116 protein-coding genes, 1 tRNA gene and 3 pseudogenes (2 of these 120 running past the window's edge) are annotated in these 110822 nt (G+C 68.9%); 66 read left to right on the top strand and 54 right to left on the bottom strand.

What is annotated here, in order from left to right; genetic code table 11:
• The 4 genes from G4H71_RS05640 to G4H71_RS05625 all read left to right on the top strand — a co-directional run.
• Positions 1-819 carry the 3' portion of an ABC transporter permease gene (locus tag G4H71_RS05640; protein ID WP_083342796.1) on the top strand. It extends 366 nt beyond the left edge of the window, so 819 of the gene's 1185 nt are visible here — the last part of the coding sequence; its start codon lies beyond the left edge, outside the window; its stop codon occupies positions 817-819.
• A 161-nt stretch (positions 820-980) separates the two neighbouring features.
• Positions 981-1544 carry an FAS1-like dehydratase domain-containing protein gene (locus G4H71_RS05635; RefSeq protein ID WP_246442552.1) on the top strand — a complete coding sequence of 188 codons (564 nt, stop codon included), beginning with the start codon at positions 981-983 and terminating at the stop codon, positions 1542-1544.
• Positions 1545-1691: 147 nt separating this feature from the next.
• Positions 1692-3158, top strand: coding sequence for a D-serine/D-alanine/glycine transporter (cycA, locus tag G4H71_RS05630; protein WP_072736011.1), 1467 nt, complete (start codon positions 1692-1694; stop codon positions 3156-3158).
• A gap of 114 nt (positions 3159-3272) precedes the next feature.
• Positions 3273-4079 carry a M23 family metallopeptidase gene (locus G4H71_RS05625; RefSeq protein ID WP_072736010.1) on the top strand — a complete coding sequence of 269 codons (807 nt, stop codon included), beginning with the start codon at positions 3273-3275 and terminating at the stop codon, positions 4077-4079.
• A gap of 18 nt (positions 4080-4097) precedes the next feature.
• On the opposite strand, the gene G4H71_RS05620 is transcribed toward G4H71_RS05625, so the two are convergent.
• Positions 4098-4370 (bottom strand): hypothetical protein, encoded by a 273-nt coding sequence (locus tag G4H71_RS05620; protein ID WP_072736009.1) that lies wholly within the window; start codon positions 4368-4370, stop codon positions 4098-4100.
• 147 nt (positions 4371-4517) lie between these two features.
• Here G4H71_RS05620 and G4H71_RS05615 point away from each other — a divergent pair, with 147 nt between their 5' ends.
• The 7 genes from G4H71_RS05615 (at position 4518) to G4H71_RS05585 (ending at position 11837) form a co-directional block, all read left to right on the top strand.
• A complete protein-coding gene (locus G4H71_RS05615) occupies positions 4518-6023 on the top strand; it encodes a glutamate-cysteine ligase family protein (protein WP_072736008.1) in 1506 nt (501 codons plus the stop codon).
• Between the two features lie 136 nt (positions 6024-6159).
• A complete protein-coding gene (locus G4H71_RS05610) occupies positions 6160-7047 on the top strand; it encodes a universal stress protein (protein WP_072736007.1) in 888 nt (295 codons plus the stop codon).
• A gap of 86 nt (positions 7048-7133) precedes the next feature.
• Entirely contained in the window at positions 7134-8174 is a 1041-nt protein-coding gene (locus G4H71_RS05605; RefSeq protein ID WP_072736006.1) for an LLM class F420-dependent oxidoreductase, read from the top strand.
• Between the two features lie 67 nt (positions 8175-8241).
• Complete coding sequence (locus G4H71_RS05600) at positions 8242-9129, top strand: universal stress protein (RefSeq protein WP_072736005.1); 888 nt, start codon at positions 8242-8244, stop codon at positions 9127-9129.
• Positions 9130-10419: a glutaminase gene (locus tag G4H71_RS05595; RefSeq protein WP_072736004.1), complete on the top strand. Its 1290-nt coding sequence runs from the start codon at positions 9130-9132 to the stop codon at positions 10417-10419.
• A 44-nt stretch (positions 10420-10463) separates the two neighbouring features.
• Positions 10464-11141, top strand: coding sequence for a flavodoxin family protein (locus tag G4H71_RS05590; RefSeq protein ID WP_072736305.1), 678 nt, complete (start codon positions 10464-10466; stop codon positions 11139-11141).
• A 138-nt stretch (positions 11142-11279) separates the two neighbouring features.
• The gene (locus tag G4H71_RS05585; RefSeq protein WP_074700591.1) at positions 11280-11837 is read left to right on the top strand and encodes a hypothetical protein; all 558 of its coding nucleotides are present in this window, start codon (positions 11280-11282) and stop codon (positions 11835-11837) included.
• Between the two features lie 115 nt (positions 11838-11952).
• Here G4H71_RS05585 and G4H71_RS05580 read toward each other — a convergent pair whose 3' ends face one another.
• The 3 genes from G4H71_RS05580 to G4H71_RS05570 are packed head-to-tail and all read right to left on the bottom strand — an operon-like array spanning position 11953 to position 14098.
• Positions 11953-12240, bottom strand: a complete 288-nt coding sequence (locus G4H71_RS05580) for a hypothetical protein (protein ID WP_246442554.1) — start codon at positions 12238-12240, stop codon at positions 11953-11955.
• Complete coding sequence (locus G4H71_RS05575; RefSeq protein WP_072736002.1) at positions 12237-13184, bottom strand: acyl-ACP desaturase; 948 nt, start codon at positions 13182-13184, stop codon at positions 12237-12239. The genes G4H71_RS05580 and G4H71_RS05575 overlap by 4 nt, the downstream gene beginning before the upstream one ends.
• On the bottom strand, positions 13181-14098 hold the full coding sequence (locus G4H71_RS05570) for a nitroreductase family protein (protein WP_072736001.1): 918 nt from the start codon (positions 14096-14098) through the stop codon (positions 13181-13183). Before G4H71_RS05570 ends, G4H71_RS05575 begins: the two co-directional genes overlap by 4 nt.
• A 195-nt stretch (positions 14099-14293) precedes the next feature.
• Here G4H71_RS05570 and G4H71_RS05565 point away from each other — a divergent pair, with 195 nt between their 5' ends.
• Complete coding sequence (locus G4H71_RS05565; RefSeq protein ID WP_072736000.1) at positions 14294-14932, top strand: response regulator transcription factor; 639 nt, start codon at positions 14294-14296, stop codon at positions 14930-14932.
• 19 nt (positions 14933-14951) lie between these two features.
• Here G4H71_RS05565 and G4H71_RS05560 read toward each other — a convergent pair whose 3' ends face one another.
• Positions 14952-16610 (bottom strand): sensor histidine kinase, encoded by a 1659-nt coding sequence (locus G4H71_RS05560; RefSeq protein WP_072735999.1) that lies wholly within the window; start codon positions 16608-16610, stop codon positions 14952-14954.
• A 127-nt stretch (positions 16611-16737) separates the two neighbouring features.
• Between G4H71_RS05560 and G4H71_RS05555 the strand changes: the two genes are divergently transcribed.
• Positions 16738-17358 carry a Tat pathway signal protein gene (locus tag G4H71_RS05555; protein ID WP_072735998.1) on the top strand — a complete coding sequence of 207 codons (621 nt, stop codon included), beginning with the start codon at positions 16738-16740 and terminating at the stop codon, positions 17356-17358.
• A 66-nt stretch (positions 17359-17424) separates the two neighbouring features.
• Here G4H71_RS05555 and G4H71_RS05550 read toward each other — a convergent pair whose 3' ends face one another.
• The 5 genes from G4H71_RS05550 to G4H71_RS05530 all read right to left on the bottom strand — a co-directional run bounded on the left by G4H71_RS05550 (position 17425) and on the right by G4H71_RS05530 (position 21127).
• On the bottom strand, positions 17425-17751 hold the full coding sequence (locus tag G4H71_RS05550) for a cupin domain-containing protein (protein ID WP_072735997.1): 327 nt from the start codon (positions 17749-17751) through the stop codon (positions 17425-17427).
• A gap of 49 nt (positions 17752-17800) precedes the next feature.
• The gene (locus G4H71_RS05545) at positions 17801-18295 is read right to left on the bottom strand and encodes a dihydrofolate reductase (protein WP_072735996.1); all 495 of its coding nucleotides are present in this window, start codon (positions 18293-18295) and stop codon (positions 17801-17803) included.
• Complete coding sequence (locus G4H71_RS05540; RefSeq protein WP_072735995.1) at positions 18292-19095, bottom strand: thymidylate synthase; 804 nt, start codon at positions 19093-19095, stop codon at positions 18292-18294. Before G4H71_RS05540 ends, G4H71_RS05545 begins: the two co-directional genes overlap by 4 nt.
• A gap of 23 nt (positions 19096-19118) precedes the next feature.
• Positions 19119-20195, bottom strand: a complete 1077-nt coding sequence (locus G4H71_RS05535) for an alpha/beta fold hydrolase (protein WP_083342794.1) — start codon at positions 20193-20195, stop codon at positions 19119-19121.
• Positions 20196-20269: 74 nt separating this feature from the next.
• A complete protein-coding gene (locus tag G4H71_RS05530) occupies positions 20270-21127 on the bottom strand; it encodes an SDR family NAD(P)-dependent oxidoreductase (protein WP_072736303.1) in 858 nt (285 codons plus the stop codon).
• A 171-nt stretch (positions 21128-21298) separates the two neighbouring features.
• On the opposite strand from G4H71_RS05530, the gene cobF reads away from it, so the two are divergent.
• On the top strand, positions 21299-22042 hold the full coding sequence (gene cobF, locus G4H71_RS05525) for a precorrin-6A synthase (deacetylating) (RefSeq protein WP_072735994.1): 744 nt from the start codon (positions 21299-21301) through the stop codon (positions 22040-22042).
• Positions 22043-22065: 23 nt separating this feature from the next.
• Here the strand turns inward: cobF and G4H71_RS22535 are convergent.
• Positions 22066-22871: pseudogene (locus G4H71_RS22535) on the bottom strand (aminoglycoside phosphotransferase family protein).
• Positions 22872-23342: 471 nt separating this feature from the next.
• Between G4H71_RS22535 and G4H71_RS05510 the strand changes: the two are divergent.
• From G4H71_RS05510 to G4H71_RS22530, 6 genes are read left to right on the top strand one after another with little or no spacing between them, the layout of a single operon-like run.
• On the top strand, positions 23343-23657 hold the full coding sequence (locus G4H71_RS05510) for a WXG100 family type VII secretion target (protein ID WP_072735993.1): 315 nt from the start codon (positions 23343-23345) through the stop codon (positions 23655-23657).
• The gene (locus G4H71_RS05505; RefSeq protein ID WP_072735992.1) at positions 23657-23947 is read left to right on the top strand and encodes a WXG100 family type VII secretion target; all 291 of its coding nucleotides are present in this window, start codon (positions 23657-23659) and stop codon (positions 23945-23947) included. Before G4H71_RS05510 ends, G4H71_RS05505 begins: the two co-directional genes overlap by 1 nt.
• Positions 23935-25269 (top strand): HNH/ENDO VII family nuclease, encoded by a 1335-nt coding sequence (locus tag G4H71_RS05500; protein WP_139183117.1) that lies wholly within the window; start codon positions 23935-23937, stop codon positions 25267-25269. Before G4H71_RS05505 ends, G4H71_RS05500 begins: the two co-directional genes overlap by 13 nt.
• Positions 25266-25685 (top strand): ankyrin repeat domain-containing protein, encoded by a 420-nt coding sequence (locus G4H71_RS05495; RefSeq protein ID WP_072735990.1) that lies wholly within the window; start codon positions 25266-25268, stop codon positions 25683-25685. Before G4H71_RS05500 ends, G4H71_RS05495 begins: the two co-directional genes overlap by 4 nt.
• Positions 25682-26113: a hypothetical protein gene (locus G4H71_RS05490; protein ID WP_072735989.1), complete on the top strand. Its 432-nt coding sequence runs from the start codon at positions 25682-25684 to the stop codon at positions 26111-26113. Before G4H71_RS05495 ends, G4H71_RS05490 begins: the two co-directional genes overlap by 4 nt.
• 38 nt (positions 26114-26151) lie before the next feature.
• The gene (locus tag G4H71_RS22530; RefSeq protein WP_246442556.1) at positions 26152-26661 is read left to right on the top strand and encodes a hypothetical protein; all 510 of its coding nucleotides are present in this window, start codon (positions 26152-26154) and stop codon (positions 26659-26661) included.
• Positions 26662-26708: 47 nt separating this feature from the next.
• Here the strand turns inward: G4H71_RS22530 and G4H71_RS05480 are convergent, their stop codons facing one another.
• Entirely contained in the window at positions 26709-27995 is a 1287-nt protein-coding gene (locus tag G4H71_RS05480; RefSeq protein WP_083342792.1) for an amidase, read from the bottom strand.
• A 124-nt stretch (positions 27996-28119) separates the two neighbouring features.
• Between G4H71_RS05480 and G4H71_RS05475 the strand changes: the two genes are divergently transcribed.
• On the top strand, positions 28120-28986 hold the full coding sequence (locus G4H71_RS05475) for an Fpg/Nei family DNA glycosylase (protein ID WP_072735988.1): 867 nt from the start codon (positions 28120-28122) through the stop codon (positions 28984-28986).
• 9 nt (positions 28987-28995) lie between these two features.
• Here the strand turns inward: G4H71_RS05475 and G4H71_RS05470 are convergent, their stop codons facing one another.
• From G4H71_RS05470 to G4H71_RS05455, 4 genes and pseudogenes are all read right to left on the bottom strand, one after another.
• Positions 28996-29778 carry a crotonase/enoyl-CoA hydratase family protein gene (locus tag G4H71_RS05470; RefSeq protein WP_072735987.1) on the bottom strand — a complete coding sequence of 261 codons (783 nt, stop codon included), beginning with the start codon at positions 29776-29778 and terminating at the stop codon, positions 28996-28998.
• A gap of 81 nt (positions 29779-29859) precedes the next feature.
• Positions 29860-31330, bottom strand: a pseudogene (locus G4H71_RS05465) (carboxylesterase/lipase family protein).
• 31 nt (positions 31331-31361) lie between these two features.
• Positions 31362-32912 (bottom strand): carboxylesterase/lipase family protein, encoded by a 1551-nt coding sequence (locus G4H71_RS05460; protein WP_072735986.1) that lies wholly within the window; start codon positions 32910-32912, stop codon positions 31362-31364.
• A gap of 7 nt (positions 32913-32919) precedes the next feature.
• Complete coding sequence (locus G4H71_RS05455) at positions 32920-34377, bottom strand: dihydrolipoyl dehydrogenase family protein (RefSeq protein WP_072735985.1); 1458 nt, start codon at positions 34375-34377, stop codon at positions 32920-32922.
• A 79-nt stretch (positions 34378-34456) separates the two neighbouring features.
• Here G4H71_RS05455 and G4H71_RS05450 point away from each other — a divergent pair, with 79 nt between their 5' ends.
• From G4H71_RS05450 to G4H71_RS05440, 3 genes are all read left to right on the top strand, one after another.
• A complete protein-coding gene (locus G4H71_RS05450; RefSeq protein WP_072735984.1) occupies positions 34457-35209 on the top strand; it encodes an SDR family oxidoreductase in 753 nt (250 codons plus the stop codon).
• A gap of 2 nt (positions 35210-35211) precedes the next feature.
• Entirely contained in the window at positions 35212-36510 is a 1299-nt protein-coding gene (locus G4H71_RS05445) for an NAD(P)/FAD-dependent oxidoreductase (RefSeq protein ID WP_072735983.1), read from the top strand.
• A gap of 123 nt (positions 36511-36633) precedes the next feature.
• Positions 36634-37458 carry an FAD:protein FMN transferase gene (locus tag G4H71_RS05440; RefSeq protein WP_072735982.1) on the top strand — a complete coding sequence of 275 codons (825 nt, stop codon included), beginning with the start codon at positions 36634-36636 and terminating at the stop codon, positions 37456-37458.
• 3 nt (positions 37459-37461) lie between these two features.
• Here the strand turns inward: G4H71_RS05440 and pgi are convergent, their stop codons facing one another.
• Positions 37462-39114 carry a glucose-6-phosphate isomerase gene (pgi, locus tag G4H71_RS05435; RefSeq protein WP_072735981.1) on the bottom strand — a complete coding sequence of 551 codons (1653 nt, stop codon included), beginning with the start codon at positions 39112-39114 and terminating at the stop codon, positions 37462-37464.
• Between the two features lie 127 nt (positions 39115-39241).
• Here pgi and G4H71_RS05430 point away from each other — a divergent pair, with 127 nt between their 5' ends.
• Complete coding sequence (locus G4H71_RS05430) at positions 39242-40696, top strand: NAD-dependent succinate-semialdehyde dehydrogenase (RefSeq protein WP_174561814.1); 1455 nt, start codon at positions 39242-39244, stop codon at positions 40694-40696.
• A 120-nt stretch (positions 40697-40816) separates the two neighbouring features.
• Here G4H71_RS05430 and G4H71_RS05425 read toward each other — a convergent pair whose 3' ends face one another.
• Entirely contained in the window at positions 40817-41119 is a 303-nt protein-coding gene (locus tag G4H71_RS05425) for a chorismate mutase (RefSeq protein ID WP_072735979.1), read from the bottom strand.
• 291 nt (positions 41120-41410) lie between these two features.
• On the opposite strand from G4H71_RS05425, the gene pcrA reads away from it, so the two are divergent.
• The gene (gene pcrA, locus G4H71_RS05420; protein ID WP_072735978.1) at positions 41411-43792 is read left to right on the top strand and encodes a DNA helicase PcrA; all 2382 of its coding nucleotides are present in this window, start codon (positions 41411-41413) and stop codon (positions 43790-43792) included.
• 110 nt (positions 43793-43902) lie between these two features.
• Here pcrA and G4H71_RS05415 read toward each other — a convergent pair whose 3' ends face one another.
• Positions 43903-45063, bottom strand: a complete 1161-nt coding sequence (locus tag G4H71_RS05415) for a M23 family metallopeptidase (protein ID WP_139183116.1) — start codon at positions 45061-45063, stop codon at positions 43903-43905.
• A 251-nt stretch (positions 45064-45314) separates the two neighbouring features.
• Between G4H71_RS05415 and G4H71_RS05410 the strand changes: the two genes are divergently transcribed.
• The 3 genes from G4H71_RS05410 (at position 45315) to sucD (ending at position 49522) form a co-directional block, all read left to right on the top strand.
• A complete protein-coding gene (locus tag G4H71_RS05410; protein ID WP_072735977.1) occupies positions 45315-47267 on the top strand; it encodes a hypothetical protein in 1953 nt (650 codons plus the stop codon).
• 174 nt (positions 47268-47441) lie between these two features.
• The gene (sucC, locus tag G4H71_RS05405; protein WP_072735976.1) at positions 47442-48605 is read left to right on the top strand and encodes an ADP-forming succinate--CoA ligase subunit beta; all 1164 of its coding nucleotides are present in this window, start codon (positions 47442-47444) and stop codon (positions 48603-48605) included.
• Positions 48606-48619: 14 nt separating this feature from the next.
• On the top strand, positions 48620-49522 hold the full coding sequence (gene sucD / locus G4H71_RS05400) for a succinate--CoA ligase subunit alpha (protein WP_072735975.1): 903 nt from the start codon (positions 48620-48622) through the stop codon (positions 49520-49522).
• 155 nt (positions 49523-49677) lie between these two features.
• On the opposite strand, the gene G4H71_RS05395 is transcribed toward sucD, so the two are convergent.
• The gene (locus G4H71_RS05395) at positions 49678-50301 is read right to left on the bottom strand and encodes an IMPACT family protein (RefSeq protein WP_072735974.1); all 624 of its coding nucleotides are present in this window, start codon (positions 50299-50301) and stop codon (positions 49678-49680) included.
• Between the two features lie 143 nt (positions 50302-50444).
• Here G4H71_RS05395 and G4H71_RS05390 point away from each other — a divergent pair, with 143 nt between their 5' ends.
• The 5 genes from G4H71_RS05390 (at position 50445) to G4H71_RS05370 (ending at position 56408) form a co-directional block, all read left to right on the top strand.
• On the top strand, positions 50445-51578 hold the full coding sequence (locus tag G4H71_RS05390) for a DUF5336 domain-containing protein (protein ID WP_072735973.1): 1134 nt from the start codon (positions 50445-50447) through the stop codon (positions 51576-51578).
• A gap of 49 nt (positions 51579-51627) precedes the next feature.
• Positions 51628-53217 carry a cell division protein PerM gene (locus G4H71_RS05385; protein ID WP_072735972.1) on the top strand — a complete coding sequence of 530 codons (1590 nt, stop codon included), beginning with the start codon at positions 51628-51630 and terminating at the stop codon, positions 53215-53217.
• A gap of 121 nt (positions 53218-53338) precedes the next feature.
• Complete coding sequence (gene purN / locus G4H71_RS05380; protein ID WP_072736298.1) at positions 53339-53980, top strand: phosphoribosylglycinamide formyltransferase; 642 nt, start codon at positions 53339-53341, stop codon at positions 53978-53980.
• The gene (gene purH, locus G4H71_RS05375; RefSeq protein ID WP_072735971.1) at positions 53973-55526 is read left to right on the top strand and encodes a bifunctional phosphoribosylaminoimidazolecarboxamide formyltransferase/IMP cyclohydrolase; all 1554 of its coding nucleotides are present in this window, start codon (positions 53973-53975) and stop codon (positions 55524-55526) included. Before purN ends, purH begins: the two co-directional genes overlap by 8 nt.
• 117 nt (positions 55527-55643) lie before the next feature.
• Positions 55644-56408 (top strand): ESX secretion-associated protein EspG, encoded by a 765-nt coding sequence (locus G4H71_RS05370; protein ID WP_139183115.1) that lies wholly within the window; start codon positions 55644-55646, stop codon positions 56406-56408.
• Positions 56409-56430: 22 nt separating this feature from the next.
• Here G4H71_RS05370 and G4H71_RS05365 read toward each other — a convergent pair whose 3' ends face one another.
• Positions 56431-56667, bottom strand: a complete 237-nt coding sequence (locus G4H71_RS05365) for a hypothetical protein (RefSeq protein ID WP_072735969.1) — start codon at positions 56665-56667, stop codon at positions 56431-56433.
• Positions 56668-57100: 433 nt separating this feature from the next.
• On the opposite strand from G4H71_RS05365, the gene G4H71_RS05360 reads away from it, so the two are divergent.
• Positions 57101-58153, top strand: a complete 1053-nt coding sequence (locus G4H71_RS05360; RefSeq protein WP_072735968.1) for an N-acetylmuramoyl-L-alanine amidase — start codon at positions 57101-57103, stop codon at positions 58151-58153.
• Positions 58154-58177: 24 nt separating this feature from the next.
• On the opposite strand, the gene G4H71_RS05355 is transcribed toward G4H71_RS05360, so the two are convergent.
• A complete protein-coding gene (locus G4H71_RS05355) occupies positions 58178-59149 on the bottom strand; it encodes an alpha/beta hydrolase (protein WP_072735967.1) in 972 nt (323 codons plus the stop codon).
• 122 nt (positions 59150-59271) lie between these two features.
• Here G4H71_RS05355 and G4H71_RS05350 point away from each other — a divergent pair, with 122 nt between their 5' ends.
• A complete protein-coding gene (locus G4H71_RS05350; protein WP_072735966.1) occupies positions 59272-60654 on the top strand; it encodes an ATP-binding protein in 1383 nt (460 codons plus the stop codon).
• A pseudogene (locus G4H71_RS05345) lies at positions 60654-62589 on the top strand (VWA domain-containing protein). The gene G4H71_RS05350 and the pseudogene G4H71_RS05345 overlap by 1 nt, the downstream one beginning before the upstream one ends.
• 25 nt (positions 62590-62614) lie before the next feature.
• Here G4H71_RS05345 and G4H71_RS05340 read toward each other — a convergent pair.
• The 15 genes from G4H71_RS05340 to rpmB all read right to left on the bottom strand — a co-directional run bounded on the left by G4H71_RS05340 (position 62615) and on the right by rpmB (position 73188).
• A complete protein-coding gene (locus G4H71_RS05340; protein WP_072735964.1) occupies positions 62615-63073 on the bottom strand; it encodes a hypothetical protein in 459 nt (152 codons plus the stop codon).
• Between the two features lie 39 nt (positions 63074-63112).
• Entirely contained in the window at positions 63113-64039 is a 927-nt protein-coding gene (locus G4H71_RS05335) for an AEC family transporter (protein ID WP_072735963.1), read from the bottom strand.
• Between the two features lie 246 nt (positions 64040-64285).
• Positions 64286-64747 (bottom strand): hypothetical protein, encoded by a 462-nt coding sequence (locus G4H71_RS05330; protein ID WP_072735962.1) that lies wholly within the window; start codon positions 64745-64747, stop codon positions 64286-64288.
• Positions 64748-64876: 129 nt separating this feature from the next.
• Entirely contained in the window at positions 64877-65377 is a 501-nt protein-coding gene (locus tag G4H71_RS05325) for a Na+/H+ antiporter subunit E (protein ID WP_072735961.1), read from the bottom strand.
• A complete protein-coding gene (locus G4H71_RS05320; RefSeq protein ID WP_083342789.1) occupies positions 65374-67167 on the bottom strand; it encodes a complex I subunit 5 family protein in 1794 nt (597 codons plus the stop codon). The genes G4H71_RS05325 and G4H71_RS05320 overlap by 4 nt, the downstream gene beginning before the upstream one ends.
• Positions 67164-68699, bottom strand: coding sequence for a proton-conducting transporter transmembrane domain-containing protein (locus G4H71_RS05315; RefSeq protein WP_083342847.1), 1536 nt, complete (start codon positions 68697-68699; stop codon positions 67164-67166). Before G4H71_RS05315 ends, G4H71_RS05320 begins: the two co-directional genes overlap by 4 nt.
• A complete protein-coding gene (locus G4H71_RS05310) occupies positions 68696-70192 on the bottom strand; it encodes a complex I subunit 5 family protein (RefSeq protein WP_072735960.1) in 1497 nt (498 codons plus the stop codon). Before G4H71_RS05310 ends, G4H71_RS05315 begins: the two co-directional genes overlap by 4 nt.
• Positions 70189-70554 (bottom strand): NADH-quinone oxidoreductase subunit K, encoded by a 366-nt coding sequence (locus tag G4H71_RS05305; RefSeq protein WP_083342788.1) that lies wholly within the window; start codon positions 70552-70554, stop codon positions 70189-70191. The genes G4H71_RS05310 and G4H71_RS05305 overlap by 4 nt, the downstream gene beginning before the upstream one ends.
• Positions 70551-71486 carry a hydrogenase subunit MbhD domain-containing protein gene (locus G4H71_RS05300; RefSeq protein WP_072735958.1) on the bottom strand — a complete coding sequence of 312 codons (936 nt, stop codon included), beginning with the start codon at positions 71484-71486 and terminating at the stop codon, positions 70551-70553. The genes G4H71_RS05305 and G4H71_RS05300 overlap by 4 nt, the downstream gene beginning before the upstream one ends.
• Positions 71483-71770 carry a cation:proton antiporter gene (locus G4H71_RS05295; RefSeq protein WP_072735957.1) on the bottom strand — a complete coding sequence of 96 codons (288 nt, stop codon included), beginning with the start codon at positions 71768-71770 and terminating at the stop codon, positions 71483-71485. The genes G4H71_RS05300 and G4H71_RS05295 overlap by 4 nt, the downstream gene beginning before the upstream one ends.
• A 19-nt stretch (positions 71771-71789) precedes the next feature.
• Positions 71790-72020, bottom strand: coding sequence for a hypothetical protein (locus G4H71_RS05290; RefSeq protein ID WP_246442558.1), 231 nt, complete (start codon positions 72018-72020; stop codon positions 71790-71792).
• Positions 72021-72208: 188 nt separating this feature from the next.
• Positions 72209-72463 (bottom strand): 30S ribosomal protein S18, encoded by a 255-nt coding sequence (rpsR, locus tag G4H71_RS05285; protein ID WP_072735955.1) that lies wholly within the window; start codon positions 72461-72463, stop codon positions 72209-72211.
• Between the two features lie 10 nt (positions 72464-72473).
• Positions 72474-72779: a 30S ribosomal protein S14 gene (gene rpsN / locus G4H71_RS05280; protein WP_072735954.1), complete on the bottom strand. Its 306-nt coding sequence runs from the start codon at positions 72777-72779 to the stop codon at positions 72474-72476.
• A 4-nt stretch (positions 72780-72783) separates the two neighbouring features.
• Positions 72784-72948, bottom strand: coding sequence for a 50S ribosomal protein L33 (gene rpmG / locus G4H71_RS05275; protein WP_072735953.1), 165 nt, complete (start codon positions 72946-72948; stop codon positions 72784-72786).
• A 3-nt stretch (positions 72949-72951) separates the two neighbouring features.
• On the bottom strand, positions 72952-73188 hold the full coding sequence (rpmB, locus tag G4H71_RS05270; RefSeq protein ID WP_072735952.1) for a 50S ribosomal protein L28: 237 nt from the start codon (positions 73186-73188) through the stop codon (positions 72952-72954).
• A 104-nt stretch (positions 73189-73292) separates the two neighbouring features.
• On the opposite strand from rpmB, the gene mrf reads away from it, so the two are divergent.
• The 15 genes from mrf to G4H71_RS05195 all read left to right on the top strand — a co-directional run bounded on the left by mrf (position 73293) and on the right by G4H71_RS05195 (position 86594).
• On the top strand, positions 73293-74573 hold the full coding sequence (mrf, locus tag G4H71_RS05265; protein ID WP_072735951.1) for a ribosome hibernation factor-recruiting GTPase MRF: 1281 nt from the start codon (positions 73293-73295) through the stop codon (positions 74571-74573).
• 13 nt (positions 74574-74586) lie between these two features.
• Positions 74587-74871 (top strand): type B 50S ribosomal protein L31, encoded by a 285-nt coding sequence (locus G4H71_RS05260; protein WP_072735950.1) that lies wholly within the window; start codon positions 74587-74589, stop codon positions 74869-74871.
• 1 nt (position 74872) lies between these two features.
• Positions 74873-75046: a 50S ribosomal protein L32 gene (rpmF, locus tag G4H71_RS05255; protein WP_072735949.1), complete on the top strand. Its 174-nt coding sequence runs from the start codon at positions 74873-74875 to the stop codon at positions 75044-75046.
• Between the two features lie 92 nt (positions 75047-75138).
• Positions 75139-75747, top strand: a complete 609-nt coding sequence (locus G4H71_RS05250) for a trimeric intracellular cation channel family protein (RefSeq protein ID WP_072735948.1) — start codon at positions 75139-75141, stop codon at positions 75745-75747.
• Positions 75748-75815: 68 nt separating this feature from the next.
• A complete protein-coding gene (locus G4H71_RS05245) occupies positions 75816-76502 on the top strand; it encodes a response regulator transcription factor (protein ID WP_072735947.1) in 687 nt (228 codons plus the stop codon).
• Positions 76502-78013, top strand: a complete 1512-nt coding sequence (locus G4H71_RS05240) for a HAMP domain-containing sensor histidine kinase (protein WP_072735946.1) — start codon at positions 76502-76504, stop codon at positions 78011-78013. The genes G4H71_RS05245 and G4H71_RS05240 overlap by 1 nt, the downstream gene beginning before the upstream one ends.
• Positions 78014-78163: 150 nt before the next feature.
• Entirely contained in the window at positions 78164-79582 is a 1419-nt protein-coding gene (locus G4H71_RS05235) for a S1C family serine protease (protein ID WP_072735945.1), read from the top strand.
• Positions 79583-79656: 74 nt separating this feature from the next.
• The gene (locus tag G4H71_RS05230; RefSeq protein ID WP_174561813.1) at positions 79657-80142 is read left to right on the top strand and encodes a MogA/MoaB family molybdenum cofactor biosynthesis protein; all 486 of its coding nucleotides are present in this window, start codon (positions 79657-79659) and stop codon (positions 80140-80142) included.
• A gap of 637 nt (positions 80143-80779) precedes the next feature.
• Positions 80780-81394, top strand: a complete 615-nt coding sequence (locus tag G4H71_RS05225) for an MspA family porin (RefSeq protein ID WP_072740410.1) — start codon at positions 80780-80782, stop codon at positions 81392-81394.
• An 89-nt stretch (positions 81395-81483) separates the two neighbouring features.
• Positions 81484-82152, top strand: a complete 669-nt coding sequence (locus G4H71_RS05220) for an MspA family porin (protein WP_072740406.1) — start codon at positions 81484-81486, stop codon at positions 82150-82152.
• A gap of 272 nt (positions 82153-82424) precedes the next feature.
• The gene (locus G4H71_RS05215) at positions 82425-83039 is read left to right on the top strand and encodes an MspA family porin (RefSeq protein ID WP_072740410.1); all 615 of its coding nucleotides are present in this window, start codon (positions 82425-82427) and stop codon (positions 83037-83039) included.
• Positions 83040-83132: 93 nt separating this feature from the next.
• The gene (locus G4H71_RS05210) at positions 83133-83819 is read left to right on the top strand and encodes an MspA family porin (protein ID WP_072738044.1); all 687 of its coding nucleotides are present in this window, start codon (positions 83133-83135) and stop codon (positions 83817-83819) included.
• 244 nt (positions 83820-84063) lie between these two features.
• Positions 84064-84675 (top strand): MspA family porin, encoded by a 612-nt coding sequence (locus G4H71_RS05205; RefSeq protein ID WP_072738043.1) that lies wholly within the window; start codon positions 84064-84066, stop codon positions 84673-84675.
• Positions 84676-84753: 78 nt separating this feature from the next.
• A complete protein-coding gene (locus G4H71_RS05200) occupies positions 84754-85422 on the top strand; it encodes an MspA family porin (RefSeq protein ID WP_072738042.1) in 669 nt (222 codons plus the stop codon).
• Between the two features lie 242 nt (positions 85423-85664).
• Positions 85665-86594: a DUF368 domain-containing protein gene (locus G4H71_RS05195; RefSeq protein WP_072738099.1), complete on the top strand. Its 930-nt coding sequence runs from the start codon at positions 85665-85667 to the stop codon at positions 86592-86594.
• Between the two features lie 21 nt (positions 86595-86615).
• Here the strand turns inward: G4H71_RS05195 and mscL are convergent, their stop codons facing one another.
• The 4 genes from mscL to G4H71_RS05175 form a co-directional block, all read right to left on the bottom strand.
• On the bottom strand, positions 86616-87059 hold the full coding sequence (mscL, locus tag G4H71_RS05190; RefSeq protein WP_072738041.1) for a large conductance mechanosensitive channel protein MscL: 444 nt from the start codon (positions 87057-87059) through the stop codon (positions 86616-86618).
• Positions 87060-87188: 129 nt separating this feature from the next.
• Positions 87189-87893, bottom strand: a complete 705-nt coding sequence (locus G4H71_RS05185) for an SAF domain-containing protein (RefSeq protein ID WP_072738040.1) — start codon at positions 87891-87893, stop codon at positions 87189-87191.
• Between the two features lie 93 nt (positions 87894-87986).
• Positions 87987-88292: an FmdB family zinc ribbon protein gene (locus G4H71_RS05180; protein WP_072738039.1), complete on the bottom strand. Its 306-nt coding sequence runs from the start codon at positions 88290-88292 to the stop codon at positions 87987-87989.
• Between the two features lie 83 nt (positions 88293-88375).
• The gene (locus G4H71_RS05175) at positions 88376-89059 is read right to left on the bottom strand and encodes a 5-formyltetrahydrofolate cyclo-ligase (RefSeq protein ID WP_083342787.1); all 684 of its coding nucleotides are present in this window, start codon (positions 89057-89059) and stop codon (positions 88376-88378) included.
• 59 nt (positions 89060-89118) lie between these two features.
• Here G4H71_RS05175 and G4H71_RS05170 point away from each other — a divergent pair, with 59 nt between their 5' ends.
• The 5 genes from G4H71_RS05170 to G4H71_RS05150 all read left to right on the top strand — a co-directional run bounded on the left by G4H71_RS05170 (position 89119) and on the right by G4H71_RS05150 (position 93189).
• A complete protein-coding gene (locus tag G4H71_RS05170) occupies positions 89119-90039 on the top strand; it encodes a UTP--glucose-1-phosphate uridylyltransferase (protein WP_072738037.1) in 921 nt (306 codons plus the stop codon).
• Positions 90040-90111: 72 nt separating this feature from the next.
• A complete protein-coding gene (glp, locus tag G4H71_RS05165; RefSeq protein WP_072738036.1) occupies positions 90112-91371 on the top strand; it encodes a molybdotransferase-like divisome protein Glp in 1260 nt (419 codons plus the stop codon).
• A gap of 21 nt (positions 91372-91392) precedes the next feature.
• The gene (locus G4H71_RS05160; RefSeq protein WP_072738098.1) at positions 91393-92028 is read left to right on the top strand and encodes a GNAT family N-acetyltransferase; all 636 of its coding nucleotides are present in this window, start codon (positions 91393-91395) and stop codon (positions 92026-92028) included.
• Positions 92029-92283: 255 nt separating this feature from the next.
• The gene (gene sepX / locus G4H71_RS05155; protein WP_072738035.1) at positions 92284-93033 is read left to right on the top strand and encodes a divisome protein SepX/GlpR; all 750 of its coding nucleotides are present in this window, start codon (positions 92284-92286) and stop codon (positions 93031-93033) included.
• Positions 93034-93116: 83 nt separating this feature from the next.
• A tRNA-Ala gene (locus tag G4H71_RS05150) sits at positions 93117-93189 on the top strand.
• Positions 93190-93369: 180 nt separating this feature from the next.
• Here G4H71_RS05150 and G4H71_RS05145 read toward each other — a convergent pair.
• The 3 genes from G4H71_RS05145 to G4H71_RS05135 all read right to left on the bottom strand — a co-directional run bounded on the left by G4H71_RS05145 (position 93370) and on the right by G4H71_RS05135 (position 95055).
• Complete coding sequence (locus G4H71_RS05145) at positions 93370-93942, bottom strand: TetR/AcrR family transcriptional regulator (protein ID WP_072738034.1); 573 nt, start codon at positions 93940-93942, stop codon at positions 93370-93372.
• Positions 93939-94577, bottom strand: coding sequence for a hypothetical protein (locus G4H71_RS05140; RefSeq protein ID WP_072738033.1), 639 nt, complete (start codon positions 94575-94577; stop codon positions 93939-93941). Before G4H71_RS05140 ends, G4H71_RS05145 begins: the two co-directional genes overlap by 4 nt.
• A 109-nt stretch (positions 94578-94686) precedes the next feature.
• Positions 94687-95055, bottom strand: coding sequence for a DUF4267 domain-containing protein (locus tag G4H71_RS05135; RefSeq protein WP_072738032.1), 369 nt, complete (start codon positions 95053-95055; stop codon positions 94687-94689).
• Between the two features lie 87 nt (positions 95056-95142).
• Between G4H71_RS05135 and G4H71_RS05130 the strand changes: the two genes are divergently transcribed.
• Positions 95143-95691: a TetR/AcrR family transcriptional regulator gene (locus G4H71_RS05130; protein WP_174561848.1), complete on the top strand. Its 549-nt coding sequence runs from the start codon at positions 95143-95145 to the stop codon at positions 95689-95691.
• A gap of 35 nt (positions 95692-95726) precedes the next feature.
• On the opposite strand, the gene G4H71_RS05125 is transcribed toward G4H71_RS05130, so the two are convergent.
• The 6 genes from G4H71_RS05125 to G4H71_RS05100 all read right to left on the bottom strand — a co-directional run bounded on the left by G4H71_RS05125 (position 95727) and on the right by G4H71_RS05100 (position 99516).
• Complete coding sequence (locus G4H71_RS05125; RefSeq protein WP_072738031.1) at positions 95727-96077, bottom strand: histone-like nucleoid-structuring protein Lsr2; 351 nt, start codon at positions 96075-96077, stop codon at positions 95727-95729.
• Positions 96078-96325: 248 nt separating this feature from the next.
• Positions 96326-96655: a TfoX/Sxy family protein gene (locus G4H71_RS05120; RefSeq protein WP_072738030.1), complete on the bottom strand. Its 330-nt coding sequence runs from the start codon at positions 96653-96655 to the stop codon at positions 96326-96328.
• The gene (locus G4H71_RS05115) at positions 96652-97020 is read right to left on the bottom strand and encodes a nuclear transport factor 2 family protein (protein ID WP_072738096.1); all 369 of its coding nucleotides are present in this window, start codon (positions 97018-97020) and stop codon (positions 96652-96654) included. Before G4H71_RS05115 ends, G4H71_RS05120 begins: the two co-directional genes overlap by 4 nt.
• An 11-nt stretch (positions 97021-97031) precedes the next feature.
• Positions 97032-97490, bottom strand: coding sequence for an SRPBCC family protein (locus G4H71_RS05110; protein ID WP_072738029.1), 459 nt, complete (start codon positions 97488-97490; stop codon positions 97032-97034).
• Complete coding sequence (locus tag G4H71_RS05105; RefSeq protein WP_072738028.1) at positions 97483-97827, bottom strand: ArsR/SmtB family transcription factor; 345 nt, start codon at positions 97825-97827, stop codon at positions 97483-97485. Before G4H71_RS05105 ends, G4H71_RS05110 begins: the two co-directional genes overlap by 8 nt.
• Before the next feature lie 117 nt (positions 97828-97944).
• Positions 97945-99516: an MFS transporter gene (locus tag G4H71_RS05100; RefSeq protein ID WP_072738027.1), complete on the bottom strand. Its 1572-nt coding sequence runs from the start codon at positions 99514-99516 to the stop codon at positions 97945-97947.
• Positions 99517-100007: 491 nt separating this feature from the next.
• On the opposite strand from G4H71_RS05100, the gene G4H71_RS05095 reads away from it, so the two are divergent.
• Genes G4H71_RS05095 through G4H71_RS05085 form a run of 3 tightly spaced genes read left to right on the top strand, consistent with a single transcriptional unit; the run spans position 100008 to position 102533 of the window.
• Positions 100008-100982 carry a hypothetical protein gene (locus G4H71_RS05095; protein WP_072738026.1) on the top strand — a complete coding sequence of 325 codons (975 nt, stop codon included), beginning with the start codon at positions 100008-100010 and terminating at the stop codon, positions 100980-100982.
• 22 nt (positions 100983-101004) lie between these two features.
• A complete protein-coding gene (locus G4H71_RS05090; RefSeq protein ID WP_072738025.1) occupies positions 101005-101493 on the top strand; it encodes an ImmA/IrrE family metallo-endopeptidase in 489 nt (162 codons plus the stop codon).
• Entirely contained in the window at positions 101493-102533 is a 1041-nt protein-coding gene (locus G4H71_RS05085; protein ID WP_072738024.1) for a hypothetical protein, read from the top strand. Before G4H71_RS05090 ends, G4H71_RS05085 begins: the two co-directional genes overlap by 1 nt.
• Here the strand turns inward: G4H71_RS05085 and G4H71_RS05080 are convergent.
• Positions 102490-102906, bottom strand: a complete 417-nt coding sequence (locus tag G4H71_RS05080) for a helix-turn-helix domain-containing protein (protein ID WP_072738023.1) — start codon at positions 102904-102906, stop codon at positions 102490-102492. The genes G4H71_RS05085 and G4H71_RS05080 overlap by 44 nt on opposite strands.
• A 531-nt stretch (positions 102907-103437) precedes the next feature.
• Here G4H71_RS05080 and G4H71_RS05075 point away from each other — a divergent pair.
• Both G4H71_RS05075 and G4H71_RS05070 read left to right on the top strand, forming a co-directional pair.
• Entirely contained in the window at positions 103438-103581 is a 144-nt protein-coding gene (locus G4H71_RS05075) for a hypothetical protein (RefSeq protein WP_169847147.1), read from the top strand.
• A 110-nt stretch (positions 103582-103691) separates the two neighbouring features.
• On the top strand, positions 103692-104543 hold the full coding sequence (locus tag G4H71_RS05070; RefSeq protein ID WP_072738094.1) for an SDR family oxidoreductase: 852 nt from the start codon (positions 103692-103694) through the stop codon (positions 104541-104543).
• A 12-nt stretch (positions 104544-104555) separates the two neighbouring features.
• On the opposite strand, the gene G4H71_RS05065 is transcribed toward G4H71_RS05070, so the two are convergent.
• The 3 genes from G4H71_RS05065 to G4H71_RS05055 all read right to left on the bottom strand — a co-directional run bounded on the left by G4H71_RS05065 (position 104556) and on the right by G4H71_RS05055 (position 109031).
• Positions 104556-106661, bottom strand: coding sequence for an ABC transporter ATP-binding protein (locus tag G4H71_RS05065; RefSeq protein WP_072738095.1), 2106 nt, complete (start codon positions 106659-106661; stop codon positions 104556-104558).
• Between the two features lie 49 nt (positions 106662-106710).
• Positions 106711-107409 (bottom strand): IclR family transcriptional regulator, encoded by a 699-nt coding sequence (locus G4H71_RS05060; RefSeq protein ID WP_246442784.1) that lies wholly within the window; start codon positions 107407-107409, stop codon positions 106711-106713.
• An 89-nt stretch (positions 107410-107498) separates the two neighbouring features.
• Complete coding sequence (locus G4H71_RS05055; protein WP_072738021.1) at positions 107499-109031, bottom strand: APC family permease; 1533 nt, start codon at positions 109029-109031, stop codon at positions 107499-107501.
• A gap of 243 nt (positions 109032-109274) precedes the next feature.
• On the opposite strand from G4H71_RS05055, the gene G4H71_RS05050 reads away from it, so the two are divergent.
• The 3 genes in view from G4H71_RS05050 to G4H71_RS05040 are tightly spaced (at most 47 nt apart) and all read left to right on the top strand, a layout consistent with a single transcriptional unit that may run on beyond the window.
• A complete protein-coding gene (locus G4H71_RS05050) occupies positions 109275-109853 on the top strand; it encodes a MauE/DoxX family redox-associated membrane protein (RefSeq protein ID WP_139183113.1) in 579 nt (192 codons plus the stop codon).
• A 32-nt stretch (positions 109854-109885) separates the two neighbouring features.
• Entirely contained in the window at positions 109886-110494 is a 609-nt protein-coding gene (locus G4H71_RS05045; protein WP_072738019.1) for a thioredoxin domain-containing protein, read from the top strand.
• A gap of 47 nt (positions 110495-110541) precedes the next feature.
• Positions 110542-110822, top strand: the 5' end (the start) of a protein-coding gene (locus tag G4H71_RS05040; protein WP_072738093.1) for a methylamine dehydrogenase light chain. 385 nt of this gene lie beyond the right edge of the window; 281 of the gene's 666 nt are visible here — the first part of the coding sequence; it begins with the start codon at positions 110542-110544; the stop codon falls past the right edge of the window.

Below are 110822 nucleotides of genomic sequence, written 5' to 3'. Positions count from 1 at the left end.
AGCAACTGGCAGTTGGCGATCGGGAAGCTGGTCGGCAACTGGGTCTGCTGCCTCGCGCTGATCGTCGTCGCGTCGCCGTACCTCGTCTGGGGGATCGTCGCCGCGCCCTACGGAATCGGCTCCGGCGTACTCGGCGTGGTGGTCCTCTGCCTGCTGTTCGCGTGCTACTGCGGCATCGGACTGGGCTTCTCGTCCCTCACCGCCCGGCCGGCCGGGTCCGCGGTTCTCACCCAGGCGACCGTGTTCTTCCTGATCCTCGGGCTGCCGGCCCTGTTCGGGATGCTGTACTCGACCACCGCACAGGATCATCGGGTGGTCGGAGCGCAGTACACCTCGCGTGCCGTCACCTCCGAGACATGGCCCGAGGGTGTGCCCGAATGCCGGGATGTCGAGAGGACCGTGACCTTCCACCACACCGAGCGGATCTGGTGGCTGCTCGCGCCCAACCCGTTCCTCATCCTTCCCGACGTGGTCGCGGGGCAGGACAATCCCGACCGCTACGGCTGGTACATCGGGCAGCGGCCGCCGTCCCCGACGGTGGCGTCGTCGGTCGCCAGGGTGCTGTCCGACGCGCGAACGGGGCCGTACGTCGCCGTCCCGAGCTGTGACGAATCGACCGGCTACTACGGCACGGGCGACACCACCCGGCGCCAGACGTTCTACTCGGCGAAGGAGGCCCACGGGGCCGCGCGGATCGGCGACAGCTGGTATCTCGGCCTGCTGGCCAACGTCGTCTTCGGCGCCGTCGGCGTGACCGTTGCCGCCCGGCGGCTGCGAGTGCCTGCCGGCAAGCTGCCGAAGGGCGTGCGGATCGCCTGACCGGTTGCCGGTGCGGCCGCGCCGCCGGGTCGAGCACGCCCGGGTAGGCCCCTGTGCTGCGGGACAGCGCGGAAGCGATTGCGGTGATGAACGACACAGAATGTGGCACCGGGGCGACCACACCGATGACGGCGATCGTCGCGTCCTGCACAATGGCGCGAGTGACTGCCACCGACCTGGACGCCCCTCGTATCGACGCCGCGTGCACCGACGCCACGGCCGGCGACGCGACGGAATCCGAGATCATCGGCCGTATCCATCGCCTGCCGCTGCGGTACGAGGTGTCCCGCGAGAAGATCCGTGAGTTCGCGACTGCGGTGCTCGACGCCCATCCGGCGCACCGGGACGAGGCCGCCGCGGCCGGTCTCGGCCACGCCGCGCTGGTCGCGTCGCCGACGTTCCTTGCGGTGCTCGCCGGCCACACTCAGCAGTACCTGTTCGACAACGTGCTGGTCGGTTTCGACCTGAGCCAGGTGATGCAGGCGGACCAGCGGTTCAGCTTCGCCCGGCCGGTCGTTGCCGGCGACGTGCTGAGCACCGACGTCGCCGTCGAATCGGTGCGGCGCATGGCGGGAAGTTCCATGTTCACCATCCGCAACGACTTTCGTGACGAGGCCGAGAGGCTCGTCGCGCGGTCCTGGACGACACTCGTCGGCCGGGACGGCGTGGAGGTGGATCCGGCGATCGCCGAATTCGTCCGCGGAGTGATGCGGGTCGAGGTCTGACCGACTCGGGCGATTCCTCCGAATCGATAACTCGGTCATAACGGGCAGCCGTCCGGGACGCTGCCCGGCTGATCGTTCCTGCGGCGTAACGTGTCCGGGGCTCCCGCCCGGCGGGGGCTCTGACCAGCCGCTCGGAGAAGGACCACGATGACCGACGCCCGCTCGGCCGCACAGGCCGGCACCTCCGGATCGGGCGAGGGCCACGACTCCCCGCACCTGTCCCGCAAACTCTCGAATCGGCACATCCAGCTGATCGCCATCGGCGGCGCCATCGGTACCGGGCTGTTCATGGGATCGGGAAAGACGATCTCGCTCGCCGGGCCGTCGGTGATCTTCGTCTACATGACCATCGGTTTCATGCTCTTCTTCGTCATGCGAGCGATGGGGGAGTTGCTGCTGTCGAACCTGCACTACAAGTCGTTCTCCGACTTCGCGGCCGACCTGCTCGGCCCGTGGGCGGGATTCTTCACCGGCTGGACGTACTGGTTCTGCTGGATCGTCACCGGCATCGCCGACGTGATCGCGATCTCCGGATACGTCCGGTACTGGTGGCCGGACCTGCAACTGTGGATCCCCGCGATCGCGGCGATCCTCACGCTGCTGGTGCTCAACCTGCCCACCGTGAAGGCGTTCGGCGAGACCGAGTTCTGGTTCGCGCTCATCAAGATCATCGCGATCGCCAGCCTCATCGTCGTCGGGCTGGTCATGGTGTTCTCGTCGTTCGAGGCGCCGGGCGGCGCGCAGGCAGGGTTCGACAACCTGTGGAACGACGGCGGGATGTTCCCCACCGGCGTGATGGGATTCGTCGCCGGTTTCCAGATCGCGATCTTCGCGTTCGTCGGAATCGAACTGGTGGGGACCACCGCAGCGGAGGCGAAGGACCCGGAGAAGAACCTGCCGCACGCGATCAACGCCATCCCGGTCCGCATCCTCCTCTTCTACGTCGTCGCGTTGACCGTGATCATGGCGGTGACACCGTGGCGGGAGATCAGCCCGGACCGCAGCCCGTTCGTGGCGATGTTCGCGCTCGCCGGGCTCGGGATCGCCGCATCGGTGATCAACTTCGTCGTACTCACCTCGGCGGCATCCTCCGCGAACTCGGGGATCTACTCGACGTCCCGGATGATCTACGGCCTCGCCCAAGAGGGGGATGCGCCCGCACGTCTGGGTCGGTTGAGTTCCCGCCGTGTCCCGGTCAACGCCCTGCTGTTCTCCTGTGCGTTCCTGCTCCCGTCGCTGATCCTGCTGTTCTCCGGGGAGTCGGTGATCGAGGCGTTCACCCTCGTGACCACCATCTCGTCGCTGCTGTTCATGTTCGTGTGGACGATGATCCTCGCCAGCTACCTGGTCTACCGCCGGCGTCGTCCGCACCTGCACGAGACATCGAGGTTCCCGATGCCCGGCGGCGTGGTGATGTGCTGGGTGGTGCTCACGTTCTTCGGGTTCGTGATCTGGGCGCTGACGCAGCAGGAGGACACCCTCCGTGCCCTGATCGTTACCCCTGTCTGGTTTGTCGGACTCGCCGTCGCGTGGGCGCTGATTCGCAACCGACCAGCGCACAAGGCTCGCTACCAGGCGTTTCGACAGGCACTCGAGGACGCCGAAAAGTCATAGATCGGTAACGGTGGCGCGGACCTATATCGTTTTGTTACATTCGTCCGCGGACAGAGGAGCTCGCCCGACATCGGGAGTGCACCACACGCCCGACGACTGACGAGGTAACTGACTGTGGGTTCGCATCACCGGAACACCGATTCGCAGGTTCTTTTCGAGATCGATCCGGCCGCTCCCCGCGGCCGCCACCGCTGCGAGCCGTCGGGTCCCGGTGCCGGAGTCAAGGCCGCGACGGTCGCCGCCGCCACCGGAGCCCTCGTCGTCGGTGCCGCTCAGCTCGGTGCCGGCACCGCCGCGGCGCACCCGGGTCACAGCCACGAGGCGGAGATCGCTCCCGAGGCCGCTCCGGCGCCCGCGCTGCCCTTCGAGCTCCCCACCGACCTCATCCCCGCCGACCTGATTCCCGAGGGGCTGATCCCCGCCGGCTTCCAGGTTCCCGATCTCGGCCCCGCACAGCAGTTCGGTGGGCAGGTCCAGCAGTGGGTCGACTCGGTCAACCCGATCAAGCCCACCACCGTCCAGCCCGTCTCCGGGACGCTGACCTCCAACTTCGGCTCTCGCTGGGGCGCTCACCACGGCGGCATCGACATCGCGGCCCCGATCGGCACCCCGGTGTTCGCCGCGGCCGACGGCCAGGTCGTCGACGCCGGTCCGGCCTCCGGCTTCGGGCAGTGGGTCCGGGTCCTGCACGACGACGGCACGGTCACCGTCTACGGACACATCGACACCTACCAGGTGAACGTCGGTCAGCGCGTGAGCGCGGGCGAGCAGATCGCCACCGTCGGCAATCGTGGCCAGTCCACCGGTCCGCACCTGCACTTCGAGGTGCACGACACGGCCGGCAACAAGGTCGACCCGAACCGCTGGCTGCGCGACAACGGCGCAACCGTCACCTGGTCCGACTCCGCGGTTCAGGCCTGATCCCGCCCGAGCCGGGCGCTACTCGGGCTCGAGATCCTCGTCGTTGCGAAACACGAGGGTGCCGGTGTCGAGGGCGACACCCCATCGGCGCATGACGGCCCAGTCACGCCCGTATTCGGAATCGTCGACGTCGTCGCCGACGACGAACTCCTCCACGATCTGGCCGGCTTCGAGCGGCCACTTCTTCGGATCGAGCTCGGGATCGACCGAGTAGGGCGTCTTCACTCGGCTCCCCAGCGTGAATGTCGGCGCCGCGGCCTTCTCCTTCGCGGCCTTCTCTTTCGCGGACATCGCGGGTCCTTCCACTCGGGGCGGCCTCCGACTCCGAGATTAATCGGGTGACCGGGTTCGTGCCCGGGATACCGATATGCTCGCGACAGGCCCGACCGAGTCCGCTTCGGGCGCGGCACGGGACAACCACGGCGGTGGGAGTGTGGTGTGGGCGACAAGGTGACCGCGCGGGAGTTCACCAGGGCCGATCGACGCGAGTTCCGCCGCAAGGTCCAGCGGTGTTCCGACGCGCTCGAGCGGATGCTGAGCGAGGGCCGGTTCGTCGACGACGTCGAACCGTTCGAGCCGCTCCTGGGCATGGAGATCGAGCTGAATCTGGTGCGCGCCGACATGAGCCCGGCGATGGTCAACGTCTCCGCGCTCGCGGCGATCGACGACGATTCGGTCTTCCAGCCCGAACTCGGCCAGTTCAACGTCGAGATGAACGTGCGGCCGGGACCGCTGGCCGGGGAGGCGACCTTCGAACTCGAACGTGGCCTGCGCGCGTCGCTACACCTCGCCGACGCCCGGATCAGGGAGCAGGACGCGGCACTGGTGATGATCGGGATGCTCCCGACTCTCGAACTCGAGCATCTCGACTACGGCCGGATCACGGCGAACCCCCGCTACGAGCTGCTCAACCAGCAGATTTTCGCCGCCCGCGGTGAGGACATCGAACTGGACGTGGAAGGGGTCGCACTGCCCGGCCGGGACGCCGACGTGCTCCGCGCCGACACCGATTCGGTGGCCCCGGAAGCGGCGTGCACTTCCTTGCAGCTGCATCTGCGCGTGGCACCGGACGAGTTTGCCGCGCATTGGAATACGGCCCAGTGTCTCGCCGGCGTGCAGGTGGCGACGGCGGCGAACTCGCCGTTCCTCGCCGGACGGGCGCTCTGGCACGAATCGCGGGTGCCGATCTTCGAGCAGGCGACCGACACCCGCCCGCCCGAGCTGCGCAATCAGGGTGTTCGACCCCGGGTCTGGTTCGGCGAACGCTGGATCGACTCCGCCCTCGACCTGTTCGAGGAGAACGCCCGGTACTTCCCGGCACTGCTGCCCGAACTGGACGAGGAGGATCCGCTGGAGCGGCTCGAGTCGGGGGAGACCCCGGCCCTGTCCGAGCTGCAGATGCACAACGGCACCATCTACCGATGGAACCGCCCGGTGTACGACCACGTGGACGGGGACCCGCACCTGCGAATCGAGAACCGGGTACTGCCTGCCGGGCCGACGGTGCTCGACATGATGGCGAACGCGGCCCTCTACTACGGGGTGATCCGGTCGCTCGTCGACTCGGGGGCCGCGCTGTGGGAACGGATGCCGTTCGAGGACGCCCGGCACAATCTGGCGGCCGGGGCGCGATACGGAATGGAGGCGCAGGTTCGCTGGCCGGGCCTGGGGCTCGTTCCCGTCGACGAACTCGTCCTCCGGCATCTGCTCCCGCTCGCCGACGCGGGCCTCGCCGACTTCGGGCTGTCCGCCAAGGCCCGGGACCGCTATCTCGACGTGATCGAGGGCCGGTGCCGCACCCGGCAGACGGGCGCAGCCTGGCAACGCGACCAGGTGGTCCGCCGAGAGGCCGCCGGAGAGAACCGACGTTCCGCGCTGGTCGGCATGCTCGGCGACTACGTCGGTCACATGCGCGAGGGGGACCCGGTCCACACCTGGGTGTGACCGACCGGGTGGTGGCCCGCCGCGGGTGGCACGGGGAGATAGAGGCGAAAGTCCCGGTGCGGCAGGGACGCCGACCAGGGCGGTGATGTCCACGGACTCCCGACACCGCGCCCGACGCGGCGCTAGGGTGAGGAGCATGAGCACACCCGAACGCAATGCAGTGGTCGTCGGTGCCGACGGGTCCGAGACCGCCAAGTCCGCCGTGACCTTCGCGGCCGAGATGGCCTCGCGTCGCGGGGCGACCCTCGAGATCGTCCATGCGCTCGACTTCGCACCGTACGGATTCGGCGGTCCCTACATGGACGCCGGCGGAGTCTACGAATGGGTGGAGGAGGGCGGCAGAGCGATCCTCGCCGACGTCGAGAAGCTCGCGAAACAGGTCGCGCCGGATCTCGAGATCCGTACCGAACTGGCCATCGGAAGCAGCTCGCAGTGGCTCGTCGACCTCTCCGAGAAGGTGCGCTACGTCGTCGTCGGCGCGTCCGGTGCCGGGGCCGCCGCCACCGCACTGCTGCTGGGCAACACCGCCGTCAGCGTCACCACGCATGCCAAGTGCCCGGTGGTGGTCGTGCGTGGCGAGACCCGTGACTCCGGACCCGTGGTCGTCGGCGTGGACGGCAGCGCCACCAGCAAGGCCGCCATCAGGACCGCCTTCGAGGAAGCCTCGTTCCGCGGTGCGCCACTGGTCGCCGTGCACGTGTGGAGTGATCTGGGGCCCGGCATCCTCGAGGACCCGCGCGCCGCCGCGTTGTTGCCGAAGAGCATCGAGGAAGAGGAGCACGCCGTGCTCGCGGAATCGCTCGCCGGCTGGCAGGAGGAGTTCCCGGACGTCACCGTGGAGCGCAAGGTGTACGTGGACAACCCGCGGGCCCGGCTCGTCGAATGGTCCAAGCAGGCCCAGCTCCTGGTCGTCGGGAGCCGGGGCCGGGGCGGTTTCCGCGGCATGCTGCTCGGCTCCACGAGCAACAACCTCATCGGTAAGTCCGAGTGCCCCGTGATGGTCGTCCGCCCGACCGACGACTGACCGGCCGCGACGGGTGGGCCTACTCGAGGTGAAGGCGATTACGTAGTGTTCGTGCGTACAGGAGAACGCCAGGATTGGGGTACAACGTGCGCATAGGCATGGGCTTGAACTACAGCGGTGGATTCGCGGAGACGGTCGAGGAGGTGGCGGACCTCGAACGTGCTGGCCTGGACATCGCCTTCGTCCCCGAGGCCTACTCGTTCGATGCAGTCAGCCAGCTCGGCTACCTCGCCGCCAAGACGTCGACGATCCAGTTGGCGTCGGGGATCTTCCAGATCTACACGCGCACGCCCAGCCTCACCGCGATGACCGCGGCGGGTCTGGACTTCGTCTCCGACGGCCGGTTCGTGATGGGTATCGGCGCGTCCGGCCCGCAGGTCATCGAGGGCTTCCACGGCGTCAAGTACGACGCCCCGTTGGGACGTACCCGCGAGGTCGTGGAGATCTGCCGGCAGGTGTGGCGCCGGGAGAAGGTCGTCCACGACGGCAAGTACTACCAGATCCCGCTGCCGGCCGAGAAGGGTACCGGGCTGGGCAAGCCGCTCAAGCTCATCAACCATCCTGTGCGCGAACGTATCCCGATCATCATCGCCTCGCTGGGTCCCAAGAACGTGGCTCTGACGGCGGAGATCGCCGAGGGCTGGGAGCCGATCTTCTACTACCCCGAGAAGGCCGCCGACGTGTGGGGCGAGCCCCTCGCGGCGGGCAAGGCCAAGCGCGACCCCGAGCTGGGTGAACTGGACGTCTACGCCTCGCCCGTGCTCGCGATCGGCGACGACGTCGACCACATGCTGGACTGGGTCCGGCCCAACATCGCGCTCTACGTCGGTGGGATGGGTGCCAAGGGCAAGAACTTCTACAACGACCTCGCCGTGCGCTACGGGTACGCGAAGGAGGCCGAGACCATCCAGGACCTGTACCTCGCGGGCAAGAAGGAGGAGGCCGCGGCCGCCGTGCCCGACGAGTTGGTGCGCGCCGTGTCGCTCATCGGCCCGGAGAGTTACGTCGCCGAACGCGTCGCCGCGTTCGCCGAATCCGGCGTCACCGCACTGAATGTCACACCGCTGGCCGCGGATCGTGCCGGCCGGGTGGCCCTCATCGAGAAGCTCCGCACGATCTGCGGCTGACCGCCGCAGGCTGCGCGGCACACACCGCTCGGCACGAGAAGACCGACAGCAGGAGGAAGGGACGAGCATGACCGCATCGAAACCGATCGTCGTCGCCGTCGACGGATCGGAGTCCTCGTCGACCGCCGTCGTGTGGGCCGCCCACGCCGCGGCCGCATGGGGGTTGCCGCTGAAGATCGTGACGGTCGTGCACGTCCCCGCCTTCTACTACTCCGAGCCGTACCTGGCCGACAGCTTCCGACAGGAACTCGAGGCCACCGCGAAGGCTCGTCTGGCCAGCGCCGCGGTGCTGGCACAGCAGTCGGTGGACCGTCCGATCGAGGTCGTCACCGAGCGTCACGAGGGCAAGGTGTCGCGGGCCCTGATCGAACTCTCCGAGCAGTCGCACTTCGTCGCGGTCGGGCCCCGCGGACACGGCGAGTTCACCGGCCTGCTGGTCGGTTCGGTGACGTCCTCGCTCGCATCGCACTCCGCATGCCCGGTCGCGGTCGTCCGGGGCCGCACCCTCGACGGGGCACCGCCCACGGAGGGGCCGATCGTCGTCGGCGTGGACGGGTCCGAGCACAGCACGGCCGCGGTGGAGGTGGCGTTCGCGCAGGCCGCCGCCGTCGGTGCCCCGCTCGTCGCCGTGAACGTGTGGAGCGACGTCAGCGTCCAACCCTCGCTGGGTGCGACACCGGAGGACCCGCTGTGGAGCAGCATCCAGAGCGGGGAGGAGGCCGTGCTGGCCGAGTCGCTCGCCGGTTTCCAGGACAGGTACCCCGACGTCGTGGTGGAGAAGGTGGTGGCGAGGGATCGTCCGGTGCGCGTGCTCAGCGACTACGCCGAACGTGCCCAGCTGATCGTCGTCGGTAGTCGCGGCCGGGGCGGATTCAAGGGAATGCTGCTCGGCTCGACCAGCAATGCCCTGTTGCACACCGCCGACTGCCCCGTTCTCATCGTGCGGGGAGCCTGAGTGGCATTCCGCTCTCCCGTCCCGGACTACCTGGACGAGATCGTCGAATCGCTCGCCGACGACACGAACGGCGCGGTCGCGGACTACATACCCGAGCTGGCGCAGGCCGATCCGGATCGCTTTGCGGTGGCGCTCACCACCGTCGACGGCCGGACGTATTCGGCGGGTGACGACGACGTCGAATTCTCCATCCAGTCCATCTCGAAGCCGTTCGCCTACGCGGCGGCACTGACCGATCTCGGCCTCGACCGCGTCCTCGACAAGGTCGGAGTGGAGCCCTCCGGGGAGGCGTTCAACGAGCTGTCCCTCGAAGGTGAGTCGCATCGTCCGATGAACCCGATGATCAATGCCGGGGCGATCACCACGCATCATCTGGTCGGTGGCCCCGACTGCGATCCGGACGAGCGGGTGCAGCGCGTCGTGCGCGTGTTCTCGGCGCTGGCCGGGCGGGAACTGCGGATCGACGACGCGGTGTGCCGGTCCGAACTCGAGACGGCCGACCGAAATCTGGCCCTCGCCCACATGCTGAGGAGCCACGGCATCCTCGCGGGCGACGCGGCGCAGGTCGTCCGCGGCTACACCGAGCAGTGCTCGATCCTGGTCACGGTGCGTGATCTGGCGGTCATGGGTGCCACGCTCGCGAAAGGGGGAGTGCAGCCGGTGACCGGCGACGCCGTCGTCGAGCCGTGGGTGGCCCGGCAGGTACTCGGCGTGATGACGGCCTGCGGTATGTACAACGGCGCGGGTGAGTGGCTCACCGCGGTGGGCATTCCGGCCAAGAGCGGTGTGGCAGGTGGGATCCTCGGTGCACTTCCGGCTCAGGTCGGAATCGGCGTCTTCTCGCCCCGGCTGGACCGCAACGGAAACAGTGTGCGAGGACTGCGCACGTGCCGGCGACTGTCCGCCGACATGGGCCTGCACCTGATGGAAGCCGAGGCACTCGGAGCGGGTGCCCTGCGCTCGGTGCATCCCGGTACCCTCCCGGATGTCGGCGAGGTACTCGTCTACGAGTTGCAGGGAATCATCCAGTTCCGCGGTGCCGAAACCGTTCTGCGCGAGCTCGAGGGCGCGTCGGAGAGTGGGCAGCCGGTGGTCTTCGACCTCGCCAGGGTGCCGGGGCTCAACGATGTCGGCCGCCGCATGATTCTCGAGGCGATGCGCCGCCTCCTGCTCGCCGATCGGCGGGTGTTCCTCGTGGACCCGGACGGGGTACTTCCCGACCCGGATGTCGGCGACGGGCGGCGTCCGGAGATTGTCCCCTCCGCCTCCTCGACCGACAGGAGCCATTAGTGAGTGAGAACGCAGACCGTCCGGACTTCACCGGGCTGAAGGCGATGTACATCAACTGCACGCTGAAGCGGTCTCCGGAACCGAGCAACACGCAGGCGCTGATCGACCGGAGTATCGCGGTGATGGAGCGCAACGGGGTCTCGGTGGACTCGATTCGCGCGGTCGACTACGACATCGCGACCGGTGTCCGTCCGGACATGACCGAGTACGGGTGGGATCGCGACGACTGGCCGGCCCTTCTCGAGCGCGTCCTGGCCGCCGACATCCTGGTGCTCGGGGGCCCGATCTGGCTGGGCGACAACAGTTCTGTCATGCGCCGTGTGATCGAGCGCCTGTACGGATACTCCGGAGTGCTCAACGACAAGGGACAGTACGCGTACTACGGGCGCGTCGGCGGCGCTCTCTTCACCGGCAACGAGGACGGCGTCAAGCACTGTGCGATGAGCACCCTGTACAGCCTCCAGCACATCGGGTACTCGATTCCACCGCAGGCGGACGCCGGATGGATCGGCGAGGCCGGACCCGGACCGTCGTACCTGGACGAGGGCTCCGGCGGGCCGGAGAACGACTTCGTGAACCGGAACACGACTTTCCTCACCTACAACCTGCTGCATCTCGCGTCCATCCTGCGCGCCTCGGGCGGATTCCCCGCATACGGAAACCAGCGGTCCGAGTGGGACGCCGGCTGTCACTTCGGTTACGAGAACCCCGAATACCGGTGAACGGTGCGGGCTCCGGTGGGGTCCGGGACCGCGTAGGTGTCCGGGGATGTGCCGATAACTCGATTACGCACGTGGAGCGGCACTCTCGGCGGTAGCCTCTTCGCTCAGGCGGCTGGCGCCTGACCAGGGAGGAACTACATGTCGACACTGATCTCGATGCTGGCACGGACCACGGCGGCTCTTCTCGCCACGGGGGCGCTCGTGGCGGCAGGTGTGCAGAGCGCCGCGGCGGCACCGACCGAGGTGCAGCCCGTTGCCTCGTCGGGAGTATCGTTGAGCGCCACCATCAACGGTTCGAACATCGACTACGCCGTCACGAACGTGCCCAACCGCCTGCTCCTGCTTCCCGGCGAGTGCACCACGGTCATCGTCGACGCCGTCGCGGGTGCTGCCGTGGCCGGCCCCGCGATCATCGACACCCTCAGTGCCGGGAGTCCGGACGTGCTGCGGCTGATCGAGGATCTCATCGCCGCCGATGCGGTTCCCGCGCTGCCGCAGGTGGTCATCGCGTCCGGTGGAACGGTCACCGGATCGTTCACCAACATCCCGAGTGGCGTCTACGCGCTGGTGACCAACTGCACCATCGATCCCCTCGTCGGCTTCGATCCGGAGCGATTCGACTTCGCGGGCGTCCTCGTCCTCGGCGGCGGGCAGGGCTCGTCTACCGGTTCCCTCGGCGGGGTCTTCGGCTCCTGATCCCTCCCCACCCTCTGATCCATCCCCACCAGGGTGAAGGTGGCCTTCGACCGATCTGTCGAGGCGAAGGGCACCTTCACCCAGGGGAGTGCGGGCGGGGGAGTGAAGGTGGGGGTCAGGGGAGGCTGGTGGGTCCGTCTCGGCGGATCCGCTGCCAGGCATCGGCGGGATGGACGCCCTGACGCAGGGCGTCGGACTCGATCATCAGGCCCAGCAGCATGGACGTGAGATAGGCGGAGTCGTCGGCGCGATGGGTGCGGCACCGGGCCTGGATCCACCGCGTGGAGTCCTCCCGGCGCGCTGCCTCCGCCATGTCCAGCACGCACCGGAACAACTCCCCGGAGTACCGGTCGTCGGTGTCCGCGGGGGTGCCCTCCGCGCGGCTCACCTCGTCGGTCGTCACGACGAGGCCCGCTCGGCTCGGCGCGCCTCCCGTGCCAGGGCGCGGTCACGGGACTCCTCGAACTTCTTCGCCTTGACGCCGAGGTCGTCCAGGAAGGTGGCGATCTCCTCCCGGTACTTCTCGCCGGTCGGGCCGAAATCATTGCGCTCGAACAGCTTCCATTTGCGCAGGACGGGATTGACGACGTCCTCGATGTGCTGGCGCAGATCGTAGATCCCGCCCTTGGCGATGAGGACGGCGTTCCGGCGGAAGTTGTCCATTCCCGCGCCGGGCATCTGGAAGTTGGTGAGAACCTTGTGGATCGAGGCGATGGCCTGGTCCGGTGCGACGTCCAGGGCAGCCTGCACGATATTCCGATAGAACATCATGTGCAGGTTCTCGTCGGCCGCGACTCGGGCGAGCATGCGATCGGCGATCGGATCCCCACAGGCCTTCCCGGTATTGCGGTGCGACACCCGGGTCGCCAGCTCCTGGAACGTCACGTACGACACCGAATCGAGCATGCTCGACGGCCCGGGGTCGAAACCCTGTGTCATGTGGGCCATCCGGGCGTTCTCGAGCGCCACCGGGTCGACACCTCGCGTCACGACCAGATAGTCCCGCATCACGATCGAGTGCTTGGCCTCCTCGGCCGTCCACCGGCCCACCCACGTCCCCCAGGCGCCGTCCCGGGAGAAGTGCTCGGCGATCTCGCGGTGGTACGACGGCAGATTGTCCTCGGTGAGCAGATTCGTCACCATCGCGGCCTTCGCGGTGTCGGACAGCTGGGACTGTTCCGGGTCCCAGTCGACCCCGCCGAGCATCTCGAAATTCCGTCCGTCGTCCCACGGGACGTAGTCGTGGGGGTGCCACTCCTTGGCGGTCGCCAGATGCCGGTCGACCTCCTGCTCGGCCACTCCCTCGAGTTCGTACAGCAGTTCCCGGTCGGTGAGTCCACCGTTCACAATGACGCTCCGTTTCCTGTTCCTCGGTATCCGATGCGCATCAACAGTTGTGGCTCGCCGGCCAGTCCGAGCCTGCGGGCGAGCCGGTGAGCCGCGTCGTCGACGCGCAGTGGGTGGGTGAGCACCGAGGCACACAGCCGGGCGTCCACGGCGGTGAGCCAGGCTCGCTCGACGGCCATGCCGGTGCGGACCAGATCCTGCGCGGTGTCCGAACGTGCGCTGAAGACGAGGACGGTCTCGCTCTCGATCGCCGCGGCCAGCATGTCCGGGTCCGGGATGCCGCGGGTGATCACCGAGTGCGTGGGGTCGATCGTCTCGTATCCGCCCCGCGGGCTCCAATGGGACGTCCAGGGAAAGACCTCACGCTGGCGCTGCCGGTCGTGCCGGACGAGTTGCGCAGAGTAGGTGAGTGTTTCGGCGAGTGCGGCGGACTCGTCACCGCCGACGACACGGATGAACACTCCGTCCGCGGCCCCGCCGTCGCCGGCTCCGCGGTGGGCGGCCGCGACGATGTCGGAGACCGTGTCCTCGGGAACTTCGATGCCGGCGAAGGACTCGCGGTGGCTTCTGCGACGGGAGATCGCCGAGAACTGCCGCAGATCGGTGTTCGCCGGTGCCGCGGAGCCGACGGCCTCGACGACGGCCAGAAGTTCGGGATCGGCGGGGTCCGGCAACAGGTCGGTGCGGGTGCGCCGCCCCAACACCCGGATGCCCACCTCGAGATTGGTGATCGCGGCGCCGCACGAAATGAGCAGGTCCGCCCGCGGAGAGCATTCCACCGACGTCCGTTCGCGCACCTCGACCCGGTCGCCGTCCAGGCGCACGTCCCACGGCTGGCTGTCGTAGATCGAGGGTGCCGCGGCGACGACGCCGGCGATGACGTCGGTGTCGCTGTACGTCCAGCCGACGGTCATGGCCCCTCCAGGTGCTCGCGGTGTGGATGGCGGCATGGAGATCGGAGATCGGTGCCACCGTGCGATTCAGCCTCCCGCGGCCCGCCGCGTGGCAGGAGGGGCCGAAGGTCCCTGATCAGGGAGAGAAGGTCCCTCGCGCCGTGGTCCGGATTGCCGGTACGGTTCGATCAACGGAACCGATGGAGGTGACGACGAATGGGCACGCGTGTGTTCTTGGTGGACGATCACGAGATCGTGCGGCGCGGGCTCGCCGACCTGCTGGGCAGTGCCCCCGACTTCGAGGTCGTGGGGGAGGCCGCCTCGGTGGGTGAGGCGCTCGTCCGGGTGCCGCAGGAGCAGGTCGACGTGGCCGTCCTCGACGTGCGTCTCCCCGACGGCAACGGGGTGGAGCTGTGTCGTGACCTGCGCGCGGCGTGCCCGGAGTTGCGCTGTCTCATGCTCACCTCGTACTCCGACGACGAGGCGCTGTTGAACGCGATCATGGCAGGAGCGTCCGGGTTCGTCCTCAAGCAGATCCTCGGCACCGACCTGATCTCCGCCGTGCGCACCGTCGGCGAGGGCGGATCCTTGCTGGACAGCAGGACCACCGCGGCGTTGATGAACCGTATCCGCTCGGAGCGGACGACCGACCCCCTCGCGGAACTGTCCGACCAGGAGCGGGCCGTGTTCGATCTGATCGGTGAGGGTATGACGAACCGGGAGATCGCCGAGCGACTGTTCCTCGCGGAGAAGACGATCAAGAACTACGTGTCCCGGCTGCTGGCGAAGCTCGGGATGCAGCGCCGCACCCAGGCCGCCGTGCTCGCCGCGGATCTGCGCAACCAGCGGCACTGACGCCCGCCGCCGGCCGGTGTCAGTGCAGGGGCACCGTCCACGTCACCGTGGTGCCCCCGGCCGGCCCCGCGGTCACGGCGCAGACCCCGCCGCAGTGTTCGGCGCGACGGTGCATGTTGTCGAGGCCGCTGCGCCTGCCGGGTTCGGTGATTCCGATACCGTCATCGGAGATCGCCATGGTGAAGTTCTCGTCCGCGGTGACCGCGACGTCGATGGTGCGGGCCCGGGCATGCCGCAGCGCGTTGCTCAGTGCCTCCCGCAGCACCGCCTCCGCGTGCGCGTGCACACGGGCCGGGACGAGGGTGTCGATGGCCCCGGTGAACCGCACGTCGGGCACCACCGGCGACTGGGCGGTGAGATCCCCGATGGCATCGAGCAGGCGGCGACGCAGACTGGTGGCGGAGGCGGCCCCGGTGGTCTGCAGGTCGAAGATGGTCGTGCGGATCTCCCGCACCGTGCGGTCGAGCTGCTCCACCGCGTCGGTGACGGTCGAGTGCACCCGGTCCGGCACGCCGTCCACCGCCAACGTGCTCTGCAGGCTCATCCCGGTAGCGAACAATCGCTGAATCACGTTGTCGTGCAGATCCCGAGCGATCCGGTCACGGTCGGCGAGGACGGACAGCAACCGCTGCCTGGCCTGCTGGTCGGCGAACTCGACGGCGACCGCCGCCAGGTCCGCGGCAGAACCGAGCCGCGCCACCTCCTCCGGATCCCAGGCGTCGGCGCGGTCCGCTGTCACCACCATTGCGCCGGTGACGCCGGACGTGGTCGCGAGCGGGAAGATGCCGATCCTGCCGTGGGGTCCCGGCAGCCCCGGAACGTGCTCCACCGCCGCGTCGAGCAACGGCTGCCGGGTGCGCTTGAGATCGTCGAACGGTGTCTGTGACCACGAGAACCGCAGCGGCTCGGTGAGAGGTACCCGCGCCGCGTGCGCCCGCACCGCGACGACGTCGTCGGTGTCCGACACCGCGATGTACACGTCGTCGACGACGGACAGCGCACTGACCTGGTCGGTGAGCGTCCGGAGGGTCTCGTCGAGCGAACCGCCGGCCAGTAGTCGTGAGGTGATCGCGGCGGTGGCGGCGAGCCATCGCTCACGGGTGCGTGATTCCTCGAACAGCGCGGCGTTCTCGATCGACACACCGGCCGCGGTCGCCAGGGCCTGGAGGATCACCTCGTCTTCCTCGGTGAAGGTGCCGCCCCCGCGCTTCTCGGTGAGATAGATACTGCCGAAGACTTTCCCCCGCAGCATGATCGGGACGCCGAGGAAACTCCGCATCGGAGGGTGGTTCGGTGGGAAGCCCACGGACGCGGGATGGTCGGCGAGGTTCTCGAGCCGTACCGTCTGCGGGTGGTCGATGAGCAGGCCCAGTACGCCCCGGCCCTCCGGGAGGTGGTCCATGAGCGCGCGGTCCTCGGGGGTGATGCCCTCGTACACGAACTCGGACAGGCCTCCGGCCGATGCCCGCACCCCGAGCGCGCCGTACCGACAGTTCAACAGGGACGTGGCGGACTGCACGATTCGCTGGAGTGTGGAATCGAGCTCGAGTCCGGAGCCGACGAGCAGGACGGCCGCGAGCAGTCGCCGCATGCTCTCCCTGGTGGCCACCAGTTCCAGCAGGTCTTCACGCGTACCGCCGAGCGCATCCCGAGGGTCCTCGGACGGTGACTGAACCATAGCTGCAGCATAGGCGGCGGTACCCGGCGGTGAAAATCGGTAACGACCTCGTCGGCGGCCTCGATAGATCGCAGGACAAGCTACCGTGCACACCCTGCACACCTGCTGCCCAAGGGAGAGAAGAAGAATGAACCGACGGATCCTCGGCCGCCTCGCTGCCGGCCTGACCGCCGCCGTGGCTGCGACGATGCTGTTCTCCGGTGCCGCCGCTGCCGAGCCGGTCACGCCCGAGCTGGACGCCGACGCCGCCATCACCAAGCTCCTCGAGGCTGCCGAGGGCGATGCCGAGGCCACCGCGGCCGTCGAGCGCCTCGCCCTGTCGCCGAAGGACACCGCGGCTGTCGACATCGCGCTGCCCGGCCAGATCTTCCAGGTCCCCGCCTACTCCGACACCGGGCAGGGCGGACCGGTTCTCGGGCAGCTCTACGGCGCCGGAATCGCCACCAACGTCAACGACGAGTTCCGGTTCGGCTTCTTCGGTGGTCCCGGCACCATCGCGAACGAGCAGCCCGAGGGTGTGGGCCTGCACGTGGTCTACTACAGCCTGGCCACCGGCGCCAGCGGCATCGTGCCGCTGAACGAGAACGGCAAGGTCGTCCCGACGGTCCTCTCCTCGGCTCCGGTCGAGGGCCTCGGCGACGGACTCGTGGTGGCCGCCGTCTACGGAAACCTGCTGCACGCCAACGGACCGCACGACCCGATCCTCAGCACCGTCTGGTGGCCGAGCCTGGGCGCCGTGCTCTCCTGATCCCGGTCGACAGACGAGGGGCGGGCCCGGCGACAGCCGGGCCCGCCCCTCGTGTCGGTGGGTGTCTCACATGGCGACGGTGAGCAGGAACGCCACGTCCTCGAGTGCCTCGACGCCGTGCCGCGCGGGCGGGACGAACAGGATGTCGCCGGTCGATCCCTTCCAGGAATCCTCGCCGGCGATCAACAGGAGTTTTCCGCTGAGGATGTACAGGGTGGCCTCGCCGGGGCTGTCGTGCTCGGCCATCTTCTTGCCGGCCGAGAGCGCCACCACCGTCTGCCGCAGACTGCGCTGGTGACCGCCGTACACGGTCTGGGAACTGCGTCCACTCGACGACGTCGCCGCCAACTTGAGCTGTTGTCGGGCCAGAGCGGTCAGGGACATCTTCTCCATGGACGGATTATGGCCGAATCGGGCGTCGGGGACCCGCCGAATGCCCGAATCAGGCGCGCTCGTACCGGACGATCCGGTAGCGGGTCCCGCCCTCCGTGGATTCGAGCCAGCCGGTGTCCGTGACCGGTGACCAGCGTTCGTCCACCGGGGGTGCGAAGGTATCGCCGTCGACCTCGAGATCGATGTGGGTCACCACGAGGTGCGTGGCAAAAGGCATTGCTGTCGAATATATCTGGGCTCCACCCATGACGCAGACGTCGTCGTCGACGAGTGCGAGGGCGCTCTCCACCGAACTCGCCGTGTCGGCACCGGGGATCGGTTCGGGGCTCGACGTCACGACGATGTTCCGACGGCCGGGCAGCGGACGGAACCGCGGCGGCAGCGACTCCCAGGTGCGTCGGCCCATCACCACCGGCAGCCCCCGGGTGGTCTCCTTGAAGTGGGCGACGTCCTCGGGAATCCGCCACGGAATCGTGTTGTCCTTGCCGATCACGCCGTCGCGGGCCTGCGCCCAGACCAGGCTGATCTGCCGCTGCGTCGTCACACCGCCACCGGCGCCTTGATCGCCGGGTGGTGGCGGTAGTCGAGGATCTCCACGTCTTCGAAGGTGTGGTCGAAGATCGAGTCCCGCGGCGCGAGCTTCAGTGTCGGGTACGGGTACGGCTCCCGGGTGAGCTGCTCGCGCACCTGGTCCACGTGGTTGTCGTAGATGTGGCAGTCGCCGCCCGTCCAGACGAAGTCACCGACCTCGAGCCCGGCCTGCTCCGCCACCATGTGGGTGAGCAGCGCATAGCTGGCGATGTTGAACGGGACTCCGAGGAACAGGTCCGCGCTGCGCTGGTACAGCTGGCAGGAGAGCTTGCCGTCCGCGGCGTAGAACTGGAAGAACGCGTGGCACGGGGCGAGGGCCATCTGCGGGATGTCCGCGACGTTCCATGCCGAGACGATCATCCGGCGCGAATCCGGGTCGGACTTCAGCGTCTCGATCACCTGGGTGATCTGGTCGACGTGCTCACCGGACGGCGTGGGCCAACTGCGCCACTGGACGCCGTACACGGGGCCGAGCTCCCCGGCGGCGTCCGCCCACTCGTCCCAGATCGTGACGCCGTGATCCCGCAGCCATGTGACGTTGGAGTCGCCGCGCAGGAACCACAGCAACTCGTACACGATCGACTTCAGGTGCACCTTCTTCGTGGTGACCAGCGGGAACCCTTCGGACAGGTCGAACCGCATCTGGTGGCCGAAGAGACTGCGGGTGCCCGTTCCGGTGCGATCGGACTTCGGGGTGCCCGTCTCGAGCACGAGGCGCAGCAGGTCTTCGTACGGAGTGTGGAGAGTCGGCACGGCACCAGTCTAGGTGCACGACGTCATCGGGTCGGGGAGCCCGCCGACCGGGACTCCTCCGCTCGGCTTTCCGGAGCGGGAGCCCCGCTGTTCGGCCTCGCGCTGATCGAGGTCTCGCTTATCGGCCTCGCGGAGCAGAGGTCCGCGAGGAAGTCCACGAACACGCGGTTGACCTCGCCGGGATTCTCCATGGCGATCATGTGGCCGCCGGTGGCGACGGTGCGGACCGCACGCACGTCCGCATGGTGTTCGCGCAGGCTCTCGGTCGGGCTCTCCCCGTGCCAGTGGGCCAGATCGACGTCCGCTTCGGAGCCGAGGAAGTAGAACGGCACGGTCGTTCGGGTCTGTGCACGTCGGCGCCGGTACTCCCAGTTGGCGTCGGCGGCGAGGTACCAGTTGACGCCGCCACGGAACCCGCTGCGGGAGTAGTCGCCGACATACGCCTCGAGTTCCCACTCGGTCAGCCACGGCCAGGGCAGCTCCGGCGGCGCGGGAAGCGCGCGGCGGTACGAGGTGCCCGGCGGGTGCGCCCAGACCTGGGTGAAGTCGGCTTTCTCGGACAGGATGTGGAAGATCTTGGCGAGGATCTCGCGGGGGTGTGCCTCGAGATCCGCCTGCGCGCCCGCGGGGTCGTCGAGGTAGTAGGACATGTGGTTGAAGTGCTCGCGTCCGCGTTCGCGCTCCACCTCGGACGGCAGCCGGTCGTACACCGCGTAGAAGGGGTTCTGCAGCCCGATCAGCCCGTGGACCCGCTCCGGATGTTCGAACGCCACGTCGTACGCGGCGAACAGCCCGAAGTCCAGGCCCGAGAACACCGCCCGCTCCTCGCCCAGGTGATCGAGCAGGCCACAGATGTCGGCGACGATGCGATCGGCCCGGTACTCCTCGACGTCGTCGGGCACCGTGGTCTGTCCCATTCCGCGCAGGTCCGGCGCGACCACCCGGTAGCCGGCCTCCGCGAGCGCACTGATCTGATGGCGCCAGCTGAACCAGGTGTGCGGGAATCCGTGGAGGAGAACGACGAGTGGCCCCTCGCCCTCCTCCACGTAATGCACGTCCAGGCCGTTGATCCGGGCGTAGTGGTGCGTCCAGTTCCGCATCGGTGTTCCTCTCGGGTGGGGGAGAGTGCCGGGTGGGGAGAGCGCGGGCAGTGGTGTCAGTCGACGACGGCGTGTCAGTCGACGACGGCGTCGCTGAACACCGGCGGGTTGCCGAGGAACGGCCGGTGCGAGGGTGGCTGCCGGCCTTCGGTGTCGCGGACACCGAGCTCCTCGGCGATCTCGGCGCCGATGAGGACCTGTCCGCTGCGCTTCATCAACTGCGGGTCGCGGGCGAGGGCGTCGATCACCCGCCCGGTGAACTCGGGGGACTCCGCAGTGGCGGCCAGCCCCTCGTAGGCCCCGGGGTTCGCGGCGAACGCGGCGAGCGTGCGTTCAGTCTCGAGCAGCCCCATCCAGATCGAGACGACGGCGACTCCGAAGGGGCGGAAGTCGACGGCCATGTCGTGGGCCATCTTGTCGACCGCAGCCTTGCCCGCGCCGTAGGCGGGACCGTGCATGTAGCACGCGCCGCCGAAGGACGAGGTGTTCACCACGAGGCCCTCGCCGTTCGCGGTGAGCAGTGGCGCGGCGTAGTAGCTGGATACGTAGCTGGACCGCATGCCGACGTCGAACAGGTCCTGCAGCGACAGCGGCTTCTCCCAGAAGGGCCCCTTCGTGGCGAGCGCGTCCGGCACCGTGAGCGCGTTGTTGACGAGGATGTCGAGCCGACCGTGCTCGCGACGTACCTGCTCGAACAGGGCTTGCACCTGGGTGTCGTCGCCGTGGTCGACCACGACGGGCACGCCGCGGCCACCGCGGCGGGTGATCTCCTCGGCAGTGGCGAACACGGTGCCCGGTAGCGGCGAGTCGCCCTCGGTTCGGGTGCGGCCCGTGACGTAGACGGTGGCCCCCGTCTCGCCCAATGCGAGGGCGATTCCCTTGCCCGCGCCCCGACTGGCTCCGGTCACCACCACGATCCGGTCCGAATTCATCAGCACCGTGCACTCCGTTCGCTGCCGTGCGACCACATGTCGCCCCCGGCCCCTGTCTACAACGGATCGCACCCGAACCGGTGCGCTCTTCCCGCTGGATGGGAACCCACGCCGTCCCCGCGATGCCGCCGCCGGACGGAGGCCGGCGACTCGCCGCGTAACCTGCCGGGCATGCGTGAACTCCTCGTGATCGGGATCGGTGCCGGCGACCCGGACCAGGTGACCGTCCAGGCGGTCAAGGCGATGAACCGGGCCGACGTGTTCTTCGTGCTCGGCAAGGGCGCGGAGAAGGACGACCTCGTCGCGGTGCGCACCGGGATCCTCGCCGAACACGTGCGCCGGCCCCACCGGATCGTCGAGATCGCGGATCCGCCGCGGAACCGGACACCGGACGACTACGAAGGGGTGGTCGACGACTGGCACGAGCGCCGCGCAGCCCGGTTCGAGGAGCATTTCGGGGCCGTCGACGGTGTCGGGGCGATCCTGGTGTGGGGGGATCCGTCGCTGTACGACAGCACGCTGCGGATCGTGGAGCGGGTACTCGCGCGCGGTCGTGTGGCCTTCGAGTATTCGGTGGTGCCGGGCGTCACCAGCGTCCAGTCGCTCGCCGCGCAGCACCGCACCGTCCTCAACCGGATCGGAGAACCGATTCACGTCACCACCGGTCGGCGCCTTGCCGCGGACCCGGCGCAGATCCCGGACAGCACCGTCGTCATGCTCGACGCACACTGCACCTTCACCCAGGTCCCCGGCGACGACGTCGACATCTGGTGGGGTGCCTACCTCGGTACCCCCGATGAGGTGCTCGTCTCCGGGAACCTGCGTGACGTGGAGGACGAGATCGTGCGCCTGCGCGGCGAACTACGCGAGCGCAAGGGTTGGATCATGGACACGTATCTGTTGCGGCGTCGCTGACCGACGGTTCGATTCCGCTCACGTCACCCTCCTTCGGTGGTGTGATCGCGCGGCACGCCGAGTGCGTCCAGGGCGAGTGCGGACTCGGCTGCGTGTCGTGGGTGGTCGAGTGCGATCACGGCCTTCCAGAGCGCCCATCCCCTCCCACGCAGCCAGGTCGCATCATCCACATCGAGCACGGTGCGGAGAACCTCGCGTTCCTCATGGTCGAACCAGGTCCAGGCGATGGCGAGATCACAGGCGGGATCGCCGACGCCGGCCAGCCCGAAATCGATCACCGCGGACAACCGGCCATCTCGTGTCAGCAAGTTCCCGGGGCGACGTCGCCGTGGAACCACACCGAGGATCTCGCCTGTGCAGCGCCGGCCTCCAGCGCGTCCTGCCACACAGGAAGGGCGCTCCCCACATCGACCCGGTCCCGCAGCGACGACAGCGCACGGCGGGTCTGCTCGTCCCATTGGTGCAACGGGCCGCGTCCGGCGCTGTGTGCCCACGGAACGGGGCCGGCGCGGTCCGCGTGTTGCAATTTGCCGAGGAACCCCGCGAGGTCGGCTGCCAGAGTTTTCCGATCGGTCAGCGGGGCGCCGGCGAGCGGCGTTCCGTCGATCCACCGGCGGATGGTCCAGGGGAACGGGTACCCGGCGCCGGAAACGCCGACACCGACGACTTCCGGGATCGGCAAGCTCACCACATCGGCGAGCACCGGCAGCCACCGGACCTCCTTGGCGACCTGCGGCGCATAGGGGGCTGCGCTCGGAAGTCGCGCACTCAGCTCGGCACTGAGGCGGAAGGAGCGGTTGTCCCACCCATCCGACTCGACGGGGCGCACTTCCAGCTGCGACCAGTGCGGAAACTGCTCGGCGATCAGCCGCCGAACGAGGCTGCCGTCAATCGTCGGAACGACGCTCACCACTCACGACTCCTACTGGTACGAAATAGACTTCACCCACGAACCGTGTGTGATCGGAACCATCTTGGTGGGATTCATCGTGTTCTGCATCTGAGAAACCGAAGTTGCCCAGGGGGCGCAGACCTGCCAGCGCGCGATCCGATCCGCACGCTCACCAGGCACAGCCCCGTCGGAGCGTCGTCAATGCGTCCGCGCGCCTCGATCCACTCGCCTGGGCCTGCCACGCCTCGTGCTGCTCCCGGACCTGGAACGTCTGCACCCACCGAGGGTCAGGAATCGGGCCTGATCGGGACCGTGACCGTCCGCCCGGAGCCACGCGAGCGACCGGTTCGTAGCTGTGCCAGCTGTTAACCTGAGACCGCGCACGGAGGAAGACAGTGGGGGAGCGGGATGGGGGATCACAGCCTCGAAGTGTCGGTCGAGCGTCTACAAGCGGCGTCATCATTCGTGGGCGGGCGAGCAGACGATCTTCGTACCGATCTCGATGCGCTCACGAAGGCGGTCGAAGATCTACTCGATGACGGTTGGCAGGGCGTCGCCGCGGAAGCGTTCTCCGCGGCGTGGGAAGAGTGGCGCGATGGTGCTCGTCAGGTCAGCGAGGCCTTCGCTGAGTCTTCGGTACTTCTTTCGGACACCGCCGGGGCATACGAAGACCAGGACCAGGACCATGCCACGGCGATCACTTCCCTCAACGGGCTGGTCTGATGTCGAAGTTCCGTGTCGACCTCGACCGCCTCGATGAAACGATCAGCAAGGTCGAGACGTTCGACTCGAACGTCGACGACATCATCACTGCCGTCGAAGGACATCTTGCCGACCTCCACGAAACCTGGACAGGTCGAGCGGCGCAAGCGCAGCGTGACGCCCACGATGACTGGACACGCGGGGTCCAGCAGATGCGCGAAGCCCTCGAAGATTTGCGCGCGGCCGGACGCATCGCTCATGACAATTACAGCGATGCCGTCGAAACCAACATGCGGATGTGGAACTTGTGAGTTCCCCGATTGTCTGTGCGCCTGCCGATTTCACTACTGCCGCTGACGGGTTCCGTCGTATCCACGATGATGCAGAGAACGCCATCAACGCAGTGGCGGGCACCTTGAAAGCATCCGGTGGGTGTGCAGGCACCGACCTTGCCGGTGCCAACTGGGCCAGCCTCTACGACCCGGCAGCATTCAATGCGATCGACGCAGCCTCGGCGCTGATCCTCGCCGCTGGACAGATCAGTGACTTGTTGAAGGCAACCGGCCTCAACCACGATCTGGCCAACAACGAGTCGGTGATCGGTGATCCGAATGCCATCGCTGTCCCTCTCGATTCCGCCCCCACGTTCTACGTCCCGTCTTTCCCGAAGGCCTATGGTGGTAGTACTGGTGAACCGTCTTGGTGGGGCTTCATCGTCTCCTACGTTCAGGGCGAGTTGTGGCCCAACGGTGATCCCGATCGCCTCCGTACGCTCGCGGGCGCGTGGCGCCTCGGCAGTGCCGGTCTGAGAACTGCGGTTCTCAACGCAGGCCCTGCCATCGAACTCATCGAAGCGCAGCAGTCACCCGAAGTTCCCGCAGCGGTGGAGCAATGCCGGCTATTAGCCGCCGACTACAGCGACGTCGCTGATCAGTTCGACATACTCGCCCAAGCGTGCGAGGGCTACGCGTTCGAGATCGAGACGGTGCGATACGAGGTCGAAGACGCGCTGATCTCGATGGGTATCGAGTTAGGTCTGACCGAGATCGCGGCCATACTTATCGGTTTCCTCACCGCGGGTGTCGGGGCTGCCGCTGCACAGGGTGCCGCTGGAGCGCGGATGGCGGCAGCCGGTGCGCGTGTCGCGTCGCTGATCCGCGCCTTCCGCGTCTCGGCCGGGGCCGCGGGGACTCCCGCGGTCGCGGCCGCCGGCGCACTCGGACGCACGGTCGAGCGGACCGTCCCTGTCCTGGCCGCCCGCGCCGAGTGGATTGGCGCAGCATCAGCTGGCGGGGTCGGTGTGTGGGCTGCGAGAACCGATGGCTATTCGCGGCGCCCCTACCTACGGAAGAACACGCGGGAGGAGATCCAGGAGAAGGCGGAGAAGACTTCGGGCGGCGATTATATCGACCCCAACACAGGTGCGGTCATCCCGAAAGATGGTCCCTTCGACTACGGACACAGATACGGCGACGAATGGTGGAGGATTCGAGATAGGGCACGCGACGAACAATGGACTCGCAAGGAACTCAACGACTACTACAACAATCCTGATCTATATGAAATCGAAGATCCGGTTTCGAACCGAAGTCACCGATTCGAAAAGCCGAAGCTACCCCGGGAGGGACAGTGAGTACCGATCAAGCTGGACGTATTCCGCTGCATTACGCGGCGGGAGAGAACAATGTCGATGAGGTTCGAGTGCAGCTTGCCTCAGGCGCTGATGTCGATGCCAAGGATGAGGAGAATGTCACGCCGCTGCATTTCGCAGCACAACACGGCGCGTTGGCGGCAGCATCTACTCTGCTCGAAGCGGGTGCGGATGTCAACGCGCTGAATCGACACGGAAACACGCCACTGTGGACCGCTTTGCTGGCACCTAGGGGAAATCCAGCTCACCCTCTGCTGTTGGCGCTGTTAATCGAACGAGGAGCTGATCCCACGATCAAGAACACGAGTGGTCGGTCGGTCGTTGACATGCTCAGGGTGATTGCGCCGGGACCCAAGACGGAAGCGATCACCGAAGCTCTCGCTGCCCGAGACCAATGACGCAACCGGATCCTGCACTTCCCGACAGCCCGGAACTCGACCGGCTCCGGGAGAAGGTGGCCGCTGCGAGGGCTGCCGCCGCAGACGCGTCGGCGATGGTGAGCACGTCGGCGGGTGTTTCCGTCGAGATCGACGTGGACGGCAAGCTTGCGGGGCTCGCTCTCACGCCGCAGGCGATGCGGAATTCCCCTGCCTCGCTTGCGCGACTGATCATCGATGCCTACCAGCGTGCCGACCGCAATCGCCTCGACACGTTGCGCGCCGCGTTGACCGACCTCGAGCAGGATCCGGCGGTCCGCGATGCACGCAGGCTGACCGAAGCCTTCTTCGGGGCTGGTTTGGCTGATCCACCCGAGTCGTCGGTGCAGCCGTCCGATCCGGACGTGAGCTGGATCGAGCGGCGAGGTGGGAGCATCTATGATCGTTGAAGGAACCGGCCGTTGGCGGTTCAAAGGGGGAGAATTCCATGGGTCTGTCGGACGCCTGCAGGATCGGTGCGATCATCGGGGTGATCGGGGTGATCGGGGTATACCTTGCGGGCTGCTCGTCGGAGACGACTTCCTCGTCTGACCCGATGACCCAGACACACAGCTCGGTCGAGTCCATTCCGGGCAACTCGGTGGTCGAGGCGACGTCGTCACGGAGTGTCGAAGCAACGACTTCGGTTACGGAAGTGGCTCCGTCGAAGGAGCTGACCCCGCTCGATGTCGTCTGCGACCTGATCTCGAATCCGAACACTGGACGCACGTCGCCGGTAGCTGTGCTCGAGGGGGCCGTCCACTGCGACGAGGCGATGAGCGTGGCGCGTGACTATCTGGCGGGTATCGCGGCGGGTCGGCAACAGGGCCAGGGGGCGTTCCTGACGATCCGGGGATGGGATTGCAGCTGGCCGTATGTCGACGGGCGTAGTCATGCCGATTCCTACCTGAAATGCGTCGACCCGACTGGCCTCAACGCAATCCGGATCGGCAACTGACCTGCCGCCTGCGTGTATTTCGGAGCAGTTGATCAGCTCCCGCCCCCTCAGCCCAGCGGGCGCAGACTCGCCAGCGCGCGATCCGAGCCGCGCGCGCCCACCAGGCACAAGCCCATCGGAGCGCCGTCGGTCGGGAGCGGCACGCTCACGGCGGGGCGGCCGGTGATCCCGGCGAGGCAGGTCAGCTGGAACGTCCGTGCCCGGATGTCCTCGATGACGTCACCACCGAGTGCGGCGCTGTCCGTCGGCGGCGCCACCGAGGACGAGGACGGTAGCACCAGCACGGAGTCCTCGCCCAGCGCGCCGTCGATGCGCTCGCGCGCCTCCGCCAGTACGGCATCGGCCTCGGCCAGATCGTCCGGAGTGCGTGTGGACGCGGTCTCGAACCGGGCCTGCACGTCCGGGTTCAGCGACTCCCAGTGCCCCTCGATCCACTCGCCGTGTGCCTGCCAGGCTTCGTACCCCTGGCGGATCTGGAACGCCTGTACCCACCGGGCGAGGTCCGCGGTGTCGAAGTCGATCTTCTCGATCGGCAGGCCCGGCACGGACCACGAGGCGACGGCGTCGCGCATCGCGGTCGCGACGTCGGGATCGGCGACGTCGAGCAGCTGATCGGCGTAGACGGCCCGGGTCGGGGCCGGTGCCGCGTCCTCGGGGAGCAGAACGGCGACGACGGACTCGAGTTCGTCGGCGCTGCGGGTCATCGCCCCGACCGTGTCGAACGACGGTGCCAGCGGGAGCAGGCCCTCGGTCGACACCGCGCCGTGCGTCGTCCGGATGCCGTACAGCCCCTGATACGACGACGGCACCCGAATCGATCCACCCGTGTCCGTGCCGAGCCCGATGGTGGCCTCGCCGGACGCCACCGCGCTCGCCGAACCGGACGACGAGCCGCCCGGGATGCGATCGGGTGCGGCAGGGTTCGGCGGCGTCCCGTAGTGGGCGTTCGTCCCGGCGAGGCTGTACGCGAACTCGTCCGTGCGGGAGATCCCCGCCACCGAAGCACCGGCCGCGAGCAGCGCGGCGACGGCCGGCGCGCTGGTGGTTGCGGGGCTCGCCTGTGCCAGCCACTCCTCGTTGCCCGCGCCGACGCGGTGCCCCTCCACGTCGAAGAGATCCTTGACCGCCACCGAGTCGCCGTCCAGCGGGCCCGAACCGGTCGGCGCGACCAGCGGGTCGCCCTTCTCCCGCCAGATGGTCGGGTCGAATCCCTCGCCCGCCCCGCCGGTGGCGTCGGCCGCCTCGGTGGTGTCGGCGTCGTCGGCGCACGAGGCGAGCCCGATCGCGCCGATCGCCGCGATCCCGGTCGTCGCGAGGAATCGTCTTCTGGTCATGTGGTGCACGCGTGGATCTCCTGGTCGTCGAGCGGTCGAACGGTGTCGTTCCCGTGAAGGCACCGTAGGGGCCGCGTGTTACAACTGCGCTACACGAGTCGGTGGCCCGGCGTAACCTGCAGCTATGCCCGAACTGCCGGAGGTGGAGGCCCTCGCCGAGTTCCTGCGCGAGCATGCGGTGGGTGCCGTGGTGGGCCGGATCGACGTCGCGGCGATGAGTGTCCTCAAGACGTTCGATCCGCCGATCACCGCGGTCTCGGGGCGGGATGTCACCGGCGCGTCCCGGTTCGGCAAGTTCCTCGCTCTCGAATGCAGTGGGCTGTGGCTGGTCACGCACCTGTCTCGCGGAGGGTGGTTGCGCTGGTCGGACAACCCGTCGCCGCGGCCCCCGAAGCCCGGCAAGGGGCCGCTGGCGCTGCGGGTCCACCTCTACACCCCCGAGGGCGCGACCCCGGCGTTCGACCTCACCGAGGCCGGGACGAAGAAGCGCCTCGCGGTCTGGGTCGTCGACGATCCGCAGTCGGTTCCCGGAATCGCGAGACTCGGGCCGGATGCCCTCGAGATCACCGAGCCGCAACTGGCGGACCTGCTGTCCGGCAGCGGCGCTCGGCTCAAGACGGTCCTCGTGGACCAGTCGGTGCTCGCGGGCATCGGCAACGCCTACTCCGACGAGATCCTGCACACGGCACGGTTGTCGCCGTTCGCGTCGGCACGCTCGCTCGGGGAGGAACAGGTGCACGCGTTGTTCGAGGTGATGCGGACGGTGCTCGTCGACGCGGTCGCCCGCTCGGTCGGTCAGGACGCGGCCCGGCTCAAGGGCGAGAAGCGTTCCGGGATGCGGGTGCACGGACGCACCGGCGAGACCTGCCCGGTCTGTGGGGACACCGTGCGCGAGGTGTCCTACGCCGAACGTTCGTTCCAGTACTGCCCCACCTGTCAGACCGGGGGACGGATACTCGCGGACCGGCGGATGTCCCGGCTGCTCAAGTAGTTCCGGTTTCTACTCCGTGTCGGGCCTGTCGTGTTCCGGCGTGCCGTGACGCCCGGCGCCGGAGGCGAATCTGGCTGCTCCCGCGAGCGCGTCCGCCGCCAGCGACGTCATCCCGTGCCGCAACTCGTTGCGCAGGGCGACGTCTTCGTCGAGGCCGTCCTGCTCGAGCAGCGACAGCCGGTCCTCCCGCAGGCACGTCTGCGGAAGGCGGGCGATCTCGGCGGCCAATGCCTCGGCCGCGACCCGCGCCTGCCCGTCCGGGACGACGCGGCTCACCAGCCCCATCGCCAGAGCCTCCCGCGCCTCGACCGGCCGGCCGGTGAGTACCAGATCCATCGCCCGCGCCGTGCCGATCAGCCGGGGTAACCGCACCGTGCCTCCGTCGATGAGGGGCACGCCCCAGCGGCGGCAGAACACCCCGAACGTGCTCGACTCCTCGGCCACGCGGAGATCGCACCACAGCGCCAGCTCGAGACCGCCGGCCACCGCGTAGCCGGATACCGCCGCGATCACCGGCTTCGACAGCCGCATCCGGGTCGGCCCCATCGGCCCCGGCCCGTCCTCGGCGACGCGGTTGGACCGAGGGGTGCCGAGAGCCTTCAGGTCGGCGCCCGCGCAGAAGGTGCCGTGGTCGCCGTACAGCACGGCGACGGACGAGTCGTCGTCGGCGTCGAACGCCTCGAAGGCCTGGAACAACGCGGTTGCGGTGGGGCCGTCGACGGCGTTGCGCGCGTCCGGCCGGGACAGCACGACCGTGGTGACCGAACCGGACTTCTCGACGCGAACGCTCATCGGGAAACGGTAGCGCGGTCCACGACGGAACCGAACCGATTCGACGGGGATCGCCGCCGGACGGCGGTGGCCAGGACCGGCTCAGCGGCGGTGGCGGTAGCCGATCCAGGCCTGCCGCTTGTCGGAGTCGGGGTCGGCGACGACGCGGGTCGCGTCGTCGATGATCAGGGTGCGGCGGTTCTCGACGTCGTAGCGCGGCCAGTCGGGGCCCGGGGCGCCGTGGTGCGCGAAATGCAGCCAGTGGGACTGCACGGTGTCGGTGGCGGCGCGCAGCCCGGCCGCACCGCCGAGCGCGGTCAACGCCCGGCGCATCGGCCCGTGCACCCCGAACACGGCATACAGGTCGGTCGCATGGGTGGCACCGAGTCCGAGCAGATGCAGCAGGCGCGGCGCGAAGTCGTACCGGTACGCATACGTGGGTGCGACCTCGCAGTGGCCCTGGCTGCACAGGATCGACGGCTCCCAGAACGTGACGTCCCCGCCGAGATCCGCGGCCGCCCGGCGGTGCGGGTAGCCGGGATAGGCGGCGATCGCACGGGCCTTCACCTCGGCGGGCGTGTGCGAGAACATCTTCTCGATGCGTTCGGCATCGGTGGGCAGGATGTCGAGGAAGCGGGGGAACACCCGCCCCTCGTGGGCGGTGCTGCCCACGATCAGCGGAACGGGATGCGTACGGCCCGAGTCGAACACGTCCAGTGGATGCTCCGGAAGCAGATCGTCCCCGACGACCGGAGCGAACATCCGGGTGCCCGGCTCGGTCTGGACGCCGTCGGTCGCCAGCGCCTCGCCGACGCGGATCAGCTCCTCCGGAGCGGCCGAGGTGAGCCAACGCTGCGGCTCCGGCGTGCCCGAGGCCGCCACGACGCGACGCGCCCACTGGCCGCCACGTTCGCGTCCGTAGGCGGAGGCCGCGGGGGGGACTCTGCGCGATCGCCCGGGCGAACAGGCCCGCCGCGCGCGGTGTCGCCATCAGTGTGGTCACCGCGTTGGCGCCGGAGGATTCGCCGTAGAGGGTGACGTTGTCCGGGTCGCCGCCGAACGCGGCGATGTTGCGCTGCACCCACTCGAGTGCAGCGAGTTGGTCCCGCACACCGTTGTTCGGCTCGAACGTCCGTTCCGGAGTGTCGAACTGGGAGAAGTCGAGGTAGCCGAACACTCCCAGTCGGTAGTTGAGGGAGACGTGCACGATCTCGCCCCGTGCGACGAGCTCGCTGCCGCAGTAGCGCGGCCCGGAGGCCGTTCCGCCCGAATAGGCACCGCCGTGGACGAAGACCATGACGGGCCGGCCGGATCCGGAGGTACCCGGGGCGGTGACGTTGACGGTCAGGCAGTCCTCGCTGCCCACCACGCGGCGCCGCTGTGCCTGGGCCGCGGGCGGGCCGAACCCGACACAGTCGCGCGTGCCCACCCATCGCGTCGGCGGGGCCGGGGCACGAAACCGCAGCTCGCCGATCGGCGGTGCGGCATAGGGGATTCCGTGCCAGTGCCGGAGGCCGTCGCGGAATGCTCCTCGCACCCGCCCGGTGTCCGTCGTGACCTCGAGGGCGGTCACCGGCCCCGCGGTCACGGGCCCCACCACGTCGTCACAGGCTCTGCCCCCGGTACCCCTCGTACCCGGACCAGGCTCGGCGCCGCTCCGCGGCGGGATCGTGTTCGACGGTGGTGACCTCGTCGAAGACCAGCGTCGCGCGCTCGTCGATGTCGTAGCGGGGCCAAGACGCCGTGGGCGCGCCGTCGCGGGCGAACGTCAGCCACTGCCGCTGCACAGTGTCGGAGACGGAGCGCAGGCCGGACCGTCCGCCGAGGGCGGTGAGCCCGCGGCCCGGCACCGAATCCGCCAGACCGAACACCGCGAACAGTTCGAGTGCATGTGTCGCACCGAGCCCGGCCCGCTGCAGCAGCCGAGGCGAGTAGTCGAATCGGTAGGCGTAGGTCGGGGCGAACCGCGAGTGCGACGAGGCCAACTCGACCGACGGCCACCAGAACGTCAGATCGCCGCCGAACCGGATCGCGGCCTCCTCTGCCGGGTAACCCGGGTAGGTGGCGAGGATCCGGCGGCCCGCCTCCGGATCGGTGAGGGCGAACATCTTCTCGATCCGCTCCCGGGACGTGGGTAGCGCGTCGAGGAACTTCGGGAAGAGGGTCCCTTCGTCCCGGTTCGTGCCGATGACCAGTGGAATCCGGTGCGCATTGCCGTCGGCGAACGCGTCGATCGGCGTCTGGGGCAGATAGTCGCCGTCCACCACCGCCACGAAGGGAAACAGCCCCGGCGTCTCCCGGAGAGTCTTGGCGCCCAACCGGTTTCCCGCCTTCGCGAGTGCGGCCGGTGCGGCCCGGTCCAGAGCGGTCGCGGGGTCGGACTCGGCGGTGTCGAGCAGGGAGACGAACTCGCTCGCCCACTGCGCCGCGCGCTCCTCGGTCGTGACCAGGCCCGCTGCCGGGCTCTGGGCGATGCCACGGGCGAACAGGCCACGGGCGGCAGGCGTCGACATGAGGGTGACGACGGCACTGGCTCCCGCGGATTCCCCGAACACCGTCACGTTGCCCGGATCCCCGCCGAACGAGGCGATGTTCCGCTGCACCCACTCGAGTGCCGCAACCTGGTCCCGGAGACCGAGATTGGAATCGAACGGCCGATCGGGGCGGGAGAACCGGGTGAAGTCGAGATAGCCGAGCGAGCCGACCCGGTAGTTGATCGAGACATAGACGACGTCCTCCCGGCGTACCAGGGACTCCCCGCCGTAGATCGGTGTCGCGGACATCCCGAGCGTGTACGCCCCGCCGTAGACGAACACCACGACGGGCCGCGAACCGCCGGTGCCCGGGCGAGCGAGCACGTTGAGCGTCAACGCGTTCTCACTGCTCGGGTGGTACCTGCCCGGGCCCACCATCGTGAACTTGCGGTGCTGGTAGGGGGCGTCGCCGAAACTGGTCGCGTCGAGTTCGCCGTCCCACGGCGTCACCGGCTGCGGTGCCCGCAGTCGCAGCGGGCCGACCGGAGGTGCGGCGAAGGGGATGCCCCGCCACGCGAGTAGATCACCCCTTCTCCGCCCCCGCACCAGCCCCTCGGCTGTCCGGACCAGTGTCCCCGCCGATGTGGTTCCCGCCGAAGTGGTCGCCGTCCCGTTCGCCATGGCGCGACTATACGTGCGTGTGGTGGCCTCGATCACGTCCGCGCCGTACCTCGGTGAGCAGGTTCAACCACACCTCGCTGACCGTCGGGTACGCCGGGACCGCGTGCCACAACTCGTCGACGGGTACCCGGCCGGTCACCGCGACGGTGGCGGCGTGAACCAGTTCGGACACCTCGGTCCCGGCGAACGTGGCGCCGAGGAGTACGTCGCGGGCCCGGTCGACGACGAGTCGGGCCCGGCCGGTGAAGTCGTCCCGGAACAGCGCCGCCCCCGCCACCGCGAGATCCACGTCGACGATCTGCGGGTCGAATCCGTTCGCTCGGGCCTGTGCCGCCGTGTGCCCGACCGAGGCGACCTGCGGGCTGGTGAACACCACCTGGGGCACGGGCCCGTCGGCCCGGAACCCGCGCCCGTCGGTCGGGCGGCCCTCCGCGCGGGCGGCGATCACGTCCCCGCACACCCGGCCCTGATACTTGCCCATGTGGGTGAGCAGCGCCCGCCCGTTGGCGTCGCCCACCGCGTACAGCCATCCGGCGGCGGTGGCGAGCTGGTCGTCGACCTTCAGATAGCCGCGCTCGTCGAGGTATTCGTCCACGCCGAGCCCTGCGGTGGCCGGCGTACGGCCGGTCGCCACCACGATCTCGTCGACCTCGAGGCCGCCGCCGCCGGAGAACTCGAGGGCCACCGGGCCGCCGTGTATCCGGCCCACTCCGGTGTCCTCGACGTCGGGCCGGTGCACGGCACGGATCTCGGTGCCGAACCGGACGGTCACCCCGCGCTCGCGCAGGCCCTCGGTTACCAGCTCGCTCGCGAACGGCTCGACGCGGCCGAGCAGTCCGGAACCGCGGACCACCAGCGTCACCGCCGCACCCAGGTCCGCGAGCCACGTCGCGCTCTCGCAGCCCACGACTCCGCCGCCGACGACGGCGACCCGGCGCGGGACCTCCCGCACGGCGGTCGCGTCCCGCGACGTCCACGGCAGCGCGGCGCGCAGGCCCGGGGTGTCCGGAACGGTCGCCGTCGTGCCGGTCGCGACGATCACGGCGTGCCGTGCTCGCAGGCGCCGCGTCCCGTCCACGACGACGACGCGCTCCCCGTCGATCCGGCCGCTTCCACGGATCAGGTCGACACCGACCGAATCCGCCCACTCGACCTGGGCACTGTCGTCGTAGTCGTGTGTGAACGAATCCCGCCGGGACAGCACGGGTTCCACGTCGGGCCCGGTGGCGGATACGCCCGCCATGTGCTGTCCGCTGCGCACCACCTCGCCGGGGCGCAGCAGCGCCTTGCTGGGCATACACGCCCAATACGAGCACTCGCCGCCCAGCAGTTCGTGCTCCACGATCGCCGCGGTGCGTGGGCTTCCCGCGGTCGCGAACTCGGCCGCCACCTCACCCGCGGGGCCGCCGCCCAGGACGATGACGTCGTACTCGTCGGTGACCGCGTCTGTTCCGGTACCTGCCATCACCTCAGGGTAGGCGCCCGGTGGCCGGGAAAACCTCGCTCCGGCCTGATCCGTCCGCTCACTGTCCTAGGGTGTCCGCATGACACGGCAGAGGATTCTGATCACGGGAGCCAGCTCGGGGCTGGGGGAGGAGATGGCGCGCCGATTCGCCGCGAAGGGCCGGGATCTGGCGCTGTGCGCCCGTCGGCTCGACCGGCTCGAGACGCTGCGAGACGAACTCCTCGCCGCGCATCCCGGGATCACCGTCGCGATCGGTGAACTCGACGTCACCGACCACGATGCCGTCGGCCGCGTGTTCGGCGAGCTGAGTGCGGAACTCGGTGGCCTCGACCGGGTGGTCGTCAACGCCGGGCTGGGTAAGGGCGCCAAGATCGGTACCGGCCGTGCCGACGCGAACCTCGCCACGGCCCGCACCAACTTCCTCGGCGCGCTGTCGCAGTGCGAGGCAGCGCTCGAGCTGTTCCGGGCACGCGAGGCGGGGCATCTGGTGCTCGTCTCGTCCATCAGTGCCGATCGCGGCCTGCCCGGGGCGAAGGCCGCTTACTCGGCCAGCAAGGCCGCCGTGTCGTCCCTGGGCGAATCGTTGTCCGCCGAGCTGGCCCGCACCCGCATCGTGGTGACCACCCTGCTCCCCGGATTCATCGCCACCGAGATGTCCGGCAAGGCCGGTGACGACGCGAAGATGACGGCGACCCTCGACGAGGGCGTCAGCGCGATGGTCGAGGCGATCGAGAAGGAACGCGTACGGGTGGCGCTACCCGGAGCGAAATGGAAGGTCATCGACGTCGCCTTGCGGTTCCTCCCCGCTCCGGTCACCGCGAGATTCGTGTAGGTGTGACGGTGACCGGCAGCGGGCCGCGTCCCAGGGTCGTCATCGTCGGCGGCGGCTTCGGCGGGCTGCGGGTCGCCCGGCAACTGCGTGGCGTCCCGGCCGACGTCGTCCTCCTGGACCGGCGGCCGGATCACGTCTTCCAGCCGCTGCTCTACCAGTGCGCCACCGGACTGCTGTCCGAAGGCGAGATTTCCAGCCCGCTGCGTCACCTGCTGCGCCGCCAGCGCAACGTCGACGTCGTACTCGGTGAGGCGACCGATGTCGATCTCGGCCGGGGCGTCGTCGTCGCCACTCGTTTCGACGGCTCACGGTTCGAACTCGGATTCGACCACCTGGTCGTCGCCGCCGGGATGCGGCAGGCGTACCACGGCCACGACGAGTACGTGCGCTGGGCGCCGGGGATGAAGACACTCGACGACGCCCTCGAGATACGTCGCCGGATCGTCTCCGCCTTCGAGATGGCCGAGTCGCTGCCGACCGCCGAGGAACGGCGGCCGTGGCTCACCTTCGTCGTCGCCGGGGCCGGGCCGACGGGTGTGGAGCTCGCCGGTCAGATCCGGGAACTCGCGACGCGGGCGCTCGAACGGGAGTTCCGGACCGTCGACCCGGCCGAGGCGCGGGTACTGCTGGTGCACGGCGGCGACCGGGTACTGCCCTCGTTCGCACCGACCCTCTCCCGGGCCGCTCGGCGTGCCCTCGACGGCCTCGGCGTCGAGACCCACCTCGGTGTGCACGTGACGGCGGTGGACGAGCACGGCGTGGAGACGACCACCAAGGGCGACGCCGTGACCGCACGCTACGACGCACGCACCGTGTTGTGGACGGCGGGAGTGGAGGCGGTGCCGTTCGCGCAGGCGCTCGCCTCCGCGTGCGGGGTGGAGCAGGTCGCCGGTGGGCGTATCGCCGTCACACCCGACCTGCGGGTGCCCGCGCATCCCCGCGTGCGGGTGATCGGCGACCTGATGGCGCTCGACGAGCTGCCGGGAGTCGCGGAGGTCGCGATGCAGAGCGGCCGCTACGTCGGGCGCAGCCTGCGCGAGGAGATCGTCACGGGGCTGGCACCGCGGCGGCCGTTCCGGTACCGCGACCTCGGCACCGCCGCGTACATCTCCCGCGGCAACGCGATCGTCCAGGCCGGCCCCGTCCGGGTGTCCGGACGTCTGGGCTGGGTGTCCTGGGGCGCCGTCCACATCGCCTTCCTCGCCGGGTACCGGAACCGGATCGCCACCCTCGCCAGCTGGTCCGCCACCCTCGCCTCGGGCAGCAGGCGCGAGCGAGCCGTCGTCGCGAGCCCCGACTGATCCACCGCGAGAGGTGGGGAGCGCACGGCGAGGGGGCCGACGGAAAACGGGCGCATACTGGAGGAACCAGCATGTACCGCATGTGACGGGAAGAGTGTCGGGAGCCGGACGCCGGAGCCAATCGTGGTCAGTGTCGAGAAGTGGACGGTATGGGACTCGGTGGTGGAGGTCGACGTCACCGAGGGAGCAGCTCTGGCCGATGCCGCTGCGCTGCTGGCCGACGTCCTCGAGGAGGTCGAGGCGACGTGCGATCTGACCCGGGGCGACGCCGAGATCCACACCGTGAACCTGTCCCAGGGCGCCCCGGTGCGGGTCGGTCGACGGATGGCCGCGTTGCTGCGGTCCGCGCTGTGGGCGGCCCGGATGACGGACGGTGCGGTCGGTCCCCTCGCCGGCGACGGACTCGACGGACTGGACGCGGACGACCTGCACCCGATTCACCCGGTACCCACCTATCGGGACGTGAGCCTCGACGGCGACGTGCTGTTCGCCCCGTGGGGTGCCTCGTTCGACATCACCGCCACGGCCAAGGCCGACACGGTCGATCGGGCGGCGACGCTCATCGCGAACGAACTCGAGTGCGGCGCGGCGGTCCGCATCGGTGACGTGATCGCGACGGCCGGACACTCACCGGCGGGAGGGTGGCAGATGCCGGTTCCCGGTGCCGAGGACGTGGAACTGCGCAACGGGACGGCCCTGTCCACCGTGACGGCGGCGAGCCCGCCCGGCGCACTGACGGGCACCGATCCGGCAAGCGTGCCCGACGGCCGCCACCCCACCCGGTGGCGGCAGGTCAGTGTCGTCGCGGACGATGCCCTGTGGGCCTACGCGGCCAGCGTTGCCGCACTCGCGAAGGGTATCGCGGCGGTGCGGTGGATCGACGAGCACGCACTGCGGGCCCGGCTGGTGGACATGCGCGATCGGGAATACACCACCGAGAACTGGTGACCGTCAGGAACGTCCGCGCTCGGCCCGGTACCAGCGGATCAGCTGATCCGTCGACGAGTCGCCCGCCGGCGCGGGCGGTTGCGGCGAGGTGAGCAGCGGCTCGAGTTCGGCCGCCTGCACCTTGCCGAGTTCGACACCCCACTGATCGAACGGGTCGATTCCCCAGACGACTCCCTCGACGAACACCTGGTGCTCGTACAGCGCGATCAGCTGACCGAGCACCGAAGGCGTCAGCCGCGGCGCCAGGATCGTGGTGGTGGGCCTGTTGCCCGGCATCACCTTGTGCGGGACCAGGTGTGCGGGGGTGCCCTCGGCCGCGATCTCCTCCGCCGTCTTGCCGAACGCCAGCACCTTCGTCTGGGCGAACAGGTTGCTCATCAGCAGGTCGTGCATGCTGCCTGTCCCGTCCGCCGTCGGCAGGTCGTCGGTCGACTCGGCGAACCCGACGAAATCGGCGGGAACCAGCCGTGTGCCCTGGTGCAGCAACTGGTAGAAAGCGTGCTGACCGTTGGTTCCCGGTTCGCCCCAGAAGATCTCCCCGGTGGACAGCGAGACGGTGGACCCGTCCGCCCGCACGGACTTGCCGTTGGACTCCATCGTGAGCTGCTGCAGGTACGCGGGGAAGCGCACGAGATCGTTCGAGTACGGCAGGACGGCGCGCGATTCCGCACCGAAGAAGTTCGAGTACCAGAGCCCGATGAGGCCGAGGAGGACCGGCGCGTTCCGCTCGAGCGGTGCGGTGCGGAAATGCGTGTCGACGGCATGGAACCCGGAGAGGAACTCGGCGAACCGGTCCTTGCCGATCGCGGCCATGAGCGACAGGCCGATCGCCGAATCGACCGAGTAGCGGCCGCCGACCCAGTCCCAGAAGCCGAACATGTGGTCGGTGTCGATCCCGAACTCCGCGACGCGCTCCGCGTTGGTCGACACCGCGACGAAGTGCTTGGCGACTGCCTCGTCGCCCGTCCCGAGCCCGTCGAGCAGCCACCGCTTGGCCGCGGTCGCGTTCGTCAGCGTCTCGAGGGTCGAAAACGTCTTGGACGCGACGATGAACAGGGTGCGCGCCGGGTCCAGCCCCGCGAGACTGCGCACCAGGTCGGCCGGGTCGATGTTGGAGATGAAGCGCAGGGCGATCCCGGCATCCGCATAGTGCCGGAGCGCCCGGTAGGTCATCACGGGACCGAGGTCCGAACCACCGATTCCGATGTTGACGACGGTGGTGATCCGCTCGCCGGTGGCGCCGCGCCACTCGCCCGAGCGCAGCCGATCGGTGAACCGGCCCATCCGGTCCAGGACCTCGTGGACGTCCGCGACGACGTCCTGGCCGTCGACGTGCAGCACCCCCTCACGGGGCGCCCGCAGGGCGGTGTGCAGCACGGCGCGGTCTTCCGACGTGTTGATGTGGGCGCCGGTGAACATCTGCTCCCGCACCTGCTCGACCCCCGCGGTACGCGCCAGGTCGGTGAGCAGCGCGATCGTCTCGGTCGTGATCCGGTGCTTGCTGTAGTCGATGTACAGATCACCGACGGTGACCGTGAAATCCTCACCGCGGCCGGGGTCGTCGGCGAAGAGTCGACGCAGGTGCAGCGGCTCGATCGCGATGTGGTGGGCGCGCAGCTTCTGCCAGGCCTCGGTCTCGGTGATGTCGGAGGTCACGAGGTGTGAGCTTAGTGTGCCCGCCGGTCGCCGTCGCGGGACAGAGGGATCCACGCTCCCGTCGTGCACGCAGGCCGTCTCTCACAGCCTGGCCCGGACGCGGCCGGGGCTGTGCATGATGGAGTCCATGGACACCTCCGCACTCCTGCGCTCCGTTCCGACCACACTCCATCTCGGCGGCACCCGCCGCGACGCCGAGAACGGTGCGACGTTTCCGGTGACCGACCCGGCCACCGGGAACACCCTCGTCGAGGTCGCCGATGCGTCGCCCTCCGACGCGGCCGCAGCGCTCGATGCCGCTGCCGCCGCACAGCCGGGCTGGGCGGCGACCGCTCCCCGCGAACGGGGCGAACTGCTCCGCGCGGTGTACGAGAAGATCACCGAGCGGGCCGAGGACTTCGCGGCCCTCATGACGCTGGAGATGGGGAAGGCGCTGCCGGAGAGCCGCGCGGAGGTCCGCTACGGTGCCGAGTTCTTCCGGTGGTTCGCGGAGGAAGCGGTGCGGATCGGTGGCCGATTCACGCCGGCGCCGGCGGGCAACGGCCGGATCCTGGTGACGCAGCAGCCGGTCGGTCCCGCGCTCGCGATCACGCCGTGGAATTTCCCCCTGGCGATGGGTACCCGCAAGATCGGCCCGGCGATGGCGGCGGGTTGCACCATGATCGTCAAGCCCGCTTCGGCCACGCCGTTGACGATGCTCCTGCTCGGCGAGCTGATGACGGAGGTCGGCTTTCCGGACGGGGTGTTGTCGGTACTGCCGACGTCCCGGTCGTCCGCCGTCACCGGGCCACTGCTCGAGGATCCCCGGCTCCGCAAGCTCACCTTCACCGGGTCCACGGAAGTGGGGCGAATGCTCGTCGAGAAGTCGGCACACGGGCTGCTGCGTGCCTCGATGGAGCTCGGCGGCAACGCCCCGTTCGTCGTGTTCGACGACGCGGACGTCGATGCCGCGGTCGACGGTGCGGTCCTGGCGAAGATGCGCAACGGGGGAGAGGCGTGCACCGCGGCGAACCGGTTCCACGTGGCGAACGCGGTGCGCGCCGAGTTCACCGAGAAGCTCACCGCTCGACTGTCCGAGTTCGTGCTCGGACCGGGAATCGACCCGGAGACGACTCTGGGGCCACTGATCAACGAGGACCAGCGCAGCAAGGTCGCCGAGCTCGTGGACGATGCCGTCGGCGCCGGGGCACGGGTGCTGCTGGGCGGCACGGTCCCGGACGGGCCGGGCTCGTTCTATCCGGCGACCGTCCTGACAGACGTCCCCGTGTCCGCGCGAATTCTGAAAGAAGAGGTGTTCGGGCCGGTCGCGCCGATCACCGGCTTCGACACCGAGGACGAGGGCATCGCGGCGGCGAACGACACCGAGTTCGGGCTCGCGGCGTACATCTACACCCGTGACCTCGACCGCGCGCTCCGGGCGGCCGAACGCATCGAGACGGGCATGGTCGGCGTGAACCGGGGAGTCATCTCGGATGCGGCGGCGCCGTTCGGCGGGATCAAAGCTTCCGGTTTCGGCCGGGAAGGGGGTACCGAGGGCATCGAGGAGTACCTGGAGACCAAGTACATCGCGCTCACGCCCTAGCTGCACCGACCCGGCGGGTAGGGCGGCATCAGCCGGGGCCGACACGCCGACGGCGCGCACTCGGCCCGGCCCGCACGACGGCGGACCGGGCCGAGCAGGCACCGGAGAAACCGGAGAAATTCAGTGGCCGAGCCGGCCGCGCCCGAGTCGCAGCAACAGCATCGCGAGGGTGTGGCCCTCCTGGCCGAGCTCGTTGAAGCGCTCGATGACCTTCATCTCCCGGCTGTGCACGAGGCGCGGTCCACCCGAGGCCATGCGGGTGCGCCCGATGAGCTGGGAGACCTCGGACCGCCGCTTGATCGCGGCGAGGATCTCGGCGTCGAGCCGGTCGATCTCCTTGCGCAAGGCGTCGATCTCCGCCTCGCTGGTGGGAAGTTGTGCAGAATCGACGGCGGCGTCGACATCGATCGCCTGTGTGCTCATGGTTCGTCTCCTCTTGTCAGAACGTGGATCGTGGTTTCGGCCCCAGTCGTTACCGAATCCGTTCGGACCGATCCAGGCTCCCTGACGAAAAGAGCCCCGGATCCGGTACGGACCGCGGGGCTCGTGAGCTGTTCAGGTCACGGGCGCCGGAGTCCGGTACCCGTAGAAAAACCGCCACTGGGCGTGCGATTGCCAACTGAACACACAGAGAAGTTTGCCACGCTCGCCGCGATCGGGCCAACTGTGTCCCGGCGCGGTCCTGTCGGGGCCGGCCGGTAGCGTGAAGAGGCGATGAACACTCTCCCCGATGCCGCCATATATCGTCAGGCGGACACGCTCCTCGAAGGTCTCAATCCCCAGCAGCGTGAGGCCGTCGTCCACACGGGCACGCCGCTGCTCATCGTGGCCGGGGCGGGGTCGGGAAAGACGGCGGTGCTGACCCGCCGGATCGCGTATCTGCTGGCCGAGCGAGACGTCGCTCCGGGGCAGATCCTCGCCATCACGTTCACCAACAAGGCCGCTGCCGAGATGCGTGAGCGGGTCGCCGCCCTCGTCGGGCCGCGGGCGCACGCGATGTGGGTGTCCACGTTCCACTCCGCGTGTGTGCGGATCCTGCGCACCCAAGCCGGTCTGGTGCCCGGGCTGAACTCGAACTTCACCATCTACGACGCCGACGATTCGCGCCGGCTTCTCACGATGATCTCGAAGGATTTCGAGATCGACACCAAGAAGTACTCGGCGCGGCTGTTCGCGACGGCGATCTCGAACCTGAAGAACGAACTGATCGACCCGGAGCGAGCGGCCACGGACGCGGACGCCGAACCCGCCGAACTGCCCCGGCTGGTCGCGCGCGTCTTCGCCGAGTACCAGCGCCGGCTGCGCACCGCCAATGCACTCGACTTCGACGACCTGATCGGCGAGACCGTCGGCATCCTGCAGGCGTATCCCCAGGTCCGCCAGTACTACCGCCGCCGGTTCCGGCACGTACTCGTCGACGAGTACCAGGACACCAACCATGCGCAGTACGTGCTGATCCGCGAGCTGGTGGGGCTCGAGACCGAGGACGGGGTCGCGCCGTCCGAGTTGTGTGTCGTGGGTGACGCGGACCAGTCGATCTATGCGTTCCGCGGGGCGACGATCCGCAACATCGAGGAGTTCGAGCGGGACTACCCGAACGCGCAGACCATCCTCCTCGAACAGAACTACCGCTCCACCCAGAACATCCTGTCCGCCGCGAACTCGGTGATCTCCCGCAACGCCGGCCGGCGCGAGAAGCGACTGTGGACCGACAGCGGTGAGGGCGAGCTCATCGTCGGATACGTCGCCGACAACGAACACGACGAGGCGTCCTTCGTCGCTTCCGAGATCGACCGGCTCGCCGATTCCGGGGACGCGCGGTACGGCGACGTCGCGGTCTTCTACCGCACCAACAACTCGTCGCGTTCGCTCGAAGAGGTGTTCATCCGGCACGGCGTGCCGTACAAGGTGGTCGGCGGAGTCCGGTTCTACGAGCGCAAGGAGGTCCGGGACATCGTCGCGTACCTGCGGGTGCTGGCGAACCCGGACGACACGGTCAGCATGCGGCGGATCCTCAACACCCCGCGCCGCGGGATCGGTGACCGCGCGGAGGCCTGCGTCGTCGTCCACGCCGAGCAACGCGGTGTCGGGTTCGCGGATGCCCTGCGGGACGCGGCCGACGACAAGGTGGCTCTGCTGGGGACGCGTGCCCGCAAGTCGATCGCGTCGTTCGTGGAACTGCTCGACGAACTGCGCGCCGGTATGCCGAGCGACGAGGAGGAAGGCGATATCGGGGACGTCGTGGAGGCGGTTCTCGACCGCACCGGCTACCGCGCCGAACTCGAGGCCAGCAGCGACCCACAGGACGGCGCCCGCCTCGACAACCTCAACGAACTCGTCAGCGTCGCCCGCGAGTTCAGCTCCGATGCGCGCAACGCCGCCGGGGTGGAGGACGACGGTGTCGAGGACGGCGGGGTCGAGGAGGAAGCGGACCGCGAGGGCGAAGCGGATCCGGGTTCACTCGCGGCCTTTCTCGAGCGCGTCTCACTGGTGGCCGACAGCGATCAGCTTCCCGACGACGGGGACGGCGTGGTCACGCTCATGACCCTGCACACCGCCAAGGGGCTCGAGTTCCCGGTCGTGTTCGTCACCGGCTGGGAGGACGGCCAGTTCCCGCACATGCGCGCGCTCGGGGACCCGGCGGAACTGTCCGAGGAGCGTCGTCTGGCGTACGTGGGCATCACGCGTGCCCGTCAGCGGCTCTACGTCACCCGCGCCGTCATGCGCTCGGCCTGGGGACAGCCGATCCAGAACCCGGAGTCCCGGTTCCTCCAGGAGATTCCGCAGGAGCTGCTGGACTGGCGTCGTGAGGATCCGGGTACCGGAATCGGTGGGGCCGCGATCGGTGGCGGGCGTGTCCGCAGCAGCGGTGGATACGGGTCTTCCGGCCCGGGCGCGGGCTTCGGTTCCGCGCGCGGACGCGGCAACATTCTCGTGCTGGCGGCCGGCGACCGGGTGAGTCACGACAAGTACGGGCTCGGCACGGTCCTCGAGACCAAGGGGGTCGGGCCGACCGCGACGGCGACCATCGACTTCGGCAGCGCGGGCAAGGTACGTCTCATGCTGATCGGTGGCGTACCGATGGTGAAGCTGTAGCTTCCCCGCCCCTGCTCAACGGCACGATGTCACATCGGTTTCGTTCAACGAAACCGATGTGACATCGTGCCGGAAAAACGGGGGATGCGCAGGAAGGCGAGGCCGACGCGTCAGTCGCGCTCGACGCCCAGGCTGATACCGCGGGACGCGAGCCAGGGGAGGGGATCGACCTTGTCGCTGCCGTTGAGGTGAACCTCGAAGTGCAGGTGCGGGCCGGTCGAGAATCCGCGGTTGCCCACGGTCGCGATCTGGTCACCGGCCATCACGCGCTGACCGGCGGACACCATCGACTGGTCGATGTGGCCGTAGACGGTCACGGTGCCGTCGTCGTGCTGGAGGCGCACCCACATGCCGAAGCCGGATGCCGGACCGGACTCGATGACGGTGCCGTCCGCCACGGCGACGATCGGGGTACCGATGGGGGCGGCGATGTCGACACCGGCATGCAGCGTGCCCCACCGGGCGCCGAAGCTGGACGTGAAGGTGCCGATGGTCGGCAGGACGAAGAGCGGGCGCCGGGCCGCGGCCTCGCGGGCGGCACGCTCCTCGGCGAAACGCTGGCCCTTGGCGAGGAGGTTGGAGAACTGCGACAGGTCCGTCGGGTTCGCGATGTTGAGGACCTGCGGAGCGGTGGACGCCGGGGCCGACTCGACCGGGGCATCGGTGTACTGGGCGGCCTGGGGCGCTGCCGTCGCGGCCACGGTGGTGGTCTCGTCGCTGGCGAGTGCGACCTCGGAGTGCTCGCTGCCGGAAGCGTTCGACACGGCGGCCTGTCCCGCGGCGACCACGGCGCCCGCGGCGACGGCCAGAACGGCGGCGCGGCCCTTGAGGGCGGACGGGGGAGTGGGGAGTCGGTGCGCTCCGCCGCGGGCCGGTGCCATCGCGCTGCGCGGAGTGAATCCGGGAATGTCCTGTTCGGACGGGGCGCTGTCGGCTCCGTAGCCGTCGACGGGGAGGTACTCGGTGTCCTGCGAATCGTCGAACCGGGACGAGCGGGTGTCGTGGAAGAACATGCTGCTGGAAATCTCAGAACTATCGGTTTCGGAGCGGGACGAAACCGACCTCGGGAACTCGTACGCGACGTCGTCGTCGACGTATCCGGACTGGACTGTGTCACGGGCGTGACCGGGCAGCTCGACAGGTGAAGACTCGAAAGCTGCGGGGTACTGCTCGAATCCGTGACCGTGCGTAGCCGAGAGCGGACTCTCGAATTCCGTGTCAGCGTGTTGCTTCACAAATCGGCTGGCCGTGAACTGGCTACGTTCGTGCATACGCCCGTCCGTCCTCCTGTTCGTGACCTGCCTGTGACTCAGACCTGGCGACGGTAACGAAATGGTTGCGATGCCCGCAACCTGTAACGGTGCTGCAACGCTGGAATGTGACATGCATCACTAGCCGTCCTGGGCCGATGCCCCGCGCACATGCCACATGGCGGGATGCCAGGCGGCTCCGGAAGCAGAATCCGGGCCCGCAGGTGTGTCACATCGGGCCGGACGTCCGGTCCACGCGTTAGCGTCGCCGTGTGGCGTCCTCACCACCACCCCGTAGCGGCCGTCGCGCCGCACCCGAGCGCATCCCGTCGACCGGCGTGGCGCCGGGCGGCCCGCTCGACGACTCGTCGGATCCGGCCCGCCCGGGCGCCGGTGCCGTCGTCGCGGCGGTGCTCGCCCTCGTCGGTGGCGTCGCCGTGGCCGTCGGCCCCCTGTCCGGGGTGGTGCGCGCGAACGCCCCCGGCGCCGAGACGCTGTCGGCCGTACCGCCGGCTGCCGTGTGGGCGGGGGTCTTCGCTCTCCTGGTGCCGGTCCTGGCCGCCGGGGCGCTGCTGGTGCGTGCCACGGCAGTGTCCGGTGCGCTGCTCGCCGGTGGCGGTGCGATCGCCGTCGGTATGGCGATCCAGGATCTACAACTGTGGACCGGCGCGCTCGACGCGAACCGCTTCGAACTGTTCCGGCCCGACACCGCGGCTCCGCTCGACGCCGGAGCCGGCGCCTATCTCGTGCTCGGCGGGCACGTGCTCGCCGCGGTAGCCGGGCTGGCAGGCCTCTTCGTCGTCCAGCGTGCGGCGCTCTCCGACGGGTACGGCGGTGCCCGCAGCGCCGAACGGGACGGCCGGGCCACCGGCGCTCGGGTGGGAGTCCTTCCGGCCGCGCTCGTCGTCCTCGCCGCGGCCGGCGTGGCCGCGTCCCTGTTCGCGCCCACCTACAGCTCCGACGACCCGGTGATCCTGGTCCCCACCGTTCTCGCCGCCGACGCCGCGACGGCCGCCGGAGCGGCGGCGGTCTCCGCGGCCCTGCTGGTCGTGGTGGCTTCCGCGCTGGCGTCGATCAGCCCGCCCGTCGCCGCCGGTGCCCTGGTCGGAGCGGCGACGGCGGTGCTGGGGCTGGTGGGTGCGCGATTCGTCGGAGGGGTGGCTGCGGGCGACCGGATCGAACCGGGCAGTGGAACGGTCTGGGGGACGGCGTGCGCCGCGGTTCTGTTGGTGACGGCCGTGGCGATTCCGGTCGTGGACCGGATTCGTGACGAGCGCAGTCGCCGGGCGCTCGACGAGATCGGCCGCGAACACGAGGCGCGGAGCGGTGACGCGGCGCGGGTCAGTCCATCGGGCAAGGGGGTGGCCAAGGCCGCGGTGCGTGCCGAAGCCGAGGCGGCACGGTCGCGGCGCATCCGGTGGCACGTGAGCGCCGGGGTGGGCGCGCTCGGTGCCGCCGCGCTCGCGGCCCTCGGCGCATTCCTCCCGGTTCTCGAACTCGCCGACGGCCTCCCGGAGCCGCAGATCCTCGCGGTACGCACCGTCCCGGTGGCAGCCCTCGTCGTCGCCGTCACGGCGGTGTGGCTGCTGCTCTCCGAGTTCGCGGCCGCCGTGCGACCGGTGGTGGCCGTGGTGTGGGCGGGAATACCCGTGACGGTCGCCGCCGTGACGCAGCCGGTGCTGCTGGCCGCCGACGTCCCCGGCGTCTCGATCGGCCCGGGCGCCGTCGTGCTCTGGCTCGGTGCGCTCGCCGCCGCCGGATCCGCGGTGCTCGTGTGGTTCGCGGGATCGGCGGAGCGGGAGGACGTCGACACCTCGGCCCGCCGCTCGCCGAACCCGATCCTGGCGACGGTGGGGGGCGCGGCCGCGATCGCCGCGGTGGCGGGTGTGGCGTTCCCGCTCTTCCACGGCACCGACCGGCGCGGGACCGAGCACGCCGCCACGTCGTTCGCCGGTCTGCCGTGGGACATCGACTCCTGGGGTCACGTCCTGTTCGCCGCCGTGGTCGTGATCGCCGTGGCGGTGGCGTCCTGCTCGAGGCCGCCCCGCGCGGCGGCCCTGTTCGCGGGCGTCGCGCTGCTCTCGGGCGTGCACCTGGCGGCGTTCCCGCTCACGCGAGGCGTGCTCGATCAGGTGGAGGTGGGGCCGGGTGCGCTCGCCACCGCGGTCGGCATAGTGTTGTCTCTGGTTGCGACTGCACTCGCCGTCCGCTCGAAAACTCGGTGACTGCGCCCACGAACCCGATATTTCGGTGACGTGGACCACATCGAATGTATGTCGAAGATGACAGGACGCGGCGACTGGTTACAGTCGCCACCGGCCCGTTCACAACCCTCGAGCGGGTGCCCATGAGACGTGCGACGCTCCACGGGGCGTCGACGCAGACGAGACGGTGAGCAGATGGATCTCTTCGAATACCAGGCGAAGGAACTCTTCGCCAAGCATGAAGTGCCTACCTCGGCTGGTCGTGTGACCGACACGGTTGCCGGCGCTCGCGAGATTGCCGAGGAGATCGGCAAGCCCGTGATGGTCAAGGCCCAGGTCAAGGTCGGCGGCCGCGGCAAGGCGGGTGGAGTCAAGTACTCGGCCGACGTCGACGCGGCGCAGGCCAACGCGGAAGCGATTCTCGGGCTCGACATCAAGGGCCACATCGTCAAGAAGCTGCTGGTCGCAGAGGCGAGTGACATCGCCGAGGAGTACTACATCTCCTTCCTGCTCGATCGCACCAACCGCACCTACCTGGCCATGTGTTCGGTCGAGGGCGGCGTCGAGATCGAGGTCACCGCCGAGGAGAACCCCGACGCGCTGGCCAAGATCCCCGTCGATGCCACCAAGGGTGTCGATCTCGCGTTCGCTCGCAGCATCGCCGAGGCCGGCAAGCTGCCCGCCGAGGTCCTCGACGCGGCGGCCGTGACCATCCAGAAGCTGTGGGAGGTCTTCGTCAAGGAGGATGCGCTCCTCGTCGAGGTCAACCCCCTCGTGCGTACGCCCGACGACCAGATCCTCGCCCTCGACGGCAAGGTCACCCTGGACGCCAACGCCGACTTCCGTCAGCCCGGCCACGCCGAGTTCGAGGACAAGGACGCGACCGACCCGCTCGAGCTCAAGGCCAAGGAGAACGACCTCAACTACGTCAAGCTCGACGGTCAGGTCGGCATCATCGGCAACGGCGCGGGCCTGGTCATGTCCACCCTCGACGTCGTCGCGTACGCCGGCGAGAGCCACGGCGGCACCAAGCCGGCCAACTTCCTCGACATCGGTGGCGGTGCCTCGGCCGAGGTCATGGCCAACGGTCTCGACGTCATCCTGAACGACGCACAGGTCAAGAGCGTGTTCGTCAACGTCTTCGGCGGCATCACCGCCTGCGACGCGGTCGCCAACGGAATCGTCGGCGCACTGAACACCCTCGGCGACGAGGCCGACAAGCCTCTCGTGGTCCGCCTCGACGGCAACAAGGTCGAGGAAGGACGCAAGATTCTCGAGGACTACGCGCACCCGCTGGTGACGCTGGCCGCGACCATGGACGAAGGCGCCGACAAGGCCGCCGAGCTGGCTTCGAAGTAGGGGAACGACACACAATGTCTATCTTTTTGAACAAGGACAGCAAGGTCATCGTCCAGGGCATCACCGGCGGCGAGGGCACCAAGCACACGGCGCTCATGCTCAAGGCCGGCACTCAGGTCGTCGGTGGCGTCAACGCCCGTAAGGCCGGTACCACCGTCGCGCACACCGCCAAGGACGGCTCGGACGTCGAGCTCCCCGTCTTCGGCGGCGTCGCGGAGGCCATCGAGAAGACCGGCGCGGACGTGTCGATCGTCTTCGTTCCGCCGAAGTTCGCGAAGGACGCGATGATCGAGGCGATCGACGCCGAGATCGGTCTGCTCGTCGTCATCACCGAGGGCATCCCGGTGCAGGACAGCGCATACGCGTGGGCGTACAACGTGGACAAGGGCAACAAGACCCGGATCATCGGCCCGAACTGCCCCGGCATCATCACCCCGGGTGAGTCGCTGGTGGGCATCACGCCCGCGAACATCTCCGGTACCGGCCCGATCGGTCTCGTCTCGAAGTCCGGCACCCTGACCTACCAGATGATGTTCGAGCTGCGGGACTTCGGCTTCTCCACCGCGATCGGCATCGGTGGCGACCCGGTCATCGGCACCACCCACATCGACGCCATCGAGGCGTTCGAGAAGGATCCCGAGACCAAGCTCATCGTCATGATCGGCGAGATCGGTGGCGACGCCGAGGAGCGCGCGGCCGACTACATCAAGGCCAACGTCTCCAAGCCGGTCGTCGGCTACGTCGCGGGTTTCACCGCGCCGGAGGGCAAGACGATGGGCCATGCGGGCGCCATCGTGTCCGGTTCCTCGGGTACCGCACAGGCGAAGAAGGACGCGCTCGAGGCGGCCGGTGTGAAGGTCGGCAAGACGCCGTCCGAGACCGCCGCTCTGGCACGGGAGATCCTGCAGAGCCTCTGACGCGGCTCGCTCCATCCCGCTCTCTCGCGTTCTCCTCCTGCTCTTCCCTCGGGTGAAGGTGGCCTTCGACCGGTCAGACCGGTCGAAGGCCACCTTCACCCATTCGGGAGGGGCGCGGAAACTCTCGGGAGAGTGCTCGGGAGGGGTACGCGGGGTCAGCCGTCGGTGTAGACGGTCCCGGCGGGCTCGAGTTCGCCGGAGCCGGCGGTGGCCGCGGCGACGAGGGTCCGCAGTGCGCCCGGGTCCGGAGTGGACAGGGTGAGCACCGCGTGCTCGCCGTAGGCGGTGTCCAGGACACCGACCCCGCGCGCCCGCAATTCCGATTCGACTCGCCCGGCATCGCCGTGGTCCACCGCGAGTGTGAACAATTCCCGGCGCACCCGAGCCACCGGGTCGGCCGCGTCCACGGCGGCGGCCACGGCACCGGAGTAGGCGCGCACCAGCCCACCTGCTCCCAGTTTGACGCCCCCGAAGTAGCGGGTGACCACGACGGCGACGTTCACCAGATCCCGGTGGTGCAGGACCTGCAGCATCGGCACGCCCGCCGTTCCACCCGGTTCGCCGTCGTCCCCGGACCGCTCCACGCGAGCGTTCGGGGTGTCTCCGATCACGTACGCGAAGCAATGGTGCCGAGCGTCCGGATATCGACGACGCTGTTCGTCGACGAACGCGGCCGCAGCTCCCGCGTCCTCGACCCGGCGCAGCGTGGCGAGGAACCGGGAGTGCCGCACCACGGTCTCGACCGACACGGCGGAGTGGGCAGCGATCGTGTACGGCATCGGACCATTCTCTCGTGGCCGCGAGCGGGCGGGATTCGTGCCCCGCGCGTCGCCGTAGGCTAGCGTCGCAGACAGGGCGCGTCGGCCGAGTCCTCGGCCGACCCGCCACCGGCAGACGACTACCGACGCCACGAGGAGATCCCATGACGTACCCGTCCGGTGGGCAGAACTACGGCCCGCCCGCGCAGCCGACGCCGCCGTCCGAGCCCGCGCCGACTGCGCAGCCGGATCGGTCCGAGTCGACGGAGCAGCCGGCCACGGGACTGTCCTTCGTGCTGCGTATCGCCGTCGCAGCACTCGGTGTGCTGACCTTCCTGCTCGGCCTCGCTCCCTTCTTCGAACTCACCGGTGGATTCGCGGGCGGATCGTCGGCCAACTCCTTCGAGGGCGGCAACTACGGAATCGGGTTCCTGCTCCTCGGTGGTCTGCTCGCCGGTGCGTCCCTGCTGCCGGGCCAGAAGCTCGCCGGGGCAGCGGCCGCGTCCTCGGTCGTCGGTTTCGTCTTCGTCCTCTTCACGTTCTTCAACCTCGGTGAGGCCGCCCTCGCCTTCGGTGGCATCGCGATCCTGGTGCTCGGCTTCATCCAGGCGGTCGTCGCGGTCGTGGTGCTGCTGTTCGAATCGGGCGTACTCGAGCAGCCGACGCCCTCGCCGCGGGCACCGCAGCAGGGTGCCTTCGGCGGCGGCTACGGGCAGCAGCCGGGAGGGTACGGCCAGGCCGGCTACGGCCAGCCGGGGTACGGCCAGGCACCGCCGACCGAGGCCATCCAGAGCTACGGCCAGCAAGGTCAGCAGGGCCAACCCGGTCAGCAGGGACAGCAGGGATACGCGCCGCAGCCGGGTTACGGACAGGCCCAGCCCGGGTACGGCCAGCCGCAGGGCTACGGCTACCCGCAGCAGGGTGGTGGATCGTTCCAGGGTTACGGCGCTCCGGGCGCTCCCGGCCAGCCGGGCGGATACCCGGGTGCACAGCAGCCCGGGCAGCCGGGCTACGGGCAGCACTCGACCGGATTCGGGCACACCCCGGGCGAGAAGGACCAGCCCACCGGCGGCACCCCGACGCCCACCGCGTACCAGGGTGGATACCAGCCGTACCAGGGCTCCCAGGCCGGTTCCGGATACCAGTACCCGGCGGGTGCCGGATACGGCAGTGCCCAGCACGCCGCCCCCACACCCGAGCCGGACGCGGAACAGCCGCAATCGCAGGGCGAGTCCTCCGACACCGGAGCGCCGACACAAGCCTTCGAGGCGCCGAAGAAGGACGACGACGGCAAGTAGTCGGCGCGCCTGAGCGCACCGTACTCGTCGAAGTGCCACCCTCGTCGTGATGAGTTCTCTGATTGATCGTGCGCAGCGGCGCGCGCCGGGGCGCCGGGGCCCCGCCGACCCGGAGTTGACCCGGACGCTTCTCCTCCTCGCCTTCCGCCCGGCGGCGGTGACCGTTGCCCTGGTCTCGGTAGTGGTGGTGGTGACGCTCATCGCCGCGGGCAGCGACCTCACCGGGGCGTTCGGCGCCATTGCCGCACTCTGGCTGGCGATTCACCAGGTGCCGGTGCGGATCGACGGCGTCACCCTCGGTGTCCTTCCGCTTCTCCCGACCGCGATCCTGATGTACTCGGTCGCCCGCGGATGTGCGCGGGTGACCGAACCCGACGGAGGGCCGCGCGCAGCCGCCCGTATTGTCGGGGCGGCAGTGGCGGGTCCACTGGTGGTGACCGCCGTGGCCCTGGCGGTGGCTGCCGACGCGTCGGCCGTCGTGCCGCTCGACGGCGCCAACCCCCTCGCCGCATTCGGTTGGGTCCTCGTGCTCCAGGCCGTGGCGGCCTCGGCCGGGGTCGCGCTGCGCGCGCGACCGGCCTGGGAACCCATCGTGCCCTCCTGGCTGCGTGAGGCGGTCCGGCCGGCCGTGCGGGCCGTGTTGATCCTCGGTGCCGCGGGCGCACTCGCGACGGCCGTCGCGCTGCTCTTCGCCTGGCAGACCGTCGGGGAACTCCTCGGACGCGAGGAACACCTCGTCGACGTTCTCGGGCTCACCCTGCTCTCCGTCCTGTACCTGCCCAACATGATCGTCGGAGCCGTGTCCGTGCTCGTGGGGGCGAGTGCCTCGATCGGCACGGTCTCGGTGAGCGTGTTCGGCAACATCGGCGGAGACCTGCCACCGTTGCCGCTGCTCGGCGCCGTGCCTGCCGGACTCTCCGGCGGATTCTGGCCCGTGCTGCTCGTGATCCCCGCGTTGGTCGGCGTGTACTTCGGCAGGGACTGCTGTCGCCGTGCGTCGGGGCAGGAAGCCCTCGCGGTAGTGCTGGCCGGCGCCGGCGCTGCGGGGCTCGTGGTTGCCGGAGTGTCCGTCGCGGCCGGCGGCATGTTGGGTGCGATCGGGCCGGTGGACCTGCACTGGTGGCTCGCGGGTCTGCTGGTGTTCGCCTGGCTCGCGGTGGTCGGATCGTTCGCCGCGATCGTGTTCACCTGGATCCGGTCGCGCCGCGCGGCGGGCATCGAATCCGCCGCGGTGGAGGAGGACACGTCTGCGGCCGGTGCGCAGGAGGCACCGGCCGCGCTTCCCGGGGTCCCCGCCGAGGAGGTGCCGGTCATCGCCACACCGTCTGCCGGTGCCACGGTGAGTGACGGCGAGGGCCCAGACGACGAAGAGGCCGACGAAGAGGCCGACGAGGGGACCGCCGGGGAGAAGCCCGAGCGGCCGTCACGTCGACGGGGAGAGGTGCTCGAGGCCGAGATCGTCACGGAGTCGCCCGAGCCGGCACTGCCCGCTCCCGCCGGTGTGCCGCCCGCGGACCCCGAAGCTGTGGACGCCGGAGCTGTGGACGCCGAAGCCGTCGACGCCGAAGTCGTCGATGTGGAAACCGGCGATCCGGAGATCGTCGACACCGATACGGCCGAGGGCACACCGGAGCGGTGAGCGACCCGGAGTCGGACCTGGCGACAGTCCGGGTAACCCGCTCCGACTAAACTCCCGAGGGCAGGCCGGCCTCGCGTCGATCCGCCTGCCGATCCACGTCTCGTTCCCGAGGAGAAGTGCGCTGACCGCCTCCCGTCACACCCTGCGGCCGTCGACACCGGCGCGCGTCGTCGTCCTCGCATCCGGTGCGGGCACCCTGCTGAGAGCACTCCTCGACGCCTCCCGCGAGCCCGGCTATCCCGCGGACGTCGTGGCGGTCGTGACCGACCGGGCCTGCGACGCGCTGGGCCACGCCGCCGACGCGGGCGTCGTCTCCACCGCCGTGGAACTACGGGATCATCCCGATCGCGCCGCGTGGGACGTGGCTCTGACCGAGGTGGTGTCCGATTTCGCGCCGGACCTGGTGGTCACCGCCGGGTTCATGAAGATCCTCGGCCCGGCGTTCCTGGGCCGCTTCGCCGGTCGCATCGTCAACACCCATCCCGCGCTGCTCCCGGCATTTCCCGGGGCACACGCGGTGGCCGATGCGCTCGCCTACGGGGTGGCGCTGACCGGCTCGACCGTGCACCTGGTCGACGAGGGAGTCGACACCGGACCGATCCTGGCTCAGGAGGCGGTCCGGGTGCTCCCCGATGACGACGAGGCCGGTCTGCACGAGCGCATCAAGATCGTGGAACGACGGTTGTTGGTCGAAGTGGTGGCTGCCGTCGCCGAACGTGGAGTTGTATCCGATGGACGAAAGGCCGTGATCCCCAGTGAGTGAACGCAAGGCAGTACGCCGCGCGCTCGTCAGCGTCTACGACAAGACCGGATTGGTCGAGCTGGCCACTGGCCTGCACGAAGCGGGGGTGGAGCTGGTCTCCACCGGGTCGACGGCAGCGCGGATCGCTGACGCCGGGATCCCGGTCACGCCGGTCGAACAGTTGACCGGGTTCCCCGAGTGCCTCGAGGGGCGCGTGAAGACCCTGCACCCGAGGGTGCACGCCGGCGTCCTCGCCGACACCCGGAAGCCGGAGCACCTCGCGCAGCTCGACGAACTCGGTATCGAGGCGTTCCAGCTGGTCGTCGTCAACCTGTACCCGTTCGCGGCGACCGTCGCATCGGGAGCCGGGCCGGACGAGGTCGTCGAGCAGATCGACATCGGTGGCCCCTCGATGGTGCGGGCCGCGGCCAAGAACCATCCGTCCGTCGCCGTGGTCGTCGACCCGGCGCGGTACGCGGACGTCCTGACCGCGATCGGCGCGGGCGGATTCACCCTGGCCGAGCGCACCGCCCTGGCCGCGCAGGCCTTCCAACACACCGCCACCTACGACGTGGCCGTCGCGAGCTGGATGACCTCCACCCTGGTGGAATCCGATTCCGCGTTCCCGGCGTGGGCCGGTGCGACGTGGGAGCGGGACGCGGTCCTGCGCTACGGCGAGAACCCGCACCAGGGAGCCGCGCTCTACGAGAATCCTTCGGGTCCGGACGGTCTCGCGCAGGCGCAGCAACTGCACGGCAAGGAGATGTCGTACAACAACTACACGGACGGCGACGCCGCGTGGCGGGCCGCCTTCGACTTCGCCGAACCCGCCGTCGCGATCATCAAGCACGCCAACCCGTGTGGCATCGCCGTGGGCACCGACATCGCCGAGGCGCACCGCAAGGCACACGCCACGGACCCGGTCAGCGCCTACGGCGGTGTCATCGCCGCGAACCGTGAGGTCACCGTCGAGATGGCCGAGCAGGTCGCGGAGATCTTCACCGAGGTGATCATCGCCCCGTCGTACGAGGACGGGGCGCTCGGTGTGCTGCAACGCAAGAAGAACCTGCGGGTGTTGCTGGCGCAGGCACCGTCGGCGGCGGGGATCGAGCTCAAGCAGATCTCGGGCGGGGTGCTGTTGCAGCAGCGGGACGTCCTCGACGCGGACGGCGACGACCCGGCGAACTGGAGCCTGGCCACCGGTGAGCCCGCCGACGCTCAGACGTTGAAGGATCTCGAGTTCGCTTGGCGTGCCTGCCGTTCGGTGAAGTCGAACGCCATTCTGCTCGCTCGGGACGGCGCCGCCGTCGGTGTCGGGATGGGGCAGGTGAACCGGGTCGACTCCGCGCACCTCGCGGTCACCCGCGCCGGAGACCGGGTAGCGGGCTCCGTCGCGGCCTCGGACGCGTTCTTCCCGTTCCCGGACGGACTCCAGGTGCTCGCCGATGCGGGCGTGGCGGCCGTCGTGCAGCCGGGCGGTTCCGTGCGCGACAACGAGGTCGTCGAGGCCGCGAAGGAAGCGGGCGTGACGATGTACTTCACCGGCGCGAGGCACTTCGCGCACTAGCGTTCCTGCCTCGTATCCCTCTCCTCGTCGGTTCCCCCGGAACCACTCGGCACACCACCGCCGAGTGGTACTTTCGTTCCATATTCGTGACGAAACTGCAACGTGCAGGACGGGGAAGTGGCTGAAACGTCGTGGGAGATGTCAGCGCTCGAGTTCGTCGTGGCCTGGGAGTCGCTGGGGCGTGGCCGATTACCGTTCCCGCTCGCGTTTCGCGAGCATCGGGCGCGATCGGAACAGGATCTCGAACGCCGCCGTGCCGAGGCTGCGGAGGTGTTGCGAGACCGCTACGGAGACGATCTCTACCGGGCGCTGGCCACTCTCGCCGAACCTGTCGTCCGCGTGGCGGTGTGCGGATTCGCGGGTCCGCATTCGGAACGGATGATCCGGGCGCACGCCGGCATCGGGCACCGCACGTCGGTGGCGGTGGTCCAGGCGCCGGGCTCGGGGCCGGATTCCGGCGGCGATGTCGTGTTGTCGGAGCATGTCGGCTACGGTGCGTCGTCCGCGCTGGTGGCGGCCATGCCCGGAGTAGGTGCCGGTCGGGATCGAGGTATCGCCGTGCCCCGCAATCGATCTGCCGGGCCGGACGGCGGGACAGGGGCAGAGACGGACCCGGACGAGGCGGCCCTGTTCTTCAACCGAGCGCACAGCAGTTTCGGGGAGATCGCCGTCGCCAGGGCGGGCGGCGGCGGTAGCCGGACGCCGCTGGACGGCACCGTACTGCAATGGATCGACTATGCCGACGACGGCCGATACCTGATCCTGCACACCCAGGAGATCGTCGCCCGGCCCGCATCGGCCGGTGCAGTGGCGACGGAGATCGACCGGCTCGTGCGCGGGGTCCTCGAAGAGCAGGCCAGGCAGGCCGACGGCCGGGCCTGACGTCGACGCCCGGTCGGCCCGTTCAGGCCGCCCTGGTGCCGAGGTGCCCTCGGTGGCTGCCGGTCATCTCGCGCCCGGCACCGGTCACGACGACGCGTGCGGCTCCCCGCCGCCGCAGTTCGATCACGATGGCGTCCAGAACCGCGAGCTGATCGGCGTCGCAGTGCGAGATGTCGAGGGTGATGGCGTAGCCGGTGAGATCGTCCGGCAGGTCCCGATAGGGCGGCGAGGTGGACAGTTGGTGGATACGGAGCTTCATCAGGTTCTCCTGAAGGTGAAAGGTAAAAGAAAAGGCACCCGAGGGATGTGCCCTGGGTGCCCGAGAAACGAGGTACGAAGTCAACGTTCTCGGGGTTCGCCGTACGGGGAGATGTGCTTGTCGGCGATGCGGCTGCGCCACGCGGGTACGGACGTCACGGCGAACGCTGCTTTCTCGAGCGAGGCCACGTGCCGTCCTTCCTGCGAGCCGGAGCTGGTTGGTTAGTGACCGTACAGGACAGGTCGAGGGTTCGCATCCGGTATCTCGCGTATCACGCGGCTTCGTAACGGGTTGCTCTCGATCCGTTCACGGACCTGTGGCGGGACGGGTACAGCTGTTTCACTTGGGGCTGCTGTGACTCGAGTGAAGATTCGTTCGGGTGCCGAAGGCCGTCCGGAAGGAGAGCGGCGATCGTCGATCGCCCCGTCCAGCCATGAAGAGAAGCCTGATTTCCCTGTGCGCGGGTGTTCTGGCCGCGTCGCTGCTCATCCCCGCGACCGCAGGTGCCGAGCCGGAGGTGGAACCCGCGACCGGCACCGAACTGGCCGGAAAGACCGTCTTCCTCGATCCCGGGCACCAGGGGTCGAGTGAGGGCCACGACCTGTCGCGGCAGGTCGACGACGGTCGCGGCGGCACCAAGGACTGCCAGACCAGCGGTATGACCACGATCGGTGGCGTACCCGAACACACCATCACCTGGAACGTCACCCAGCTGGTCAGGAGCGGGCTCGAGACCCTGGGGGCCGACGTGGTCCTCAGCCGCGCGGACGACACCGGATGGGGTGGCTGCATCGACGAGCGGGCCGCGGCGGCCAACGCGTCCGGCGCCGATCTGGCCGTGAGCATCCACGCCGACTCGACCGACGCGGCGGGCGATCCGTCGAAGCACGGATTCCACATGATCGTGCCGGCCCTGCCGATCCCGAACCCTGCTGCCGATGCGGCGCAGTCGGGACCCGGACTCGAGGCGTCCACGATGATGCGGGACGCCTACCTCGGTGCCGGCTTCACGCCCGCCAACTACGCGGGCGTCGTGGACGGCATCCAGACCCGCTCGGACGTCGCCGGCCCCGCGCTCACCGAGGTGCCGCTGGTCTTCGTCGAGATGGGCAACGGCTCCCACCCGGACGATGCCGCGCGACTCGAGAGCACCGACGGGCAACTCGACCACGCGATCGCCGTGACCACCGGGATCGTCACGTACCTGTTGACCGGGGGCCAGGCGTCCGCAGCGCCGGCAGCGCCGGGAACGACAGAACCGGGTGCCACCGTGCCGGGAACCACCGAACCGGGAACCGTCTCTCCCGGTCCGGTGACGCCGGACGAGAACCCGCTGTCGCTCGAGTCGATCCTGGCGATGCTCTCCGACCTGCTGGCGGCCGGTGGGCTCACCGGCCTCGAGGAGATCGTGAACTCCGAGACGATCGGCATGCTGTCCGATCTCGCGGGCGAGCTGCTCGCCACGGTGCTCGCACAGCTCGAGTGAGCGGGCCGGGTCGTCGACGAATCGTCAGGTGAGTGAGTCCAGCCACCGAGCGAACGGCTCCGAGAACTCCGTCGACCACGGCAGGTCCGCGACGTAGTCCTGGCCGTTCGACCGGGCGTCACCCAGGTGCTTGAGTACGTGGCTGGCATCGGCCATGCGCACCGAGGTCAGCCGGGCACCGGTGAGGGCGGCATCGAGACCGTCCACGTCGGCGACCGATACCTGGATGTCCTTCGCGGAGCAGCTGGTGAGCACCGGTGTGCCGTCCGCCAGCTGTCCCGCGAGCACCCGCGGGTCGAGGGCATCCTCCTCCGCGAGTGCCTTCGCGTTGGCATGGACCAGTCCCGCGTTCTGCAGCGGCTCGGGGAGATCGTCCGGAATCGTTCCGTCCGCGCGCAGGGCCTCGACGGCACCCGAGAGGGCCAGCCGGAGCTCGTCGGCGACCGGCTGGGGGAGCTGGCCCGTCGCCGTCACCGCATCGAGTTGACTGTTGATCTGCGTCGTGAGCAGGTCCAGCAGACGTACCGCGAGCGGCTCGAGCAGTGCCAGTGCGGCGATGTCCGGCGCATCCGCCTGCTGGGAGAGTGCGAGCCCCACCAGCGCACCGTCACTGTGGCCGACGACGACCAGGTGCGACGGATCGACCTCGGGGCGGGCGGCGAGGAAGCGGAGCGCCTCTGCGGCCGGATCGACGAAGGCACTGGTGAAGCCGAGTTCGGCGATGTCGTCCACGTCGTGTGGCCCGATACCGGTGGCTCCGCTGCCGAGCTTGTCGAAACGCAGGCTCGCGAAACCGTGCTCGGCGAGCAGGTCGGCGAGGAAGCGCAGCGTACCGATGTTCCCCGGCAGCAGTGCGCTGTCGCCGTTACGGTCGGTGGGACCGCTGCCGGCCAGCAACAGAGCCGCAGGTCGCGGGCCGTCGAAGCCGTCGGGCGCAAGGAACGTTCCGTGGTACGTGACCGCGCCGCTGTCGAAGGTGATCTCGGTGTCAGGCATGGCGCCTTGTCTACCAGGTGGGCCCGTCGGATCGCGTGCGGGGCCGAACGCCGGTCGCCTCGCGCCCGCTCACGCGGTACGTCGGGGTGACGGGCAGACGCAACGCTCGTAGCGTGGGGGGAGTGACTACTGAATCACGACCCGCGACGGTGGGCGAACTCCGGGCCTCGGGACATGTGCACCGAGGTGTCCGGGAGGAGATGCGGGCGAATCTGCTGGACGCGTTGCGCGCCGGTCGCGACCCGTGGCAGGGCATCGTCGGTTTCGACGACACGGTGCTCCCGCAGCTCGAACGCGCACTCATCGCCGGCCACGACGTGGTACTGCTCGGCGAACGTGGCCAGGGAAAGACTCGACTGCTGCGTACGCTGCCCCTGCTGCTCGACGAATGGACCCCGGTGATCGAGGGTTCCGAGCTCGGCGAGCACCCCTACGATCCGATCGCGCCGGCATCGATCCGTCGTGCCGCCGAACTCGGCGACGACCTGCCGGTCGCCTGGCGACACCGCAGCGAACGCTACGCCGAGAAGCTGGCGACCCCCGACACGTCGGTCGCCGACCTGGTCGGCGACGTGGACCCGGTGAAGGTTGCCGAGGGGCGCAGCCTCGGCGACCCCGAGACGATCCATTTCGGGCTGGTGCCGCGTGCTCACCGGGGGATCGTCGCGATCAACGAGCTGCCCGACCTGGCCGAGCGGATCCAGGTCTCGTTGCTGAACGTGATGGAGGAACGCGACATCCAGGTGCGGGGGTACTCGCTCCGGCTGCCGCTGGATGTACTCCTGGTGGCCAGTGCGAACCCGGAGGACTACACGAACCGCGGCCGGATCATCACCCCGCTCAAGGACCGGTTCGGTGCGGAGATCAGGACCCACTATCCGATCCGGCTCGACGACGAGATCGCGGTGATCGCGCAGGAAGCCCACCTGGCCGCAGCCGTTCCGGGCTACCTCCTCGAGGTGCTGGCGCGGTTCACGCGTCTGCTGCGCGAATCGACGTCGGTCGACCAGCGCTCCGGGGTGTCGGCCCGGTTCGCCGTCGCCGGGGCGGAGACCGTCGGAGCGGCGGCGGTGCACCGGTCGACCGTGCTGGGTGAGCCCGATCCGGTGGCGCGCCCGATCGATCTGGGGACGGTCGTCGACGTCCTGCGCGGAAAGGTCGAGTTCGAGGCGGGCGAGGAGGGCCGTGAGGTCGAGGTCCTCGAACACCTGCTGCGGCGGGCGACCGCGGACACGGTCCGTGAGCGGCTCGGCGGGATCGATCTCGCGCCCCTCGTCGACGTCGTCGAGCACGGCGACCCGGTCGTGACGGGCGAGCGGGTGTCCGCGCACGATCTTCTCGCCGAGTTGCACGGGATCTCGTTGATCGACGGACTCGCCGAGCGGGTGGGTGCCACGTCCGAGGGGGAGCGGGCCGCCGCGGTCGAACTCGCGCTCGAGGGTCTGTATCTGGCGCGGCGCATCTCCAAGGAGACCGACTCGAGCGGCCGGACGGTGTACTCGTAGTGTCCGGTGGCGCGCGGTACGGCCCGTACACCGGCGGCGACCCCCTGGCGCCTCCGGTGGACCTGCGTGATGCCCTGGCGGCGATCGGCGACGACGTCCTCGCCGGGACCTCGCCGCGGCAGGCGCTGCGGGAGCTGCTGCGGCGCGGTGACGGAACACGGCGCGGTCTCGACGAGATGGCGGCCCAGGCGCACCGGCGCCGCCGGGAACTACTGCAGCGCACCAACCTGAACGGGACGCTCGACGAGGTGCGCGAACTGCTCGACCGGGCCGTCCTCGCGGAACGCAAGGAGCTGGCCCGCGCCCTCGACGACGACGCCCGGTTCGCGGAACTGCAGATCGCCGAGTTGCCCCCGTCGACGGCACAGGCGGTTCACCAGCTCGCCGACTACGACTGGCGCAGTTCCGAGGCCCGCGAGGAGTACGAGAAGATCCGGGATCTCCTCGGCCGCGAGGTGCTCGACCAGCGGTTCGAGGGCATGAAGCAGGCGCTCGAAGGAGCGACGGACGAGGACCGCGAGCGGATCAGGCGCATGCTCGCCGATCTGGGCGACCTGCTCGAGGCGCACGCCCGCGGTGAGGACACCGACGCCCGGTTCACGGAGTTCATGGACGAGTACGGCGAGTACTTTCCCGAGAACCCGCGCACCGTGGAGGAATTGATCGACACGCTCGCCGCACGTGCCGCGGCCGCGCAGCGGTTGCGCAACTCGCTGACTCCGGAGCAGCGCGACGAGCTGGATGCGCTCGCGCAACAGGCTTTCGGGGACCCGGCACTGATCTCGGAGCTGTCCCGGCTGGACGGCCTGTTGCAGTCGGCGCGGCCGGGCGAGGACTGGACGGGTGCGGAGAGGTTCCGTGGCGAGGAGGGGATGGGGCTGGGCGAGGGCACCGGGACACTGCAGGAGATCGCCGAACTCGAGTCGCTGGCCGAACAGCTCTCGCAGCAGTATCCGGGTGCGCAGCTCGACGACATCGACCCGGAGTTGTTGGCCAGACATCTCGGGGACGAGGCGGTCGCTGACGCCCGCACGTTGGCGGACCTCGAGAAGGCTCTGCGCGAACAGGGATTCTTCGACCGCGGTGTCGACGGGCAATGGCGGTTGTCGCCGAGGGCGATGCGTCAGCTCGGTCAGGCCGCCCTCCGCGACGTCGCGGACGGGCTCGGTGGCCGCGGCGGCGAGCGGGACACGCGTCGCGCGGGCGCGCAGGGAGAACCCACCGGGGGCCACCCGCGAATGGGCGTTCGGCGACACCGAGCCGTGGGATGTCACCCGCACGATCACCAATGCGGTGCTGCGCCGGCCCGGTCGGGTTCCGGTGCGGTTGTCGGTGACGGACGTCGAGGTGCGGGAGACCGAGCAGCGGGACCGGGCGGCGGTGGCGCTGCTCGTCGACACGTCGTTCTCGATGGTGATGGAGGGGCGTTGGGTGCCGATGAAGCGCACGGCGCTCGCGCTGAATCACCTGGTCACCACCCGATTTCGCAGCGACGAACTGCAACTGATCTCCTTCGGGCGGCACGCGGAGGTTCTCACTCCCGCGGAGTTGGCCGGAATGGACGGGGCCTGGGACCAGGGCACCAATCTGCATCACGCGCTGCTGTTGGCCGCGCGGCATCTGCGCCGGCATCCGAATGCCACCCCGGTGGTGCTGATCGTCACCGACGGCGAACCCACGGCCCACCTCGAGCCGGACGGTTTCGCGTACTTCGACTACCCACCGAGCCCGCGCACTCTCGGACTGACCGTGCGGGGGCTGGACGCGCTCGAACGGATCGGCGCCCAGGTGACGTTCTTCCGCCTCGGCGACGATCCGGGGCTCGCCCGGGTGGTCGATCGGATGGCCGAGCGAGTCGGCGGCCGGGTCGTGGCTCCGGATCTGGACGGGCTCGGGGCGGCTGTCGTCTCGGACTACATGCGGCGACGTCGCTGACCCTGACCGGTCCGCGGCCGCACGGTCAGGCGCTGATCACCTCGCGGTCGCCGAGTGGAGCGGCGAGCTCGACGTCGAGCGTGCCGAACACGGCGACCAGGATGCACATCTTGTCCGCCGCCTCGGGCAGGGTTCCGGTGCGGAGCGAGATGGTGACCGTCGTGTCGGTCTCGGTGACGGTCGCGTCGGCGCCGTAGCACTCGGGCGTACCGGTGACGAAGTGGATGGCGACGGTGTTCTCGTCGACCCGGGACCAGGACTCGAAGGGGGTGGGGTTCGCGTTGACGATGTCCGGTCGCGCGGCGAACCGGCTGCCGAACTCGGCGTCCGGGATCTCGGTGGGTCGGGGCATGCCGGACGGGGACGACGGGCCCGGATCGACTGCGGAGGCCAGGTCCGGATCCGGGCCGGGGTCGGCGTCGTCGTCGGAGCTACAGCCGCAGAGCGCGAGTGCGGCCAGTACGACGAGAGTCAATACGCGCATGACCCACCGTAACCCGGTCCGCGCGCGGGTGGCCGCAGCTCACGCGAGCAGCGCCGCCACCAGCGCAATTGCCGGGATCGATGCGAGTGTCGTGACGAAGGCACTGTCCCTGGCCAGGACGGTGCCGCGCTGGTACCGGCTGGCGTAGACGAAGACGTTCTGGGCTGTGGGCAGTGTGGAGACGACCACGATCGCGAACAGTTCGTGGCCGCCGAGGCCGAGCAGGTACCGCGCCATGAGGTAGGCCAGAACCGGCTGGACGACGATCTTGAGCACGGACGCCAGCGCGACGTCGCGGCGCGGGCTGGTGCCGCGTTCGAGGACCCGCACGCCGTACAGGGACAGGCCGAACGCCAGCAGTGCGCCGGGGACCGAGGCGCCACCGAGCAGGCGGAACGGCTGCATCAACGCTTCGGGTGGGTGCCAGCCGCTCACGGCGACGGCCAGTCCGGCGGCGCCCGCGAGCACCATCGGGTTCTTGAACGGTGCGCTGACCGTCTCGAAGCGGGACGCTCCGTCGCGCATCGTGGAGATGTCGAGGACGCTCAGCGCGAGCGGCGAGTAGACGACGATCTGGAACAGCAGCAGCGGCGCGACGAACGAGGCGTCGCCGAGAACGAAGACCGCGATGGGGATGCCGAGGTTCGCCGAGTTGACGTACGACGCGGACAGGGCCCCGATCGTCAGCTCCGGCACCGGCCGGTGCAGCCACACCTTCGCCACCAGGATGTAGATCAGGCCGACGGCGAACGCCGTGGCCGAGGCGACGGCGAGGGTGGGGGAGAAGATCACCGACAGGTCGGAGGTGGCGAGGACGTCGAACAGCAGGGCCGGGGTGGCGACGAAGAACACGAGGCGGCCGAGGACGAATTCGCCGTGCTGTCCGAGGGTGCCGCGCCGGCCCAACACGTATCCGATGCCGATGACGACGAAGATGACGGTGAACCCTGCCACGACGCCAGACAACTTCGAGCTCCACCCATTCGCACCGCGCCGACGGCGTTCTGCCGGTATCGGCGGGCCCGCGCTCACTTCTCACTGAACGTGCCCGAGCCTATCGGTGCCGGGTGGGATGCGCTCACCGGCTGCCTCCACCGGCCCCCACCCGCTGCCCCCACCCCGCGTGTTGCCCCCACCCCTGGGTGAAGGTGGCCTTCACCTCGTCAGACCGGTCGAAGGCCACCTTCACCCAGGAGGGAGAGGGGCGCGGGCTCAGCCGACCTGCGCGGTACCGGTGCAGGAGGTGGTCGGGAAGCCCCAGAGGTCGTGGTGGTTGTATGCGGACAGCGTCAGCTCCACGGCGCCGGGTCCGCTGGGGACGTGCAGGCGGGCCGAATCGCCGCCGGGGTAGGCGACGGTGCGGGTGTCGTGAGCGGTGCCGCTCGCGCCGGTGTCCAGGTTGCGCCAGTCCAGGCGTACGTCCGACTGGTAGCCGCCGGCGAAGAACCAGAAGCTGGACACGTCGTGCAGCGTGAAGGTGGCGGCGCCGGGTCCGTCCGGGCTCTGCCACAGCCGCGCCGGTGCGAACGGCTGATCCGCGATGTAGGGACTCAGGCCCAGACAGCGGGTCATGGTCACCTCGGTGTCCGCGGCGGCGGTGCCCGCTCCGGCGAGGGTGATGGCGGCGCCCGCGGCGGCGACGATCCCGGCGGCGCGAAGTGCTGTGCGTGACATTGCGGCTCACTTTCCTCTCGATCACCGCTCCGTCTCGATGACGAGCAGTGTCGATCATGGGCTGGACGGTTCTGAGAGCTATGTCGCACTCTAGGGGCGGAAAGTTACTGGCGGCAACGAGTTACCTGGTCACGGCGCGTGTTCGTCCTCGACGACGGCGGCCAGCTTCCGCTCGAGAGCGGCGAGTTGCGATCGTGCATCCATCGCGCGATCGATGACGTGCACGTGCAGTACGTCGCCGTCCAGATCTGCCGACAACGTGCCCGGCATCAGGGCGTTGAGGTCGGCGAACACGACGCGGCTCAGTCTGCCCCGCAGCGAGATCCGGTACTCGATCATGATCGGGTCGGTATCCACCGGCCTGGCGAAGGCACGGCGGCTGACGTCGATGCCGCTGCGCATCGACTGCCACAGGAACCAGGCGACCATCGTCACCGTGGCGGGAATCCGCCGAATCCACCCCTGCGGGACGACGACCGGCGGGAGCAATACCAGGCTCACGGCGACGGCGAGCGGAACCGCGACGATCGCGTACCGCATCATCGACGCATCGCCCTCGGCGAGTACCCACCACAGGACGGTGAATCCCAGCAGCCGGATGCCCACCGACACCACCCTGCGCCGGATCATGACGCGCCCACCAGGATCACCACGGCCACCAGTGTCGTGACCGCCAGGACCGCGACGCCGGAGGCGACCCACCGCGACAGTCGTGTCTCCGCCGCGTCGCCCGCCGAGAACGGGAGTCGTTCGGCCACGGACACGGCGGAGCGGGTCGCGCGTGCATTCGCGTGTGAGAGCGCGTCCGCGCCCCGCTCCAGCGTCCGGCCGAGCCGACGCGCCATCGCCTCCTCCGGCACCACCAGGTCGCCCGGCGGCAGGATGCGCCCGTCGGGATGTGCGAGCCAGGCGGGGAGGAAGTCCCGGCTCGAGAGCCACCATCCGGCCGCAGCCAACCCGATCCCGAGCAGGATGGGCCAGGTCGCATCCCAGAAGGTGACGGCGTCGAGGCCGGGTACCGAGAGGACCGATGCCCACTGTCCGGCCAGATACCAGGTGAACACCGTCCCACCGACGATGAGGACCGACCAGGACACGATGGCACCGTCGACGCCCCAGGCGCGATCGCGCGATCCGGTGATCAGCAGCCACCCTGCTCGGGCGAGCAGCAGTGTCGACACCGTTCCGACGAGCGGGAGGAGCTCGGCAAGGCCGATGCCGAGCACGGTGGACGTCGATATCGCTTCCTTGGCGGCATATTTCGCCACCGCACCGCTGCCGAGTGGCGCACCGGCCACCGCGAGAGCGAGGAGACCGAGGCCGATCAGCACCCACCAGCGCACCCAGCCCTCGCCGTGGGTGCGCCACACCGTGACGCCGAGGAACAGCCCGCCCTTGGCCATGCCGTGGTGGACGGCGTAGACGACCGCGGCGAGTGTGCACGCCTCGGTGAGCTCCGGTGTCGCGAGCGCCGTGCCGACGAGCACGGCCAGGAACCCCATCTGGCTGATGCTGCTGTAGGCGAGGGCCACCTTCGCATCGTTCTGCAACAGACCCGGCGGCAGGGCGAGAAACGCGCCGATCAAGGCGACCACCACGATGCCCAGGCCCCAGCCGGGCAGCGCGACTTCACCGAGCGGGAGGAACCGGAGCCAGCCCATGAGCCCGGCCTTGATCATGGTGCCGGACAGCACGGCGCTACCGGGCGGAGGCGCGGCCGGGTGGGCGAGCGGCAGCCACACGTGTAGCGGGAAGGTGCCGGCCTTGACACCGAATCCGACGACGAGCAGCGCAATGATCAGTGATCGCTGGTCGGAATGGGCGACGGCGGAGGGCGCGTCGGCGAGCAGGAGGCCGCCGGCGTGGACGGTGAGGACGACCGCGGCGAGCACGGCCACCTCGCTGATCATGGTGAGCACGACGTACACGCGCCCCGCCCGGCGGGCGGCGGCGGTGCGTTCGTGGATGACGAGTCCGTACGCGGACAGGCTCATCACCGCGAACGACAGGTAGAACGTGATGGCGTCGGCGGCGACGAACACCCCGGCGTTGCCGACGAAGCCGATCAGCAGGAACCCGGTGAGGGTCGCGGTGCGGGTGGTGCCCGACGAGTAGACGGCAATCATCGCCGCGCCGTACAGCAACGCGGTGACGAACAGCAGGGGCCGCCCGAGCACGTCCATCGCGAAGTGCGTGCCCAACAGCATCCACGGTAGTTCGAACGGGCCCACCCGGTCGGGGCCGAGCAATGCCAGTGCGGCGGTGGGGATCACCGCCAGTGGCGCGGTCCGCACGAGCTGGATCTTCGCGTAGACCGCCCGCGGACGCCGGGACGGCGCGAGCAGGCACAGCGCGAAGACGAACCCGAGTGGGACGAACACACTGCTCGCCCACAGCACCGTCGACCACGAGGCGTTCACAGGCCGTAGCTCCTCTCGACTATCACCCGAGCCATGTCGAGCGGCGAGTAGGGCAGTCCGGCGAAGATGCCGACCGCCAGGGACGCCGCGGCGGTGACGAGGGTGGGGATCAGCAGCGGCAGCGGGGCCTCGACGCGCTTGCGGTACCGGGATTTCGGGGTGTTCCAGCCGGCGTCGTCGTCCGGGGCGCACCACCACATGCGATAGACGACGGGCAGGAAGTACGCGGCGTTGAGCAGGCTGCTGACGACGAGCACCCACAGCACCCACTCGACCTCGCCGTCGACGGCACCGAGCCCGAGATACCACTTGGAGACGAAGCCGGCGACGGGTGGGATGCCGATCATGCCCAGTACCGCGACGGTGAACGAGGCGCAGGTCAGTGGCATCCGTCGTCCGATCCCGTTCATCCGGCTGATGCGGGTGATGCCGAGGTTCTCGGCGATCAGTCCCGCGCAGAAGAACATGGTGATCTTCATGATGCCCTGGTTGACGATGTGGGCGACGGCACCGGTGGTGGCGAGGATGCTCACGATCGAGGCACCGAGCGTCACGTACGCCACCTGGCTCACCGTGGAGTAGGCGAGCCGCGCCTTGAGTTCGTCCTGGCGCAGGGCCATGAGCGATCCGTAGATGATCGTGACGGAGGCGAGCACGGTGAGCGGCATCAGCACGCCGAGTTCGTCGGCCACCCACACCCCGAAGACCTCGTCGATGAGCAGGACGATGCCGAAGACACCCGCCTTGACGACGGCGACGGCGTGGAGCAACGCGCTGACCGGGGCAGGGGCGACCATCGCCCGGGGCAGCCAGCCGTGCACGGGAAAGAGCGCGGCCTTGACGGACAGCCCGGCGAGGATCGTCACGAAGATCGCGGTGGCGATGCCGGGCCGGTCCCGCGCGAGCTCGGCGACGGCGGGACTGCCCGACTCGGAGAACTCGACCGGCCCGACGAGCACGGTGAGCCAGACGATCCCGGCGAGCAGCACCACACCACCGGTCAGCGTGTAGACGAGGTAGGTCCGGGCGCCGCGCAGCGCCTTGTCGGTCTGGTTGTGCGCGACGAGTGGATAGGTGGCGAGGGTGAGCAGCTCGTAGAAGATGATGAACGTGATCAGGTTGCCCGACAGGGCGATACCCGCGGTCGCGGTCACACAGAGGCTGAAGAACCCGAAGAAGCGGCTCCGGTTCTGTCCCTGTTCCAGGTAGCCGACGGCGTAGATCGTGGTGAGCAGCCACAGGAAGGCGGACAGTCCGAGGAAGTACATGGCGAACGGCTCCGCGCGCAGCACGATATCGATGCCCGGTACGAAACTCGTTCGCCATTCGGATCTCTCGCCGGCCACGACGCTCGGCACCAGGGCGATGACGAGGACGACCTTGGCGACCGCACCGGTGAGGTTGAGGGTGGTGCGCGCGACGACGCGGTCCTCGCGGAGGAAGAAGATCAGGGCACCGGGAATCAGCGACGTGAGGACGATGACGAGCGGGAGCAGGCCGGTGTCGACGGGCACCTCGAGGACGTCGTTCACAGCGGCACCTCCCACGGGGTACCCACGTCGAGGAGTTCGAGGATCTCGATCGAGTGCAGACCGAGGACGAACGCCAGCAACGCGAGAACGAACGTCGTCCACTGCATCCGGGCGGGTATCGGAACCGGCGCGACGGTGTCCCACCGTGGTTCGGCGGAATCGATCGGTTCCGTGTGGATCATCACCCACAGGGCCTTGGCCGTGTAGGCGAACGTGAGGAGCCCACCGACCAGCAGAACCGGGATCCACCACCACTGGCCGGATTCGAGGGACGCCCACAGCAGTTGCCACTTGCCGACGAAGGCGAACGTGGGGGGCAGTCCCGCCAGGCACACCCCGGCGAGACCGAACGCGATGACGGCGACGGGATGGGTCCCGACGGCACCGCGCAGGTCGGTGAGCGCGTCGGACCCGTAGGCGGATTTGAGTGTTCCGGCGCCGAGGAACATCGCGGCCTTCGCGAGTCCGTGGGCGAGCACGAGGACCAGTGCACCCTGCCAGGCCAGTCGGGCGGCCTCGATCGCCTCCGGTGTGGCGTCCGCGCGCAGGCCCGGTGTCGCCAGCGGGAAGATCAGGAAGAACGAACCGACCTGCGCGACGGTGGAATAGGCGACCAGTCGCTTGAGATGCGTCTGGCGCAGGGCGAGGAAGCTGCCCCACAGGACGGCGGCGACTCCGACGGCCCCGAGCAGTTGTCCGAGGGCCTCGGTGGCGTCGTCGCCTGCGAGCCCCGTCCACATCCGGATCAGCACGTACAGCGAGGCCTTGATGACCAGCGCCGACATGAGTGGACTGACCGCGGACGGAGCACCGGCGTGTGCGGGCGGAAGCCAGGTGTGCATCGGGAACAACGCCGTCTTCAGGCCGAGCCCGACGATCGCGAGACCGAGCACGGTGAGCAGGACCGGCCCGGAGGGCAGCGCGCCCGTCGCGTCGTCCAGAGCCAGAGTGCCGGTGCGGGCGTAGACGAGGGCGACGACCACGAGGAAGGCGAGGGAACCGAGTACGGCGACGAACAGGTACCGCAAGGCGGGGCGGAGCGCGTCGTCACCACCGAGGGCGACGAGGGCGACCGCCGCGATGGTCACCAGTTCGAGAGCCACGTAGGTGTTGAACAGGTCGCCCGAGACGAACACGGCGTTGAGACCGGCGAGCAGGAACAGCCACAGCGGCCAGAACCATCGATTGCCGGCCACCGCCTCGGATGCGGTGGCGAAGACGCACACGACGGTGCCGACCAGACCGGTCAACAGCAGCATGGCCGCGGCGAGACCGTCGACGCGCAGTCCGATCCCGATCGGTACGTCCCATCCACCCAGGACCAGGCTGACGGGCCCGTCCTGCCACACGGCGACGGCGAGGAGTACGGCGAGCGCGGCGACGGCCGCCGTCCACGCGGTGCCCAGGACGCGGGCCACCCGGGCCGGGGTCAGAGCGGTGACGACGACGCCCACCAGTGGCAGCAGGACCAGGACGGGGATCAGTTCGGTCATCGCCCCGCACCCCACTCGTCGGGGGCGTCGTCGCGGCCTCCGCCGGAAGTGCCATCGGATCCGGGTGCCGACTCGGCCCGCTCGATGGTGCGGACGAGGACGAGGGCGAGCCCGGTGACGCTGACGGTGATGACGATTCCCGTGAGCACCAGCGCGTGGAGCACCGGATCCGGTTCCGTATCCGGGTCGTACGCAGCCAGGCCCACCAGGATCAGGAGGGTGCCGATGCCGGAGACGTTGAGGGCGACGATGCGGCGGACGAGATCCTCGGTGAGCAGCAATCTCGTCGCTCCGAGGACGAACAGCAGCGCACCGATCACCATGAACCACTCGGGCACCACGAGCCAGTCGGCGCGCATCATCGTCCGACGCCTTCGGGTGCGTCCGGCCGGCCGGCCACGAACAGCGCGCTCAGTCCCACCCCGATCCCGACGGTGAGGGCCGCCTCGAGCGAGAGGATCACCGTCCCCGCCCAGGGCTCGTCCATGGCGAGCCACCCGGCGCCGAGTACGAACGTGCCCACGGCCACCGCGAGGAACGCCGCCAGGCCGAACACGGCGCCGGGCCGGAGCCAGCGTCCGGTGGGTACCCACCGGGAGTAGCCGCCGAGATACAGGAGGATCAGGACACCGGTGAGGAGCGCGCCCGCCTGGAAGGCCCCGCCCGGGCGGGTGGAACCGGCGACGAGGACCCAGCATCCGACGAGCAGGACCATCGGGGTCGCCAGTTGCACGAAGACCCGCAGCACCGGTCGGGTGTCCTCCTCCGCCTCGACCCGCGAGAGGACGCCGCCACGGTGCAACGAGATCGCGGCGACCGCCGCCGCTGCGAGAACGCCGATCTCGAGGAGAGTGTCGTAGGCGCGCATGTCCAGCAGGATCGCCGTGATCGGATGCGACACCGCGGTGTCGTCGACGGCGGTGCCCGCGAGGACGCCCAGCCGGTCGGGCACGGTGGCACCGCCGCGTGCCGCATCGAGGAGTGCCGAGGCGACGAAGAACGTGATCGCACCCCCGACAGCGGCTTCGAGCACACCGAGTCGCCACACCTGTCGAGAAGGCTGGCGGGTGGCGCGCGGCCGTTCGGTCACCGCGGCGACGAGCAGGGCCCCGGTCACCCCGGATGCGAGCGCGGCCTCCGCGATCGCGATGTCCGGCGCACCCAGGCGTGCCCACACCACCGCGATCAACAGGCCGAGAACGAGGAACATCATCACCGCTGCGTCGCGCCGGGGCAGGTACAGCGCGGCGAGTGCGGCGAGTAGCACCGAGATACCGAGGACGAGGTCGATCATGCGCCGTCCTCCCGGGAGCGGGCGCGGCTCGCGAGCAGGGCCTCGTTGGTCGCGGTGGCGAACATGGCGAGAAACCAGATCAGGAGCAGCTTGCCGACGACCGCGACGGAGTCGGCCTGGGCCATCAGCCCGAGGAGGATCAACCCGATACCGAAGTTGTCCGCCTTGACCAAGGCGTGCAGCCGGGTGACCGGATCGGGAAAGCGGATCAGACCCACGGTCCCCGCGGTGAAGAAGGCGAGGCCACCGATGATCAGGACGACCGTGACGACGTCGGCGATCACGAGCGCCGCCTCTCGCCCGTCACGACTGCTGCCTTCGGCCGACGGTCCACACGACGACGATGAGGGACGACAGTGCGACGACGGCGAGCGCCGCATCGCGGAGCGCGGGCATGTCCATCAGTTCGGCGAGAACGCCGAGTACGGCGGCACCGGTGGTGGAGAGCAGGAGCAGGGTGATCAATCGGTCGCTGGACGAATTGCCCCGCACGATGCGGTACGACGCGACGACGAAATTGACCAGCAGGACCAACGCTGCTGCGGCGAGGAAGGCGTCAATTGCGCATCAACTCCTGTCGGTGCGGGGTGTGTCGAGTCTAGAGGGGAGTGCTCGGATCGGCCTCCGGAAACGAGAGGGGCGGCGTGTCCGAAATGCCGGAAGGCGCGCACCGGCACTGGTGAGTGCTGGTGCGCGCCTTCGGGGAAAGGTGCGGCTGTCTGCTACCGGCTGGTGAACGGCAGGAGCGCCATCTCGCGGGCGTTCTTCACCGCGGTGGCGACCTGGCGCTGCTGCTGCGGGGTCAGGCCCGTGACGCGGCGGCTGCGGATCTTGCCGCGGTCCGAGATGAACGTGCGCAGGAGGTTGATGTCCTTGTAGTCGACACGGTCGATCTTCGCCGCGAAAAGCGGGTTCTTCTTCGGCTTGCGGCCCTCGACGGGACGCGCCTTCTTCGAGGTGGACCTCTTGACTGCCATCAAACTTCCTTTACCAGCTCGACTTGTGGACGCCTGGCAGCTCTCCCCGGTGGGCCATCTCGCGCACACGCACGCGAGAGAGCCCGAACTTCCGGAGGTGGCCGCGCGGACGTCCATCCGCAGCGTCTCGATTACGCAATCGTACCGGACTCGCATCGCGCGGCAGACGCTGCAGTGCCGCCTGTGCTCGCGCGCGATCCTCGGGGCTCGTCGTGGGCTTGCGAATGATCTCCTTGAGCTCCGCTCGTTGCTCGGCGTAGCGGGCCACGACGACCTTGCGTTGCTCGTTCTTCGCGATCTTGGACTTCTTGGCCATGTCTCTACTTCTCCTCGCGGAAGTCCACGTGCCGGCGAACCACCGGGTCGTACTTCTTCAGCACCAGTCGGTCCGGGTCGTTGCGACGGTTCTTGCGGGTCACGTAGGTGTACCCGGTCCCGGCGGTCGACCGGAGCTTGACGATGGGGCGCAATTCGTTGCGTGCCACGGCTCAGACCTTCTCTCCGCGCGCCCGGATCCGCGCGACGACGGCTTCGATGCCGTCCCGGTCGACGGTCTTGATGCCCTTCGCGGACAGGGTGAGCGTGATCCGTCGTCCCTCGCTGGGGAGCAGGTACGTCTTCTTCTGGATGTTCGGGTTCCAGCGCCGGTTGGTGCGCTTGTGTGAGTGCGAGACGGATTTGCCGAATCCCGGCCGGCGGCCGGTCACCTGGCAGTGCGCTGACATGTGTATCCCCTTCCCGGCCCGGTCGTCGGCGGAGGTTCCACCTACACATAACGACAATCGTTTTCGACAAAGCCGACGTGTCAATGTAACGTCTCCATTCAGTAATGACAACCATTGTCGAAAGGTGGATCGTGAGTGGACACGCCGACACCCGCACCCCGCTGGTCCTGATCGCCGGGTGGAGTGGCGACACCGGCGGGGCCGCGACCTCACTCCTGACCCCGGGCACGGCCGTCGTGCACCACGACCTCGGTCGGCTCGGGGAAGGGATCGTCGTGCGCACACTGCGCACGATCGAGGACGGAAGACCGGTCTCGCGGACGGAGATCCTCGAGCTCGCGCACGGTTGCGTCTCGTGCACCCTGCGCGAGGACGTGCTGCCGCTGCTCGCCCGGCTCCATCAGCGCAGTTCGGTCCGGCGCATCGTCCTGCAGATGGATCCCGAACTCGAACCGGAAGCGCTCAGCTGGGCGATCCGGCACGTCGTCGTCGCCGACGTCACCGGTCGGGTGGACGGCCCGGTGGAGCGCGACGTGCGGATCGAGGCGGTCGTCACGTGCCTCGACGCAGCGACGTGGCTCGCCGACGCCACCGGCGGTGACGACATCGACGACGACCGCACGGTCGCGCAGATCGTGGTGGGGCAGGTCGCGTTCGCGGACGCCCTCGTCGCGAACGGCGTCGCCGGGGACGGCTGGGAACAGGCGAAGTTGCATGCGGTGCTCACCCGGCTCGCGCCAGGGGCTCCCGTCGTCTGGGGGGATACGCCCGATGTGGAGAAGCTGCTGAACCGGATCCCGCCGACCTCGCGGCGCGGGGAGATCTCCGGCGCCTTCGATCCCCTGTTGCGGGGGCAACCACCGTTGACCAACGATTTCGGCGTCGCGCTCGTCGAGTTCACGGCCGAACGCCCGTTCCATCCGGGTCGCCTGCACGAGGCGATCGACGTCCTGCTCGACGGGGTCGTCAGTGCCCGCGGACGGGTGTGGGTCGCGACGCAGCCCGATGCGGCGTTGTGGCTGGAATCGGCAGGTGAGGGGCTGCGGGTCGAGAGCGCCGACCGCTGGCTCGCCGCGATGACACCGGAGGAACAGGACCGGCAGCCCACCGCTCGGCGGGCACTGGCCGCGCTCGGCTGGACCGAGAGGTTCGGCGACCGGCACACGTCGATGGTGGTGCTGGTGCATGCCGCCGACCCGACCGAGATCGACCGGGCCCTGCAGTGGGCCTTGGTCACCGACGAGGAGTGGGCGGACGAGGCCGGGTGGGCCGACTGGGAGGACCCGTTCGGCCGGTTCCACGCCGACCCGTGCGAGTCCGTGGACTCGCCGTACTCGCCGAGCGAGCTCACTCGCGGCGAGAGCGACCGCAAGGGCACAGAATGAGAAAGGTCGGACAATGAAGAAGAGCATCGGTCACCCGGACTACCATCCGGTGGTGTTCAAGGACGGCAGCACCGGGAAGGCGTTCCTCACCCGGTCGACGATCACCAGTGATCGCACCGTCGAGTGGACGGACGGAAACACGTACCCGTTGGTCGTCGTCGACGTGACGAGTGACTCGCATCCGTTCTGGACCGGAGCGCACCGTCTGGTCGACACGGCCGGACGGGTGGAGAAGTTCGAGCGCCGCTACGGCAGGAGAGTCGCGCCGCCGCGGCGCGACACGCAGGGAGGACAGTGACATGGCAGTACCCAAGAGGCGGATGTCGAGGTCGAACACCCGCAGCAGGCGTTCCCAGTGGAAGGCCACCGCGCCGGATCTCGTGGAGGTCAAGGTCGGTGGTGCCTCCTACCGGGTGCCGCGCCGGTTGGTGAAGGCCGTCCGGCTGGGACTGGTGGATCCCGACGAGCTGTGAGTCGCGGCGTCCGCCGCACTCTCGCGTAGTTCGGGCTCTCGCAGCCGGCCGAGTCGCGACCGGACGCGCCGGGTCCGTGCGAGGCTGAGCAGGTGCTGCTGAGAATCCTCGAGCTGGTGGGTATCGCGGCATTCGCGGCCTCCGGCGCTCTCGTGGGAGTGACGAAGCGGCTCGACATCTTCGGCGTGTGCGTCGTCGGCGTCTTCACCGGGGTCGGCGGCGGCATCGTCCGTGACGTCCTGCTCGGCATCCATCCACCCACCGCGCTGGGAAGCTGGCCCATCCTCGGCACCGCGTTCGGGATCTCGCTGCTGGTGTTCTACGTGCACTTCGCGGTGCACCGGCTCCGCCGCGAGATCCTGGTCCTCGACGCGGTGGGGATGGGCCTGTTCGCCAGCACCGGTGCGGTCATCGCCCTCGACCACGGTGCGGGCCCGCTGGCATCCTGTCTGATCGGCGGCACCGCGGCCATCGGCGGCGGAGTGCTCCGCGACGTTCTCGTCAACGAGGTGCCGTTGCTGCTGCAGAAGGATCTGTACGCCGTTCCGGCGTTGATCGCTGCCGCACTGGTGGTGGCGGTGTCCGAATCGGGAGCACCGAACAACATCGCGCTCGTCGTCGGCACCGTGTTCGCCACGACGTTGCGGCTGCTCGCGCTGTGGCGGCACTGGAGTCTGCCGGGGCCGCGGATTCCGGAATGACCCCACGGCCCTTCTCGGGCACCGCCCTTCTCAGACACATCTCAGTCGGAGCAGCCACACTGTCGGGTATGCGTATCTTGGTGGTCGACGACGACCGGGCCGTCCGCGAGTCCCTCCGACGTTCGCTCAGCTTCAACGGCTACACGGTCGAACTGGCCGTCGACGGGCTCGATGCGCTCGAGCAGATCGCCGCGTCCCGGCCGGACGCTCTGGTCCTCGACGTCATGATGCCGCGCCTCGACGGCCTCGAGGTGTGCCGGCGGCTGCGCAGCACCGGCGACGACCTGCCGATCCTCGTCCTCACCGCACGCGACTCGGTGTCCGAGCGGGTCGCCGGGCTCGATGCCGGTGCGGACGACTATCTGCCCAAGCCCTTCGCGCTGGAAGAACTGCTGGCCCGGCTGCGGGCACTGCTGCGTCGTGCCGGGCCGGATCCGGACGAGGATTCGGAAGCGCTCGTCTTCGAGGACCTCACCCTCGACCCGGTCACCCGTGAAGTCACCCGCGGCGAACGTCCCATCAGTCTCACGCGTACCGAGTTCTCCCTGCTGGAGATGCTCATGGCCAACCCTCGGCGAGTGCTGACCCGTAGCCGGATCCTCGAGGAGGTGTGGGGCTACGACTTCCCGACCTCGGGCAACGCCCTGGAGGTGTACGTCGGATATCTGCGGCGCAAGACCGAGGCCGACGGCGAACCACGGCTGATCCACACCGTCCGCGGCGTCGGCTACGTGCTGCGGGAGACGCCTCCGTGATGGCCGGCCCCTTCCACCGCGGCGGTGCAGCGAACGGCAGGAACGCTCCGGCGAACCCGCCCGCCCACTTCCCGTCGCCACCGGGCCCGCAGGTGCCGGGTCTGCCACCGCCGGCCCCCATGCGTCCGATCCACGAGATGCGCCCGCCCATGCCGTTGACACGGACGATCTCGCTGCGCTGGCGGGTGACACTGCTCGCCGCGTCGGTGGTGGCGATCGCGGTGGCGGTGATGGCGATCGCCGCGTACGCGGTCGTCTCGCGGGCCCTGTACGCCGACGTCGACAACCAACTGCGCAACCGGGCGTCGTCCCTGATCGACAGCAATCTGGTGACGTTCGATCCGCGCTACGTCGCCGGGGCGACGCTGTACACGACGGATGTCAGTGTGGCACTGATCTTCCCGAATCTGGACACCTATGCTCCTCCCGGGTCGACGGTCCCGATCGGCGATCCGGAGCTGGCGGTGGCTCGCGGCGAGCTGCCCAGTTCGCTGCGTACCGTCGAGGGCCGCAGGGTGCTCGCCGAACGCACGCACGACGGCAGCACCCTCGTCATCGCGCAACGTCTCGCACCGACCGGGGCCGTGCTGGACCGGCTGGCCTGGGTGCTCTTCGTCGTCGGCGGCTGGGGGGTGGTGCTCGCCGCGGCCGCGGGTACCACGGTGGGGCGGACCGGGCTGCGTCCCGTCGCGCGGCTGACGGCCGCCGCCGAGCGGGTTGCCCGTACCGACGACCTGACGCCGATCCCGGTCACCGGAAACGACGAGCTGGCCCGCCTCACCGAGAGCTTCAACACGATGCTCCGGGCACTGGCCGAGTCCCGCGAGCGGCAGAGTCGACTCGTCGCGGATGCCGGGCACGAACTCCGCACTCCGCTCACGTCCCTGCGGACGAACATGGAGCTGCTCATCGCCTCCTCGCGCCCCGGTGCCCCGCACGTTCCGGACGAGGACATGGCCGAACTGCGTACCGATGTGATGGCGCAGATTGAGGAACTGTCCACCCTGGTCGGGGACCTGGTGGACCTGGCCCGTGAGGATGCTCCGGAAACCGTGTACGAGCTGGTCGATCTCAGCGAGGTCGTGGAGCGGTCTCTCGAGCGTGCCCGGCGCAGGCGCAACGAGATCGACTTCACCGCGGCGACGGTGCCGTGGTTCGTGTACGGCGACCATTCCGGGCTGTCCCGCGCAGTGCTCAACGTGCTCGACAACGCCGCCAAGTGGAGCCCGCCGGGGGAACAGGTACGCGTGGCGACCCGGCCCCTCGGCAACGGGCTGCTCGAACTCACCGTCGACGATGCCGGACCGGGTATCCCCGAGGAGGACCGCGAGCTGGTGTTCGACCGCTTCTACCGGTCCACCGCGTCCCGGTCGATGCCGGGATCGGGGCTCGGGCTCGCGATCGTCCGCCAGGTCGTCGTCAAGCACGGCGGAACCATCGCCGTCGACGTCTCCGAGCGCGGCGGAGCACTCGTGCGGATCGTGCTGCCGGGGGCCCCCGAGCCACGCTGACGCCCGAGCCGCGCCGACACGGTGCGTCGGGAAACTGTCGGTGAACCGACAGCTGGGTCTCAGGACGCTCTCAGTCCGGCGCGGCATTCTGGGTACAGACGAGAGTGCGACCGGCGTCCGACCGGGTCGCGTGGAGACGAAAGCGAAGCGATGACGGACGAACGTAGCCGAGACGACCACCAGAATCCCCCCACCGAGCAGATGCCTCGGGTTCCCGAGGGGCAGATGCCTCGCGTTCCCGAGGGGCAGATGCCTCGCGTTCCCGAGGGCTATCACCAGCAGCAGCAGTGGCAGCCCGGGTACCCGGCGCCGGGACGGTACGCGGGATCGCCGAATACTTCCGGTTTCGGCCCCTACCCCGGGCAGTTGGGCCAACCCACCGGCGGTGGACCCGGTGGACCCGGTGGACCCGGTGGAACACTGCCCCCGCCGCCCCCGGCGGGCAATGCTCCGCAGGGTGGCCCGGCGCGTGGACGCACCGCCCTGGTGGCGGGGGTCGTCGCTCTCGCGTTGGTCTCCGGCGGTATCGGCGGCTACGTCGGCGGGCTCGCGTCCGGGAGTGGATCGGGGGCGGAGGTGACGAGCTCCCTGAACGCGCCACGCGGCGAAGCCCAGCCCACCGCCAACGCGCCGGAGGGCTCGGTGCAGGCAGTGGCACAGAAGGTGGTGCCCAGCGTGGTGCAGATCGAGGTCGCCGGGCCCCGCGGAGGCGGCGAGGGATCGGGCGTGGTCCTCTCCGGTGACGGGCTGATCCTCACGAACAATCACGTGGTGGGTGCCGCGGCCGACGGTGGCGAGCTGCAGGTCGCGTTCTCCGACGGCACGAAGGCCCCCGCGACGCTGGTCGGTGCCGACCCGGTGTCCGACCTGGCGGTCGTCAAGGCGAGCGGAAAGACGGACCTGACCCCGATCGAACTCGGCACGTCCGCGAACGTCCAGGTGGGTCAGCAGGTGGTGGCGGTCGGTTCGCCGCTCGGTCTGGCGAGCACCGTCACCGAGGGGATCGTCTCGGCCCTGAACCGGCCGGTGTCGACGAGCGGTGAGGCAGGTAACCAGAACACGGTCATCGACGCCTTGCAGACGGACGCCGCGATCAACCCCGGCAACTCCGGTGGTGCGCTGGTGAACATGGACGGCCGGCTGGTCGGCATCAACACCGCGATCGCCACCGTCGGCGGCGGGAGTACCGGTGCACAGAGCGGGTCGATCGGGCTCGGCTTCGCGATCCCCGTCGACCAGGCCTCCCGGATCGCGAACGAGCTGATCGAGACCGGTAAGGCGACCCAGGCGATCATCGGCGTCCAGGTTCCCAACCGGGACAACGCCAACGGTGCCACCGTCGTCGAGGTCACGCCCGGGAGCCCCGCGGAGAGGGCGGGCATCCCGAAGGGGTCCGTGATCACCAAGGTCGACGACCGCACCATCGACAGCGGTGATTCGCTGATCGCGACGATCCGGTCCCACGCACCCGGGGAGAACGTCTCGGTGACGTACACGGACACGAACGGGAACAACCCGAAGACGGTGGACGTCACCCTCGGAACCGCCGAGAGCCAGGGAGGACGCTGATGGATCTCCACACGGTCGATCGATCGGGAGCACAGACGGAATCTGTCGGGGTGCTACCGGCTACGGTAGGGATCATGGAGATTGAAGCCGCGACTGCCGGACGTGCCCTGGTCGTGATCGTCGACGATCGCCCCGACACCGACTCGATCGGTCAGCTCGTCACCGAACTGCTGGGTGAGGCGGGGTTCCTCGTCGACGGCATCGTCGCCGTCGCCGCGGACGAGGTCGCGATCCGGAACACGTTGAACACGGCGGTGATCGGCGGAGTGGATCTCGTGGTCTCGGTGGGTGGCACGGGTGTCTCCGCTCGTGACGTCACGCCCGACGTCACCGCCGAGATCCTGGACCGGGAGATCCCGGGAATCTCGGAGGCGCTGCGCTCGTCGGGGCTGTCGGCGGGTTCGCTCGATGCGGGTCTGTCCCGAGGGCTCGCCGGTGTCTCGGGCAGCACACTCGTGGTCAATCTCGCTTCGTCCCGGCCCGCCGTGCGCGACGGAATGGCGACACTGACCCTGCTCGCCAGCCACGTGATCGCCGAACTCTCCGGCCTGGAGGGCTGACCGATACCGGAGCCGACCCCCGCACCGCACTCAGCGGACACCGATCCGGAGGAGAAGAGCCGGGCCCGAATCGATCGGGCCCGGCTCGCTCGTGTCTTCGGTGACGTCCTGCCGGAGACGACGTCGGACGAGCGTGGCAACGACCGGGAGGCCGGCGACGGCGACGATTGGCTGCGACGGCAGGTTCCTCCACACCACGGGTGAGCTCCCGGAAGCCGCGGTTTCGGTGCTGATTCGGACAATGTCGCGTCATTCGAATATCAGCATACGAAAAGCGCCGAGAGTGCAATTGTTGAGATCCGGATGAATTTTTCTCACGTTCCCCGGAACATTCTGGTGAACAACCGGTATACGGCACTGCTCGCAGGGCCCTGATCTCGGGAAAACCGCTGGTGGCCTCGGGAACTCACCCCTCGGGAACCCCACTGTGTGCCATGTCACCGCAATCGACGTGAATTCTTCAGTTGCCCGATCCTCTACCTCGCCGTTACTGTCCTGCCGGGTCGGTAATCATCCTGTGATCATCGTGAATTCACGCTGCGGTCATCGAGACTGTGAATACTGCGCTGGGCCCGTTACGGACCACTGCCCGGTCAGACCGGCCGGGAAAGAGTTAGACATCCTTTGAGGGGAACGAATGAGCGAGAACCGTAAGTCCGGTCTGCGCCGCTCCGCCCGTATCGCGGGTCTCGGCGCTGCGGCAGCCGTCGGTCTGGGCCTGATGTCCACCGGCGCTGCGCATGCAGACACCTTCGTGCCGCTGCCCGGTGGCGAGCGTGTCGTGAATGCCGGTGATGTGTCCGTGAAGATCGCGCGCAATGCCGAGAGCGCGTTGATCTCTCCGTCGCTGGCGGCCAATGGTGCCGGCCGGGTCGCGTGGGTGACGGGCGACGTGTTCGCCGACGTCCAGGGCGATTTCGAGGAAGCGACGTTGAAGACCGGGTACATCGTGGGCTGCCAGGTGGACATCACCGGTCTCGAGGCCGGGCTGAGCGGCGGCCTGTCGCTGTCCGGTGCGGATCTGTCGGGTTCGCTGAGCCTGCCGATCAAGCCGGGTGAGGTGAAATTCGCGAGCATCAAGAGCAAGAAGCTGAAGGAGCCGGGTGTCGCGGCCATCCAGTACAAGGATGCCGAGATCCAGGTGCAGGGTTGCGGCGGCTACGCCCAGGCCCGCGCCTACACCGTGGTGGAGGTTCCCGGTAACCACTACGTGAAGGGCACGCTGTACGGCCAGCCCTTCAGCATCGGCTGAGAATTGTTGCGTAACAGCATCTTCGACCACGTCCGCGTCAGCGGTCACACTCCCGTCCGCGTCAGCGGCGACACCCCCGGAGGGGAACAATGAACAGCAAGACCCTGCGCCACGGCGCCAAGGCCGCTGCGGTGGTGGGCTCCGCCACCGTCGCGATCGGTCTCTTCTCGACCGGTGCGGCTCATGCCGACACCTTCGTCCCGTTGCAGGACGGTGAGGTCACCCAGACGCTGCTCGACGGCACGGTGGTGACCGTCAAGCAGACCGGGAACACCGCTCTGATCAATCCGTCGCTCGGTTCCACTCCGTTGCACCGCAATGTGTGGGCTTCGGGCACCGTCGACGTCACCCTGTCGGGTGGGTCGGCCAAGGGCGGCACCATCGATGCCGGCTACATCGTGGCCTGCCAGCTGAGCTTCGGTGCCAAGACCGGTGGCGAGGTGGGTGCCGAATCCAAGGAGTGGGGCGACCCCGCGCCCTCTGCTGAGGCTTCCGCGGGTCTCACCATCGGGCCCGGCGAGGCGAAAGCGGTGTCCATTCTCGACATCGAGTACGAGGACAGCTACGGCGCCAAGGCGAACAAGAGCAACTTCAGCTTCACCGGCAACAGCGGTGGCTTCACCTACGCGGACGAGACCTTCGGTGTCTCCGGCTGCGCCGGGTACGCCCAGGCTCGCTCGTACGTGAAGGTCAACGTCTCGACCGATTCGGTCGACGGCAACGTCACCCTGTGGGGACAGCCCTTCAGCCTCGGCTGATCGGATTCGTTACAGGAATGCGGCGAGACGCTCGCCACAACCGAACAATTTCTCCGACGAGGTCGGGGGTGTATGTGACGACGTCACACACCCCCGACCTCGTTCTATGTCGGCCACCGCATGTCACGCCTGGGCAACGGGATCTCTCACCGCAAAGGAATGTGCAACGTAGGGGTAACATTCAGATGTTGTTTCAGCTAACTTGTTCCCCATCACAGGGTAGAACTCCCGCCCCGAAGGTCGGGGCGACGAGCCCTTGATGAGGGGAACGAATGAGCGAGAACCGTAAGTCCGGTCTGCGCCGCTCCGCCCGTATCGCGGGTCTCGGCGCTGCGGCAGCCGTCGGTCTGGGCCTGATGTCCACCGGCGCTGCGCATGCAGACACCTTCGTGCCGCTGCCCGGTGGCGAGCGTGTCGTGAATGCCGGTGATGTGTCCGTGAAGATCGCGCGCAATGCCGAGAGCGCGTTGATCTCTCCGTCGCTGGCGGCCAATGGTGCCGGCCGGGTCGCGTGGGTGACGGGCGACGTGTTCGCCGACGTCCAGGGCGATTTCGAGGAAGCGACGTTGAAGACCGGGTACATCGTGGGCTGCCAGGTGGACATCACCGGTCTCGAGGCCGGGCTGAGCGGCGGCCTGTCGCTGTCCGGTGCGGATCTGTCGGGTTCGCTGAGCCTGCCGATCAAGCCGGGTGAGGTGAAATTCGCGAGCATCAAGAGCAAGAAGCTGAAGGAGCCGGGTGTCGCGGCCATCCAGTACAAGGATGCCGAGATCCAGGTGCAGGGTTGCGGCGGCTACGCCCAGGCCCGCGCCTACACCGTGGTGGAGGTTCCCGGTAACCACTACGTGAAGGGCACGCTGTACGGCCAGCCCTTCAGCATCGGCTGATCACTCTCACTTCGCTATCCACACTTCTCTTCCGGCGCCTTCGGTCTCGTACGAGATCCCGATCGTCCCGGGGAGCAACCCTCGAGGGGAACAATGAACAGCAAGACCCTGCGCCACGGCGCCAAGGCCGCTGCGGTGGTGGGCTCCGCCACCGTCGCGATCGGTCTCTTCTCGACCGGTGCGGCTCATGCCGACACCTTCGTCCCGTTGCAGGACGGTGAGGTCACCCAGACGCTGCTCGACGGCACGGTGGTGACCGTCAAGCAGACCGGGAACACCGCTCTGATCAATCCGTCGCTCGGTTCCACTCCGTTGCACCGCAATGTGTGGGCTTCGGGCACCGTCGACGTCACCCTGTCGGGTGGGTCGGCCAAGGGCGGCACCATCGATGCCGGCTACATCGTGGCCTGCCAGCTGAATTTCGGTGGCAGTGTGAACGGTGGAGCCGAACAGGCTGTAGGCAACGCGCAGCAAGGATGGGAAGCTGGCGTCCAGGATCCCAAGGCCAATGCAGGCGCGGGAATAACCATCGGGCCCGGCGAGGCGACGGCCGTGTCGATCCTCGACATCGAGTACGAGGACAGCTACGGCGCCAAGGCGAACAAGAGCAACTTCAGCTTCACGGGTAACAGCGGTGGCTTCACCTACGCGGACGAGACCTTCGGTGTCTCCGGCTGCGCCGGGTACGCCCAGGCCCGCTCGTACGTGAAGGTCAACGTCTCGACCGACTCGGTCGACGGCAACGTCACCCTGTGGGGACAGCCCTTCAGCCTCGGCTGATCGGACCGGCAACCGGGGTCGCCCCGGATTTCACCGCCTCGGGAGGTGTGCAGCTCACGCTGCACACCTCCCGTTTCGTTACATCGGGTCACAAAGCCGTCACGCTGTGGGTCGATCACGTAAAGGGATTGTTAAACGAGCGTTCTGGGGTCTCGATCGAACAACGTTTCAACTACCTTCTCCCCATCACGAGTTGAACTCCCGCTCCGAAGGTCGGGGCGCGAGCGCTTGATGAGGGGAACGAATGAGCGAGAACCGTAAGTCCGGCCTGCGCCGCTCCGCCCGCATCGCAGGTCTCGGTGCCGCTGCAGCGATGGCACTGGGTCTGATGTCCACCGGTGCTGCCCATGCCGATACCTTCGTGCCACTGCCCGGCGGCGAGAGGATCGTCAACGGGGGCGGCGTCAGCGTCAAGATCGCGCGCAACGCCGAGAGCGCTCTGATCTCCCCGTCCCTGGCGGCCAACGGCGCCGGCCGGGTCGCGTGGGTGACGGGCGACGTCTTCGCGGACGTCCAGGGTGCTGAGGGTGCAACCCTCACCACGGGATACATCGTCGGCTGCCAGGTCGACATCACCGGCCTCGAGGCCGGACTGAGCGGTGGTCTCTCGCTGACCGGTGCGGATCTGTCGGGTTCGCTGAGCCTGCCGATCGCCCCCGGCGAGGTGAAGTTCGCCAAGATCAAGAGCAAGAGTGACCTGTCCGAAGGCGTGTCCGCCATCCAGTACAAGGATGCCGAGATCGAGGTGCAGGGTTGCGGTGGCTACGCCCAGGCCCGCGCGTACACCGTGGTCGAGGTCCCGGGTGACCACTACGTGAAGGGCACGCTGTACGGCCAGCCCTTCAGCATCGGCTGATCGCCCACGCTCACGCCAGTCAACTCTCGCGACCTCGCGCTACTCGCGTTCCGCGACCTCGAATCCTGAAGGGGAACAATGAACAGCAAGACCCTGCGCCACGGCGCCAAGGCCGCTGCGGTGGTGGGCTCCGCCACCGTCGCGATCGGTCTCTTCTCGACCGGTGCGGCTCATGCCGACACCTTCGTCCCGTTGCAGGACGGTGAGATCACCCAGACGCTGCTCGACGGCACGGTGGTGACGGTGCGTCAGACCGGGAACTCGGCCCTGATCAGCCCGTCGATGGGTTCCACTCCGCTGCATCGCAACGTGTGGGCCTCGGGCAGCATCGACGTCACCCTGTCGGGCGATACCGCCGAGGGCGGTTCCATCGATGCCGGCTACATCGTGGCCTGCCAGTTGAGCTTCGGCGCCGAGGCCGGTGGCGAGGCCGGTGGCGAATCCGAGGACTGGGGAACGCCCGCGCCCTCGGCGGGCGCTTCCGGTGGACTCACCATCGGGCCGGGTGAGGCGACGGCGGTGTCCATCCTCGACATCGAGTACGAGGACAGCTACGGCTCCGAGGCGTACAAGAGTGATTTCGACTTCGAGGGCAACCGGGGTGGGTTCACCTACGCGGACGAGACCTTCGGTGTCTCCGGCTGCGCCGGGTACGCACAGGCCCGCTCGTACGTGAAGGTGGACGTCTCGACCGATTCGGTGTCGAGCACCGTCACGCTGTACGGCCAGCCCTTCAGCCTGGGCTGAGAAAACACAGTCACACCCTGACGCGGGGGGTGCGCGCCGAGTGCGCGCGCCCCCCGCGTCGTCGTGTGCCCGGCCCGGCGCGTTCGCCGATCCGTGCACCGGGACCCGCGCGATCTATCTCACACCGGGAGTGCCCGGATCCGTCGGGTACGGGCGCGCTAGCTGGACGAACGTGAGCAATCGAACGAACCGCCGATCGGGCACATTTTCGGATTCCGCGACCGCCGTCTACGGTGTTCCGGATGGCGAACGGCACGCGCACACACGCGCTCAATCTGGTCCGCGGCGGACTCATGGGAACAGCGGAAGTGATTCCCGGAGTCAGCGGCGGGACCGTGGCACTCATCACGGGCATGTACGACCAGCTGATCTCCGCTGTCGGCCACTTCGTGAGCGGTGCTCGGCTGCTCGTCACCGACGTTCCCCGCGGACAGGGGACGGAACGGGCACGCGGCGAGTTCCGCCGGGTGGACTGGCCGTTCGTCGTGTGCGTGGTGGTCGGGATGCTCAGCATGCTGGTGATCGCGGCCCAGGTCGTCGCTCCGCTCGTCGAGGATCACCCGCAACGGTCGTATGCGCTGTTCTTCGGCCTCGTGCTCGCCTCGATCTACATCCCGTACACCCAGTCCGGACGGACATGGTCGGGGCTGGACTACGCGCTCGCCGGAGCCTGCGCGGTCGCCGCGTTCTTCGTCTTCGGGATGCCGCCGTCCGAGGTCGAAGACCCCGCTCCCTGGATGATCGTGGGAGTGGCCGCGATCGCCGTGTGCGCACTCGCGATGCCGGGCCTCTCCGGATCCTTCCTGCTGGTCGGATTCGGGATGTACACCGTGACGCTGAACGCGCTCAACGACCGCGATCTCGGCTACATCGGCCTGTTCGCCCTCGGCGCGGTCCTGGGGCTGTCCGTGTTCGTCAAGCTGCTCCAATGGCTCCTCGAGCACCATCACCACATCACGCTGGTGGTGATGACCGGCCTTCTCGTCGGCTCGCTCCGCGCGCTGTGGCCCTACCAGCCGTGGGATGACGGTGACAGCCGCGATCTCCGTGCGCCCGACGGCGACTATCTCGCCACGTTCGGTCTCATGGCGGTCGGCTTCGCGCTCGTCGTGGTCATGCTGGTCGCGGCCCGGCGGGCCGCGACCAAGCGGAAGCCTCAGCTCGTCCCCTGATTCCGGCGCGGCCCGCTCGCGTCAGATGCTCGGCGGAGGCGGGGTGTCCGCGACCTTGGCGTGCGCGCCGGTCTGCTGGGCGTTCGCGGCGCCGGTCTTGAGGATGTCGCGGATCTCCGTGAGCAGGTCGGTGTCCGACACGGCCTTCTCGCTGGGCTTCGTGAAGCGCTTCTTCGCCGCATTGGCAGGAACGATCAGTACGAAGTAGACGACCGCCGCGATGATGACGAAGTTGACGGCCGCCGTGATCACCGCGCCGATGTTCACGAACGTCGCGGGATTGTCGCCGAGGATCTGGAATCCCCAGCCCATCTCGTTGTCGCCGCCGAGAACCGCGATGAGCGGATTGACGATGTTGGTCGTGAACGCGGTGACGATCGCGGTGAACGCGGCACCGACGACGACCGCTACTGCCAGGTCCAGCACGTTGCCACGGAGCAGGAAGTCCTTGAAGCCTTTCAGCATGCCGGTATCTCCTTCGGGTCGGAAACAGTTCTTCTCGAACAGGAACGTCGGTCTGAACAGAAGAGTAAAGGAGGAATAGTGCCGGATCGGGCTGGTCGGACGGGACGGTCTACCCGGAAGTGGTGAGCGTCACTGCACCGTGACGGTGACGGCGTGAGTCAAGGACGTCACGGCGACGGCGTGGGCCTTCTCGCGCGGGAGCGCCAGCAGGACGAGTCTCTCCCTCCCTCCGCGGTCGCCTTCCGGGCGATTGACCAGCACGACCACGGCGCCGGACGCGAGCAGTGTGGCCGCAGGGTCGGGGAGGGTGCCGCTCCGGTCGCCACCGGCTCCCTGGGCGACCGCGAGGACGTCCACGACGTCGCCCTCGCGCAGGACGTCGGCGACGGCGGCGTCCGCGAGTTCGAGGGGCACGATGCGGGCGTCGTCGCTGCCGACGGCCGCGGCGGCCAGTCGTGGCCCCAGTACCCGGACATCGGTGAGGGCTTCCCCGGCTCGGATCGGGCCCGCCACCGTGCGCCCGGCGGTGTCCTCGACGGCGGTCACTGCGCCGTCCGGGACCGCGGAGCGGGCCAGGGAGGCGGTGCGCAGATCGGTGGCGGTGAGAACCGTGCCGGACGGCAGATCGCGGGCCGCGACGACGACGGAGAGGTGTTCGGCACTCGGATCGCCTCGTACGAGCAGGACGGCTGCCGCGACGACGCACGCTCCGGCGGCCGCCCTGCGGGCGAGGACGCCGCGTCCCCTCGCCGGCTGCCACAGCAGCGAGACACGATCAGCCCAGTTCGGCTCGAGGCTCCGCGTGGCCGGACGCGTGGAGTGAGTGGGTGGCATGGCCACACGCTAGGTCCACGCCGCCACCGCGTGGCGGCATGAGCCGCTTGGCTGTGGATAGGAAAAACCTGTGGATGAACCCCGGCCGGGGAGTCAGCTCGCGGCGGCCTTCGCGGGTGCCGAGGCAGCCGGGGTGGAGGTGCCGGAGGAGCTGCCCGAGCTCTCCGAGGAGGAGGACGAGCCGGCGTCGGACTTGGCGGGTTCGCTCGCCGTGCCGGAACTGCCACGGCTGTCGGTGCGGTAGAAGCCGCTGCCCTTGAAGACGATGCCGACGGAGTTGAACAGCTTGCGCAGTTTCCCGGTGCATTCCGGGCAGACCGTCAGGGAGTCGTCCGAAAACGACTGCACGATGTCGAAGCGGTTGTCGCATTCGGTGCACGCGTAGGAATAGGTGGGCACTGCGCTACCTCCACACTGGCTAGATCAAACCGCGAGCTTTAGCACTCTACAGTCGACAGTGCCAACAGCGCCAATCGTCGACTTTATTCCTGTTCCCGTGCGTCGCCCCTCCGCGTCCCGGTGCCCGCCCCACCGAGGGTGACGAACCCCCGAGCGGGCGTCAGTGCCTCGTGCATCCGCACGTCGTGGGCCTCTTCCGGCAGCGCCTCGACCAGTTCCTCGTCTCGCACCACGGCGATCAGCCGGGTCCCGGCAGAGGCGATCGGCAGAGTGCGATCGTAGAAGCCGGCGCCACGGCCGAGCCGTACTCCCCGTCGGTCGACTCCGAGCGCGGGCACGAGGACCACTTCTGCAGAACGGATCTCGTCGGGTGCGAGAACCGGACCGGTCGGCCGGGGGATCCCGTACTGCCCGGCGACGAGCGAGTCCGGACCGGTGTACTCGGCCCAGGACAGCGGCCCGGGATCACCCGTCACGGGCACCAACACGCGGGAGCCCCCGGCGCGGAGCGCGGCCAGGAGGGCGGGAGAACCCGGCTCGCTCGGCAGCGGAACGTACGCGCACACGGTGCCGCCCCCCGGCCATCTCCCTGTGACGAAGTCGACGAGCGCCCGATTCTCCGCGTCCCGTCGCCGGGCGTCGAGTGCCCGCCGCGAGCTGAGGGCGCGCTCACGCCACCGGGCTTTCGCGGACACATCTGCTTTCGCGGACACATCTGCTTTCGCGGACACATCTGCTTTCGCGGACACATCTGGGGGCCGTTCCATGTCCCCAGCCTAGGATCGTGGTGACTCGCCCGTAGGCCCGCACGGTTATGGTGTGCTGCATGACGGACGCTTCCTCGCACATCGACAAGCCCTTTCGCACGGCAATCGTGCCTGCTGCGGGCATGGGGACGCGCTTCCTCCCTGCCACGAAGACGGTGCCCAAGGAACTGCTGCCCGTCGTCGACACCCCGGGTATCGAACTGGTCGCGGGGGAGGCCGCCGATTCCGGCGCGAACCGCCTGATCATCGTCACCTCGCCGGGCAAGGACGGTGTCGTCGCGCACTTCGTCGAGGACCTGGTGCTCGAGAGCAAGCTCGAAGCGAGTGGCAAGCACCATCTGTTGGAGAAGGTGCGCAAGGCGCCCGGGTTGCTGCAGGTCGAGTCGGTGGTACAGGTCGAGCCGCTCGGCCTCGGCCACGCCGTCGGCTGCGTGGAATCCGCGCTCGACGACGACGAGGAGGCCGTCGCCGTCTTGCTCCCCGACGATCTGGTGATGCCCCAGGGCGTCCTCGAGACCATGGCCCGGGTCCGGGCCAAGCGCGGCGGCAGTGTGCTCTGCGCCATCGACGTACCCAAGGACCAGGTCAGTGCGTACGGCGTGTTCGAGGTGGAGAAGGTCCCCGACGCGGTCAACCCGGACGTCCTCAAGGTCACCGGCATGGTGGAGAAGCCGGCCATGGAAGATGCGCCGTCGACCTATGCCGCCGCGGGCCGCTACCTGCTCGACCGGGCGATCTTCGACGCGCTGCGCCGGATCGGCCGTGGAGCCGGCGGCGAACTCCAACTCACCGATGCCATCGCCCTGCTCATCGAGGAGGGCCACCCGGTGCACGTGGTCGTGCACCGGGGCACGAGACACGATCTCGGAAATCCCGGCGGGTACCTGCGTGCTGCGGTTGACTTTGCCTTGAGCAGCGACGAGTACGGCCCCTCGCTGAGGGACTGGCTGGCCGAACGCTTGAAGCAGACGGATTCCTGACCGGTCGGACATCAGCCGGTCAGGACACCAGCCCGTCGGACAATCCCGGGAGCGCAGGAGGAAAGAAGCCACATGCGGTCGGTCGAGGAGCAGCAGGCGATCGTGACGGCTGCTGCGGTGGCGCCGCGTCCCGTCCGGGTCGCGATCTCCGAGGCGCAGGGATTGCTGTGCGCCGAAGAGGTGGTGACGGAGCGTCCGCTCCCGGGATTCGACCAGGCGGCCATCGACGGGTACGCGGTCCGCAGCGTCGACGTCGCCGACGCCGGTAGCGACGTCCCGAACGAGGACGGAGCGCTGCCCGTGGTGACGTTGCCGGTCGTCGGCGAGGTCGGTGCCGGTTCCCGCCAGCCGATCCGGTTGCAGCCGCGGCAGGCGGTGCGCGTCGACACCGGCGCCCCCATGCCCACGCTCGCCGATGCCGTCCTGCCGCTCGACCGCACCGACGGTGGCGGTGCGCGGGTCACGGTGCTGCGGCCGGTGCGCTCCGGCGACTACGTCCGTCGAGCCGGCGACGACGTCCAGCCCGGCGACGTCGCCGTGCGGGCGGGCACCATCATCGGTGCCGCGCAGGTCGGTCTGCTCGCCGCCGTCGGTAGGGACAAGGTGCTCGTGCACCCTCGGCCCCGGTTGTCCGTGATCTCGCTCGGGGGCGAACTCGTCGACGTCGACCGCACTCCCGGGCCGGGGCAGGTCTACGACGTCAACTCGTACGCGCTGGCGGCCGCTGCCCGGGATGCGGGCGCCGACGTCAATCGGGTCGGCATCGCCGACGGCGACCCGCGCCGCCTCCGTGAGGTCGTCGAGGGGCAGTTGATCCGTTCGGAGATCGTCGTCATCGCGGGCGCTGTCGGCGGGGGAGCGGGCGAGGAGGTCTGTGAGGCGCTCGCCGAACTCGGCACGCTCGAGATCGAGCGGGTCGCCATGCACCCCGGCTCGGTCCAGGGCTTCGGCCAGCTGGGTCGCGACGAGGTGCCCACCTTCCTGCTGCCCTCCAACCCCGTCGGTGCCCTGGTCGTGTTCGAGGTGATGGTGCGGCCACTGATCCGGATCGCGCTGGGTCGGCGGCAGCCGATGCGCCGCGTGGTCACCGCCCGCACGGTCGCCCCCATCACATCGATCGAACGGCGCAAGGGGTTCCTGCGCGGGCAGCTGATGCGGGACGAGTCGACGGGCGAGTATCTGGTGCAGGCGCTGGGTGGCGCGCCCGGTGCCTCGTCGCATCTGCTCGCGTCGTTGGCGGAGGCGAACTGCCTGGTCGTCATCGACCCGGACGTCACGGACGTGCGGACCGGCGACGAGGTGGACGTCGCGTTCCTGGCGCAGCGCGGCTGACGCGCGTTGGGAGCCGCGAACGTGAGCCGCCATCCGGGTTGGCCGCCGCACCTGGGTCCGCTGCGGGTCGGTGGCGGGGTCGTCACCGTCCGAGCCATCCGGCTGCGCGATGCGGCGGCGTGGAGTCGCATCCGGATCCGCGACCGGGAGCACCTCGAGCCCTGGGAGCCGACCGGCTACTCCCCGTGGGAGTCCCGGCACCACATCGCGTCGTGGCCCGGGCTGTGTGCGGGGCTGCGGGCAGAGGCCAGGAAGGGCCGGATGATTCCGATGGCCATCGAACTCGACGGCCAGTACTGCGGCCAGTTGACGATCGGGAACATCGTGCGGGGGGCGCTGCGGTCGGCATGGATCGGGTACTGGGTGGACAAGGACGTCAACGGGCTCGGGGTGGCGACCGGGGCGCTCGCGCTCGGCCTGGATCACGGGTTCGGCCCGGTCGGCTTGCACCGGATCGAGGCCACGGTGCGGCCGGAGAACGTGGCGAGCCGGGCGGTACTGCGCAATGTCGGCTTTCGTGAGGAGGGGACGCTCGAGCGCTACCTCGACGTCGACGGGCAGTGGCGCGACCACCTGCTGGTGGCCATGACGGTCGAGGAGGTGCCGGCGACGGTGGTGGACGTCCTGGTGCGCAGCGGCAAGGCGTCCTGGGCCTGATCGGCCGGACAGTTACACGACGGTTAACGGCAGGTAGTGCAACTCACAACTTTTCGAAACTATGGTCGACATCACACTCGATCGGATGGACTTTCCTGATTTCTCGCTGTGTGTCCGGCGATTCGCGGAGTTACGCGTGTGACAGCTGAGTATTGTGGGGATCAGCGCGTCGACGGCCGGATCGGTTGTTCCCGCTCCGGCCCGGACGGGCATGCACCTTATCGATGCTGGTAGACGGTTGGGAGGAGGCCGCACATGCCGAATTCGTTCTTGTGGATCGGGCTCGTTGCCGTGTGGCTGTTCGTTCTGGTCCCGATGCTGGCGTCGAACCGTCCACGGATCAGGCAGACCAGCGACGCGGCCCTCGCGACCCGCGTCCTGCACCGCGGTGACACGCGGCGTGTGCAGCGCGGACCGGCCGTCGGCCACCGCAGCGACCCGGACTGGCAACCCGAGGACCACTACGGCTACCACGCGGAGGACCCCATGGAGACTCACGCCGAGGACGAGGCCCGAGACGGCTACGACGAGCACGGCGATCGAGCGCCGGTGGACGAGTACATCGTGCACCGACGTGGCCGCGGCGGGTTCGACCCGGAGGCGGATGCGATCGCCCGCGAGGCCCGCTACTCCTTCCGGCAGCGGATGATGCTCGCGCTGGTGTTCGTTTCGTTGATGTCGGCGGCGCTGGCCGTGATCCTGTCCTCGACGGTGTGGTGGCTGACCGCGGCCTCCGTGCTCGTGCTGGGTGGCTACCTGGCCTATCTGCGTCGACAGGTGCGGATCGAGCAGGAGATCCGTCGCCGGCGGACCCAGCGGTTGCAGCGTTCTCGCCTGGGCGTCGAGTCCCGTAGTGACGACGAGCTACGGCTCGTCCCGGCCCGTCTGCGCCGTCCCGGTGCCGTGGTCATGGAGACGGATGACGAGGACCCGGCCTTCGATCACCTCGATCACTACGAGGAGGCCGAGGCCGAGGTCGAATGGCGGCGCGCCGCAGGCGAGTAGCCGTCGCCGCTGGTCGAGGGCTGATTCGCCTTCACGCGGAGCGTCCTGCTAAGGTTTGCGAGCGGTCCGCGAGAGCGGTGCCCGGGGCTGTGGCGCAGTTGGTAGCGCGCTTCGTTCGCATCGAAGAGGTCAGGGGTTCGATTCCCCTCAGCTCCACCGGAGAACCGACGAGAACCCCCGACTGCCGAAAACGCAGTCGGGGGTTTTCTCGTAGGCGAGGAAGCCTTGCCGGGTCGCCGACCATCCGCGGACATTCTGTGCACCGTGCCCTCGAAGGTTCGAGAGCGCGGCGCGGAAAACGTCCGCGAATCGCGCAAGGGCTACGCGACGAGCGATTCACCGGCCGTGGCGTCGCGGTCGGTCCGCACGGCTGCTGAACGTGGCTGCCAGTTCATGCCACGTCTGCTCCGGTGCGCGTCCGGTCGGGTAGCGCCCGTCGAGGTCGAGGATCACCGCGCCGTGAGTGGCGGCCCACAGTGCTTGTGCCAGAAAGGGCTCGCCGGTGGCCATCAGGAACGGAGCGCCGGACCAGTCCTCCAAACCCGGGGGTAGCGAATCGCGCCGCAGTGGACCCGAGGTCGCGAGTCGATACAGATTCGGATGCGCGCGCGCAGTGTCCCGGTAGTCGGCGACGAGCCCGGCGACGGACTCGACCGGACGAGTCGCCTCGCCCATCTCCTTCAGCGCCTGGGCGATCAGGGCGTCCTGCAATGCCGCCTTGTCCCGGAAGTGCTTGTACAACGAGGGAGCTCGAATGCCCAGTGCCTCGGCCACCGCCCGCATGGTCACCGAATCCCAGGTGGTGTCTTCGAGCAGCGCACGCGCGCACCCGACGATCTGCGCGGCCCTCGGCGTCAGCAGCCGTCGGGGATCGAACTCGGTCGGGCAGGATGCCTCGTCGCTGCTCATGGGTTGACCGTCGACGCGCCGCCCTCCCGCCTGAGCGGTGTGGTGTCGCCCGGCGCCCGGCGCGCGCGGGTGAAGACCGCGATTCCCGTGACCAGCAGACCGAGTCCGAGGATGATGCCGTGCAGGATTCGCACGGGCGCCGGGGTGAAGAACTGCGGCAGGTAGCCGAGGAGGCCGACGCCCACCAGGATCGCCGCCACCCGCAGGTCGTCTGCCCACAGCCGGCGGGCGATCAGCACGCCGGCCACTGCGAGGAGCAGGAGCCCCGCGCCGAAGGTTGCCACCGCCGGTCCGAAGTAGCGGATCGTCTCCGCCCCGGGCTCGATCTCCTCCGCCGCGGCGTTGCGGCCGAGCGCGTACAACCCGAAAGTCTCGGCGCCATAGTAGGGAAGCACCAGTGCTGTTCCGAAAAGTGTTGTCGTCGAGGTAATTCCAGGCCACAATCGGGTAGCCGCATAGGTGAGGAGGATGAACCCGGCGATCCCGCAGAGGTGGGCGACCACCCATTCCCAGGATGCGAACGCTTCGGCACCCTCGGTGCCGACTTCGCTGGAGTAGGGCCGCAGCGCCGGGTAGACCGCGAACAGGATCCCGGCCGCGACAAGGGCGATCGCGGGATTGATCTGATCTCTCATTTCGCTCGACCTCCGGTGAATCGTGCGGCGAACAGTACCGAGCTCCCGCTGCAGGCTAACACAGTTAGCCGCGCGTCAGGGGAGAGCGGCTGGGCGACTTCGCTGGTTGTCAGACGAGCAACCAGAGGATTCCGGTGCCGACGACGGCCACCGCGGTCAGTCCGTGTACGGCCGCCGCGTAGGCGCGTCGCCCGCGATAGCCCCAGACGATCAGCATGTCACCGAGTGGCACCAATGCCGAGACGAGCATGAACACGCCCAGCACGTGCGGTGGGGCGATCAGGAGCAGTGCCAATGCGCCCAGCCCGCTGGCGAGGTCCCGGATGCCCTTCACCCGGTAGTACGGGTCGTCGCGGCCCGGTAGCCGGCGAAAGCCGAATCCCTGGGCGATCGGGTAGGGCCGGATCAGATAACTCAGGCCGATTCCGATGATGAAGGCGGCGCCGATGACGGTGAGGATGGTGGCGACTGCACTCATGCGAGCTCCTGGTTGTAGCGTCGCTAGATTTTCTAGCAACGCTAGCACGGCGATGTGTCTGATGCTAGCGCTGCTAGCATCAGGTCCGTGTCGGAGCAGCAACAGGAACGCCGGAGAGTCCGTGAAGCGGCGATCGTGGCGACCGCCCGGGATATCGCCGAGCGCGAGGGATGGGCTGCGATCACCACGCGCCGGCTGTCGGCAGAGGTCGGCTACAGCCAGCCGGTCCTCTACTCGCACTTCGCGTCCATGGACGCGATCGTGACCGCCGTGGCGGTCCAGGGGAGTGAGGAGATCGCTGATGCGTTGCAGCGCAGCGCATCAGCGTCCGAGCCCATCGAGAACGTGGCCCGCGCCTACCTGGACCTCGCCCGCGACCAGCCGGCGTTGTACGAGGCCATCTCCAGCCGGGCGCGCGGGCTGGCCTTCGCGACACCGAAGGCGCCCAACGCGCTGCAGCGCGCCTTCGGTGCGATCGCCGAAGCGGTCGGCGGGGACGAGACGCGTGCCGAACTGTTCTGGGGAACGCTGCACGGGCTCGCCGAACTCGAGCGCGGAGGCCGTCTGCGCACCGACGCCCGGGATGCCCGGATCAGCGAACTGGTGCAGCTCTACGGCGCCGCGGGAACGCCCTGACCGAACAGAATTCGGAAAACAGGGAACGGGTGCGGTTACCCGGACGTCTGGTAGGCCTCTTCGATCTCTGCGGGGATTCGGCCGCGCGGGGAAATGTCGTAACCGTTGGCGACGGCCCATTCGCGAATCGCCTTGGTCTGCGAGGGGTCGCGCTTCGTGGCGGAGCGGCCACCGGAGCGTGCGGCGGTCTTACGCTTTCCGCCGACGCGCGTGCCGTGCGAGATGTAATAGTCGAGCTTGCGGTGGAATTCCTTGGCGTTCTTGTCATTGAGGTCGATCTCGTACTCGACGCCGTTGACGGCGAATCGGATCGTTTCGCCTTTTCCGTCGGCAATCGGGGTCTCGTCGATATCGTCCACGAACTCGATGATCTGGCGTGTGGCCATCTGGTCGATCCTTCCGAATACATTCTCGCGTACTCGATGTCCGTCGCGACGGAAGATACCGCAAGGCGTGTATTCGCACTCGGCCGAGCGGCGACATCGAGAGGAGTGGTCGGCACCTGTGAAAGGACACTACTCAATGGAAAGTGAGTTGTGAAATCGCTCCGCGACATGAATCGCCGGGGCGATGGAATTACGAAATCCATACGGGCGCGAGATGTCCGTTTCCCGGTGGTGGCGGTTCTTTCGGATCACCGATTTCCGACGTACTCCACCGCTTCTCCGACCCAGAAGGCCAGTCGCTCGTCGTCCTCGATTACGTCCGCGGAGACCGAGATCCAGCCCGGACCCATCGCCCGCCCCGCCCCCATCTCGGCCGGGCGGGCTCCCGGCAGGGTGACCAGATGGGGACTCCGCTCGGGGTCGACATGCGCCAGCAGCTCGGCGCCGGGGCGGACACTCACGACCATCTTCTCGTCGACCATGAACGACAGTCCGCCGAACATCGGTACTTCGCGCGTCGAGTGTGCGGTGAGTAGCGCGCGGACGCGATCGGCGAGCGCGGATCCGTCGCCGTTCACGGTCCGGTGGGTGGTGCGTACGACAGGCGATCGAACAGCAGCAGGCTTTCCGTGATCGCTCCGTCTCGGACGGTGAAGTACTCGGCGGCGGGTGCGCTGCTGGTGGCTGCGGTGTGCGGATAGTAGAACAGCGCGACGTGATCGCCGTCGGCGAAGCTCGCCACGTCGGTCAGGCCGGTCAGGTTCGGTGCGAATCCCGCCAGGTACCCGCGATAGGCCTCCTTGCCGGTGAGGTCGATTCCCGGTGCGCGACAGAAGACGTCGTCCGAGACATAGTCCATGGCGCGGTCGACGTCTCCACCGGTCCAGGCACGGTGATAGTCGAGCACGAGATTCAGTGCGGGGGAGTGGGGCGTTGCATTCACGACTGGCTCCTTCACGATGGTCGGTTCCCAGGTGCGCGGGTGCCGAGGGGCGTCCAGTGGTCGGCGCCCGGGTCGTCACCATGCGCGGCGACACGCAGCCGCGCGAGGAAATGCGTCCACCCGTCGGCGTGCCCGGCGAGCTCCGGATCCGGCAGACCGGTGTGGACGAGATCGACTCGGGTGCCCCGGCCGGCGGGCGTGAGAACGAACTCCACCGTGGATGTTCCCGGCGGGAGGTCGGCACTGCCCGCGACACCCCAGGACACGACCACCCGGCGCGGCCGCTCCACCTCCAGGTATCGGCCCCGAATGGCGTAACCGGCGATGTCGACACCGAATTCGCCTCCGGGGCGTGGGTCCAGGGTGGCCCACCGACCCATCCACGCCGTCATGCCCGACTCGGTCACGAGGAAGTCGAACACTGCGCCCGGTGCGGCGTCGATCTCGATCGATGTCGCGTACTCAGCCATCGCGCGTGCCCTTCCCGGATTCGCTCTTCTCGGATTCCACGGCCGCTTTCAGTGCGGCGAGCTTGTTCGGCCAGAACTCGTCCAGGTAGCCGCGCACGGCTGCCAGCCCGTCGGTGTCGACCGCGAACAGGTGTCGCGTGCCGATTCGGGTGCCGCGGACGAGGCCGGCCGTGCGTAGCACCCCGAGATGATGTGACGTCGTCTGCTGGGACAGCCCGACCACGTCGGCGATCTCACCGACCGAGTGTTGCTCGGACCGAATGGCGGCCAGGATGGCCCGACGATTGGCGTCCGCGAGGGCGCGCAATGCCTGGTCGAGGTGACGTTCGGCGGTCATGGGACTCCTCCGGTGCGGCCGGCCTCCAGACTAGCACAAATATATATTTGTACTTATGTGCACGTGTGCTCTCGATGCGGTGGTTGTGGCGGGGCGAAGACTGGGCAGTATCTCGGATCAGGAAGCACGGCCGGTGTCGATCGCCTCGTACCGAGCCAGCAGTTCCCGTTCCCGATCCCTGTCGGGGAAGGCGAAGAACACCAGCAGTGTCCCCAGCGCCACGACCACCAGTGCGACCGCGTACGCGAGGGTGTCGCCGTCGAGGAAGGCCGTGCGCGCGGCGTCGACGATCTGGTCGGCGTACTGCGGATAGCGCGAAGCGACGGTCTCCGCGCCGGAGTACGACTTGACCAGCGCCGCCTGTACCTCGGAGTCGATCTGGCCGGCGGCCGGGCTCGCGGCGATCGCCGTCGTCAACGAGGTGGTGTATCCGGCGGTCAACAACGCACCGAACAGGGACTGCATGATCGCTCCACCCAGGTCGCGTTGGAGATCCGCCGTACCCGAGGCCATGCCCGCCCTGCGCACGGGAACCGAGCCGGTCAGTGATCGGGAGGCAGGTGTGCCTGCCAGTCCTACGCCTGCGCCGAGCAGTGCGTAGCCGAGCGCCACCTGCCAGTACTGCGCGCCCTCCCGCCACAGCAGGAGCGCGACGGAGAGTCCGGCCAGGATGGACACGTAACCCGCGAGAAGGGTGAATCGGGCGCCGTGCCGTTCGACCAGCCGTGCCGACTGCGGCGCGACGAGCACCATGACCACGGCGGCGGGCAGCGCTGCCGAACCGGCAGCCAAGCTGTCGTATCCGAGGACGTTCTGGAGGAACTGCTGGCCGATGAAGAGGGTCCCCATCAGGGTGCCGAACACGATCACCCCGGCGCACGCGGCGACCCAGAAGACCCGCCGTCGGGCGACCGTGAGGTCGTAGAGCGGGAAGCGTGCCCGTCGTTGTCGGAGAACGAACACGATTCCCGCGGCGACCGCGACGAGCAGGAGCCCGAGAGCCACGGGCCACATTCCGTCGACGGGTGCGAAGTTGATGCCCAGCACCAGTGCCGCGACGAGGACCACCGACAGGAGGCCACCGAGATTGTCCACCGGGTCGGTGGTCTCGTTGACATGGCCGGGGATCACGACGGCGGCAGCCACCAGTGCCGTGAGTGCCAGTGGGACGGTCAGCAGGAAGACCGCGCCCCACGCGAAGTACTCGAGCAGAACTCCCGCCGACAGCGGCCCGAGCGACGAGATGCCGCCGCCGATCGCGGACCAGAGCGCTATCGCCCGGGTTCGGCCCGCTCCCGACCACAACGCCGTGATGAGTGCGAGCGTGGTCGGAAACGCCAGGCCTGCGGCGACGCCTCCGACCAGTCGAGCCCCGAAGAGGACTTCGATGTTCGGTGCGAATCCGGCGGCCAGGCTCGCCGGGACCGAGAGGCCCGTGCCCAGGAGCAGCATGAGCTTGCGTCCGTACCGGTCGCCGAGCGCGCCCAGATACAGCACCGAGGCCGCCAGGCCCACGGAGTATCCGACCGCGACGAGGTTGAGTTCCGTCTGGCTCGCATCGAAGGCCCGGCCGATGTCGGGCAGGGCGACGTTCGCGACCGCGAGATTGAGATTGGCGACCGCGGCGACCAGGATGAGCACCACCAACACCGCGACCGGTCGGGCCGGGGCCGCGCCGTTCGCTCCCACCTGCTCATTACACGCCCTCGTTCCCGGTCGGGGATGTGAATCCGCGGCGAAGGGTGCTGCGTTCCGCAGAGACACGATTGCGAGACGCGAATGCCGAATTGCACCCCTCGTGGTCGAATTCGGCGCCCTAATCCGTCGGTGACCTTTCTCATATCTCACGGTTTCTCCGTGAGTTCGGTTGCCAATCGGTAACCGACGCGTTTAACTGAGCGGAGCGGTCGACAGACCACATACAGGGGTGCCGTCATACTCCCAGCAATGATCCCCCGCTTCGAGGTATCGGGGCGGGCTAGGCCCGATGCGGCGATGTTGCTGGATGGACGGCAGGTGGCCTGCGGTGCGCTCGTAGAACTCCGAGTCCCACCCGACTCGGAAACCCGCTGGTGGTGCCGGACCCCCGACACCGGCACCACCAGCGCCTCCGGTGGCGGCGCTGGTTACGATGGCGCCGAATCAGCAGCCGGACGACACCGCGATCTGGAGGGGGCGCGATGCACGCACCCAACGGTGCCCGGACGACAGCCGGAGTGCTCGGAGCTCTCCTCTTCGTCGTCGCCGGGTGGCTGACGCTGCTGTCGATCAGCCCGCCCGACGCGGACGCGCATCCGCACCACTGCCACCGCGGCTCCTGCGACGGCGGAGGCGACGGTCGACCCACCCGGACCGACACCGACACCACGACGGCGAGTGCGCCACCGACGACGAGCAGTTCGGCGAGCACGTCGACCGGGGCCACGACGACCGAAGGTACGTCGACCGGGGACACGACGACCGGGAACACGACCACCGAGAGTTCCACTCCGGCCGTGACGTCGTCCGGGGAGTCCTCCACGTCGGCGAGTTCCCTGTCCACGACCGAGCCGACCACCACGACGACGACCACCACCCGGTCTCGGCCGCCGATCGTGATTCCTCCCGAGGTCGGTGGCAACCTGCCTCCGCGGCCGGAGATCGTCGTTCCGGGTGGGAGCGGCGGCTCCGACGATTCCGGCGGCGCTCCCGGTGGTTCGCCGGGTGGGGGACCTCCCGCCGCGCCCGCGCCGGTCGTTCCGCTTCCCGCGGTGCCGCCGCCGCCCGTAGCGCCCGCCCCGGTTCCCCCGGTTCCTGGTGCTCCGGGTACTCCGGGCCCCGCAGCTCCGGGTGTGGGAGGGGCCGCGGACGGGGGAGACGCCGCGGTGCCGGCGCCCCCCGGCGAACCCGCCGATACAGTCGATGCCGTGGATCCGATCGACGCCGGTGCCGAGAGTGCACCTGCGGCCGGGGCCGGCACCGCCGACGAGGTGCCGGCGGCGTCAGCGGTGGCCCACAGCACGCCCTGGCATCCGGTCTCGGTTGCCGCGGGCGTGACGGCACTCCTCGGATGCGGTGCGGGTGCCGGGGCGATGACGTATCGCGGGGCACGGGCACAGCAGGCGCGGATCGCCGCGGCGCGAGCCGAGTTCTTCGGGCCTGCAACGGGCCCGTGACGACCGGGAAGGGAGGTTCGAGATGGCAAAGGTCAGATCACATCGTCGCGTCGCCGCGGCGGTGGACGCGGTGTGTGACGTGGCCGCGTCGGTCGAGGCGTTGAGCGTGAGCGAGGTGATCGCCGCGGTCGCGCGTGAACGCGGCCGCCCGATCGACCTCGACATCTCGGAGGACCTGGCCGGTGCGGTGTGCGGTCAGCGGCGGGTGTATCCCGATCGCGACGTGGTCGTCGTCGCGAGCGGCCTTCCGGACAGCGAACGAACTCTCGCGCACGAGTTGGGTCACATCGTCTTCCGTCACGAGGGCGTGGAGGTCCGCGACAGCGCTCTCGCCGTCGACGACGACCTGATCTCGTACATGCTCAGCCAGCGGACCACTGCCCGGGCCGAGGGTGACGTCGTCGAGTGGGAAGCGGAGACGTTCGCCGCCATGCTTCTGTTGCGGCTCGCGCGGATGCGCGGCCGCGGCAACTCGATCTCGGTCGCACGCTACGACGAGGCCATCGGTTGATGGTCGCCTGGATCATCGCGCTGGCCGTGTGGACCGCAGCCGGCGCCCGAGTCGGTCGCGTCGCGGCGCGTGAGGCGACGCCTCTGCGCAGCGCCATGGCCGTCGCGGCCGTCGCGGTCGCCGTGTCCGTCACCGTCTTGTTGCCGCCGGTGTGGGATCTGCTCGCCGAGCTCGGCTCGTCGACGGCGTCGCCCGAGTCGGCCGCTCCGGCCACGGTGTTCGATCTCGCGTGGCTCCTGGCTGCCGCCGCCAGTTCCGCCGGGGCGATCTCGGTGTGGTCGATCATCTCCCGCCGGGGAATGCGTGTGGTGACCACCGTCGTCTACACGCTTGCGGCGCTGTGCGGGGTTCTCGCCGTCGGCGGTGTGGAGTCGCCGGCCTCGGTGTTCCAGATCGTCGCATTCGCGGTCGTCGTGGGCACCGGTCTGCGGTACGTGGAGTGGTCACCACTGGGCCGAGGGATCACGTTGATCGTGACCGGATCGGCCATCGTGCTGGTGACCGAGGCGATCGGATTGTTCACCGCCGTCCCGGTCCGGCCGGCGACGCGCCTGTCCGACCTCGTCCCCCATGCGGCGGCAGCGGTGGCGATCGCATTCGGATGTGTGTGGGTTCTGGGCGAGACGTGGGTGCGGTCGCGTCTGTATCTGCGGCGTACGCGGGCCCTGCACGCGGTACTCGTCGAGCGCTTCCCCGAGGTGGTGGACGAGAACGGCCGGGCTCACACGACGGTACTGGCGGCTGCGGACGTCGTGGCGCACGTGATGGATGCGCTGTACATCCAGGCGGGGGCGGGGATGTTCGAGGCGGGGGGAGGGCACGCGCCCGTGGCGGCGGTGGAGCGTGCCGACTTCCTTGCACCCTGGATCGACGATCCCCTGCAGTCGCCGATGCTCGGCACCGATCTGGTGATGCCTCCGGACGGAATGTCGGCGATGCGCTGGGTGGGCATTCTCGCGGACGCCTACCGGCGGTATGCGGCCGATGCTCCGGAGGTCACCGAGACGCGTCCGGAGGAACTTCCGGGAGCCCTTCGCTGACGCGCAGCTTCTCGGCCATCGTCGTCAGGAGGTTCTGTGATTCCTCGGACAGGTCGAACGCCCGGCTCGACAGCTTGCGCAGACCGTAGCCCTGTAATTGGGACAGGAGCTCGAGATCGTGATCGACCTTCGCCGCGTAGATGTCGTTGAAGAAGTACTCGGGCTTGACCTTGAAGAACCGGGCGAACGCCGCGACGGTCTCGTCCGACGGGTTCGTTCGTTGCCCGGACCGAAGCTGAGAGATGTAAGGCTTCGAGATCTGGTGTCCGTCGGCGATCAGTGCCGCCGCCACCTCCGCATTGGTATGGGGTTTCCGTCCAGGGGGGTGGACAGTTTCGAAGAGTTTGTTCAACCGCTCTGCAAAATCTGCCATCGTGAGCCGCCGTAGTCCTCTCTCGTCCGCCAACGGGATGGTGACGCGTTGAGTTCCTTGCCGAGATACAGTACCACGAGGATAACCCGCCGATAACTCACAGGTGGTAGCCGTCTCGTCGACAGGATGCATGTTTTGTTACTTGATGGTAGAGGAAGCCCGCGACTGTGACAGAGGCGACCCCGCCTCGAGACTGCTGGTGCGCATGGTGCCGGAGTGGCGCCCACGACGACCGAGGACAGGGATCGGTGGTCGGAAAATCGCCGGGTCCAGGCTTCGGGAGCCTAGTGTGGGAGGCGGTGCGCGCCGGTGAGGACGAAGATAGTTACCGACAGTTAACTGCTTGCTGGTCAGTGGTCCAACTTCGCTCGGCCCCCGGGCATCCTTGCTGCTCAGGCACCTGTCGGGCCGCGGTCACTACTTGTTGCGGCAACCATTCCGGTGTGTTGCGGGTCCCTCGTGCACGGTGTGCGGCATCGCGGCCTGGCCGAAACCGGCGAAGTGCGTCATTATTGTGACATGGAACACAGGATGAGTGACGCCGAGCTCAGGAAGGCGATTCGAGTGCTGCGTGACCGGGCCGATTCCGCGGCCGCGCACGGTCGGCGCGACGATGCCGAGCGCATCGAATCGACCATCCGCGACTACCAGCAGGAGATGTCCGAGCGGCTGTGACGCCCGCGGGCGTAGTGGGCACCCGGTCTCGATGACGGGGTGCGGGGGGTGCGGCGTGCGTAGACTCCGTGCCCGGGACCGGACAGGCGACGACGGGGGCACCGGAGGGCATGGCTATCAGAACCGCGATGAAGACACTGGACGGTAGGAAGACCCTCGTCACCGGGGCAGGCAGCGGGATCGGGCGGGCAACCGCGTTGGCCGCGGCGGCCGAGGGCGCGGAACTGTTCCTCACCGATATCAACGAGAACGGCCTGGCCGAGACCGTCGCGGAGGCGGGTGCCCGTGGCGGGACCGTCAGTTACTCCCGTGCGCTGGACGTGTCGGACTACGAGGCCGTCACCGCCTTCGCGCAGGACATCGACCGCCAGTTCGGCAGTCTCGACATCGTCATGAACGTCGCCGGGATCTCGGCGTGGGGCACGGTGGAGAATCTCGAACACCGCCACTGGAAGTCGATGGTCGACGTCAACCTGATGGGGCCGATCCACATCATCGAGAACTTCCTCCCGCCGATGGTCCGCGCCGGCCGCGGTGGTCATCTCGTCAACGTCTCCTCGGCCGCCGGTCTGCTCGCCCTGCCCTGGCATGCGGCGTACAGCGCCAGCAAGTTCGGCCTGCGAGGGGTGTCCGAGGTGCTCCGCTTCGATCTCCGGCGCCACGGCATCGGGGTGTCACTCGTCGTGCCCGGCGCGGTGAAGACCCCGCTCGTGGGCACGGTGGAGATCGCCGGCGTCGACCGCGACGATCCCCGGGTGCACCGGGCCATCGGACTCTTCGAACGTCGGGCGGTCACCCCCGAGAAGGTGGCGGACTGCATCCTCACCGGTATCCGCAAGAACCGGTATCTCGTGTACACGTCCCCGGATATCCGGTTCGGGTACTGGTGGGCGCGCAAGTTCGCGCCCCCGTACGAGTTCGTGATGCAGAAGGCGAACGATCAGTTCAGCAAATTCCTGTAGGCGGCCCTCGGCTCACTGCCTGGTGAGCACCTCACCGTCGGTGAAGCGGACCCCGTCACGGCACCGGCACTCGATCCGGCCGGAGCCGAACTGTTCGGCGTACAGGCGGGAGTAGAGGCCGCCCTCGGCACCGACCAGTTCCTCGTGGGTGCCCTGTTCCACCAACCGGCCCTCGTCGATGACGAAGATGACGTCGGCGTGCCGGACGGTCGAGAGCCGGTGTGCGATCGCGAGCGTCGTCCGATCCCGCATCACCTCGTCGAGAGCGCGCTGGACGAGACGCTCGGACACCGTGTCGAGCGCCGAGGTCGCTTCGTCGAGAATGAGGATGCGGGGATTCTTCAACAGGACCCGGGCAATCGCGAGTCGCTGTTTCTCGCCGCCGGAGAGCCGGAACCCGCGTTCGCCGACCAGAGTGTCGTACCCCTCGCCGAACGAGACGATCCGCTCGTGGATGTTCGCGGCCCGGGCGGCCGACCGGAGTTCCTCGTCGGTGGCATCCGGACGGGCGTATCGGAGGTTGTCCGCGATCGACGCGTGGAACAGGTACGGATCCTGCGTCACCATCCCCACCGCGTCGGCGAGCGAGCTCATCGTCACCTCACGGACGTCCAGGCCGTCGATGCGCACCGCGCCCCGATCGACCTCGTACAGGCGGGGGACGAGATAGCACAGCGTGGTCTTTCCCGCTCCGGACGGTCCGACGAACGCGGCCAACCGGCCGGGCTCGATACGCAACGACGTCCCGGCCACGGCCCATGTCCGACGGGGGAGCGCGCCGTCGCCACCGCTGTCGCCATTGCCGTCGCCGCCGCTGTCCTCGAGGCCGTCCGGCGGCTCCGCCGAGCCGGGGGCAGGCCCGGGTGCGGGCGTGACCCTCGCGACGGAACCCAGTCCTCCTCCGCCCAGTCCGCCGCCGCCTCGTCCTCCTCCGCTGCCGCGCCCGATCCCACGCAACGCGATCGGGTCGGGATCCGCGGTGGTCAACCGCACGGGAGGGGGATAGGCGAAGTACACGTCGTCCAACTCCACCAGCCCGGGGCTGTCCGGTGGAAGGGGGGCCGCGTCGGGAGCGTCGACGATCGCCGGGGTCAGATCGAGGTATTCGAAGATGCGCCGGAACAGCGCCATCGACGTCTGGACGTCGAGCGCGACACGCATCAGCGACACCATCGGCTGGAGGAGTCGGGCCTGCAACGTGGAGAAGGCGACGAGCGTGCCCGCCGAGATCGCCGCGCCCCCACCACTGCCGATCAGGTATCCCGCCGCGAGGTACACCAACGCCGGGGTGATCGCCATGAACGCGTTGAGGACGGCGAAGAAGCCTTGGCCGGTCATCGCCTGCCGCACCTGCAGTTCCGTCTGGCGGTCGTTCTCCTGCCGGTAGCGGACGAGTTCGGCCTCCGACTGGTTGAAGACCTTCGTCAGCAGAACCCCGGAGACACTCAATGCTTCCTGCGTGATCGCGGTCATGTCCGACAACGACTCCTGGGTCTTGCGGGCCCACCGGCGGCGACGTTCGCCGACCCGCCGCTGCAGATAGACGAATCCGGGCAGCAGAGCCACCGCGACCAACGTCAGCTGCCAGGACAGCAACAGCATCGCGATCAGCGAGGCGGTCACCGTGACGACGTTCGACAGGATTCCGGACGCGGTGGTGGTGAGGACGGACCGGACACCGCCGACGTCGTTGGCGAGCCGGGACTGGATGGAACCGGTCTTCGTCGAGGTGAAGAAGGCCAGTTCCATCTTCTCGAGGTGCTCGAACAGCCGTTGCCGGAGATCGGCCATCGACAGGTTGCCGATCCTGGTGGTCAGGTAGGTCTGGTAGACGCCGATCGCCGAGCTGACGAGGGTCACCGCGATCATCGCCGTCACCAGCCAGGCGAGCAGGGCGAGATGGACGCCACTGCCGTCCGCGGGGAACAGTGCTCGATCGAACACGGCCTGGGTGAGAAAGGGATTGACGATTCCCAGGAGCGAGGACACCACGATCGCGCCGGCGACGACCGCCAGCCGTCCTCGATAGGGACGCAACAATCCCCAGACCCGGGGCAGGACCGGCGGCTCACGGTCGGACGGGTCGAGGCGATCGTGCCGGGCGAGGTCGGAGGACATACCGTTCATCGTGCCCACCCGTGGCACCGGCGGGGCCCGAACGTGGCGTTCAGATCAGGCCGGTCAGCCGACGGGCTCCGTCGAAGAGGAACTGCACGAGTTCGCGATCGCGGGCGGTGACGCGCTCGACCGAACCCTGCACGTAGAGGCCGCCGACGACGACGGCGAGCTGGTCCCGGATCGGGACCGCCAGAGCCGCGCGTCCGAGCCGTGACTCCTGGTTCTCCACCGCATATCCGTCGCATCGGATGGTCGACAGTTCCCGGTCGAGCAGAACGGGGTCGTCGACGGTGTGCTCGGTGAGACGCCTCAACTCGGGGTCGGGCCGCACGCTCGGGTCGTGGGCGAGGAGGAGCTTGCCCAGGGCGTTGGCGTGCAGGTCCTTCGCAAGAGTCGAGATCGCGATGATCTCGTGGTCGGGGTCCTTGTCCACGAGCCGGAGCCGGCCGCCTCCGAACGAGGCGACGTGCAGCCCGAATCGGGTGTGGCCGCGCAGTTCCTCGACCACGTCGTGGAGCGAGATGTCCGGTTCGCTCTCCGTCGCGGCGTGTGCGAGCTCGGCGGTACGTCGCCCCAGGGCGAAGCCGGACAGATCGGGTACCCGGACCAGGAAACCGTCTGCGACGAGGAGGTTCAGCATCCGGTACGCCGTGGTGGTGGGTACTCCGGCGAACTTCGCGATCTCCTTCGCCGACGTGCCGGGCCCGAGCCGCGCGACGGCCTCGAGCATGCCGAGCGCCTTCTGCACCGCTCGTGGCTGCTGCCCACTGAAATGCTGTGCCGTGGAGCCGCTACCACGCCCGGTGCCACTCGGCGAATGCCCCGGCGACGCCGACGTCACGGCCGATCCCCGCCGGCCACGTGGGGCCCCGGCCCGGGGTCGGGCAGGATGCGTCTGCGGCCGTCGTCGTCGATGACGAGCCGTCCCGCGCCGGGAAGGATGTCCGCGGTCTCGACGCTGTCGAATGCTCCGATGGTCGCGAGGCTGTCGGGGCGGACCCTGCGGAGGATGCGGTACCAGACGGTCCCGGACAGGGCGATCGTCACCAGCGCGGCGGGAACCGCCCAGAATCGGTGCGCCACTCCGTCGACGACGATGTACACCAGCAGCGACCCGCCCACCAGGGTGACGGCGACCGCGGCGGCTCGGCTGAGTACGGTGTGTTCGCCGATCCGGTTCAGGAATCGCAGGGACGCCGCGGCGACGAGAGTGTAGGCGGAGACCAAGGCGATCTCGACGACACCGTTGAATCCGGCCGCGTCACCCAGGACGGTGAGCGAGAAGAGCAGTGCGCCACCGAGCCCGGCGACGGTGAACGTCGTCACCGCGACGTACGGGGTGCGGAAGCGGCGGTGCACCCGCGCCAGCGACGTCGGCAGTACTCGCTCGACCCCCATCGAGTAGAGCAGCCGGGAACCGGCCTGAGCACATCCGAGAGTGGAAGCGAACCAGGAGCAGGTCATCCCGATCTTGACGGCCAGGACCAGTTCGACGCTCGCCCCCGACGCGGTGCCCTCGAAGTAGGCGCCGACGATGACGGAGCCGTGTCCGGCCAGCGCAGCCCACGCGGCGAACACGAACAGTGCCCCGCAGATCACCGGGGAGATGAGTACGGTCCGTGACACGGTTGCGAGCGGACGTTTCGCCTCGGGGCCGAAGAATGCGGAACTCTCGAATCCCGCCATGCTCAGCACCGTGAGCATCGCCAGGAAGGGCATGATGCTCATCGGCGAATGCGGGACCGCAGCGGCCGTGGACGCCTCCGCGGGGGAACCGATCATGACCGCGACGATCAGTGCGAGGGAGCAGATCTCGACGACGAGGATCGCCCGGGTCGCGAACCGCACCCCACGGACCGCGATGACTGTCACCGTGACGGCGATCAGTGCGACGACGGCCAGCTGTGCGCCCGGCTGAGGCGGCCGGTGTCCGAGCGCCACCGCGACACCCAGCAGACTGTCCGCCGCGTTGGCGAGTACCGAGATCGAGATCCCGAGATAGCCGAGCAGCAGTGCGGTCCCGGTGGTCAGGGTTGCGCGCGCGCTCAGGCCCTGGAACACGAAACTGTAGAGCGAACCCGCCGCCGCCAGCCGTCGGGTGAATTGGGTGATGCAGACGGCGACCAGGCTCACCACCGCGGTGGTGGCGGCGATGGCGGCCAACCCCGTCACGCCCGGCTGGTGCGAGACCATCCACAGGGCGATGAAGACCATTCCGGTGGCGGGGGCGATGGTCGAGAGGGACTGCCCGAGAAGGTCGATCGGTGACAGCTGCCTTCGCCCGAGGGCATGCAGCGGGGAGTACACCGGATCCGGAGTCCGATCGGCGTCGTGTGATCGGGCGATGGCCGCCCGGAGTGCTGCTGTCACGGCCCTCGTCCCCGTCGGTGGAGCCCACCAGGCTGTAGAGCTCTCGGTTGACTGGTCAAGCTAACTGCCCCGTGTTACGGGTCGGTTACCGGCGCGCACGGGTGTGTCGCATCCAAGTGGAAATCGATTCCGGGGCGCATTTCCACTCGTGGTGCGAGCGCTTGTTTCGTTCGGGAAGCACGGGTGACGCATTCGATTCGCACGATGGTGCGGCACACCGATCGACGGCGAAGGGACAGCGACATGATCTGGGTGACTGTGGCGTCGGTGCTCGGCGGAACGCTGGTGCTCGCGGGCCTACCGAAACTCCGAGACCGCGCCGGGCTGCTGACAGCCGTCCAGGGATATGCGCTGCTTCCTGCCCCGGTCGAGGCCGCGGTCGCGAGGCTGCTCCCGATCGCCGAGATCGTCGTCGGAGGAGCGCTGATCCTCGGGATCGCCCGGACCTGGGCGGCACTCGCCGCGGCGGCACTGTTCCTGGCCTTCTTCGCCGGTCTCACGATCAACCTCGTGCGTGGTCGCCGGGACCTCGATTGCGGGTGCTTCGCGTTCGGTGGCTCGGACGACGTGCCCCGTATCGGCTGGTTCCATGCCGCGCGGGCCGGTGCCCTCGCGCTGACGTCCGTCGCACTCGCGGTGACGGCAGGTGCCGGAGCCGGCGTCCTCGAACATCTCGCCGGTGTCGCCGCTGCTGCGTTGTTCCTCTCCGCGTCAGCGGCTTTCGCGCAGCTGCGCGCGGTGGTGTCCCTCGGCCGACGGCCGGTGGACGACCACCTGTCTCCCGCCTCCACCTCGCTGCGGGCGCTCGAACCACTCCGGTAGTACGCACTCTCCACGACGACAGGACCGATGCCATGACCACGTTTCTCCTCGTCGCGATCGCCGTGCTCGCGATCGCCGTCACCGTCCTCTTCCTCATGGTGCTCGCGCTGGCCCGAGAGATCGGCCGGGTGCACGTGCGGCTCGGCCCCCTGGGGGCGAGGATGATGGACACCGGCCCGAAGCTCGAACAGGCCGGCCCGTCCTTCCGGGGCCTCGTCGACCACCTCGGGCGTGAGGTCGCCGTCGGTGGCCACCGCGACAGGGCGCAACTGCTGCTGTTCACCGCGCCGACGTGCTCGACCTGCAAGAGCCTGCTCCCCGGTGTCCGAGCGATGGCCAAGGCCGAGAAGGGGATCGACGTCGTCATCGTCTCGGACGGTACGTCGGAGGAGCACGAGGAATTTCTCGCCGGCAGCAATATAGGGGACGAGCTCGGCTACGTCGATGCCCGCGACGTCGGTATCGCCTACCAGATCGGCACCACACCGTACGGGGTGATCCTCGACGAGCACGGCAAGATCCGCGCCAAGGGATTGTGCAATCACATGGCACAGGTCGAAAGCCTGCTCAACGCACTGGAATCCGGTACGCCGTCGCTGCAACACCTGCACTCACACGCCACTGCTCGCGCATCCGCGTGACCTGGGGAACTCACTCACGATCGGAGAAGTCGTTGGACGACGGAAACATGTACGAGAACCGCTACCCGGTGGACGAGAACACCGTCCGGGAACAGTCCGAGTGGATGGCGGGAAAGGGCGGAACGTTCGCCAGCCGAGCCACCCGGAGGATGTCCGAGAGGGTCTCGCGGCGGTCGATGATCAGCCGCATCGGACGCTGGACGATGGGGGTGTCCGGTGTCGCGCTGATCAGCTCACTTCCCGTCACGCGCAGTGCATTCGCCCAGGAGACGCCCGCGCCGGAAGGCGGGGGCGAGCCTCAACTGCTCGACTTCGACGGACACGATCC

The organism is Rhodococcus triatomae (assembly GCF_014217785.1).
Classification (GTDB): Bacteria; Actinomycetota; Actinomycetes; order Mycobacteriales; family Mycobacteriaceae; genus Rhodococcus_F; species Rhodococcus_F triatomae.
The sequence above is the reverse complement of the archived record's forward strand: the minus strand, read 5'-3'. Positions and strand labels throughout refer to the sequence as shown.

What these genes read in the sequence shown, in the direction of transcription:
- cycA (WP_072736011.1), top strand. Translation starts at nt 1,692, where the DNA reads ATGACCGACGCCCGCTCGGCCGCACAGGCCGGCACCTCCGGATCGGGC.
- G4H71_RS05620 (WP_072736009.1), bottom strand. Translation starts at nt 4,370, where the DNA reads ATGTCCGCGAAAGAGAAGGCCGCGAAGGAGAAGGCCGCGGCGCCGACA.
- G4H71_RS05610 (WP_072736007.1), top strand. Translation starts at nt 6,160, where the DNA reads ATGAGCACACCCGAACGCAATGCAGTGGTCGTCGGTGCCGACGGGTCC.
- G4H71_RS05600 (WP_072736005.1), top strand. Translation starts at nt 8,242, where the DNA reads ATGACCGCATCGAAACCGATCGTCGTCGCCGTCGACGGATCGGAGTCC.
- G4H71_RS05590 (WP_072736305.1), top strand. Translation starts at nt 10,464, where the DNA reads ATGTACATCAACTGCACGCTGAAGCGGTCTCCGGAACCGAGCAACACG.
- G4H71_RS05585 (WP_074700591.1), top strand. Translation starts at nt 11,280, where the DNA reads ATGTCGACACTGATCTCGATGCTGGCACGGACCACGGCGGCTCTTCTC.
- G4H71_RS05570 (WP_072736001.1), bottom strand. Translation starts at nt 14,098, where the DNA reads ATGACCGTCGGCTGGACGTACAGCGACACCGACGTCATCGCCGGCGTC.
- G4H71_RS05565 (WP_072736000.1), top strand. Translation starts at nt 14,294, where the DNA reads ATGGGCACGCGTGTGTTCTTGGTGGACGATCACGAGATCGTGCGGCGC.
- G4H71_RS05560 (WP_072735999.1), bottom strand. Translation starts at nt 16,610, where the DNA reads ATGGTTCAGTCACCGTCCGAGGACCCTCGGGATGCGCTCGGCGGTACG.
- G4H71_RS05555 (WP_072735998.1), top strand. Translation starts at nt 16,738, where the DNA reads ATGAACCGACGGATCCTCGGCCGCCTCGCTGCCGGCCTGACCGCCGCC.
- G4H71_RS05550 (WP_072735997.1), bottom strand. Translation starts at nt 17,751, where the DNA reads ATGGAGAAGATGTCCCTGACCGCTCTGGCCCGACAACAGCTCAAGTTG.
- G4H71_RS05535 (WP_083342794.1), bottom strand. Translation starts at nt 20,195, where the DNA reads ATGCGGAACTGGACGCACCACTACGCCCGGATCAACGGCCTGGACGTG.
- G4H71_RS05530 (WP_072736303.1), bottom strand. Translation starts at nt 21,127, where the DNA reads ATGAATTCGGACCGGATCGTGGTGGTGACCGGAGCCAGTCGGGGCGCG.
- cobF (WP_072735994.1), top strand. Translation starts at nt 21,299, where the DNA reads ATGCGTGAACTCCTCGTGATCGGGATCGGTGCCGGCGACCCGGACCAG.
- G4H71_RS05510 (WP_072735993.1), top strand. Translation starts at nt 23,343, where the DNA reads ATGGGGGATCACAGCCTCGAAGTGTCGGTCGAGCGTCTACAAGCGGCG.
- G4H71_RS05505 (WP_072735992.1), top strand. Translation starts at nt 23,657, where the DNA reads ATGTCGAAGTTCCGTGTCGACCTCGACCGCCTCGATGAAACGATCAGC.
- G4H71_RS05490 (WP_072735989.1), top strand. Translation starts at nt 25,682, where the DNA reads ATGACGCAACCGGATCCTGCACTTCCCGACAGCCCGGAACTCGACCGG.
- G4H71_RS22530 (WP_246442556.1), top strand. Translation starts at nt 26,152, where the DNA reads ATGGGTCTGTCGGACGCCTGCAGGATCGGTGCGATCATCGGGGTGATC.
- G4H71_RS05480 (WP_083342792.1), bottom strand. Translation starts at nt 27,995, where the DNA reads ATGACCAGAAGACGATTCCTCGCGACGACCGGGATCGCGGCGATCGGC.
- G4H71_RS05475 (WP_072735988.1), top strand. Translation starts at nt 28,120, where the DNA reads ATGCCCGAACTGCCGGAGGTGGAGGCCCTCGCCGAGTTCCTGCGCGAG.
- G4H71_RS05470 (WP_072735987.1), bottom strand. Translation starts at nt 29,778, where the DNA reads ATGAGCGTTCGCGTCGAGAAGTCCGGTTCGGTCACCACGGTCGTGCTG.
- G4H71_RS05460 (WP_072735986.1), bottom strand. Translation starts at nt 32,912, where the DNA reads ATGGCGAACGGGACGGCGACCACTTCGGCGGGAACCACATCGGCGGGG.
- G4H71_RS05455 (WP_072735985.1), bottom strand. Translation starts at nt 34,377, where the DNA reads ATGGCAGGTACCGGAACAGACGCGGTCACCGACGAGTACGACGTCATC.
- G4H71_RS05450 (WP_072735984.1), top strand. Translation starts at nt 34,457, where the DNA reads ATGACACGGCAGAGGATTCTGATCACGGGAGCCAGCTCGGGGCTGGGG.
- G4H71_RS05430 (WP_174561814.1), top strand. Translation starts at nt 39,242, where the DNA reads ATGGACACCTCCGCACTCCTGCGCTCCGTTCCGACCACACTCCATCTC.
- G4H71_RS05425 (WP_072735979.1), bottom strand. Translation starts at nt 41,119, where the DNA reads ATGAGCACACAGGCGATCGATGTCGACGCCGCCGTCGATTCTGCACAA.
- pcrA (WP_072735978.1), top strand. Translation starts at nt 41,411, where the DNA reads ATGAACACTCTCCCCGATGCCGCCATATATCGTCAGGCGGACACGCTC.
- G4H71_RS05415 (WP_139183116.1), bottom strand. Translation starts at nt 45,063, where the DNA reads ATGCACGAACGTAGCCAGTTCACGGCCAGCCGATTTGTGAAGCAACAC.
- sucC (WP_072735976.1), top strand. Translation starts at nt 47,442, where the DNA reads ATGGATCTCTTCGAATACCAGGCGAAGGAACTCTTCGCCAAGCATGAA.
- sucD (WP_072735975.1), top strand. Translation starts at nt 48,620, where the DNA reads ATGTCTATCTTTTTGAACAAGGACAGCAAGGTCATCGTCCAGGGCATC.
- G4H71_RS05395 (WP_072735974.1), bottom strand. Translation starts at nt 50,301, where the DNA reads ATGCCGTACACGATCGCTGCCCACTCCGCCGTGTCGGTCGAGACCGTG.
- G4H71_RS05390 (WP_072735973.1), top strand. Translation starts at nt 50,445, where the DNA reads ATGACGTACCCGTCCGGTGGGCAGAACTACGGCCCGCCCGCGCAGCCG.
- G4H71_RS05385 (WP_072735972.1), top strand. Translation starts at nt 51,628, where the DNA reads ATGAGTTCTCTGATTGATCGTGCGCAGCGGCGCGCGCCGGGGCGCCGG.
- G4H71_RS05365 (WP_072735969.1), bottom strand. Translation starts at nt 56,667, where the DNA reads ATGAAGCTCCGTATCCACCAACTGTCCACCTCGCCGCCCTATCGGGAC.
- G4H71_RS05360 (WP_072735968.1), top strand. Translation starts at nt 57,101, where the DNA reads ATGAAGAGAAGCCTGATTTCCCTGTGCGCGGGTGTTCTGGCCGCGTCG.
- G4H71_RS05355 (WP_072735967.1), bottom strand. Translation starts at nt 59,149, where the DNA reads ATGCCTGACACCGAGATCACCTTCGACAGCGGCGCGGTCACGTACCAC.
- G4H71_RS05340 (WP_072735964.1), bottom strand. Translation starts at nt 63,073, where the DNA reads ATGCGCGTATTGACTCTCGTCGTACTGGCCGCACTCGCGCTCTGCGGC.
- G4H71_RS05330 (WP_072735962.1), bottom strand. Translation starts at nt 64,747, where the DNA reads ATGTCACGCACAGCACTTCGCGCCGCCGGGATCGTCGCCGCCGCGGGC.
- G4H71_RS05325 (WP_072735961.1), bottom strand. Translation starts at nt 65,377, where the DNA reads ATGATCCGGCGCAGGGTGGTGTCGGTGGGCATCCGGCTGCTGGGATTC.
- G4H71_RS05310 (WP_072735960.1), bottom strand. Translation starts at nt 70,192, where the DNA reads ATGACCGAACTGATCCCCGTCCTGGTCCTGCTGCCACTGGTGGGCGTC.
- G4H71_RS05305 (WP_083342788.1), bottom strand. Translation starts at nt 70,554, where the DNA reads ATGATGCGCGCCGACTGGCTCGTGGTGCCCGAGTGGTTCATGGTGATC.
- G4H71_RS05300 (WP_072735958.1), bottom strand. Translation starts at nt 71,486, where the DNA reads ATGATCGACCTCGTCCTCGGTATCTCGGTGCTACTCGCCGCACTCGCC.
- rpsR (WP_072735955.1), bottom strand. Translation starts at nt 72,463, where the DNA reads ATGGCAGTCAAGAGGTCCACCTCGAAGAAGGCGCGTCCCGTCGAGGGC.
- rpsN (WP_072735954.1), bottom strand. Translation starts at nt 72,779, where the DNA reads ATGGCCAAGAAGTCCAAGATCGCGAAGAACGAGCAACGCAAGGTCGTC.
- rpmB (WP_072735952.1), bottom strand. Translation starts at nt 73,188, where the DNA reads ATGTCAGCGCACTGCCAGGTGACCGGCCGCCGGCCGGGATTCGGCAAA.
- mrf (WP_072735951.1), top strand. Translation starts at nt 73,293, where the DNA reads ATGACAACCATTGTCGAAAGGTGGATCGTGAGTGGACACGCCGACACC.
- G4H71_RS05260 (WP_072735950.1), top strand. Translation starts at nt 74,587, where the DNA reads ATGAAGAAGAGCATCGGTCACCCGGACTACCATCCGGTGGTGTTCAAG.
- rpmF (WP_072735949.1), top strand. Translation starts at nt 74,873, where the DNA reads ATGGCAGTACCCAAGAGGCGGATGTCGAGGTCGAACACCCGCAGCAGG.
- G4H71_RS05245 (WP_072735947.1), top strand. Translation starts at nt 75,816, where the DNA reads ATGCGTATCTTGGTGGTCGACGACGACCGGGCCGTCCGCGAGTCCCTC.
- G4H71_RS05240 (WP_072735946.1), top strand. Translation starts at nt 76,502, where the DNA reads ATGGCCGGCCCCTTCCACCGCGGCGGTGCAGCGAACGGCAGGAACGCT.
- G4H71_RS05235 (WP_072735945.1), top strand. Translation starts at nt 78,164, where the DNA reads ATGACGGACGAACGTAGCCGAGACGACCACCAGAATCCCCCCACCGAG.
- G4H71_RS05230 (WP_174561813.1), top strand. Translation starts at nt 79,657, where the DNA reads ATGGAGATTGAAGCCGCGACTGCCGGACGTGCCCTGGTCGTGATCGTC.
- G4H71_RS05225 (WP_072740410.1), top strand. Translation starts at nt 80,780, where the DNA reads ATGAGCGAGAACCGTAAGTCCGGTCTGCGCCGCTCCGCCCGTATCGCG.
- G4H71_RS05220 (WP_072740406.1), top strand. Translation starts at nt 81,484, where the DNA reads ATGAACAGCAAGACCCTGCGCCACGGCGCCAAGGCCGCTGCGGTGGTG.
- G4H71_RS05215 (WP_072740410.1), top strand. Translation starts at nt 82,425, where the DNA reads ATGAGCGAGAACCGTAAGTCCGGTCTGCGCCGCTCCGCCCGTATCGCG.
- G4H71_RS05210 (WP_072738044.1), top strand. Translation starts at nt 83,133, where the DNA reads ATGAACAGCAAGACCCTGCGCCACGGCGCCAAGGCCGCTGCGGTGGTG.
- G4H71_RS05205 (WP_072738043.1), top strand. Translation starts at nt 84,064, where the DNA reads ATGAGCGAGAACCGTAAGTCCGGCCTGCGCCGCTCCGCCCGCATCGCA.
- G4H71_RS05200 (WP_072738042.1), top strand. Translation starts at nt 84,754, where the DNA reads ATGAACAGCAAGACCCTGCGCCACGGCGCCAAGGCCGCTGCGGTGGTG.
- G4H71_RS05195 (WP_072738099.1), top strand. Translation starts at nt 85,665, where the DNA reads ATGGCGAACGGCACGCGCACACACGCGCTCAATCTGGTCCGCGGCGGA.
- mscL (WP_072738041.1), bottom strand. Translation starts at nt 87,059, where the DNA reads ATGCTGAAAGGCTTCAAGGACTTCCTGCTCCGTGGCAACGTGCTGGAC.
- G4H71_RS05185 (WP_072738040.1), bottom strand. Translation starts at nt 87,893, where the DNA reads ATGCCACCCACTCACTCCACGCGTCCGGCCACGCGGAGCCTCGAGCCG.
- G4H71_RS05175 (WP_083342787.1), bottom strand. Translation starts at nt 89,059, where the DNA reads ATGGAACGGCCCCCAGATGTGTCCGCGAAAGCAGATGTGTCCGCGAAA.
- G4H71_RS05170 (WP_072738037.1), top strand. Translation starts at nt 89,119, where the DNA reads ATGACGGACGCTTCCTCGCACATCGACAAGCCCTTTCGCACGGCAATC.
- glp (WP_072738036.1), top strand. Translation starts at nt 90,112, where the DNA reads ATGCGGTCGGTCGAGGAGCAGCAGGCGATCGTGACGGCTGCTGCGGTG.
- sepX (WP_072738035.1), top strand. Translation starts at nt 92,284, where the DNA reads ATGCCGAATTCGTTCTTGTGGATCGGGCTCGTTGCCGTGTGGCTGTTC.
- G4H71_RS05145 (WP_072738034.1), bottom strand. Translation starts at nt 93,942, where the DNA reads ATGAGCAGCGACGAGGCATCCTGCCCGACCGAGTTCGATCCCCGACGG.
- G4H71_RS05140 (WP_072738033.1), bottom strand. Translation starts at nt 94,577, where the DNA reads ATGAGAGATCAGATCAATCCCGCGATCGCCCTTGTCGCGGCCGGGATC.
- G4H71_RS05135 (WP_072738032.1), bottom strand. Translation starts at nt 95,055, where the DNA reads ATGAGTGCAGTCGCCACCATCCTCACCGTCATCGGCGCCGCCTTCATC.
- G4H71_RS05125 (WP_072738031.1), bottom strand. Translation starts at nt 96,077, where the DNA reads ATGGCCACACGCCAGATCATCGAGTTCGTGGACGATATCGACGAGACC.
- G4H71_RS05110 (WP_072738029.1), bottom strand. Translation starts at nt 97,490, where the DNA reads ATGGCTGAGTACGCGACATCGATCGAGATCGACGCCGCACCGGGCGCA.
- G4H71_RS05105 (WP_072738028.1), bottom strand. Translation starts at nt 97,827, where the DNA reads ATGACCGCCGAACGTCACCTCGACCAGGCATTGCGCGCCCTCGCGGAC.
- G4H71_RS05095 (WP_072738026.1), top strand. Translation starts at nt 100,008, where the DNA reads ATGCACGCACCCAACGGTGCCCGGACGACAGCCGGAGTGCTCGGAGCT.
- G4H71_RS05090 (WP_072738025.1), top strand. Translation starts at nt 101,005, where the DNA reads ATGGCAAAGGTCAGATCACATCGTCGCGTCGCCGCGGCGGTGGACGCG.
- G4H71_RS05085 (WP_072738024.1), top strand. Translation starts at nt 101,493, where the DNA reads ATGGTCGCCTGGATCATCGCGCTGGCCGTGTGGACCGCAGCCGGCGCC.
- G4H71_RS05080 (WP_072738023.1), bottom strand. Translation starts at nt 102,906, where the DNA reads ATGGCAGATTTTGCAGAGCGGTTGAACAAACTCTTCGAAACTGTCCAC.
- G4H71_RS05075 (WP_169847147.1), top strand. Translation starts at nt 103,438, where the DNA reads ATGAGTGACGCCGAGCTCAGGAAGGCGATTCGAGTGCTGCGTGACCGG.
- G4H71_RS05070 (WP_072738094.1), top strand. Translation starts at nt 103,692, where the DNA reads ATGGCTATCAGAACCGCGATGAAGACACTGGACGGTAGGAAGACCCTC.
- G4H71_RS05065 (WP_072738095.1), bottom strand. Translation starts at nt 106,661, where the DNA reads ATGTCCTCCGACCTCGCCCGGCACGATCGCCTCGACCCGTCCGACCGT.
- G4H71_RS05050 (WP_139183113.1), top strand. Translation starts at nt 109,275, where the DNA reads ATGATCTGGGTGACTGTGGCGTCGGTGCTCGGCGGAACGCTGGTGCTC.
- G4H71_RS05045 (WP_072738019.1), top strand. Translation starts at nt 109,886, where the DNA reads ATGACCACGTTTCTCCTCGTCGCGATCGCCGTGCTCGCGATCGCCGTC.